This is a genomic window from Variovorax sp. P4_B11 (assembly GCF_056402355.1).
This window is the reverse complement of record NZ_JBFUHO010000001.1, coordinates 1-108,434: the sequence shown is the minus strand read 5'-3', so window position 1 is coordinate 108,434 and position 108,434 is coordinate 1. Positions and strand designations below refer to the sequence as shown.

General features: G+C 66.6%; 118 protein-coding genes (1 of these 118 running past the window's edge). 40 read left to right on the top strand and 78 right to left on the bottom strand.

Annotated elements, in window-relative coordinates; all coding sequences use genetic code 11:
- On the top strand, positions 1-677 hold the 3' portion of the coding sequence (locus tag AC1DYD_RS00590) for a S1C family serine protease (protein ID WP_478170807.1). The gene continues 484 nt to the left of window position 1, outside the view; 677 of the gene's 1,161 nt are visible here — the last part of the coding sequence; the start codon falls outside the window, past its left edge; its stop codon occupies positions 675-677.
- Positions 678-704: 27 nt separating this feature from the next.
- Here AC1DYD_RS00590 and tatC read toward each other — a convergent pair whose 3' ends face one another.
- The 41 genes from tatC to AC1DYD_RS00385 all read right to left on the bottom strand — a co-directional run bounded on the left by tatC (position 705) and on the right by AC1DYD_RS00385 (position 37,567).
- Positions 705-1,505, bottom strand: a complete 801-nt coding sequence (gene tatC / locus AC1DYD_RS00585; protein ID WP_478170806.1) for a twin-arginine translocase subunit TatC — start codon at positions 1,503-1,505, stop codon at positions 705-707.
- A 61-nt stretch (positions 1,506-1,566) separates the two neighbouring features.
- Positions 1,567-2,025 carry a Sec-independent protein translocase protein TatB gene (gene tatB, locus AC1DYD_RS00580; protein ID WP_478170805.1) on the bottom strand — a complete coding sequence of 153 codons (459 nt, stop codon included), beginning with the start codon at positions 2,023-2,025 and terminating at the stop codon, positions 1,567-1,569.
- A 13-nt stretch (positions 2,026-2,038) separates the two neighbouring features.
- Entirely contained in the window at positions 2,039-2,281 is a 243-nt protein-coding gene (gene tatA, locus AC1DYD_RS00575) for a Sec-independent protein translocase subunit TatA (RefSeq protein WP_478170804.1), read from the bottom strand.
- 65 nt (positions 2,282-2,346) lie between these two features.
- Complete coding sequence (locus AC1DYD_RS00570) at positions 2,347-2,706, bottom strand: histidine triad nucleotide-binding protein (protein WP_478170803.1); 360 nt, start codon at positions 2,704-2,706, stop codon at positions 2,347-2,349.
- Positions 2,696-3,085 (bottom strand): DUF4870 family protein, encoded by a 390-nt coding sequence (locus tag AC1DYD_RS00565; protein WP_478170802.1) that lies wholly within the window; start codon positions 3,083-3,085, stop codon positions 2,696-2,698. The genes AC1DYD_RS00570 and AC1DYD_RS00565 overlap by 11 nt, the downstream gene beginning before the upstream one ends.
- Positions 3,086-3,099: 14 nt before the next feature.
- Positions 3,100-3,483 (bottom strand): phosphoribosyl-ATP diphosphatase, encoded by a 384-nt coding sequence (locus tag AC1DYD_RS00560; protein ID WP_478170801.1) that lies wholly within the window; start codon positions 3,481-3,483, stop codon positions 3,100-3,102.
- Positions 3,480-3,881: a phosphoribosyl-AMP cyclohydrolase gene (hisI, locus tag AC1DYD_RS00555; protein WP_478170800.1), complete on the bottom strand. Its 402-nt coding sequence runs from the start codon at positions 3,879-3,881 to the stop codon at positions 3,480-3,482. The genes AC1DYD_RS00560 and hisI overlap by 4 nt, the downstream gene beginning before the upstream one ends.
- A 16-nt stretch (positions 3,882-3,897) precedes the next feature.
- Positions 3,898-4,677 (bottom strand): imidazole glycerol phosphate synthase subunit HisF, encoded by a 780-nt coding sequence (gene hisF, locus AC1DYD_RS00550; RefSeq protein ID WP_478170799.1) that lies wholly within the window; start codon positions 4,675-4,677, stop codon positions 3,898-3,900.
- Between the two features lie 24 nt (positions 4,678-4,701).
- Entirely contained in the window at positions 4,702-5,541 is an 840-nt protein-coding gene (locus AC1DYD_RS00545) for a D-hexose-6-phosphate mutarotase (RefSeq protein WP_478170798.1), read from the bottom strand.
- 109 nt (positions 5,542-5,650) lie between these two features.
- On the bottom strand, positions 5,651-6,397 hold the full coding sequence (hisA, locus tag AC1DYD_RS00540) for a 1-(5-phosphoribosyl)-5-[(5-phosphoribosylamino)methylideneamino]imidazole-4-carboxamide isomerase (protein ID WP_478170797.1): 747 nt from the start codon (positions 6,395-6,397) through the stop codon (positions 5,651-5,653).
- Positions 6,398-6,523: 126 nt separating this feature from the next.
- A complete protein-coding gene (hisH, locus tag AC1DYD_RS00535) occupies positions 6,524-7,174 on the bottom strand; it encodes an imidazole glycerol phosphate synthase subunit HisH (protein ID WP_478170796.1) in 651 nt (216 codons plus the stop codon).
- Between the two features lie 16 nt (positions 7,175-7,190).
- On the bottom strand, positions 7,191-7,820 hold the full coding sequence (hisB, locus tag AC1DYD_RS00530; protein ID WP_478170795.1) for an imidazoleglycerol-phosphate dehydratase HisB: 630 nt from the start codon (positions 7,818-7,820) through the stop codon (positions 7,191-7,193).
- Positions 7,817-8,908, bottom strand: a complete 1,092-nt coding sequence (hisC, locus tag AC1DYD_RS00525) for a histidinol-phosphate transaminase (RefSeq protein WP_478170794.1) — start codon at positions 8,906-8,908, stop codon at positions 7,817-7,819. The genes hisB and hisC overlap by 4 nt, the downstream gene beginning before the upstream one ends.
- A gap of 11 nt (positions 8,909-8,919) precedes the next feature.
- Complete coding sequence (locus AC1DYD_RS00520; RefSeq protein WP_478170793.1) at positions 8,920-9,297, bottom strand: Rap1a/Tai family immunity protein; 378 nt, start codon at positions 9,295-9,297, stop codon at positions 8,920-8,922.
- Positions 9,264-9,818 carry an LbetaH domain-containing protein gene (locus tag AC1DYD_RS00515; RefSeq protein ID WP_478170792.1) on the bottom strand — a complete coding sequence of 185 codons (555 nt, stop codon included), beginning with the start codon at positions 9,816-9,818 and terminating at the stop codon, positions 9,264-9,266. Before AC1DYD_RS00515 ends, AC1DYD_RS00520 begins: the two co-directional genes overlap by 34 nt.
- Positions 9,815-11,143, bottom strand: a complete 1,329-nt coding sequence (gene hisD, locus AC1DYD_RS00510) for a histidinol dehydrogenase (RefSeq protein ID WP_478170791.1) — start codon at positions 11,141-11,143, stop codon at positions 9,815-9,817. The genes AC1DYD_RS00515 and hisD overlap by 4 nt, the downstream gene beginning before the upstream one ends.
- Positions 11,140-11,784 carry an ATP phosphoribosyltransferase gene (hisG, locus tag AC1DYD_RS00505; RefSeq protein WP_478170790.1) on the bottom strand — a complete coding sequence of 215 codons (645 nt, stop codon included), beginning with the start codon at positions 11,782-11,784 and terminating at the stop codon, positions 11,140-11,142. The genes hisD and hisG overlap by 4 nt, the downstream gene beginning before the upstream one ends.
- Positions 11,781-13,067: a UDP-N-acetylglucosamine 1-carboxyvinyltransferase gene (gene murA / locus AC1DYD_RS00500; RefSeq protein WP_478170789.1), complete on the bottom strand. Its 1,287-nt coding sequence runs from the start codon at positions 13,065-13,067 to the stop codon at positions 11,781-11,783. The genes hisG and murA overlap by 4 nt, the downstream gene beginning before the upstream one ends.
- A gap of 18 nt (positions 13,068-13,085) precedes the next feature.
- Entirely contained in the window at positions 13,086-13,328 is a 243-nt protein-coding gene (locus AC1DYD_RS00495; RefSeq protein ID WP_478170788.1) for a BolA family protein, read from the bottom strand.
- 219 nt (positions 13,329-13,547) lie between these two features.
- Positions 13,548-14,312, bottom strand: coding sequence for an ABC transporter permease (locus AC1DYD_RS00490; RefSeq protein WP_478171094.1), 765 nt, complete (start codon positions 14,310-14,312; stop codon positions 13,548-13,550).
- 34 nt (positions 14,313-14,346) lie between these two features.
- Complete coding sequence (locus AC1DYD_RS00485) at positions 14,347-15,294, bottom strand: ABC transporter ATP-binding protein (protein WP_478170787.1); 948 nt, start codon at positions 15,292-15,294, stop codon at positions 14,347-14,349.
- Between the two features lie 291 nt (positions 15,295-15,585).
- Positions 15,586-15,858: an STAS domain-containing protein gene (locus AC1DYD_RS00480; protein ID WP_478170786.1), complete on the bottom strand. Its 273-nt coding sequence runs from the start codon at positions 15,856-15,858 to the stop codon at positions 15,586-15,588.
- Positions 15,859-15,865: 7 nt separating this feature from the next.
- On the bottom strand, positions 15,866-16,519 hold the full coding sequence (locus AC1DYD_RS00475) for an MlaC/ttg2D family ABC transporter substrate-binding protein (RefSeq protein WP_478170785.1): 654 nt from the start codon (positions 16,517-16,519) through the stop codon (positions 15,866-15,868).
- 132 nt (positions 16,520-16,651) lie between these two features.
- A complete protein-coding gene (locus tag AC1DYD_RS00470; RefSeq protein ID WP_478170784.1) occupies positions 16,652-17,398 on the bottom strand; it encodes an MlaA family lipoprotein in 747 nt (248 codons plus the stop codon).
- Positions 17,395-17,886, bottom strand: coding sequence for an outer membrane lipid asymmetry maintenance protein MlaD (mlaD, locus tag AC1DYD_RS00465; protein ID WP_478170783.1), 492 nt, complete (start codon positions 17,884-17,886; stop codon positions 17,395-17,397). The genes AC1DYD_RS00470 and mlaD overlap by 4 nt, the downstream gene beginning before the upstream one ends.
- A gap of 37 nt (positions 17,887-17,923) precedes the next feature.
- Positions 17,924-18,706 (bottom strand): lipid asymmetry maintenance ABC transporter permease subunit MlaE, encoded by a 783-nt coding sequence (mlaE, locus tag AC1DYD_RS00460; protein WP_478170782.1) that lies wholly within the window; start codon positions 18,704-18,706, stop codon positions 17,924-17,926.
- A complete protein-coding gene (locus AC1DYD_RS00455; RefSeq protein WP_478170781.1) occupies positions 18,703-19,527 on the bottom strand; it encodes an ABC transporter ATP-binding protein in 825 nt (274 codons plus the stop codon). The genes mlaE and AC1DYD_RS00455 overlap by 4 nt, the downstream gene beginning before the upstream one ends.
- Positions 19,528-19,770: 243 nt before the next feature.
- Positions 19,771-21,249 carry a glutamate synthase subunit beta gene (locus tag AC1DYD_RS00450; protein WP_478170780.1) on the bottom strand — a complete coding sequence of 493 codons (1,479 nt, stop codon included), beginning with the start codon at positions 21,247-21,249 and terminating at the stop codon, positions 19,771-19,773.
- A gap of 31 nt (positions 21,250-21,280) precedes the next feature.
- Positions 21,281-26,023 (bottom strand): glutamate synthase-related protein, encoded by a 4,743-nt coding sequence (locus AC1DYD_RS00445; protein WP_478170779.1) that lies wholly within the window; start codon positions 26,021-26,023, stop codon positions 21,281-21,283.
- A gap of 184 nt (positions 26,024-26,207) precedes the next feature.
- Positions 26,208-26,903, bottom strand: coding sequence for a transposase (locus AC1DYD_RS00440; protein ID WP_478170778.1), 696 nt, complete (start codon positions 26,901-26,903; stop codon positions 26,208-26,210).
- 40 nt (positions 26,904-26,943) lie between these two features.
- Positions 26,944-27,804: a class I SAM-dependent methyltransferase gene (locus AC1DYD_RS00435; protein WP_478170777.1), complete on the bottom strand. Its 861-nt coding sequence runs from the start codon at positions 27,802-27,804 to the stop codon at positions 26,944-26,946.
- Positions 27,801-28,373 carry a DUF1415 domain-containing protein gene (locus tag AC1DYD_RS00430; protein WP_478170776.1) on the bottom strand — a complete coding sequence of 191 codons (573 nt, stop codon included), beginning with the start codon at positions 28,371-28,373 and terminating at the stop codon, positions 27,801-27,803. The genes AC1DYD_RS00435 and AC1DYD_RS00430 overlap by 4 nt, the downstream gene beginning before the upstream one ends.
- Complete coding sequence (locus AC1DYD_RS00425) at positions 28,370-29,620, bottom strand: MFS transporter (RefSeq protein ID WP_478170775.1); 1,251 nt, start codon at positions 29,618-29,620, stop codon at positions 28,370-28,372. The genes AC1DYD_RS00430 and AC1DYD_RS00425 overlap by 4 nt, the downstream gene beginning before the upstream one ends.
- Positions 29,617-30,747, bottom strand: a complete 1,131-nt coding sequence (locus tag AC1DYD_RS00420) for a deoxyguanosinetriphosphate triphosphohydrolase (RefSeq protein ID WP_478170774.1) — start codon at positions 30,745-30,747, stop codon at positions 29,617-29,619. The genes AC1DYD_RS00425 and AC1DYD_RS00420 overlap by 4 nt, the downstream gene beginning before the upstream one ends.
- A gap of 19 nt (positions 30,748-30,766) precedes the next feature.
- Positions 30,767-31,867, bottom strand: coding sequence for a 3-dehydroquinate synthase (aroB, locus tag AC1DYD_RS00415; protein WP_478170773.1), 1,101 nt, complete (start codon positions 31,865-31,867; stop codon positions 30,767-30,769).
- Positions 31,868-31,938: 71 nt separating this feature from the next.
- Complete coding sequence (locus AC1DYD_RS00410; protein ID WP_478170772.1) at positions 31,939-32,484, bottom strand: shikimate kinase; 546 nt, start codon at positions 32,482-32,484, stop codon at positions 31,939-31,941.
- Positions 32,485-32,506: 22 nt separating this feature from the next.
- Positions 32,507-34,657, bottom strand: coding sequence for a type IV pilus secretin PilQ (locus AC1DYD_RS00405; RefSeq protein ID WP_478170771.1), 2,151 nt, complete (start codon positions 34,655-34,657; stop codon positions 32,507-32,509).
- Positions 34,654-35,193 carry a pilus assembly protein PilP gene (locus tag AC1DYD_RS00400; RefSeq protein ID WP_478170770.1) on the bottom strand — a complete coding sequence of 180 codons (540 nt, stop codon included), beginning with the start codon at positions 35,191-35,193 and terminating at the stop codon, positions 34,654-34,656. The genes AC1DYD_RS00405 and AC1DYD_RS00400 overlap by 4 nt, the downstream gene beginning before the upstream one ends.
- On the bottom strand, positions 35,190-35,870 hold the full coding sequence (locus AC1DYD_RS00395) for a type IV pilus inner membrane component PilO (protein WP_478170769.1): 681 nt from the start codon (positions 35,868-35,870) through the stop codon (positions 35,190-35,192). Before AC1DYD_RS00395 ends, AC1DYD_RS00400 begins: the two co-directional genes overlap by 4 nt.
- 6 nt (positions 35,871-35,876) lie before the next feature.
- Positions 35,877-36,491 (bottom strand): PilN domain-containing protein, encoded by a 615-nt coding sequence (locus tag AC1DYD_RS00390; RefSeq protein ID WP_478170768.1) that lies wholly within the window; start codon positions 36,489-36,491, stop codon positions 35,877-35,879.
- Positions 36,488-37,567, bottom strand: coding sequence for a pilus assembly protein PilM (locus AC1DYD_RS00385; RefSeq protein WP_478170767.1), 1,080 nt, complete (start codon positions 37,565-37,567; stop codon positions 36,488-36,490). The genes AC1DYD_RS00390 and AC1DYD_RS00385 overlap by 4 nt, the downstream gene beginning before the upstream one ends.
- A gap of 241 nt (positions 37,568-37,808) precedes the next feature.
- On the opposite strand from AC1DYD_RS00385, the gene AC1DYD_RS00380 reads away from it, so the two are divergent.
- Complete coding sequence (locus AC1DYD_RS00380; RefSeq protein ID WP_478170766.1) at positions 37,809-40,211, top strand: penicillin-binding protein 1A; 2,403 nt, start codon at positions 37,809-37,811, stop codon at positions 40,209-40,211.
- A gap of 79 nt (positions 40,212-40,290) precedes the next feature.
- Here AC1DYD_RS00380 and cyaY read toward each other — a convergent pair whose 3' ends face one another.
- Together cyaY and AC1DYD_RS00370 are read right to left on the bottom strand one after the other, a co-directional pair.
- Positions 40,291-40,623: an iron donor protein CyaY gene (gene cyaY, locus AC1DYD_RS00375; protein ID WP_478170765.1), complete on the bottom strand. Its 333-nt coding sequence runs from the start codon at positions 40,621-40,623 to the stop codon at positions 40,291-40,293.
- A complete protein-coding gene (locus tag AC1DYD_RS00370) occupies positions 40,623-40,907 on the bottom strand; it encodes a hypothetical protein (protein WP_478170764.1) in 285 nt (94 codons plus the stop codon). Before AC1DYD_RS00370 ends, cyaY begins: the two co-directional genes overlap by 1 nt.
- Positions 40,908-40,993: 86 nt before the next feature.
- On the opposite strand from AC1DYD_RS00370, the gene AC1DYD_RS00365 reads away from it, so the two are divergent.
- On the top strand, positions 40,994-41,365 hold the full coding sequence (locus AC1DYD_RS00365) for a hypothetical protein (RefSeq protein WP_478170763.1): 372 nt from the start codon (positions 40,994-40,996) through the stop codon (positions 41,363-41,365).
- A gap of 17 nt (positions 41,366-41,382) precedes the next feature.
- Here the strand turns inward: AC1DYD_RS00365 and AC1DYD_RS00360 are convergent, their stop codons facing one another.
- Positions 41,383-41,718: a hypothetical protein gene (locus AC1DYD_RS00360; RefSeq protein WP_478170762.1), complete on the bottom strand. Its 336-nt coding sequence runs from the start codon at positions 41,716-41,718 to the stop codon at positions 41,383-41,385.
- Positions 41,719-41,750: 32 nt separating this feature from the next.
- Here AC1DYD_RS00360 and AC1DYD_RS00355 point away from each other — a divergent pair, with 32 nt between their 5' ends.
- From AC1DYD_RS00355 to AC1DYD_RS00300, 12 genes are all read left to right on the top strand, one after another.
- The gene (locus AC1DYD_RS00355) at positions 41,751-41,972 is read left to right on the top strand and encodes a hypothetical protein (protein WP_478170761.1); all 222 of its coding nucleotides are present in this window, start codon (positions 41,751-41,753) and stop codon (positions 41,970-41,972) included.
- Positions 41,969-42,475: a hypothetical protein gene (locus tag AC1DYD_RS00350; RefSeq protein ID WP_478170760.1), complete on the top strand. Its 507-nt coding sequence runs from the start codon at positions 41,969-41,971 to the stop codon at positions 42,473-42,475. The genes AC1DYD_RS00355 and AC1DYD_RS00350 overlap by 4 nt, the downstream gene beginning before the upstream one ends.
- A gap of 532 nt (positions 42,476-43,007) precedes the next feature.
- Positions 43,008-44,189, top strand: coding sequence for a replication initiation factor domain-containing protein (locus AC1DYD_RS00345; protein WP_478170759.1), 1,182 nt, complete (start codon positions 43,008-43,010; stop codon positions 44,187-44,189).
- A gap of 29 nt (positions 44,190-44,218) precedes the next feature.
- Positions 44,219-44,536, top strand: a complete 318-nt coding sequence (locus tag AC1DYD_RS00340) for a hypothetical protein (RefSeq protein ID WP_478170758.1) — start codon at positions 44,219-44,221, stop codon at positions 44,534-44,536.
- A gap of 5 nt (positions 44,537-44,541) precedes the next feature.
- Complete coding sequence (locus AC1DYD_RS00335; protein WP_478170757.1) at positions 44,542-44,805, top strand: hypothetical protein; 264 nt, start codon at positions 44,542-44,544, stop codon at positions 44,803-44,805.
- Entirely contained in the window at positions 44,805-44,960 is a 156-nt protein-coding gene (locus tag AC1DYD_RS00330; protein WP_478170756.1) for a hypothetical protein, read from the top strand. The genes AC1DYD_RS00335 and AC1DYD_RS00330 overlap by 1 nt, the downstream gene beginning before the upstream one ends.
- Positions 44,961-45,062: 102 nt before the next feature.
- Positions 45,063-45,272: a major capsid protein gene (locus AC1DYD_RS00325; RefSeq protein ID WP_478170755.1), complete on the top strand. Its 210-nt coding sequence runs from the start codon at positions 45,063-45,065 to the stop codon at positions 45,270-45,272.
- A 10-nt stretch (positions 45,273-45,282) separates the two neighbouring features.
- A complete protein-coding gene (locus AC1DYD_RS00320; protein ID WP_478170754.1) occupies positions 45,283-45,405 on the top strand; it encodes a hypothetical protein in 123 nt (40 codons plus the stop codon).
- Positions 45,405-45,746 carry a hypothetical protein gene (locus AC1DYD_RS00315; RefSeq protein WP_478170753.1) on the top strand — a complete coding sequence of 114 codons (342 nt, stop codon included), beginning with the start codon at positions 45,405-45,407 and terminating at the stop codon, positions 45,744-45,746. Before AC1DYD_RS00320 ends, AC1DYD_RS00315 begins: the two co-directional genes overlap by 1 nt.
- A 36-nt stretch (positions 45,747-45,782) precedes the next feature.
- Positions 45,783-47,105 (top strand): virulence factor TspB C-terminal domain-related protein, encoded by a 1,323-nt coding sequence (locus tag AC1DYD_RS00310; protein ID WP_478170752.1) that lies wholly within the window; start codon positions 45,783-45,785, stop codon positions 47,103-47,105.
- A gap of 2 nt (positions 47,106-47,107) precedes the next feature.
- Positions 47,108-47,395: a DUF2523 domain-containing protein gene (locus AC1DYD_RS00305; protein WP_478170751.1), complete on the top strand. Its 288-nt coding sequence runs from the start codon at positions 47,108-47,110 to the stop codon at positions 47,393-47,395.
- Entirely contained in the window at positions 47,392-48,444 is a 1,053-nt protein-coding gene (locus AC1DYD_RS00300) for a zonular occludens toxin domain-containing protein (RefSeq protein WP_478170750.1), read from the top strand. The genes AC1DYD_RS00305 and AC1DYD_RS00300 overlap by 4 nt, the downstream gene beginning before the upstream one ends.
- Before the next feature lie 151 nt (positions 48,445-48,595).
- Here AC1DYD_RS00300 and AC1DYD_RS00295 read toward each other — a convergent pair whose 3' ends face one another.
- Positions 48,596-49,000 (bottom strand): hypothetical protein, encoded by a 405-nt coding sequence (locus AC1DYD_RS00295; protein WP_478170749.1) that lies wholly within the window; start codon positions 48,998-49,000, stop codon positions 48,596-48,598.
- A 53-nt stretch (positions 49,001-49,053) separates the two neighbouring features.
- On the opposite strand from AC1DYD_RS00295, the gene AC1DYD_RS00290 reads away from it, so the two are divergent.
- From AC1DYD_RS00290 to AC1DYD_RS00265, 6 genes are all read left to right on the top strand, one after another.
- Positions 49,054-49,629, top strand: a complete 576-nt coding sequence (locus AC1DYD_RS00290; protein WP_478170748.1) for a recombinase family protein — start codon at positions 49,054-49,056, stop codon at positions 49,627-49,629.
- Between the two features lie 499 nt (positions 49,630-50,128).
- Positions 50,129-50,536, top strand: coding sequence for a DUF6228 family protein (locus AC1DYD_RS00285; RefSeq protein WP_478170747.1), 408 nt, complete (start codon positions 50,129-50,131; stop codon positions 50,534-50,536).
- Positions 50,537-50,908: 372 nt separating this feature from the next.
- Complete coding sequence (locus AC1DYD_RS00280; RefSeq protein ID WP_478170746.1) at positions 50,909-51,202, top strand: hypothetical protein; 294 nt, start codon at positions 50,909-50,911, stop codon at positions 51,200-51,202.
- A gap of 90 nt (positions 51,203-51,292) precedes the next feature.
- The gene (locus tag AC1DYD_RS00275) at positions 51,293-51,703 is read left to right on the top strand and encodes a hypothetical protein (RefSeq protein WP_478170745.1); all 411 of its coding nucleotides are present in this window, start codon (positions 51,293-51,295) and stop codon (positions 51,701-51,703) included.
- A 229-nt stretch (positions 51,704-51,932) separates the two neighbouring features.
- Positions 51,933-52,352 (top strand): hypothetical protein, encoded by a 420-nt coding sequence (locus AC1DYD_RS00270; protein WP_478170744.1) that lies wholly within the window; start codon positions 51,933-51,935, stop codon positions 52,350-52,352.
- 82 nt (positions 52,353-52,434) lie between these two features.
- Positions 52,435-52,947: a hypothetical protein gene (locus tag AC1DYD_RS00265; RefSeq protein WP_478170743.1), complete on the top strand. Its 513-nt coding sequence runs from the start codon at positions 52,435-52,437 to the stop codon at positions 52,945-52,947.
- Positions 52,948-53,179: 232 nt separating this feature from the next.
- On the opposite strand, the gene AC1DYD_RS00260 is transcribed toward AC1DYD_RS00265, so the two are convergent.
- Both AC1DYD_RS00260 and AC1DYD_RS00255 read right to left on the bottom strand, forming a co-directional pair.
- The gene (locus AC1DYD_RS00260; protein ID WP_478170742.1) at positions 53,180-53,461 is read right to left on the bottom strand and encodes a BrnA antitoxin family protein; all 282 of its coding nucleotides are present in this window, start codon (positions 53,459-53,461) and stop codon (positions 53,180-53,182) included.
- Positions 53,454-53,765, bottom strand: a complete 312-nt coding sequence (locus tag AC1DYD_RS00255) for a transcriptional regulator (RefSeq protein ID WP_478170741.1) — start codon at positions 53,763-53,765, stop codon at positions 53,454-53,456. Before AC1DYD_RS00255 ends, AC1DYD_RS00260 begins: the two co-directional genes overlap by 8 nt.
- A gap of 178 nt (positions 53,766-53,943) precedes the next feature.
- Here AC1DYD_RS00255 and lptM point away from each other — a divergent pair, with 178 nt between their 5' ends.
- Both lptM and lysA read left to right on the top strand, forming a co-directional pair.
- Positions 53,944-54,153 carry an LPS translocon maturation chaperone LptM gene (lptM, locus tag AC1DYD_RS00250; protein WP_478170740.1) on the top strand — a complete coding sequence of 70 codons (210 nt, stop codon included), beginning with the start codon at positions 53,944-53,946 and terminating at the stop codon, positions 54,151-54,153.
- Positions 54,154-54,164: 11 nt separating this feature from the next.
- On the top strand, positions 54,165-55,430 hold the full coding sequence (gene lysA, locus AC1DYD_RS00245) for a diaminopimelate decarboxylase (protein WP_478171093.1): 1,266 nt from the start codon (positions 54,165-54,167) through the stop codon (positions 55,428-55,430).
- On the opposite strand, the gene AC1DYD_RS00240 is transcribed toward lysA, so the two are convergent.
- The 5 genes from AC1DYD_RS00240 to AC1DYD_RS00220 all read right to left on the bottom strand — a co-directional run bounded on the left by AC1DYD_RS00240 (position 55,420) and on the right by AC1DYD_RS00220 (position 61,485).
- The gene (locus tag AC1DYD_RS00240) at positions 55,420-56,070 is read right to left on the bottom strand and encodes a protein-methionine-sulfoxide reductase heme-binding subunit MsrQ (RefSeq protein WP_478170739.1); all 651 of its coding nucleotides are present in this window, start codon (positions 56,068-56,070) and stop codon (positions 55,420-55,422) included. The two genes, lysA and AC1DYD_RS00240, sit on opposite strands and share 11 nt — an antisense overlap.
- A 66-nt stretch (positions 56,071-56,136) precedes the next feature.
- On the bottom strand, positions 56,137-57,135 hold the full coding sequence (msrP, locus tag AC1DYD_RS00235; protein ID WP_478170738.1) for a protein-methionine-sulfoxide reductase catalytic subunit MsrP: 999 nt from the start codon (positions 57,133-57,135) through the stop codon (positions 56,137-56,139).
- 115 nt (positions 57,136-57,250) lie between these two features.
- On the bottom strand, positions 57,251-58,567 hold the full coding sequence (gene ccsB / locus AC1DYD_RS00230) for a c-type cytochrome biogenesis protein CcsB (RefSeq protein WP_478170737.1): 1,317 nt from the start codon (positions 58,565-58,567) through the stop codon (positions 57,251-57,253).
- Positions 58,564-60,705 carry a cytochrome c biogenesis protein ResB gene (locus AC1DYD_RS00225; RefSeq protein WP_478170736.1) on the bottom strand — a complete coding sequence of 714 codons (2,142 nt, stop codon included), beginning with the start codon at positions 60,703-60,705 and terminating at the stop codon, positions 58,564-58,566. Before AC1DYD_RS00225 ends, ccsB begins: the two co-directional genes overlap by 4 nt.
- Before the next feature lie 105 nt (positions 60,706-60,810).
- Complete coding sequence (locus AC1DYD_RS00220) at positions 60,811-61,485, bottom strand: c-type cytochrome (RefSeq protein ID WP_478170735.1); 675 nt, start codon at positions 61,483-61,485, stop codon at positions 60,811-60,813.
- A 70-nt stretch (positions 61,486-61,555) separates the two neighbouring features.
- On the opposite strand from AC1DYD_RS00220, the gene yihA reads away from it, so the two are divergent.
- Together yihA and AC1DYD_RS00210 are read left to right on the top strand one after the other, a co-directional pair.
- Positions 61,556-62,302, top strand: coding sequence for a ribosome biogenesis GTP-binding protein YihA/YsxC (yihA, locus tag AC1DYD_RS00215; RefSeq protein ID WP_478170734.1), 747 nt, complete (start codon positions 61,556-61,558; stop codon positions 62,300-62,302).
- Between the two features lie 49 nt (positions 62,303-62,351).
- Positions 62,352-63,266 carry an alpha/beta fold hydrolase gene (locus AC1DYD_RS00210; RefSeq protein ID WP_478170733.1) on the top strand — a complete coding sequence of 305 codons (915 nt, stop codon included), beginning with the start codon at positions 62,352-62,354 and terminating at the stop codon, positions 63,264-63,266.
- A 202-nt stretch (positions 63,267-63,468) separates the two neighbouring features.
- Here AC1DYD_RS00210 and AC1DYD_RS00205 read toward each other — a convergent pair whose 3' ends face one another.
- Both AC1DYD_RS00205 and AC1DYD_RS00200 read right to left on the bottom strand, forming a co-directional pair.
- Positions 63,469-64,356, bottom strand: coding sequence for an LpxL/LpxP family acyltransferase (locus tag AC1DYD_RS00205; protein ID WP_478170732.1), 888 nt, complete (start codon positions 64,354-64,356; stop codon positions 63,469-63,471).
- Positions 64,353-65,231, bottom strand: a complete 879-nt coding sequence (locus AC1DYD_RS00200) for a lysophospholipid acyltransferase family protein (RefSeq protein ID WP_478170731.1) — start codon at positions 65,229-65,231, stop codon at positions 64,353-64,355. Before AC1DYD_RS00200 ends, AC1DYD_RS00205 begins: the two co-directional genes overlap by 4 nt.
- Before the next feature lie 183 nt (positions 65,232-65,414).
- On the opposite strand from AC1DYD_RS00200, the gene metK reads away from it, so the two are divergent.
- Positions 65,415-66,596, top strand: coding sequence for a methionine adenosyltransferase (gene metK / locus AC1DYD_RS00195; RefSeq protein ID WP_478170730.1), 1,182 nt, complete (start codon positions 65,415-65,417; stop codon positions 66,594-66,596).
- A gap of 5 nt (positions 66,597-66,601) precedes the next feature.
- On the opposite strand, the gene AC1DYD_RS00190 is transcribed toward metK, so the two are convergent.
- The gene (locus AC1DYD_RS00190) at positions 66,602-67,231 is read right to left on the bottom strand and encodes a phosphoribosyltransferase (RefSeq protein WP_478170729.1); all 630 of its coding nucleotides are present in this window, start codon (positions 67,229-67,231) and stop codon (positions 66,602-66,604) included.
- 22 nt (positions 67,232-67,253) lie between these two features.
- Positions 67,254-69,377 (bottom strand): TonB-dependent receptor domain-containing protein, encoded by a 2,124-nt coding sequence (locus tag AC1DYD_RS00185; RefSeq protein WP_478170728.1) that lies wholly within the window; start codon positions 69,375-69,377, stop codon positions 67,254-67,256.
- A 233-nt stretch (positions 69,378-69,610) separates the two neighbouring features.
- Here AC1DYD_RS00185 and AC1DYD_RS00180 point away from each other — a divergent pair, with 233 nt between their 5' ends.
- The 3 genes from AC1DYD_RS00180 to pgm are packed head-to-tail and all read left to right on the top strand — an operon-like array spanning position 69,611 to position 73,569.
- Positions 69,611-71,179: a phospholipase D family protein gene (locus AC1DYD_RS00180; protein WP_478170727.1), complete on the top strand. Its 1,569-nt coding sequence runs from the start codon at positions 69,611-69,613 to the stop codon at positions 71,177-71,179.
- 10 nt (positions 71,180-71,189) lie between these two features.
- The gene (locus AC1DYD_RS00175) at positions 71,190-71,882 is read left to right on the top strand and encodes an HAD family hydrolase (RefSeq protein ID WP_478170726.1); all 693 of its coding nucleotides are present in this window, start codon (positions 71,190-71,192) and stop codon (positions 71,880-71,882) included.
- Between the two features lie 19 nt (positions 71,883-71,901).
- A complete protein-coding gene (pgm, locus tag AC1DYD_RS00170; protein ID WP_478170725.1) occupies positions 71,902-73,569 on the top strand; it encodes a phosphoglucomutase (alpha-D-glucose-1,6-bisphosphate-dependent) in 1,668 nt (555 codons plus the stop codon).
- A gap of 43 nt (positions 73,570-73,612) precedes the next feature.
- On the opposite strand, the gene AC1DYD_RS00165 is transcribed toward pgm, so the two are convergent.
- The 6 genes from AC1DYD_RS00165 to AC1DYD_RS00140 are packed head-to-tail and all read right to left on the bottom strand — an operon-like array spanning position 73,613 to position 80,500.
- Positions 73,613-77,098: a pilus assembly protein gene (locus tag AC1DYD_RS00165; protein WP_478170724.1), complete on the bottom strand. Its 3,486-nt coding sequence runs from the start codon at positions 77,096-77,098 to the stop codon at positions 73,613-73,615.
- Between the two features lie 29 nt (positions 77,099-77,127).
- Positions 77,128-77,712: a PilX N-terminal domain-containing pilus assembly protein gene (locus AC1DYD_RS00160; protein WP_478170723.1), complete on the bottom strand. Its 585-nt coding sequence runs from the start codon at positions 77,710-77,712 to the stop codon at positions 77,128-77,130.
- Positions 77,713-77,756: 44 nt separating this feature from the next.
- A complete protein-coding gene (locus AC1DYD_RS00155) occupies positions 77,757-78,836 on the bottom strand; it encodes a PilW family protein (RefSeq protein ID WP_478170722.1) in 1,080 nt (359 codons plus the stop codon).
- Between the two features lie 8 nt (positions 78,837-78,844).
- Positions 78,845-79,459 carry a prepilin-type N-terminal cleavage/methylation domain-containing protein gene (locus tag AC1DYD_RS00150; protein WP_478170721.1) on the bottom strand — a complete coding sequence of 205 codons (615 nt, stop codon included), beginning with the start codon at positions 79,457-79,459 and terminating at the stop codon, positions 78,845-78,847.
- Positions 79,460-79,494: 35 nt separating this feature from the next.
- Positions 79,495-80,037, bottom strand: a complete 543-nt coding sequence (locus tag AC1DYD_RS00145; protein ID WP_478170720.1) for a GspH/FimT family pseudopilin — start codon at positions 80,035-80,037, stop codon at positions 79,495-79,497.
- Positions 80,038-80,041: 4 nt separating this feature from the next.
- On the bottom strand, positions 80,042-80,500 hold the full coding sequence (locus AC1DYD_RS00140; protein WP_478170719.1) for a type IV pilin protein: 459 nt from the start codon (positions 80,498-80,500) through the stop codon (positions 80,042-80,044).
- 360 nt (positions 80,501-80,860) lie between these two features.
- On the opposite strand from AC1DYD_RS00140, the gene groES reads away from it, so the two are divergent.
- The 3 genes from groES to msrA all read left to right on the top strand — a co-directional run bounded on the left by groES (position 80,861) and on the right by msrA (position 83,733).
- Positions 80,861-81,151, top strand: a complete 291-nt coding sequence (gene groES, locus AC1DYD_RS00135) for a co-chaperone GroES (RefSeq protein ID WP_286536348.1) — start codon at positions 80,861-80,863, stop codon at positions 81,149-81,151.
- Positions 81,152-81,199: 48 nt separating this feature from the next.
- Positions 81,200-82,852 carry a chaperonin GroEL gene (groL, locus tag AC1DYD_RS00130; protein ID WP_478170718.1) on the top strand — a complete coding sequence of 551 codons (1,653 nt, stop codon included), beginning with the start codon at positions 81,200-81,202 and terminating at the stop codon, positions 82,850-82,852.
- Positions 82,853-82,995: 143 nt separating this feature from the next.
- Positions 82,996-83,733, top strand: coding sequence for a peptide-methionine (S)-S-oxide reductase MsrA (gene msrA, locus AC1DYD_RS00125; protein WP_478170717.1), 738 nt, complete (start codon positions 82,996-82,998; stop codon positions 83,731-83,733).
- Positions 83,734-83,737: 4 nt separating this feature from the next.
- Here the strand turns inward: msrA and AC1DYD_RS00120 are convergent, their stop codons facing one another.
- The 3 genes from AC1DYD_RS00120 to tal form a co-directional block, all read right to left on the bottom strand.
- Positions 83,738-84,088 carry a DUF805 domain-containing protein gene (locus AC1DYD_RS00120; RefSeq protein ID WP_478170716.1) on the bottom strand — a complete coding sequence of 117 codons (351 nt, stop codon included), beginning with the start codon at positions 84,086-84,088 and terminating at the stop codon, positions 83,738-83,740.
- Between the two features lie 78 nt (positions 84,089-84,166).
- Positions 84,167-85,720: a glucose-6-phosphate isomerase gene (gene pgi / locus AC1DYD_RS00115; protein WP_478170715.1), complete on the bottom strand. Its 1,554-nt coding sequence runs from the start codon at positions 85,718-85,720 to the stop codon at positions 84,167-84,169.
- 2 nt (positions 85,721-85,722) lie between these two features.
- Positions 85,723-86,670, bottom strand: coding sequence for a transaldolase (gene tal, locus AC1DYD_RS00110; protein ID WP_478170714.1), 948 nt, complete (start codon positions 86,668-86,670; stop codon positions 85,723-85,725).
- Between the two features lie 113 nt (positions 86,671-86,783).
- Here tal and AC1DYD_RS00105 point away from each other — a divergent pair, with 113 nt between their 5' ends.
- A complete protein-coding gene (locus AC1DYD_RS00105; protein ID WP_478170713.1) occupies positions 86,784-87,452 on the top strand; it encodes a lipocalin family protein in 669 nt (222 codons plus the stop codon).
- Here the strand turns inward: AC1DYD_RS00105 and AC1DYD_RS00100 are convergent.
- Genes AC1DYD_RS00100 through AC1DYD_RS00085 form a run of 4 tightly spaced genes read right to left on the bottom strand, consistent with a single transcriptional unit; the run spans position 87,398 to position 92,348 of the window.
- Positions 87,398-88,060 carry an HAD family hydrolase gene (locus AC1DYD_RS00100; RefSeq protein WP_478170712.1) on the bottom strand — a complete coding sequence of 221 codons (663 nt, stop codon included), beginning with the start codon at positions 88,058-88,060 and terminating at the stop codon, positions 87,398-87,400. The genes AC1DYD_RS00105 and AC1DYD_RS00100 overlap by 55 nt on opposite strands.
- Positions 88,057-89,103 carry an ABC transporter ATP-binding protein gene (locus AC1DYD_RS00095; protein WP_478170711.1) on the bottom strand — a complete coding sequence of 349 codons (1,047 nt, stop codon included), beginning with the start codon at positions 89,101-89,103 and terminating at the stop codon, positions 88,057-88,059. The genes AC1DYD_RS00100 and AC1DYD_RS00095 overlap by 4 nt, the downstream gene beginning before the upstream one ends.
- Positions 89,104-89,116: 13 nt before the next feature.
- A complete protein-coding gene (locus AC1DYD_RS00090; RefSeq protein WP_478170710.1) occupies positions 89,117-91,324 on the bottom strand; it encodes an ABC transporter permease in 2,208 nt (735 codons plus the stop codon).
- 4 nt (positions 91,325-91,328) lie between these two features.
- Complete coding sequence (locus tag AC1DYD_RS00085; RefSeq protein ID WP_478170709.1) at positions 91,329-92,348, bottom strand: ABC transporter substrate-binding protein; 1,020 nt, start codon at positions 92,346-92,348, stop codon at positions 91,329-91,331.
- A gap of 135 nt (positions 92,349-92,483) precedes the next feature.
- On the opposite strand from AC1DYD_RS00085, the gene zwf reads away from it, so the two are divergent.
- Positions 92,484-93,953 (top strand): glucose-6-phosphate dehydrogenase, encoded by a 1,470-nt coding sequence (gene zwf, locus AC1DYD_RS00080; RefSeq protein WP_478171092.1) that lies wholly within the window; start codon positions 92,484-92,486, stop codon positions 93,951-93,953.
- A 123-nt stretch (positions 93,954-94,076) separates the two neighbouring features.
- On the opposite strand, the gene AC1DYD_RS00075 is transcribed toward zwf, so the two are convergent.
- The 7 genes from AC1DYD_RS00075 to AC1DYD_RS00045 form a co-directional block, all read right to left on the bottom strand.
- Positions 94,077-95,069 carry an ABC transporter ATP-binding protein gene (locus AC1DYD_RS00075; protein ID WP_478170708.1) on the bottom strand — a complete coding sequence of 331 codons (993 nt, stop codon included), beginning with the start codon at positions 95,067-95,069 and terminating at the stop codon, positions 94,077-94,079.
- 120 nt (positions 95,070-95,189) lie between these two features.
- Complete coding sequence (locus AC1DYD_RS00070) at positions 95,190-96,182, bottom strand: ABC transporter ATP-binding protein (protein ID WP_478170707.1); 993 nt, start codon at positions 96,180-96,182, stop codon at positions 95,190-95,192.
- Positions 96,179-97,090 (bottom strand): ABC transporter permease, encoded by a 912-nt coding sequence (locus tag AC1DYD_RS00065; RefSeq protein ID WP_478170706.1) that lies wholly within the window; start codon positions 97,088-97,090, stop codon positions 96,179-96,181. The genes AC1DYD_RS00070 and AC1DYD_RS00065 overlap by 4 nt, the downstream gene beginning before the upstream one ends.
- Positions 97,091-97,149: 59 nt before the next feature.
- Entirely contained in the window at positions 97,150-98,733 is a 1,584-nt protein-coding gene (locus AC1DYD_RS00060; RefSeq protein ID WP_478170705.1) for an ABC transporter substrate-binding protein, read from the bottom strand.
- A gap of 27 nt (positions 98,734-98,760) precedes the next feature.
- Positions 98,761-100,014 (bottom strand): M20 aminoacylase family protein, encoded by a 1,254-nt coding sequence (locus tag AC1DYD_RS00055; protein WP_478170704.1) that lies wholly within the window; start codon positions 100,012-100,014, stop codon positions 98,761-98,763.
- A 2-nt stretch (positions 100,015-100,016) separates the two neighbouring features.
- Positions 100,017-100,994: an ABC transporter permease gene (locus AC1DYD_RS00050; protein ID WP_478170703.1), complete on the bottom strand. Its 978-nt coding sequence runs from the start codon at positions 100,992-100,994 to the stop codon at positions 100,017-100,019.
- A gap of 166 nt (positions 100,995-101,160) precedes the next feature.
- On the bottom strand, positions 101,161-102,447 hold the full coding sequence (locus AC1DYD_RS00045; RefSeq protein WP_478171091.1) for a porin: 1,287 nt from the start codon (positions 102,445-102,447) through the stop codon (positions 101,161-101,163).
- A 281-nt stretch (positions 102,448-102,728) separates the two neighbouring features.
- Between AC1DYD_RS00045 and coq7 the strand changes: the two genes are divergently transcribed.
- A complete protein-coding gene (gene coq7, locus AC1DYD_RS00040) occupies positions 102,729-103,358 on the top strand; it encodes a 2-polyprenyl-3-methyl-6-methoxy-1,4-benzoquinone monooxygenase (RefSeq protein WP_478170702.1) in 630 nt (209 codons plus the stop codon).
- A 9-nt stretch (positions 103,359-103,367) separates the two neighbouring features.
- Here coq7 and AC1DYD_RS00035 read toward each other — a convergent pair whose 3' ends face one another.
- Complete coding sequence (locus AC1DYD_RS00035) at positions 103,368-103,817, bottom strand: OsmC family protein (RefSeq protein WP_478170701.1); 450 nt, start codon at positions 103,815-103,817, stop codon at positions 103,368-103,370.
- Between the two features lie 252 nt (positions 103,818-104,069).
- Here AC1DYD_RS00035 and ilvA point away from each other — a divergent pair, with 252 nt between their 5' ends.
- A complete protein-coding gene (gene ilvA, locus AC1DYD_RS00030) occupies positions 104,070-105,620 on the top strand; it encodes a threonine ammonia-lyase, biosynthetic (RefSeq protein ID WP_478170700.1) in 1,551 nt (516 codons plus the stop codon).
- A gap of 43 nt (positions 105,621-105,663) precedes the next feature.
- Here ilvA and AC1DYD_RS00025 read toward each other — a convergent pair whose 3' ends face one another.
- Positions 105,664-106,155: a type II secretion system protein N gene (locus AC1DYD_RS00025; RefSeq protein WP_478170699.1), complete on the bottom strand. Its 492-nt coding sequence runs from the start codon at positions 106,153-106,155 to the stop codon at positions 105,664-105,666.
- Positions 106,156-106,219: 64 nt separating this feature from the next.
- Here AC1DYD_RS00025 and gspG point away from each other — a divergent pair, with 64 nt between their 5' ends.
- The 4 genes from gspG (at position 106,220) to AC1DYD_RS00005 (ending at position 108,270) form a co-directional block, all read left to right on the top strand.
- Entirely contained in the window at positions 106,220-106,660 is a 441-nt protein-coding gene (gene gspG, locus AC1DYD_RS00020; RefSeq protein ID WP_478170698.1) for a type II secretion system major pseudopilin GspG, read from the top strand.
- Complete coding sequence (locus AC1DYD_RS00015) at positions 106,635-107,138, top strand: prepilin-type N-terminal cleavage/methylation domain-containing protein (protein WP_478170697.1); 504 nt, start codon at positions 106,635-106,637, stop codon at positions 107,136-107,138. Before gspG ends, AC1DYD_RS00015 begins: the two co-directional genes overlap by 26 nt.
- Before the next feature lie 116 nt (positions 107,139-107,254).
- Positions 107,255-107,620 (top strand): type II secretion system minor pseudopilin GspI, encoded by a 366-nt coding sequence (gene gspI / locus AC1DYD_RS00010; RefSeq protein ID WP_478170696.1) that lies wholly within the window; start codon positions 107,255-107,257, stop codon positions 107,618-107,620.
- Positions 107,620-108,270 carry a PulJ/GspJ family protein gene (locus tag AC1DYD_RS00005; protein WP_478170695.1) on the top strand — a complete coding sequence of 217 codons (651 nt, stop codon included), beginning with the start codon at positions 107,620-107,622 and terminating at the stop codon, positions 108,268-108,270. Before gspI ends, AC1DYD_RS00005 begins: the two co-directional genes overlap by 1 nt.
- Positions 108,271-108,434: the final 164 nt, after the last annotated feature.

Below are 108,434 nucleotides of genomic sequence, written 5' to 3'. Positions count from 1 at the left end.
AGCTGCCGGTGATCGTGCTGGGCAACTCCGACGCGCTGCAGGTTGGCGACCAGGTGCTGGCCATCGGCAACCCCTTCGGCGTCGGCCAGACCGTGACCAGCGGGATCGTCTCGGCGCTCGGGCGCAACCAGCTCGGCATCAACACCTTCGAGAACTTCATCCAGACCGACGCAGCCATCAATCCTGGCAACTCGGGCGGCGCGCTGATCGACGTCAACGGCAACCTCGAAGGCATCAACACCGCGATCTACTCGCGCTCGGGCGGCAGCATGGGCATCGGCTTCGCGATCCCGGTGTCGACCGCGAAGCAGGTGCTCGAGGACATCGTGAAGGCCGGCAAGGTCACGCGCGGCTGGATCGGCGTCGAGCCGAACGACCTCTCGCCCGAACTGGCCGAGACCTTCGGCGTCAAGGCGAGCGCCGGCGTGATCATCACCGGCGTGCTGCAGAACGGCCCGGCCGCCAAGGCCGGTCTGCTCCCCGGCGACGTGATCACCGGCGTGGGCGAGAAGAACATCGGCAACACCCAGGAACTGCTGAGCGCCGTGGCCGGCCTCAAGCCCGGCACGGCGACGCGCTTCGTGCTGCAGCGAGGCAGCGACAAGCTGGAACTCGACATCACGCCGGGCCTGCGGCCCAGGTCATCGGTGCGCCGAGCGCCGAGCGAGACCGAGTGATTCGAATCCGGCCGCCCGGCCGGGGGTTCAGGTCTGCGCCGAGTCGGTGCTGCTCTCTTCGGGCGGCTTGGAATATTTCGTGAAGTAGCGGGCGCCGATGATGCCGATCTCGTAGAGCAGGCACATCGGGATCGCCAGCGCGAGCTGCGAGACCACGTCCGGCGGCGTCAGCACCGCGGCGATGACGAAAGCCAGCACGATGAAGTAGCCTCGGAAGGAACGCAGCTTCTCGACCGTGACGAGCTCGAAGCGCACCAGCAGCATCACCACGATCGGCACCTGGAAGGCGACCCCGAAGGCGATGTAGAGCGACAGGATCGCCTCCACGTAGGACGAGATGTCGGGCGTGGCGTTGACCGAGGGCGGCGTGAACTTCTGGATGAAGCTGAACATCTTGTCGAGCACGAAGAACTGGACGAAGGCGATGCCGGCGTAGGCCAGCAGGCTGCCGAAGAAGATCAGCGGCAGCGCGAACCTCTTCTCGTGGCTGTAGAGGCCGGGTGCGACGAACATCCAGGCCTGGTACATCAGCCAGGGCAGCGCCAGCAGGACCGCCGTCATGGCCAGCACCTTGAGCGGCACGAAGAAAGGCGAGAAGACGCCGATCGCGATCAGCTTGGCATCGGGCGGCATGTGGGCGCGGATCGGCACCGCGATCATGTCGATCAGGCCGGCCGGGCCGGGCCAGATGGCCAGCAGCACGCCGGCCACGACCAGTCCGTAGACGCAGTAGAGCAGGCGGTCCCGCAGCTCCATGAGGTGCTGGACGAAAGGCTGCTCGGTGCCGGCCAGTTCGTCTTCTTTGTTCTTGTCGGTGGAATCGGCCATGTGGGGACGCTGCAGTCGGGCGCGCGGCGCACGCTGCGCGCGGCCGTTTCGCCAGCTTGCGCTAGTTGATCTTGTGGGGACGGTAGCGGGCCACGCGCGCGGCGCCCGACAACGCCTTCGTGCGCACGCCGTTGCGCGCCTTGTACCACTGCGGCGTGGCGCCCTGCTTCAGGCGCCAGTTCTTGCGTGGGTGCTTGTATTCGGGGTACGAGGGGGGGGTGTCGGACAGTTCGGAAAGCGTCTGGCCGCTCTCGGAGAACTGCTTCTCGAAGTCGCTGGCACCGGACTGGATGCTTTGCTCGACATCGCGCGCCGCCTCCTGGACCGTGTCCTTCATCTTGCGAAGTTCGTCGAGGTCCATCGAGCGGTTGACCTCGGCCTTGACGTCGTTCACGTAGCGCTGCGCCTTGCCGAGCAGGGTGCCGACGGTGCGCGCCACGCGCGGCAGCTTCTCCGGCCCGATGACGATCAGCGCCACGGCGCCGATCAGGGCCAGCTTCGAGATGCCGAGGTCGATCACGGAACGGTCTGGCTCAGGACTTCTGACGCGCTTCGACGTCGATCGTCGACTTGTCGGCGGTGCTGTTGGCGGTCACCTGGGCGTTCGGGCCGGCGGCGGTCGGCGCGTCGGACGTGGCGCCGTCCTTCATGCCGTCCTTGAAGCCCTTCACGGCGCCGCCCAGGTCGGAGCCCATGTTGCGCAGCTTCTTGGTGCCGAAGATCATCACGACGACGAGCAGCACGATGAGCCAGTGCCAGATGGAAAGTGAACCCATGGATTACTCCTGAAGAATGTGTCGGATTTTAGTCGCCGCGAAATGACCGGCCGAAAGGATGGCTTTCAACCCCTGAGCCAGGGCCTCGGGCCGCCCATGACGTGGACATGGAGATGGTGCACTTCCTGTCCGCCCTCGGCGCCGGTGTTGACCATGATGCGGAATCCGCCCTTGGGGTAGGGACGGCAGCCCTGCTCGACCGCCAGCTTGGGCGCCAGGGTCATGATCTTGCCGAGCAGCGCGGAATCGTCGGTCGTCACCTGCGCCATCGACGGGATGTGGCGCTTCGGAACGATCATGAAATGCACCGGCGCCCACGGCGCGATGTCGTGGAAAACGAACAGCTCGTCGTCCTCGTAGACCTTGCGCGACGGGATCTTGCCTTCGATGATTTTGCAGAAGACGCAGTTCGGGTCAGATGACATTGGCTGTTTCCATGGGTCGGCCCGCGTTCATGCGCACCATCCCCTTGACGATGCGATAGAGGAACCAAAGCGAAATCAGTGCCCAGGCGATCCAGCCCGGCACGAGAAAGAGCAGCCAGAGCCACGAAGTCAGCACGTACAGCACGCCGGCCCAGAGCACCGTGCGGATGCGCCAGCTGAAGTGCGAGGCCTGCCAGCTGCCGGCGGCGTCCTCGCGCTTGACCAGGTCGATGACCAGCGCGATCACCAGCAGGCCGATCGAGGCCTGGGCGCCGGGCAGCACGGCGCCGACCGCCACCACCAGATGCAGGATGTAACTGACCCAGCCCCAGGTCTTGAGCGAGTCGTCGGGCTCGGTGGTCACGATGTCGTTGGGCATGGCGTGCGCTCCTTTCAGTCGTTGGAAGCTTCGCGGTCCTGCGCCTTGCGCAGGGCCTTTTCCTCGATGCCGCTGGTGCCTTCGCGGCGCTCGAGTTCGGCCACCACGTCGGCGGGCGAGAACCCGTAGTGCGCCAGCGCCACCATGCTGTGGAACCAGAGGTCGGCGACTTCGTTCACCAGTTTCGTGCGGTCGCCGCCGTGATCGGCATCCTTGGCGGCCATCACGACCTCGGTGGCCTCCTCGCCGATCTTCTTCAGGAAGGTGTCCGGACCACGTTGCAGCAGGCGGGCGACGTAGCTCTTCTCGGGGTCGCCGCCGCGTGCCGGCAGCCGGCTCTCGATGACGGCGGCCAGGCGCGCCAGGGCGTCTTCGGCGTTGCGGGATTCGGTGCTCATCTCGGTGACGATGTGTAGATCGAGGCCGGGTCTTTCAGGACCGGCTCGGTGACGGTCCATTGGCCGTTCTCGTACTTGCTGAAGAAGCAGCTGTGGCGCCCCGTGTGGCAGGCGATGCCGGGCTCGTGGCCCTGCTGCGTGACCTTGAGCAGCACCACGTCGTTGTCGCAATCGATCCGGATCTCGTGCACGGTCTGCACATGGCCGGATTCCTCGCCCTTGAACCACAGCTTCTTGCGCGAGCGGCTGAAGTACACGGCGCGGCCGGTCTCGGCCGTCTTGGCGAGCGCCTCGCGGTCCATCCAGGCGAACATCAGCACGTCGTTGCTGCCCTGCTCCTGCGCGATCACCGGCACCAGGCCGTTCGCATCCCATTTCACTTCATCGAGCCAGTTCATAGCGGCCTATTGTCGGTCACAGGCGCACCGGGATGCCGCGCGCGGCCATCTGCCGCTTGGCGTCGCCGACCGTGAACTCGCCGAAGTGGAAGATGCTGGCCGCCAGCACCGCGTCGGCGCCGCCGGCCTGGATGCCGTCGGCCAGATGCTCGAGACTGCCGACACCGCCGGAGGCGATCACCGGCACGCTGACGGCGTCGCTCACGGCCCGCGTGAGCTCGAGGTCGAAGCCGCTCTTGGTGCCGTCGCGGTCCATGCTGGTCAGGAGGATCTCGCCGGCACCGCGGCGCGCCATCTCGACCGCCCACTGCACGGCGTCGAGGCCGGTGTTCTTGCGCCCACCGTGACTGTAGACGTCCCAGCCGGGCCCGCGCCGCTCGGCGTCCTCGGGCGTGCGCCGCTTGGCGTCGATCGCCACCACGATGCACTGGGCGCCGTACTTCTGGGATGCGTCCTCGATGACCTGGGGATTGGCGATCGCGGCCGAATTGAAGCTGGTCTTGTCGGCTCCGGCGTTGAGCAGCCGGCGGACGTCGGCCACCGTGCGCACGCCGCCGCCGACAGTCAGCGGAATGAAGACCTGGGAGGCCACCGCCTCGATGATCGGCAGGATCAGGTCGCGGCCGTCGCTGGTGGCGGTGATGTCGAGGAAGGTCAGCTCGTCGGCGCCCTGGGCGTTGTAGCGGGCCGCGATCTCGACCGGGTCGCCGGCGTCGCGCAGTTCGACGAAGTTGACGCCCTTGACGACGCGGCCGCCGGTGACGTCGAGACAGGGAATGATGCGTTTGGCAAGCATGGTGGGATTCGGACGGTGAGGGGTTCAGACGACCTTGAGCTGCTGCCAGCCCTGCCACTGGGCGCCGGGCGCCAGCAGCACGGCTTCGTCGATGCGGGCGGCCTCGACGCAGAGCATGTGGCGCCAGCCGTCGTCGGGCAGGTCGTCGAGCTGGGCGGAGAGTGCCGGGCCCGGATTCCAGACCACGGTCTCGGTGCAACTCGCGCTTTGCGAGATCTCTAGTGTGCCCGAAGGCTGCACCAGCCGAAGCGGCCGGGCGGGCGCGGTGTAGACGCTGTCGAATTCGGCGCCGAAACCCGGCGCCGGCGCCATCTCGACATGCCGGTCGTCGCGCACCGCATCCCAGCGGTTGGCGCCCTGCAGGCCCTCGAGCCGAACCCGGGTGACATCGTCGACCCGCAGGTAGCTATGGAGCGCGGCCGCGAAGGGCCAGGGCTCGCCGCCCATGTTGTCGATCGACAGCACGATGCGCAGCGCGTGCGGCGCCAGGGTCACGGCCAGGCGGGCCCGGAACGCGTGCGGCCAGAGGGCCCGGGTGGCCGTATCGTCGCGCAACGCCAGCACGACGGTGTCGCGCCGGTCGTCGGCCTGCGCTTCGGCTGTCCAGGCCAGGTTGCGGGCGAAGCCGTGCTTGGGCAGCAGGCCTCGCTGGTTGAACTGCGGCCAGCAGACCGGCACGCCGCCGCGGATCGGGCTGCGGCCGTCGAAGCGGGCTTCGGGGCTCAGGTAGAGCCGTTCGATGCCATCGGCGGTCATCCAGGACAACACGTGGGCGCCATGCAGCGCGACGGTGCAGCTGTCGCCGCCGGGCAGCGCCAAGCGCACGGCCGGCTGGCCGCGATAGGCGAGGGCTTGGAAAGTCATGGCCCGATTCTAGGTTTGGCCGGTGCTTGCGTGCGGGAGCGCCGACACGCGCACTGGTTTCCGTGCTGGACGCCATCCGGCGCCCGCCTCGACCGGCCCCGGGGCGAGGCTATGAGGCGTCGGCGAGTTCGTCGGCGCGGGCCTGGGCGGCGGCGAAATCCAGGTCGCCCGAATAGATGGCCCGACCACAGATCACGCCCTCGATGCCGTCCGCCTCGACCGCGCACAGCTTGTCGATGTCGGCCATGTTCGAGAGCCCGCCGGAAGCGATCACGGGGATGGTCAGCGCCTGGGCCAGCCGCACCGTGGCGTCGATGTTGATGCCCGACAGCATGCCGTCGCGGCCGATGTCGGTGTAGATGATCGATTCGACGCCGTAGTCCTCGAACTTCTTGCCGAGATCGGCAACCTCGTGCCCGGTCAGCTTGCTCCAGCCGTCGGTCGCCACCTTGCCGTCCTTGGCATCCAGGCCGACGATGATGTGGCCGCCGAAGGCGCTGCAGGCATCCTTCAGGAAGCCGGGGTTCTTGACTGCGGCGGTGCCGATGATGACGTAGCGCAGGCCGTCGTCGATGTAGCGCTCGATGGTGTCGAGGTCGCGGATGCCGCCACCGAGCTGCACCGGGATGTCGTCGCCGACCGCCTTCAGGATCGCCTTGATCGCCGCATGGTTCTGCGGCTTGCCGGCAAAGGCGCCGTTCAGGTCGACCAGGTGCAGTCGGCGTGCGCCGGCTTCGAGCCACTTGCGCGCCATCGCGGCCGGGTCTTCGCCGAAAGTGGTGGACTGGTCCATATCGCCCTGCTTGAGGCGAACGCAGTGGCCATCTTTGAGGTCGATCGCAGGAATGAGGAGCATGGTGGTGCGGGATTGCGTGGCGTACGGAGAGGGATGGGGACGGTGGACGGAATAAAGCGCGATGGTACCCAACCCGGCAAGCCAGCGAACGCGGGCCCGGGTCGAAGCGTGGGAGCGTTCAGTGCGTCAGGGATTCCAGTGGAGGAAGTTTCGATAGAGCTGCAACCCGTGGTCCGCACTCTTCTCCGGGTGGAACTGGGTGGCAAAAATGTTATCGCGTGCCAGGGCGGCGGTAAAGCGCCCGCCGTAGTCGGCCTCGCCGGCGCTGTGCGCCGGGTCGGCGGGCTCGGCATAGAAGCTGTGGACGAAATAGAAGTAGCTCTGGTCGGGCACGCCGGCCCAGACCGGGTGCGCCCGCGTCTGCAGCACTTGGTTCCAGCCCATCTGCGGCACCTTGTAACGGCTGCCGTCCGGCTGCAGGCGTCCTTGGAGCTCGAACTTGCGGACGTTGCCGGGAATCAGGCCCAGGCCGTCGGTCGGCCCTTCGTCGCTGTGCGACAGCAGCATCTGCATGCCGACGCAGACGCCGAACAGCGGTTTGCCGGCGGCCGCCTCGAGCACCGACTCGAGCAGGCCCGAGTCGGCCAGTTCGCGCATGCAATCGGGCATCGCGCCCTGCCCCGGCAGCACCACGCGGGTGGCCCGGCGAACCACGTCGGGATCGGAGGTGACGAACACTTCGACGCCGACCTGGTCGGCGGCGTGCTGCACGGCCTGCGACACCGAGCGCAGGTTGCCCATGCCGTAGTCGACGACGGCGACGGTATTGGAGGTCATGAGAGAGTTCGGCGGCTCAGAGCGAGCCCTTCGTCGAGGGAATGACGCCGGCCGAGCGCGGGTCGAGCTCGAGCGCGGCCCGCAGCGCCCGTGCGAAGGCCTTGAACACGGTTTCGCACTGGTGGTGCGCGTTGACGCCCTTGAGGTTGTCGATGTGCAGGGTCACGAAGGCGTGGTTGACGAAGCCCTGGAAGAACTCGTAGGTCAGCTGGCTGTCGAAGGTGCCGATCATGCCGCTGGTGAAGGGCACATCCATCACCAGGCCGGGGCGGCCCGAGAAGTCGATCACGACACGGCTCAGCGCCTCGTCGAGCGGCACGTAGGCATGCCCATAGCGTCTGATGCCCTTCTTGTCGCCGACCGCCTTGGCCACCGCCTGGCCCAGCGTGATGCCGACATCCTCGACCGTGTGGTGGCCGTCGATGTGCAGGTCGCCCTGGCAGTCGATGTCGAGGTCGATCAGGCCGTGGCGGGCGATCTGGTCGAGCATGTGGTCGAAAAAACCGATGCCGGTCGACAGTTTCGCGCGGCCGGTGCCGTCGAGGTCGACCTTGACCGTGATCCTGGTTTCGGCCGTGTTGCGCGTGACGCAGGCCGAGCGCGCGCCGGCGGCGACGACGGCTTCGGGTGCCAGAGGGGTGTTCATAGTGAGGCTTCGAGGGCGGCGAGCATCTGCGCGTTCTCGTCGGCGGTGCCGACCGTCAGGCGCAGGCAGTTCGCCAGCAATGTGTGCATTTTAGAAACGTTCTTGACCAGCACGCCGCGAGCCTTCATGCCCTCGAAGGTCTTTGCCGCGTCGGGGACCCGGATCAGGATCATGTTGGCCTCGCTCGGCCAGCTCCGGACCGCCGGCAGGCGGGCCAGCCGCTCGACCAATCCGGCGCGCTGGCTGCGGATCTCGGCCGCCTGGGCGTCGAACACCGCGGCGTGTTCGAGCGCGAACAGCGCGCACTCGCAGTTGAGCACGCTGATGTTGTAGGGCGGGCGCACCTTGTCGATCTCCGCCACCAGCGCCGCCGGCCCCATCAGGTAGCCCAGGCGGGCCCCGGCCAGGCCGAACTTGCTGAGCGTGCGCATCAGCAGCACGTGGCCGTGGCGCGCCACCCGATCGATGTAGCTGCGGCCCGCGAAGGGCTGGTAGGCCTCGTCGATGACCACCAGCCCGCCCTGGGCGCCCTGGGCCTCGACGATCTTCTCGATCACGGCGTCGTCCCAGAGGTTGGCGGTCGGGTTGTTCGGGTAGGCCAGGAAGACGATGGCAGGCTTTTCTCTGGCGATGGCGTCGAGCATCGCGCCCTCGTCGAGCTCGAAATCGGCGGTGAGCGGGACGCCGACGAAGCGCAGGCCCTGCAACTGCGCGCTCATGGCGTACATCACGAAGCCGGGCACCGGCGCCAGGATCGTGGCGCCGGGCAGGTCGCAGGCGATCGCCAGCAGGGAGATCAGCTCGTCCGAGCCGTTGCCGAGCATCAGCGCGAAGCCCTCGGGCATGCCGGCATGGGCAGCCAGGGCCCGCTGCAGATCGGCGCCGCGCTCGCCGGGATAACGGTTCAGCGCCACGGCGCCCAGCCGCTGGCCAAGCGCCGCCTGCAGCGCCGGCGACAGGCCGTGGGGGTTCTCCATGGCATCGAGCTTGATCAGGCCACGGGCATCCTGCACGGCATAGGCATGCATGGATTGCACGTCGGCGCGGATGCGCGCCAGCGCACGGCGGGTGTTGTCGATGGCGGTCATGGCAGGGTCGGTCAGTTGCAGGGGTAGCTGTTGCGCAGCGCGGCCGAGAGCACCAGCTGGACCGGCATGTCCGCCTCGTAGCTCTCGGCGTTGCGCGTCAGTTCGGTTTGATAGAGGGAGCGTGCCATCACCGGTTCGAGGCGGCGCCCGTTGATGCAGAACAGCGGCTTCTGGCCGGCACGCCGCTCGGCCTCGCTGGCTTCGCGCAGGCCTTCCATGACGCCGACCAGGTAGTAGTTGGCGTAGAGCTTGCCGTCCTTCTCGTTGGCCTCGAGCATGCGAATTTCTCGGATCGACATCGCCTGCGCGAATGTCGACAGCGCAAGCAGAAAGACGCCGGCCGCCCCGAAGAGGATCAGTCGCGCGGGCGGGGCTTGATCAGCACGCATGGGTTCCCTGCAAAAACCGCCCAGCCTTCGAGATCGCGGGTGACGACCGAGCGGGCCCCCACCACGGCACCGTCGCCGATCGTGACGCCGGGCCCGACGAAGGATTCGGCGGCCAGCCAGACGCCATCGCCGACCTGGATGTCGTCCCAGATCAGCGGAAAGCTGGGCAGCTTGTAGTCGTGCGTGCCGGTGCACAGCCACACCCGCTGCGAGACGCAGCAGTTCTTGCCGATGCGGACCTGGCCATAGTTGTAGATCTCGACCCCCTCGCCGATGGCCGTGTACTCGCCGATCTCGAGGTTCCAGGGCATCAAGACCTTGACGCCGGTGCTGACCAGCACCCGCTCGCCGATCCGGGCCCCGAAAAGCCGCAGCAGGAACAGCCTCAGCGGCGAGAACGCACGCGGTCCGGGACGGCCCAGCAGGCCCCAGACCAGCATCCAGGCAACGCGGCGCAGCTTCTGGCCCAGGCTCCAGGGATGCCCGCGGCTGGTCTTCAGGTCCATGGCGCCCTGTGTCATGGCTTTGCGTCGCGCAAGCGCATTTCGGCGGCCCGCGCATGCGCCTGCAGGCCTTCGCCGTGCGCCAGCACCGAGGCCACCTGGCCCAGCGCCTGGGCGCCCTCCTCGCTGACTTCGATCAGGCTCGATCGCTTCTGGAAATCGTAGACCCCGAGCGGCGAACTGAAGCGCGCCGTGCCGCTGGTGGGCAGCACGTGGTTCGGACCGGCGCAGTAGTCGCCGAGGCTTTCGCTCGTGTAGGCGCCCAGGAAGATCGCGCCGGCATGCCTGAGCAGCGGCTCCCAGCGGTGCGGCTCCCGGCTGCTGACTTCGAGGTGCTCGGGGGCGATGCGGTTGCTGATCTCGCAGGCTTCCTCCATGCTGCGTGTGTGGATCAGCGCGCCCCGGCCGTTGAGCGAGGCGGCGATGATTTCGGCCCGCGGCATCGCGGGCAGCAGGCGGTCGATTTCCTGTTGCACGCGCTCGATGTAGCCGGCGTCGGGGCTGAGCAGAATGCTCTGCGCGAGTTCGTCGTGCTCGGCCTGGCTGAACAGGTCCATGGCCACCCAGTCGGGCGGCGTGCTGCCGTCGGCCAGCACCAGGATCTCGCTCGGACCGGCGATCATGTCGATGCCGACGGTGCCGAACACCCGCCGCTTGGCGGCCGCCACGTAGGCGTTGCCGGGGCCGGTGATCTTGTCGACCGCCGGAATCGTCGCCGTGCCGTAGGCCAGCGCCGCCACGGCCTGGGCGCCGCCGATCGTGAAGGCGCGCGTGACGCCCGCGACGTGGGCGGCAGCCAGCACCAGCGGATTCTTCTCGCCACCCGGCGTGGGCACGACCATGATGATTTCGCCGACGCCCGCCACGTGCGCCGGGATCGCGTTCATCAGGACGCTCGACGGATAGGCGGCCTTGCCGCCGGGGACGTAGATGCCGACACGGTCCAGCGGCGTCACCTTCTGGCCCAGCAGCGTGCCGTCGGCGTCGCGGTAGCTCCAGCTCTCGCCGCTGGCCTTTTTCTGGGCCTCGTGGTAACTGCGGACGCGGCGCGCCGCGGCCTCGAGCGCATCCTTTTGCTGCGCCGGCAGCGACTCGAAGGCGGCGCGCAACTCGACGGCCGTGAGTTCCAGCGCCGGCATGCCGTCGACGTCGAGGCGGTCGAAGCGCCGCGTGTAGTCGAGCACCGCCTCGTCGCCCCGGCGCTGCACGTCGGCCAGGATGTCGGCCACCACCTGCTCGATGGCCGCATCCGCTTCGGCGGACCAATGCAGGCGCGCCTTGAACTCGGCCTCGAAGGCGGCCGAAACGGTGGACAGGCGGGCGGGTGCGGCTTTCAGGTTCATTTCGATGTCGGAATGGCCGATGCGAAGGCATCGACGATGCGGCGGATGGCCTCCTGCTTGAGCTTGAGCGCCGCCTGGTTGACCACCAGCCGGGCGCTGATGTCCATGATGCGCTCGACCTCGACCAGCTGGTTGGCCTTGAGGGTGTTGCCGGTCGAGACCAGGTCGACGATCGCGTCGGCCAGGCCGGTGAGCGGCGCCAGCTCCATGCTGCCATAGAGCTTGATCAGGTCCACGTGCACGCCCTTGCTGGCGAAGAACTCGCGCGCCAGGCCGACGTACTTGGTCGCCACCTTGAGGCGCGAACCCTGCTTCACGGCCGAGGCGTAGTCGTAGTCGGCGCGCACCGCCACGCTCAGGCGGCAGGCGGCGATGCGCAGGTCGAGCGGCTGGTAGAGCCCTTGGTTGCCGTGCTCGAGCAACACGTCGAGCCCGGTCACGCCGAGATCGGCGCCGCCGTACTGCACGTAGGTCGGCACGTCCGAGGCGCGCACCAGCACCACGCGGACATCGGGCCGGGTGGTGCCGAGGATCAGCTTGCGCGACTTCTCGGGGTCCTCGGTCACCTCGATGCCGGCCGCGGCCAGCAGCGGCAGGGTCTCCTCGAAGATCCGGCCCTTCGACAGCGCCAGCGTGATCACGGCTGCACCTCGGCCGGTCCGGCGACCCGCTCGATGTCGGCGCCGAGGCCGCGCAGCTTGCTTTCCATGCGGTCGTAGCCGCGGTCGAGGTGGTAGATGCGGTCGACCAGCGTCTCGCCGTCGGCCACCAGGCCGGCGATCACGAGGCTGGCCGAAGCCCGCAGGTCGGTCGCCATCACGGTGGCGCCGGAGAGCTGCGCGACACCCTCGATCACCGCCACCTTGCCGTCGGTCTGGATCTTGGCGCCCAGGCGCAGCATCTCGTCGACGTGCATGAAGCGGTTCTCGAAGATCGTCTCGGTCACGGTCGAGGTGCCCTCGGCAATCGCGTTGAGCGCCATGAACTGGGCCTGCATGTCGGTCGGGAAGCCCGGATATTCGGTGGTGCGGAAGCTCTGCGCCTTGAGCCGGCCCTGGCTCTGCACGCGGATGCCGCCGTCGACCGCCGACACCTGGGCGCCGGCTTCGCGCAGCTTCTCGATCACGGCGTCGAGATGGTCGGCCCGGCCATGCTTGAGGAACACGTCGCCGCCGGCCGCGGCCACGGCGCACAGGAAGGTGCCGGCCTCGATCCGGTCGGCCACCACCTGGTGCGTGCAGCCGTCGAGCCGCGCCACCCCCTGGATGCGAATGCGGCTGGTGCCATGGCCTTCGATCTTCGCGCCCATGGCGATCAGCATCTCGGCCAGGTCGGCGATCTCGGGCTCCTGGGCGGCATTCTCGAGAACGGTCTCGCCCTCGGCCAGCGCCGCGGCCATGAGGAAGTTCTCGGTGCCGGTGACGGTCACCATGTCGGTCGTGATGCGGGCGCCATGCAGGCGCTCGCGGCCGCCGCCGATGCCCGCCACCATGTAGCCGTGCTCGACCACGATCTCGGCACCCATGGCCTGCAGGCCCTTGATGTGCTGGTCGACCGGACGCGAACCGATCGCGCAACCGCCCGGCAGCGAGACCTTGGCCCGGCCAAAGCGCGCCAGCAGCGGACCGAGCGCGAGCACCGAGGCCCGCATCGTCTTGACCAGTTCGTAGGGTGCCTCGGGCACCTCGAGCGAGCGCGCATCGATGCGCACCGTGCCGTTGTCGTCGCGCTCGGCGCTGACGCCCATGTTGTGGACCAGCTTGAGCATGGTCGCGACATCCTTCAGGCGCGGCACGTTGTGCAGCGTCACCGGACGGTCGGTCAGCAGGGCTGCGCACAACTCGGGCAGCGCGGCGTTCTTGGCGCCGGAAATGAGTACCTCGCCGCGGAGCTTGCGCCCGCCGCGAATCAGGAGTTTGTCCATGAGGAATCCAGCGAAAATCTAGCGGTTCTGGCCTGCCCACTCGGCAGGCGTGAAGGTTTTCATCGAGAGCGCATGCACTTCGTCGGTGTGCATTTTGGCACCCAGGGTGGCATAGACCCGCTGATGCCGCTGGATGGGGCGCTTGCCCTCGAACTCGGGCGAGACGATGGTCGCATACCAGTGGCGGCCATCGCCCTCGAGCGTGATGTGGTCGCAGGCCAGGCCGGCCTCGATGATCGATTGAAGTTCTTCGGCAGTCATGTCAGTGTTCCAGCGCGATCGCGTGACCCGCGACGCATGAATCCGGCCCGGCGCAAGGCCAGGGATACCGTGGAACCGGCTTTGCCGGGCCGCTGGTATCGCCCTTGAGGGGCTGAGGTCCGCGGCTCCAAGCCTGCATGGGCAGGCTTGGACGGACCGAAGAGCCGCCGCCTCTGGCGGCGACTCGGGGCGCCGCAGGCGCTTCGGGGGTGTTTCATTTCATCCACGAATTTTGTAGCCGATGCGCAGCAGGTGGACCGCGATGGCGCTCACCACCAGCCAGGCACCGCCGACGATCGCCAGGCTCAGCCAGGGCGACGTATCGCTGACGCCGAAGAAGCCGTAGCGGAAGCCATCGATCATGTAGAAGAAGGGGTTCAGGTGGCTCACGGCCTGCCAGAAGGGCGGCAGCGAGCCGATCGAATAGAACACGCCGGACAGGAAGGTCATCGGCATGATCAGGAAGTTCTGGAACACCGCCATCTGGTCGAACTTCTCGGCCCAGAGGCCGGCGATCAGGCCCAGCGTGCCCAGGATGGCGGCACCCAGGAAGGCGAAGACCAGGATCCAGAGCGGCGCCACGAAGCCCGGCATGGCGAAGAAGGCGGTCACGACGAACACGCCGAGGCCCACCGCCAGTCCGCGCACGATGGACGATCCGACGTAGGCCAAGAACCAGCCCCAGTGGGATAGCGGCGTCAGCAGCACGAACACGAGGCTGCCCATGATCTTGCTCTGGATGATCGACGACGAGCTGTTGGCGAAGGCGTTCTGCAGCACGCTCATCATCACCAGGCCGGGCACCAGGAAGGCGGTGTAGCTCACCGTGCCGAAGACCTTGACGTGGTCCTCGAGCACGTGGCCGAAGACCATCAGGTAGAGCACCGCGGTCAGCACCGGGGCGCCGACGGTCTGGAAGCCGACCTTCCAGAAGCGCAGCGTTTCCTTGTAGAGCAAGGCGCGCCAACCCAGCGCGTTGATCATCATGCGAGTCTCCATGCCCGGCGCGGCGCGGCGCTCATCTCGCGACCTCCAGCGGCGTCTGCTCGCCCGCCATCAGATCGATGAAGACGTCCTCGAGGTCGGCCTTGCGCATCTCGACGTCCTCGACGTCGAGGCCGGCTTCGCGGATCGCGGCCAGCAGCTGCTCGACCTCGTGGGCGTTCTGCGCGGGCAGCTGCACGATGCGGCCGGTGATGCGGGCGTGCTGGGCGATGGACCAGGGCAGCAGGCCGTCGGTCTTGAAGCGCAGCACGTTGCTGGCGGCCGAGCGCAGCAGTTCGCTGGTGCGATCGAGCGCAATCACGCGCCCCTGCTTGAGCATCGCGATCCGATGGCACAGCGCCTCGGCTTCCTCGAGGTAGTGGGTGGTCAGCAGCACCGTGCTGCCCTGCTTGTTGAGCTTGGCCACGAACTGCCACAGTGTCTGGCGCAGCTCGACGTCGACGCCCGCGGTGGGCTCGTCCAGCACGATCACCGGCGGCTTGTGGACCAGCGCCTGCGCAACCAGGACGCGCCGCTTCATGCCGCCCGAGAGCTGGCGCATGTTGGCGTTCGCCTTGTCGGCCAGGCCCAGGCTTTGCAGCAGTTCGTCGATCCAGGCGTCGTTGTTCCGGATGCCGAAATAGCCCGACTGGATGCGCAGCGCCTCGCGGACATTGAAGAAGGGGTCGAAGACCAGCTCCTGCGGCACCACGCCGAGATGGCGGCGCGCCTGCGCGTAGTCCTTCTGGACGTCGAATCCATGGACCCGGATGGTGCCGCTGGTCGGCCGGGACAGGCCGGCGAGCATGCTGATCAGGGTGGTCTTGCCGGCGCCGTTCGGGCCCAGCAGGCCGAAGAACTCGCCTTCCTCGATCTGGAAGCTCACGTCATCGACGGCACGAAGCCCGGGCTTGCCCTGGTTTCGTTGTTGGCGTGAGGGGGGATAGGTCTTGGAGACCGACTGGAAGGAGATCGCGGGCATGACAGCCGAGTATTTTAAGCTCGCCCCCAGGTTGGCTCACTTCGTGTAGCCGCCCACCCCCTACCGGGGGCGCAGTCAGCGGCCCGGCGAAGCCGGTTCCGCGACTGCCCACGAACAGGCGTGCGCTCCGCGCCGCCGCGGAACACGCAACGCGCCTCTTCGGCCGGCCGGCGCAGCCAGGCCCGTTGGTGAAACACCGCGGAACCGGCTTTGCCGGGCCGCTGGTGTTGCCCCCGGTAGGGGGTGGGCGCCCGGACACGAAGTGCCGAGCAACCTGGGGGCGAGCAACAGCTACGGGGCGGCGGGCAAAAGGCCTGCGATTCCGTACAGGGCGGCGAGCTCGCGCAGGCGCGCCGGGAGGCCCTTCACCGCGAAGCCGCGACCGAGGGCGCTGGACTCACGCCGGCACTCGAGCAGCACCGCGAGCGCCGAGGAGTCGAACTCGACCAGGGCGCTGGCATCGACCACGGTGCCGGTGTCGGTCTGCCCGGCCAGCCCCTGCTGGAGCATGTAGGCGCAGGCAGGCGCTTCGTCGTGCGTCAACTTGGGGGGCAGCACCAGCATCGCCGACTCAGCTCTTGCCGTTGGTCTTGTTGCGCGCTTCCAGGACGGCGATCAAGCCGTCGATGCCCTTGCTGTTGATCTGCTGGGCGAACTGGGTGCGGTAGGTATCCACCAGCCACACGCCCAGCACGTTGATGTTGTAGATCTTCCAGCCGCCGGCCTCCCCCGGGGTCTTCTCGAGCCGATAGTCGAGTTGCACCGGATCGCCGCTGCCCTTGACTTCGGTGCGCACCAGCACTTCCTTGTCCTCGGGCGAGCCACGGAAGGGGCGCACGTTCACCGTCTGGTCGCTGACCTGGTCGAGCGCACCCGCGTAGGTGCGCACCAGCAAGATCTTGAACTCTTCCTCGAGGCGCTTCTGCTGCTCCGGCGTGGCCTGGCGCCMGGCCGGGCCGACGGCCGAAGAGGTCATCCGCAGGAAATTCACGTTCGGCATGATCTTGCTGTCGACCAGCAGCATGATCTTGCCGATGTCGCCGGCCTTGATCGACTTGTCGGCCTTGATGGTGTCCAGCACATCCGAAGACAGGCGCTTGATCAGGACATCGGGCGCCTCGTCGGCGGCCTGGGCCGCCGGCACGAATCCGACCGCGGCGCCGACCAGCAGCAGGCCGGCGATCGCCAGGCGTCCCAAGGCACGGCGTTGAAGATTCTGGTTCATCGAGTCAATCCCTTGTTTCAAAAGTCGGGCAGACGCCCTGTCGGCTTGGAGCCCGCCGCACCGGCAGGGTTCCATGGCGGGCACCGGACGCTGCGACCGAATGCAACGAAGCCGGGTCCGGCGCGACCGCCGCTAGTTGCCCTCGTCGGGCAGGTTTCCATCGTGAACTTCGCTGCGTCGGCGCTGCAGGAAGGCATCACGCGTGAAGGTGTATCGGTCGAGCGCCGCGTCCTCGAGCAATTGGCCCACCCGCAGCAGGTTGGCGCGGATGTCGATCAGGCGCAAAGCGTACATCGAATTGCGCACCGGGATGTCCGCGATGTGGTTGACCAGATCGCCCTGCACATCCACCGGCAGCGCGACCGTGTCGCGCAGCGTCGACGGGCCCAGGAGCGGCAGAACCAGGTAGGGGCCCGCCGGAACGCCCCAGCGGCCCAGCGTCTGGCCGAAGTCCTCGCTGTGGCGGTCGATGCCGAGATCGGTGGCCACGTCCAGGATGCCGCCGAGGCCGAAGACCGTGTTGACGTTCACGCGCATGAAGGTCTGGGCACTGTCCTGGAGCTTCAGCTGCGCCACGCTGTTGGCAAAGCTCCAGACGTCCGACAGATTGCCGAAGAAGTTGTTCACGCCGGTGCGGATCGGCGAGGGCAGAACCTTGACATAGACCGTCGCGGCCGGCTTCAGCAGCGCGTCGTCGAGCGCGTTGTTGAAGCGATAGACCTGTCGATTGAGCGGCTCGAGGGGGTCCGCGGGGTTGGCGTTCGGACCGGTCGCACAACCCGTGGCGAGAACGAGGACGCCAGCGGCGAATGTCGCGCGCACAGCGGTGGCGAAGCGGGCACGCGAGGCCGAGCCGGCGAAAGCAGATCGTGATTTCATTTCTTGTTGTTGGCGTTGCCGGACGGTGAGCTTCCTTCTGCCGCCTTGCTGTAGAGGAACTGGCTGATCAGATTTTCCAGCACGACGGCTGATTGGGTATCGGTCACGACATCGCCGGCTTGAAGGGTCTTTTCGTCGGCGCCGGCTTCGATCCCGATGTACTGCTCGCCGAGCAGGCCGCTGGTCAGGATCTTGAAGGAGCTGTCCTTGGGGAAACTGTAGCGGTTCTGCAGCGCCAGCGTCACGGCCGCCTGGAAGTTCTTGTCATCGAACGTGATGGATTCGACGCGTCCGACCACCACCCCGGCGCTCTTGACTGCGGTCTGCGGCTTGAGGCCGCCGATGTTGTCGAAGCGCGCGGTCACGTTGTAGGTCTTCTGGAAGTTCAGGCCCAGAAGGTTGGCCGACTGCAGCGCCAGGAAGAGCAGCGCAGCGCCGCCGATCAGGACGAACAGGCCGACCCAGATGTCATTGTTGGAACGTTGCATGTGTTGCACTCTCTCTGAACGATTGGCCGAGGGCCACTTAAATGCTGAACATCATGGCGGTCAGCATGAAATCGAGCCCGAGCACGCTGAGCGAGGCGACCACCACCGTGCGCGTGGTGGCGCGCGACACGCCCTCGGGCGTCGGCTGCGACTGGTAGCCCTGCAGCAGCGCGATGAAGGTCACGGCGACGCCGAAGACGATGCTCTTGACGACGCCGTTGCCGACGTCGCGCCAGACATCGACGCCACCCTGCATCTGGCCCCAGAAGGCCCCGGAGTCGACGCCCAGCATCAGCACGCCCACCACGTAGCCGCCGATCACGCCGACCGCGCTGAACACCGCCGCCAGCAAGGGCATGGTGATCACGCCGCCCCAGAAGCGCGGCGCCAGGATGCGCTGCACCGGATCGACCGCCATCATCTCCATGGCGCTGAGTTGCTCGCCCGCCTTCATGAGGCCGATCTCGGCGGTGAGCGAGGTGCCGGCGCGGCCCGCGAACAGCAGCGCCGCCACCACCGGGCCGAGCTCGCGCACCAGGCTCAGTGCAACCAGCAGGCCCAGCGCCTCCGACGAGCCGTAGCGCTGCAGCGTGTAGTACCCCTGCAGCCCCAGCACGAAGCCGACGAACAGTCCCGAGACGGCGATGATCGCCAGCGAATAGTTGCCCAGGAAGTGGACCTGGTCGCGCACCAGCCCGAAACGGCGCAGGCTGTGCGCACCACGCAGCAGGAGCTGCAGGAACAGGCGCGCGCCGAGCCCGAGGTCGGCCAGTTTGCTTCGCACGGCGAAGCCCACGTCGGCCGGCTTGTACCAGCTCATTCGCGTCCCCCCTGCGCATTGCCGAAATCGGCCTCGACGCCGACCGCGGGATAGTGGAAGTGCACCGGCCCCTCGGGCAGCGCATTGACGAACTGGTGGACCAGCGGATCGGTGCTGACGCGCACCTCATCCGGCTTGCCCTGCGCGGCAATGCCGCCATTGGCCAGGATGATCACGTGGTCGGCGATGCGGAAGGTCTCTTCGAGGTCGTGCGACACGACCACGCTGGTGAGGCCCAGCGTGTCGTTGAGCTGCCGGATCAGCCGCGCCGCGGTGCCGAGCGAGATCGGGTCGAGGCCGGCGAAAGGTTCGTCGTACATGACGAGGTCGGGGTCGAGCGCGATCGCACGCGCCAGCGCCACGCGCCGCGCCATGCCGCCCGACACCTCGCTGGGCATCAGTTCGCGCGCGCCGCGCAGGCCGACCGCGTCGAGCTTCATCAGCACGATGTCGCGGACCAGCCCTTCGGACAGGCGCGTGTGCTCGCGCAGCGGAAAAGCCACGTTGTCGAACACGCTCATGTCGGTGAAGAGCGCGCCGAACTGGAACAGCATGCCCATGCGGCGCCGGGCCGCATAGAGCGCTTCGGGTGCCAACTGGCCCACATCCTCGCCGTTGACCAGCACCTGGCCGCGGCGCGCACGCACCTGGCCGCCGATCAAGCGCAGCACGGTGGTCTTGCCGCCGCCCGAAGCGCCCATCAATGCCGTCACCTTGCCGCGCGGCACCGAGAACGAGACGCCGTCGAGGATCGCGCGATCGCCGTAGCCGAAGGCGACGTCGCGGAATTCAACGAGGGAAGAGGAAGGTGCAGGGTTCATGACAATGAAAAAGCCGGGGCACCCCTGAGGACATCCCGGCTCGCGGTAACGCTCAATGATAAGGGAAGCACGAAGCTTGCCCGCGCCGACCGTCCCAAGGCAGGCACGCGCCTCCTCGAGAGGCAGCGAACCACACGAAGCGGTGGGCGTGGGGGACAGGCCGGCGCCGGGCCGCCCCAAGGCGGCCTGCGGCCCCCTCGGGGGGCAGCGACCCACACGCGGTGGGGGAGCGTGGGGGCAAGTTCAGCGCGGCAGGTCGCTGAAACCCATGAGGAATTCGTCGACCGAGCGCGCTGCCTGGCGGCCTTCGCGGATCGCCCAGACCACCAGCGACTGGCCGCGGCGGATGTCGCCGGCGGCGAACACCTTCGGCACATTGGTCGCATAGCCGCCGATGAAGTCGACGCTGGCCTTGGCATTGCCGCGGGCGTCCTTCTCGACGCCGAAGGCCTCCAGCACGCTGGCGACCGGGCTCACGAAGCCCATGGCCAGCAGCACCAGGTCGGCCTTGAGCACCTGCTCGCTGCCGGCCACCTCGACCATCTTGCCGTCCTTCCACTCGACGCGGACCGTCTTCAGGCCGGTGAGCTTGCCCTTCTCGCCGATGAATTCCTTGGTCGAGATCGCGAACTCGCGCTCGCAGCCCTCTTCGTGGCTGGAGCTGGTGCGCAGCTTGTACGGCCAGTAGGGCCAGGTCAGCGGGCGGTTCTCTTCCTCGGGCGGCTGCGGCATCAGCTCGAACTGGGTCACGCTGGCCGCGCCGTGGCGGTTGCTGGTGCCCACGCAGTCGGAGCCGGTGTCGCCGCCGCCGATCACGATCACGTGCTTGCCGTCGGCGCGCAACTGGCCCTTGACCTTGTCGCCGGCGTTGACCTTGTTCTGCTGCGGCAGGAACTCCATCGCGAAATGGATGCCGTCGAGGTCGCGGCCGGGCACCGGCAGGTCGCGCGACTGCTCGGCACCGCCGGTCAGCAGCACCGCATCGAATTCGCGGCCGAGCTGTTCGGGCGTGACGGTTTCCTTGGCCCAGTTGGTGACCTTGGAGCCCTTGCCCAGCGGATCCTTGGCCGCGCCGACCATCACGCCGGTGCGGAAGCTCACGCCTTCGGCCTTCATCTGCTCGACGCGGCGATCGATGTGCACCTTCTCCATCTTGAAATCGGGAATGCCATAGCGCAGCAGGCCGCCGATGCGGTCGTTCTTCTCGAACAGCGTGACGTCGTGGCCGACGCGCGCCAGCTGCTGCGCAGCCGCCATGCCGGCCGGGCCGGAGCCGACCACCGCGACCTTCTTGCCGGTCTTGTGCTTGGCCGGCCGGGCCGCGACCCAGCCTTCGTCCCAGGCGCGGTCGATGATCGCGTGCTCGATCGACTTGATGCCGACCGGATCGTCATTGACGTTCAGGACGCAGGCGGCCTCGCAGGGTGCAGGACAGATGCGGCCGGTGAACTCGGGAAAGTTGTTGGTCGAATCGAGCACCACAAAGGCGCTTTCCCAGTCGCTGCGGTACACCAGGTCGTTGAAATCCGGAATGATGTTGTTGACCGGGCAGCCGCTGTTGCAGAACGGCGTGCCGCAGTCCATGCAGCGCGCGCCCTGCACCTTGGCCTGCGCCTCGTCGAGGCCGACCACGAATTCCTTGTAATGCCTGACCCGCTCCTCGACGGGCTTGTAGCCCTCCTCGATGCGCTCGTGCTCCATGAAGCCGGTGATTTTTCCCATCGTGCTTTCCTGTTCTATTCGTTGTCGCTGCTCAAACCGCCGCCACCGGCTTGGCGGCCGCATGCGGCTCCATGCCCGCATGCGCGTTGTTGCCGCTGCTGGTGAGCTCGACCTCGCGGTCGTGGATCTCGGCCAGCGCGCGCTTGTATTCGTTCGGGAAGACCTTGACGAACTTGGTCCGCGAGACGGCCCAGTTGTCGAGCAGTTCGCGCGCGCGCTTGCTGCCGGTCCAGCGGTGGTGCTCCTCGAGCAGCTTGCGCAGCTGCGCCTCGTCGGTCTCGCCTTCGTGCCAGACCTTGCGATGCACGCTGGCGGTCTGCTCGGCCGAGGTCAGCACCTTGTCGAGCGACACCATCGAGAGGTTGCAGCGCGAGGCGAACTGGCCGTCCTCGTCGTAGACGAAGGCGACGCCGCCGCTCATGCCGGCCGCAAAGTTGCGCCCGGTCTTGCCGAGCACCGCGACCGTGCCGCCGGTCATGTACTCGCAGCCATGGTCGCCGGTGCCTTCGACCACCGCGGTGGCCCCCGACAAGCGCACCGCGAAGCGCTCGCCGGCGACGCCGCAGAGGTAGGCCTCGCCGGTTGTCGCGCCGTACAGCGCCGTGTTGCCTACGATGGTGTTGCGCGCCGCCTCGCCGCGGAAGTCCAGGCTCGGACGCACCACCACGCGGCCTCCCGACAGGCCCTTGCCGGTGTAGTCGTTGGCGTCGCCGATCAGGTACAGCGTGATGCCGCGCGCCAGGAAGGCGCCGAAGGACTGGCCGCCCGTGCCTTCGAGCTGGATCCGGATCGAGTCGTCGGGCAGGCCCTGCGGATGCACCTTGGTCAGCGCGCCCGAAAGCATGGCGCCGACCGAGCGGTTGACGTTGCGCGCCACCTCGATGAACTGCACCTTCTCGCCCTTGTCGATGGCCGGGCGCGAGCGCTCGATCAGCTTGACGTCGAGGCTCTTCTCGAGGCCGTGGTCCTGGTTCTCGACATGGAAGCGCGGCACGTCGGCCGGCACGTTGGGCTGCGCGAACAGGCGGCTGAAATCGAGGCCGCGGGCCTTCCAGTGCTCGATGCCGGTCTTGGTGTCGAGCAGGTCGGCGCGGCCGATCAGGTCGTCGAACTTGCGGATGCCGAGCTGGGCCATGATCTGGCGCACTTCCTCGGCCACGAAGAAGAAGAAGTTCACCACGTGCTCGGGCTTGCCCGAGAACTTCTTGCGCAATACCGGGTCTTGCGTCGCGACGCCGACCGGGCAGGTGTTCAGGTGGCACTTGCGCATCATGATGCAGCCCTCGACCACCAGCGGCGCGGTCGCGAAGCCGAACTCGTCGGCGCCCAGCAGCGCGCCGATGGCGACATCGCGGCCGGTCTTCATCTGGCCGTCGGCCTGCACCCGGATACGGCCGCGCAGGCGGTTCAGCACCAGGGTCTGCTGCGTTTCGGCCAGGCCGATTTCCCACGGGCTGCCGGCATGCTTGATCGACGACCACGGCGAGGCGCCGGTGCCGCCGTCATGGCCGGCGATCACGACGTGGTCGCTCTTGCACTTGGCGACGCCGGCGGCGATCGTGCCGACGCCGACTTCGCTGACCAGCTTGACGCTGACGCTGGCATGCGGCGCGACATTCTTCAGGTCGTGGATCAGCTGCGCCAGGTCCTCGATCGAGTAGATGTCGTGGTGCGGCGGCGGCGAGATCAGGCCGACGCCCGGCACCGAGTAGCGCAGCTGGCCGATGTAGTTGGAGACCTTGCCGCCCGGCAACTGGCCGCCCTCGCCGGGCTTGGCACCCTGCGCCATCTTGATCTGCAGCTGGTCGGCCGACGAGAGGTACTCGGCGGTGACGCCGAAGCGACCCGAAGCCACCTGCTTGATCTTCGAGCGCAGCGAGTCGCCATCCTTCAGCGGCAGGTCGACCTCGACATTGGCCTCGCCGATCACGCTCTTGAGCGTGTCGCCCATCTTGATCGGAATGCCCTTGAGCTCGTTGCGGTAGCGGTTGGGGTCTTCGCCACCCTCGCCGGTGTTGCTCTTGCCGCCGATGCGGTTCATCGCGATCGCAAGCGTCGAGTGCGCCTCGGTGCTGATCGAGCCGAGCGACATCGCGCCGGTGGCGAAGCGCTTGACGATCTCGGCGGCCGGTTCGACCTCGTCCACCGAAATGGCCTTGGCCGGATCGATCTTGAACTCGAACAGGCCGCGCAGCGTGAGATGGCGGCGGTTCTGGTCGTTGATCAGCTGCGCGTATTCCTTGTAGGTGCTGAAGTTGTTGGCGCGCGTGCTGTGCTGCAGCTTGGCGATCGCGTCGGGCGTCCACATGTGCTCTTCGCCACGGGTGCGCCAGGCGTACTCGCCGCCGGCGTCGAGCATGTGGGCGAGCACCGGGTCGTCGCTGAAGGCCGCCTTGTGCATGCGGATCGCTTCCTGGGCGATCTCGAACACGCCGATGCCCTGCACCCGGCTGGCGGTGCCGGTGAAGTACTTCTCGATCGCCTCGGTGTTCAGGCCGATGGCCTCGAACAGCTGGGCGCCGCAGTAGCTCATGTAGGTGCTGACGCCCATCTTCGACATGATCTTCGACAGACCCTTGCCGACCGCCTTGACGTAGTTGTAGATGGCCTTCTCGGCGCTCAGGTCGCCTGACAGGTCCTCGTGCATCGCGGCCAGCGTTTCCATCGCCAGGTACGGGTGCACGGCTTCCGCGCCGTAGCCCGCGAGCACGCCGAAGTGATGCACCTCGCGCGCCGAACCGGTCTCGACCACCAGGCCGGCCGTGGTGCGCAGGCCTTCGCGCACCAGGTACTGGTGGATCGCCGACAGCGCCAGCAGCGCCGGGATCGCGACTTGCGTCGGGCCGACGTTGCGGTCACTGACGATCAGGATGTTGTGGCCGCCCTTGATCGCATCGACCGCCTCGGCGCACAACGAGGCCAACTTGGCTTCCACGCCTTCATCGCCCCAGGCCAGCGGGTAGGTGATGTCGAGCGTGTAGCTCTTGAACTTGCCCTGCGTGTAGGTGCCGATGTCGCGCAGCTTCGCCATGTCGGCGAAGTCGAGGATCGGCTGGCTCACTTCGAGCCGCATCGGCGGGTTGACCTGGTTGATGTCCAGCAGGTTCGGCTTCGGGCCGATGAAGGACACCAGCGACATCACGATCGCCTCGCGGATCGGGTCGATCGGCGGGTTCGTCACCTGCGCGAACAGCTGCTTGAAGTAGTTGTAGAGCGGCTTGTTCTTGTTCGACAGCACGGCCAGCGGGCTGTCGTTGCCCATCGAGCCGATGCCCTCCTCGCCGGCCGCGGCCATCGGGCTCATGAGGAACTTGATGTCTTCCTGGGTGTAGCCGAAGGCCTGTTGGCGATCGAGCAGGCTGACCGGGCTCGTCGGCGCCTGCACGATCTCGGCTTCGACGCTGTCGAGCTTGATGCGCAGGTTCTCGATCCACTGCTTGTAGGGCTTGCTGTTGGCCAGCGTCGCCTTGACTTCCTCGTCGTCGATCATGCGGCCCTGCTCGAGGTCGATCAGGAACATCTTGCCGGGCTGCAGCCGCCACTTGCGCACGATCTTCTGCTCCGGCACCGGCAGCACGCCGGATTCGGAGCCCATGATGACCAGGTCGTCATCGGTCACGCAGTAGCGCGACGGCCGCAGGCCGTTGCGGTCGAGCGTGGCGCCGATCTGGCGGCCGTCGGTGAAGACGATCGAAGCGGGGCCGTCCCAGGGCTCCAGCATCGCAGCGTGGTATTCATAGAACGCGCGGCGGCGCGTATCCATGGTCGCATGCTGCTCCCAGGGCTCCGGGATCATCATCATCACGGCCTGGCTGATCGGGTAGCCGGCCATCGTCAGCAGCTCGAGGCAGTTGTCGAAAGTGGCGGTGTCGGACTGGCCTGGGAAGCTGATCGGATAGAGCTTCTGCAGATCGGCGCCCAGCACCGGCGAGGACATCACGCCCTCGCGCGCCTTCATCCAGTTGTAGTTGCCCTTGACCGTGTTGATCTCGCCGTTGTGGGCGACGTAGCGGTACGGGTGGGCCAGCGGCCACTCGGGGAAGGTGTTGGTCGAGAAGCGCTGGTGCACCAGGCCCAGCGCCGAGACGCAGCGCTTGTCCTGCAGGTCGAGGTAGTAGGTGCCGACCTGGTCGGCCAGCAGCAGGCCCTTGTAGACCACCGTGCGGCTCGACATGCTCGGAACGTAGTATTCCTTGCTGTGCTTGAGCTTCAGGCGCTGGATGTTGGCGCTGGCGGTCTTGCGGATCACGTAGAGCTTGCGTTCCAGCGCGTCCTGCACGATCACGTCGTTGCCGCGGCCAATGAACACCTGGCGCAGCAGCGGCTCCTTGGCGCGCACCGTGGGCGACATCGGCATCTCGCGGTTGACCGGCACGTCGCGCCAGCCCAGCAGCACCTGGCCCTCGACCTTGATGGCGCGCTCCATCTCCTGCTCGCAGGCTTCGCGCGAGGCGTGCTCCTTCGGCAGGAAGATCATGCCGACGCCGTATTCGCCGGGCGGCGGCAGGATCACACCCTGCTTGGCCATCTCCTCGCGGTACAGCAGGTCGGGCAGCTGGATCAGGATACCGGCGCCGTCGCCCATGAGCTTGTCAGCGCCCACTGCGCCGCGGTGGTCCAGATTCTCGAGAATCTTCAAGCCCTGCAGCACGATGGCGTGGCTCTTTTCGCCCTTGATGTGGGCCACGAAGCCAACGCCACAGGCGTCGTGCTCGTCAGCGGCGGAATAAAGACCGTGTTCTTGGAGATGCTGGATCTCGGCAGCCGTCGTCATGGGGGCGTGCTCCTTCAGTTTTCGCAGGGAAAAGGAGCATATTGCTTTGCACAAATAATGCCAAATTCTTTAATTGGGGTCAGATTCCAATTAAATCCCGATTAATCCTGTCGACTAAAAATTAGGGCCACATCAATAACGATAGCAGCAGCACGAGCAATGGTGCGCCTTTGGCTGCTTTCGACTAGGGCGCTCGGGGCAGCGGCGGCCTGCCAGCGCGCGCTTTCGATGTCCGGCGACCTGTGGTTTTTTGTAACGAATCGACGAAACCACGATCGCCGGCAGCCCAGCCGTGCAGGGTGGTCTCGGTCAGCAGTGCCTGCGCGGCGGCCGGGACGCCCGCGCGCACCATTTCGGCATAGGCGGCCTCGCGCGCGAAAGGCGTGTTGCCGAGGGTCCAGTAGAGCGGATGCGGCGTCAGCAGCTTGTCGTGCGCCAGCCCGGCGTAGTGCGCATGGCTGGACCAGGGATGGTCGCGCGCCTCGGCCACCATCCCCGCGCGCACCGGATTCAGGTCGATGTACGCCATGCAGGCCAGCAGGTAGCGCTCGGTCTGGATCAAGGTCGACTTGTAGCGCCCTTCCCACAGGGTCCCGCTGCGGCCGTGCCGGTCGTTGAAGTAGCGCACGTAGCGCCGCCCCACCGCCTGCATCCACTGCGGCAGTCCCTCCGCGGTCGACGGCGTCGCCAGCAGATGGAAGTGGTTGTCCATGAGCACGTAGGCGTGCAGAGCGATGCCGAAGCGTGCGGCGTTCTCGCCCAGCAGGGCCAGGAACATCTCGCGGTCGGCACGGTCCATGAAGATGGGCTGCCGGTTGTTGCCGCGCTGGATGACGTGGTGCGGCTGGCCGGCGAGCGTGAGGCGGGGCAATCGTGCCATGGCGAAAACGGCTTCGGGAAGGTCGCGGGGCCGGCGCGCCTCAGGGCAGCCGGAAGCGGGTCTCCAGCAACGACGCCAGGCCGAACTGGTCGAGCAGCTCGCGCAGGCGTTCGGCCGCGCTGGCTTTGCGCTGGCCCGTGTGGCGCGCGATGATGAGCTCGTTCTTCATGCTGTGCTCCCATCCCACCAGTTCGGTCACGGTGACCTGGTAACCATGGGCTTCGAGGTACAGGCAACGCAGCACATTGGTGAGCTGGCTGCCGATTTCGCGCGTGTGCAGCGGATGGCGCCACAGCTCCGCCAGCGGCGTGCGCGAAAGCGCCAGCGCCTTGGTTTCGCGCAGGCAGGCGGCGACCTCGGCCTGGCAGCAAGGCACCAGCACCATGAAGCGGGCCTTCTTCGCCAGCCCGAAGGCGATCGCGTCGTCGGTGGCGGTGTCGCAGGCATGGAGCGCCGTCACGACATCGATGTGCGGCGGCAGTTCCGCCGCCGTCGCGGATTCGGCCACCGTGAGATTGAGGAAGGCCATCCGGTCGAAGCCCAGGCGTTCGGCCAGCGCCCGCGACTTCTGGACCAGGTCGGCCCGCGTCTCGATGCCGTACACACGGCCGGCCCCGCCCTGCTTGAAGAACAGGTCGTAGATGATGAAGCCGAGGTAGGACTTGCCGGCGCCATGGTCGGCCAGCGTGGCCTGGGCGCCCTCGCCGGGCAGCTCGCGCAGCAGCTTCTCGATGAACTGGAACAGGTGGTAGACCTGCTTGAGCTTGCGTCGCGAGTCCTGGTTGAGCCGGCCTTCGCGGGTGAGGATGTGAAGCTCCTTGAGCAACTCGACCGACTGGCCCGGCCGCAGCTCGCTCCGGACTTCGGCCTCGGCCCTGGACGCCTTCGCAGCCTTGTTCATCGCGCGCTCCCGGGCCCGACATCGAGCCTTTCCCAGCCGTCCGCGCCCAGATTCTCCAGCGTCTGGATGTTGCGGCCGAAGATCGCCTCGGCATCCGGAAAGGCATCGACCGCCCGGCTCACGCTGTCCTCGCGCAGCAGGTGCAGCGTGGGATAGGGTGCGCGATTGGTGCAGTTCGTGACGTCGCCGGCCTCGGTGCCGCCGAACTGGAAGCGCGGATGGAAGCTCGCCAGTTGCAGCAGCCCGTCGAAGCCTGCGCGCGCCAGGCGCCGCTCGGCGCGTGCCATGAAATCGTTGAAATCGAGAAAATCGGCCAAGGTGTTCGGTGCCATCAGAAGGGTCGTGTCGCGCTCGGAGGCGGCGCTGGCCGCGAGCGCCTCGGCTTCGAGGAGCATCGCATCGATCAGGCCGGATTCGTCGCTCGGCAAATAGGCAGCGTAGTGGATCTGGCCGCGCACGTGCACGGCCTTGGCGAAAGGGCACAGATTGAGCCCGATCACTGCGCGCTCGAGCCAGCGCCGGGTGTCGGCCTCGGCCTGCGAGGCCGAAATCGTCGCGTCGCTCCTCATGCGGCGCCCCTCCTGGAAGCAGGCTGCACAAGCCGGGCTGCGAGGGCCAGGCCCGCGAGCGAGCACGAAATGGTCACGATCCAGGTCCATTGCCAGCCGCCCACGCGGTGCGCGAGCCAGGCCACCATCGGGGGTGCCGCAAACTGGCCGAACGAGGAGGCCTGCTGCATCATGCCGACGGTCGTCGAGACGGTCGCAGGTCCGGGCGCCAGCCGCACACTCAGCATGAACAGGGTCGCCGGCACCATGCCGCCGCCGAGCGAAAACAGGCAGATCGCCAGATAGCGCAGCGCCGGCGGCAGACTCCACGCCGCTTCGGGCGCACCGATCCGGACGAAGGCCGCGACGCTGCCGAGCGCCATCACGACGAATCCCCAGCGCAGCAGCCGGACCGGCGCCACGCCTTGCTGGAGCAGCCGGCCGCCCACCACGTTGCCGATGATGTTCAGGCCGGCCGCGAGCGCGGTCAACCCCGCGTTCCAGCCGCTCGGCACGCCGGCATCGGCGTAGATCGCGGGCAGAAAACCGATCACTGCCATCCACTGGGACGAGTAGACCGCGAATGCCAGTGCCAGCGTCCACGGGCCTTCGGCGCTCACGGTGTCCCGCAGACGGATCGGCCAGCCTTCGGCCACGCGGGCGGCTCCAGGGTTGCGGCGCGCGGAATCGGCCGGCGCCGCCAGCGCCACCCAGACCGCGGCAGCCGCGGATGTCGTCGCCAGCGTCGACCACCAGCCCGGCCATCCGACCCAGGCGATCAGCGCCGGCCCCGACAGGAGCCCCAGCGCGACGCCGAGCGGCATGTAGGCGCCCCACAGTCCGATCGCGGCTTTTTCCGAACCGGCCGGCGCAATGGCGCGGATCAGCCCGGGCCCCGGCATCACGGCCAGCAGGAAGCCGACGCCTTCAAGCGCTCGAAGCGCGAGCAGCCAGGCGAAGGCCCGGGCCGGATCGTCGACCCAGGCGCCAACGCCGCCACCGAGCGCGCTCGCGAGGCTGAGCAGCGCCAGGCCGGTCAACATGCTGCGGCGAAGGCCGAGGGTGTCGGCCGCAAGACCGACGCCGAGACCGAGCGTCATGCCGGCGACCTGCACCAGCGACAGCAGAAATCCCGCCTGCACCAGGCCGATGCCCAGCGTCTGCTGCAGGGCCGGCACGGCCGGCGGCAGCTTGCCGATGTGCAGCGCGGCAGCGACACCGCCGGCGACGACCGCGAGGACCGCGACCGGAACCCTGGCGCCGCTCATTCGACCCACCGCTGCCCCGTGAGGCGTTCGTATTCCCGGATCGCGAACCGGTCGGTCATGCCGGCGATGTAGTCCGCCACGCCGCGATGGCGGTCGTCGCGCAAGGCGAAGGCTTCCGGCAATTCGGCGGCATCCGAGAGGTAGGCCGCAAACAGCGCCCGCACCACGTGCTGCGCCCGGTCGGCGGTCTGCGTCACCTGCGGATGGCGATAGAGGTTGCGGAACAGGAAGCGCTTGAGTTCGGTCGAATCCGCTCTCATGGTGGCGCTGAAAAGCACCAGCGGGTCGCTTCGGCGCACCGCGTCGGCGTCGGCCGGCGTGGTCGATTCCAGTGCGCTGCGGGTGGCGTCGATGACGTCGTAGACCTGGGCGCTGAGCATCCTGCGGATGGTTTCGTAGAGCAGGCGCCGTCCCTGCAGGCCGGGATGCTCGACCAGCGCCTCGCGCCGGTAGCGATCGAACAGCCCGACCTCGCCCACGTGCTCGATGCTGATCAGCCCCGAACGCACGCCGTCGTCGATGTCGTGCGCGTTGTAGGCGATTTCGTCCGCCAGGTTGCACAGCTGCGCCTCGAGCCCGGGCTGCGTGCGATCGATGAAGCGCCGCCCCACACCGCCCGGCTCCTCGGCCTCGATCCGCTCGGCATTGGCACGCGAGCAGTGCTTGAGGATCCCTTCGCGAGTCTCGAAGCTCAGGTTGAGGCCGTCGTATTGCGGATAGCGGTGCTCGAGCGCGTCGACCACGCGCAGGCTCTGGAGGTTGTGCTCGAAACCGCCGTGCGCCTGCATGCAGGCATCGAGGGCATCCTGGCCGGCATGGCCAAACGGCGTGTGGCCCAGGTCATGGGCCAGCGCGATCGCCTCGACCAGGTCCTCGTTGAGCCGGAGCGCCCGCGCGATCGAGCGGCCGAGCTGGGCGACTTCGAGCGAATGCGTGAGGCGGGTCCGGAACAGATCGCCTTCGTGGTTCAGGAACACCTGGGTCTTGTAGACCAGGCGCCGGAAGGCGGTCGAATGCACGATGCGGTCGCGGTCGCGCTGGAAGGCGTCGCGGGTCGGCGCCGGCGCCTCGGCGTGGCGCCGGCCGCGCGTGCGGGCCGGGTCGCTGGCGTAGGGCGCGAGGCTCATCGGTGCACCGCCCGGACGTTCAGGCGGTGGCGCATTGCGCCAGCACCTCGCGCACCATCGCATCGGGCGCGGCGCGCACGACCGCCGAACCGGGCTGGTCGATGACCACGAAACGGATCTCGCCGGCCTCCGACTTCTTGTCGACGCGCATCAGTTCGAGATAGCGCTCGACGCCGAGCGCAGGCGCGGCCACCGGCAGGCCGGCGCGACGGACCAGCGCGGTCAGCCGTTCGACGAAGAAGGCATCGATGCCGCCGAGTCGCTGGGACAGGTGCGCCGCCATGACCATGCCGCAGCCGACCGCCTCGCCGTGCAGCCACTCGCCGTAGCCGAGGCCCGACTCGATCGCGTGGCCGAAGGTATGGCCGAAATTGAGGATCGCGCGCAAACCGGCTTCTCGCTCGTCCTGGCCCACCACTTCGGCCTTGATTTCGCAGCTGCGCCTGACCGCGTGCGCCAGCGCGCCCGGTTCGCGGGCGACGAGCGCATCGATGTGGGCTTCGATCCAGGCCAGGAATTCCATGTCGTAGATCGGGCCGTACTTGATGACCTCCGCCAGCCCGGCGCTGAGCTCGCGCGGCGGCAGGGTCGCCAGCGTCGCCAGGTCGCACAGCACCAGCTGCGGCTGGTAGAAGGCGCCGATCATGTTCTTGCCCAGCGGGTGATTGATCGCGGTCTTGCCACCCACCGAGGAGTCGACCTGCGCCAGCAGCGTGGTCGGCACCTGCACGAATGGCACGCCGCGCATGTAGCTGGCGGCCGCGAAGCCGGTCATGTCGCCGACCACGCCCCCTCCCAGCGCGAACAGCACGGTCTTGCGGTCGGCGCCGCGGGCGAGCAGGGCGTCGAAGATCAGGTTCAGAGTCTGCCAGTCCTTGTGCGCCTCGCCGTCGGGCAGTTCGAGCACGTGCACCTGGCGGTAGCGGCCGGCCAGCGCCTCCCGCAGGGCTGCGGCATAGAGCGGCGCCACGGTGGTGTTGGTGACGATCAGGGCACTGGCAGCCGCCGGGACGGCAGCGAAATGGCGCGCATCGCCGAGCAGTCCGCTGCCGATCAGGATCTGGTAGCTGCGCTCGCCGAGCTGGATCTCGACGCGTTCGGGGGGGGCGATCAATGGCATCCCCCGAGTTTAGGTGCATGCCGAAGGGACCTCGCCCAGTCCGTCGGCGGCATGGCGAACCCGGAGGGCTTTCAGTCGAGCGGATGCCCGTTGTCGTCGGGCACCACGACCCCGGCAAGCTCGAGCTGCATCACGATGATGTTGACCACCGCCGCGATCGACGGCCGGCCGGTCTCGACCGTTTCATGGGCGGTCTCGCGATAGAGCGGATCGCGCGCGTCGTAGAGCTCGCGCAGCCGCCCCAGCGGGTCGGCCACCTGCAGCAAGGGACGCTTGACGTCGTGGCGCAGCCGGCGGAACAGGTCTTCGGGCAGCGAACGCAGGTAGAGGACGTGGAAATGCGCGCGCAGGACCTGCCGATTGGCCTCCCGCAGCACGCAGCCGCCACCGGTGGCCACCACGCCGTGGGGCGCCGCGGCGAGTTCGGCGATGACCGATTGTTCGAGATCCCGGAAGCTGGCCTCGCCTTCGCGCTCGAAATAGTCGCGGATCGAGCAGCCGATCCGCTCCTCGATCACGTGATCGCTGTCGACGAAAGGAAGCTGCAGGCGCTGCGCGAGGCGCCGGCCAATCGCGGATTTGCCGGCGCCGGGCAAGCCGACGAGTGCGACCGCCACGCGGTGCGGGGAACGCCGCGCGTCAGCGCGCGGCGTTGCGATCGGTAATCATCTTCGGGGTGATAAAGACGAGCATTTCAGTCTTGTTTGCAACGCGATTGCGCGTCCGGAACAGCGCCCCGAGATAGGGCACTTCACCGAGCACCGGGATGCGCGATTCGTCGTTGGATTCGGTGAGTTCGAAGATACCACCAATGACGACCGTGCCGCCGTTCTCGACCAGCACCTCGGTCTGCACGTGCTTCGTGTTGATCGCGTAGCCGGCCGTCGTGATCTGGCCGACCGTGTCCTTGGCGACGTCGAGCGTCAGGATGATGTTGCCCTCGGGCGTGATCTGCGGTGTGACCTCGAGCTTCAGGTTGGCCTTGCGGAAGGCGATCGAGGTGGCGCCGCTGGAGGTCGCGACCTGGTAGGGCAGCTCGGTGCCCTGCTCGATCAGCGCCTTGGTCTGGTCGGCGGTCACGACGCGAGGGCTCGACACCACCTTGCCCTTGCCGTCGGCTTCGAGCGCCGAGATCTCGAGGTTCAGCATGCGCGAGAAGGTCGAATTGAACAGCGAGATCGCGAAGGTGCCCGGCGCGTTGCCGTTGCCCGACACGCCCGTCGAAGGCAGGTTCACGAAGTTGGAGTTCGTGAAGGTGGTGATGGCCTGGGAGGGGTTGCCGTTCAGGCCGGGGGTGACGATCGGCATCACGCCGGCATTGCCGAAGACGTTGCTGCCGTTGACGGATCCGACCGAGCCGCCGGCGATACCGCCGCCGAGTTTCACGCCGAGCGACTTGCCGAAGGTGTCGGCGGCTTCGACGATGCGGGCCTCGATCAGCACCTGGCGCACCGGAATGTCCAGCTTCTGGATCAGTTCGGCCACCTGCACCAGCCGCGACGGAATGTCCGACACGAACAGCTGGTTGGTGCGGGCCTCGGCGATCACGCTGCCGCGCGGGCTCAGGATGCGGGTCGCGGTGCCGCTGCTGCCGCCGCCGCTGGAGGCGCCGGTGCCGGTCAGGCCCTGGGCGATCTGCAGCGCCTTGGTGTAGTTCAGCTGGAAGGACTGGGTGCGCAGCGGCTCCAGGTTCTGGATCGCGGCCTGGGCCTCGAACTCCATCTTTTCCTTGGCGTTGATCTCGTCCTTGGGCGCGATCCACAGCACGCTGCCGTTCTTGCGCATGCCCAGGTTCTTGGCCTGCAGGATGATGTCCAGCGCCTGGTCCCACGGCACGTCCTTCAGGCGCAGGGTCAGCGAACCGGTGACCGAGTCCGAGGTGACGATGTTGAAGTTCGTGAAGTCGGCGATGACCTGCAGCAGCGAGCGGACCTCGATGTTCTGGAAATTCAGCGACAGCTTCTCGCCGTTGTAGCCGGCACCCTGCGTCAGCTTGGTCGGGTCGATCTTGCGTGGGCGCACCTCGACCACGAACTGGTTCTCGCTCTGGTAGGCGCTGTGCTCCCATTCGCCGCGCGGCTCGATCACCATCCGCACGCGGTCGCCGACCTGCTGGGTGGTCACGAGTTGCACGGGGGTGCCGAAATCCGAGACGTCGAGCCGGCGGCGCAGCCCTTCGGGCAAGGTCGACTTGGTGAATTCGACCACCAGGCTCTTGCCCTGCTGGCGGATGTCCACCCCCACCTGGTTGTTGGCCAGGTCGACGATCACGCGGCCGGTGTTGTCGCTGCCGAGGCGGAAATCGACGTCGCGCAGCGGCAGCGTGTCGCGGTTGCGGTTCTCGGCGAAGGCCGCCGACGGTGCCGTACTGACCAGCGCGGCACCTGCCACCGGTTCGAGCGAGATCAGCAGCGACTTGCCCTGGATTTCGGTCTTGTAGGCGGTGGCCTGTTTCAGGTTCAGCACGAGGCGGGTGCGTTCGCCGGCCTGGACCACGTTGACCGAGCGCAGGTTGCCCTGGTTGACTTCGATCGCGTTGCGGCCGATGGCGTTCGTGACGCCCGGGAAATCGAGTGCGACGCGGGCCGGCGACTGGATCGCGAAACCGGCCGGCGCCGCGGCCAGCGGCTGGCTGAAATCGACCCGTACCACTTCGGCACCCGACTGCATCGAACTCGTGACGGATTCGATCGCGTTCTGCGCGTGCACGACGGCCGCCGCGCCGAACGCCACGACCGCCGCACCGGCCACGCGCAGCCAGTGCGCCAGCATAGATTTTTGTTGGTTCATTTCGACCTCTCTTGCAACTGCAGCGTCGCCACGCGTTCGATCCATTCACCGGCGGCGTCCTGCACGATTTCACGCAAGCCGAGTTCGGTTTCGCTGATACGGGTGATGCGCCCGTAATTGAGTCCCAGATAGTTGCCGACCCGCACCTGGTAGAGCAGCTTGTCGACGCTGATCAGCGCCACCGGCTGGCCGTTGCGGCTCAGGCTGCCCACCATCGCCATCGCGTCGAGCGGGAAGGCTTCCAGCGCTTCCTTGCGACGCGCCAGCTCGGGCGCGATCAGGCCCGAGGTGCTGGGCTGGGCCGAGTCGCGGCGCAGCGCCTGCGTCAGCTTCTGCATGTTGAAGGGGTCGACAGCCGCAGCCTCGGTGTAGGCCTGCGGGGTGAATTTTTTCGGCTCGGTGATCGGAGGCACGCTCGGCTTCACCTGCGCACGCTGCTCCGCCATCCAGCGCTGGAGGTCTTCCTGCTCGGAGCCGAAGCACCCGGTCAGGCCGACCGCCGCAACGGCAATCCATAGAAAGCTGAGCGTTCTCATTTCTTCTTCGCCCCCGCCGCGGCCGCCGCGCGCTTCTGCGCGGCCTGCTCTTCCTCGTCCAGGTAGCGGTAGGTCCGCGCCGTGGCATCCATGACCAGCACCCCGTCCTTCTGCGGCGCGATCCCGATGTTGTTGAGGGTCACGATCCGCGACAGGTTCGCGATGTCGGCGGCGAAGGCGCCCATGTCGTGGTACCGCCCGGTCACGCGGACGGCGATCGGGAGCTCGGCGTAGTAGTCCTTGACGGACACCTGGCCCGGGCGGAACAGCTCGAACTGCAGGCTGCGCCCGAGCCCGGCCTGGTTGATGTCCGACAGCAGGGCATCCATCTCGGCCTTGCTGGGCAGCTGCTTCTCGAGCAGCGTGACGTACTGCTGCACCTGCTCGCGCTGTTTCTTGAGCAGCTCGAGATTGGCGGCCTGGGCCACCTTCTTCTGGTAGTCCGCCCTGAGCGTGACTTCCTTGGCGCGCTCGGTTTCGAGCTCGTCGTTCGAGTTGGTGAGCCAGACGAACCACAGCGCCGCCAGCACCGCCGCGGCCACCGCGACGCACAGGGCGTAGCGCGGCACCGGCGGCCAGACCGACGGGTCATTGGGATTCAGGCCCTGGAACTGCTGGCCGAAGCGCCGCAGGGACAGCGCCAGGTCGAACCTCTCGGAAGGGCGTTTCGTTGCCATGCGCGCTTACCCCTTCGCCTTGACGGCCGCCGGCACGCCGGCGGCGGGTTTCTGGGCGTCGGTCGGCCGCTTGAGGCCGATGCGCATCCTGAAGTTCGCGACGCGCCGCTGGTCGCGCGGGCTCAGGTTCACCGTCGCCGAGGTGATCTCGATCAGTTCCGGCTTGACCAGCCACGGGCTGCTGTTGCCGAGGTTGCGCAGCAGCTCGGAGACCCGCTCGTTGGACTGCGCCATGCCTTGCAGCGTGACCGTCTGGTTTTCCTGCTTCATGCTCGTGATGTAGACGCCGTCGGGCAGTTGCCGCACCAGCTCGTTCAACAGGTGGACCGGCAGATTGCGGTCGCCCTGCAGGTCTTCGACCGCCGTCTGGCGCGCCCGCAAGGCGGCGATCTCGGCCTGGAGGGTGGAGATTTCCTTGATCTCGGCCTCGAGCTTGGTGATCTCGGTCTTCAGCAGGGAGTTCTTCGACTGCTGGCTCGAGATCTGGGCCTGGAACCAGAGGAAGGCGGCACCCGCGACGAGGAGGCCCAGCACGGCCGAGAAGCCCAGCGTGGCATAGAAGGTCTCGCGCCGGCGCTTGCGCGCGGCTTCCCGGTGCGGGAGCAGATTGATCAGGATCACTGCAGGAACCTCCGCATCGCCAGGCCGCAGGAAGTCAGGTAGGAAGGCGCCTCGCGCCGCACCTTCTTCTCGCGGATGCCGCTGCCGATCTCCATGCCGTCGAAGGGGTTCACCAGCGAGCAGGCAAAGGAGGTCTGGCGAGTGACCGCACTGGTGAGGCCGGGCAGCGCCGCCGACCCGCCGGCCAGCAGCACGTAGTCGACGCGGTTGTGCGGCGTGCTGGTAAAGAAGAACTGCAGCGCCCGGGCAATCTCCTGCGCGATGCTGGCCACGAAGGGCTTGAGCACGCCGGCGCCGTAGTCGTCGGGCAGGTCCCCGCTGCGCTTCTTGGCTTCGGCCTCTTCGGCCGAGAAACCATACTGGCGAACGATCAGCTGCGTCAGCTGGGCCCCACCGAAGGCCTGGTCGCGGTCGTACAGCACTTCCTGGTTGCGCAGCACCTGCATGCTGGTGGTGAAGGCGCCGACCTCGAACAGCGCAACCACCGCATCCCGGCCCTGGCCCGGAAGCTGTTCGATCAGGCGCGCCGTGGCGAGTCGCGACGCATACGATTCGACGTCCAGGATCACCGCCTTGAGGCCCGAGGCCTCGGCCAGGCCCTGGCGGTCCTGCACCTTTTCCTTGCGCGAAGCGGCGATCAGCACTTCGACGTCGCCGGCCGAAGTGGCGCTCTGGCCGATGACGCAGAAATCGAGACTGACTTCGTCCAGCGAGAACGGGATGTACTGGTTGGCCTCGGACTCGACCTGGATCTCGAGTTCCTGCTCGCTCATGCCACCCGGCAGCACGATCTTCTTGGTGATCACGGCCGAAGGCGGCAAGGCCAGGGCGACGTTCTTGGTGCGGGTGCCGCTCTTGCGAACGACGCGCCGCACGGCTTCCGCGACCTCGTCGAACTTCTCGACATTGCCGTCGGTGATCCAGCCGCGTTCGAGGGGCTCGATCGCACAGCGCTCGAGCACCAGCCTGCCGCTCGCGTCACGGCCCAGCTCGACCAGCTTGACGCTGGACGAACTGACGTCCAGCCCGAGCAAAGGCGCGGGCTGGCGGCGAAACAACGATCCGAGAGCAGTCAAGTTCGATCCCATCCGTTTGTAACGATTGGAAATAATTGCGAGTGGTTGCATGCTAGCAGCAAGGTGCAAGCCCAACCAAGCGTCCCATCCCCAGGGCGCGAGCAATCGTTGTCAAAAGTCGACGTGAATGCTGAGAACTGCAACTTGCGTCACAAATAAGAGTACTTGGGTCCTAACTGCTACCGTGACGCCGTCCTGCCCCGGCGCGTTTTTATAATGCGCTCAGACTCCAACCGCCTCAATGCCCGAAACCACTCGACCCAAAGGGCCTGCCAAGGCGCCCGTTCCCAAACGCCCGGCCTGGCTGACATGGTTGCTTCGCTTCATCCTCTGGGGCCTCGGGACGGTCGTGGCAGGGGCGGTCGCGCTGCTCTGCGTCATCGCGGTCGCGCTCGCGGTGGCCTACCCCAACCTGCCTGACATTTCCGAGCTCGCGGACTACCGGCCCAAGCTGCCGCTGCGGGTCTTTTCGGCCGAGGGAATCCTGATCGGCGAATTCGGCGAGGAACGCCGCAACCTGACCCCGATCGCGACCATCCCGAAGGTGATGAAGGACGCCGTGCTGGCGGCCGAGGACGCCCGCTTCTACGATCATGGCGGCGTCGACTACAAGGGCATGCTGCGGGCCGGCATCGCCAACATGAACCGCGCCAAGAGCCAGGGCGCTTCGACCATCACGATGCAGGTGGCGCGCAACGTCTACCTGAGCTCCGAGAAGACGCTGACCCGAAAGATCTACGAGGTGCTGCTGACCTTCAAGCTCGAGCACCTGCTGAGCAAGGACCAGATCTTCGAGATCTACCTGAACCAGATCTACCTCGGCAACCGCGCCTACGGGTTCGCCGCCGCCTCCGAGGCCTATTTCGGCAAGCCGCTGCAGGACATCACGATCGCCCAGGCGGCGATGCTGGCCGGCCTGCCGAAGGCGCCGGGCGCCAACAACCCGGTCAACAATCCGACGCGCGCGCGCGGACGTCAGCTCTACGTGATCGAGCGCATGCAGGAGGCCGGCTTCATCACGGCCGAGCAGGCCGAAGCCGCACGCAAGGAAGACCTGCACCTGCGCGATGCCGCCGATCCGACCCGCCTGCATGCCGAGTACGTGGCCGAGACGGTGCGCCAGTTGATGTACGCCCAGTACGGCGACAGCACCTACACGCGCGGGCTCAAGGTCTACACCACGCTGGTCGCCGCCGACCAGGCCGCGGCCTATCGCGCGCTGCGCCGCGGCATCATGGACTACGAGCGGCGCCAGATCTATCGCGGCCCCGAGAAGTTCGTCGACCTGCCGAACAATTCCAAGGAACTGGACGAGGCCGTGGACGACGCGCTGGCCGAGCATCCCGACAACGGCGACGTGATGTCGGCGGTGGTGCTGAAGGCGAACGCGAAGGAGATCCAGGCGGTGCGCGGCAACGGCGACGCGGTGCAGATCACCGGCGAAGGCCTGAAGCCGGCGCAGTCCGGACTCTCCGACAAGGCGCCGCCCAACATCAGGATCCGCCGCGGCGCGGTGATCCGGGTCGTGAAGACGCCCAAGGGCAGCTGGGAAATCACTCAATTGCCCGAAGTGGAAGGCGCCTTCGTGGCCATGGACCCGCGCGACGGCGCGGTCAAGGCCATGGTCGGCGGCTTCGACTTCGACAAGAACAAGTTCAACCACGTGACGCAGGCCTGGCGCCAGCCGGGCTCGAGCTTCAAGCCCTTCATCTATTCGGCCGCGCTCGAGAAGGGTTTCACGCCCAGCACCGTGATCAACGACGCGCCGCTGTTCTTCGATGCCGGCACCACCGGCGGCCAGCCCTGGGAGCCGAAGAACTACGACGGCACCTTCGAAGGCCCGATGCCGATGCGCCGGGCGCTGATGAAGTCGAAGAACATGGTGTCGATCCGCATCCTGCAATCGATCGGCACGCGCTACGCGCAGGACTGGATCACCAACTTCGGCTTCGAGCGCGAGAAGCACCCGGCCTACCTGCCGATGGCGCTGGGCGCCGGCTCGGTGACGCCGATGCAGATGGCGACCGCCTACTCGGTGTTTGCCAATGGCGGCTATCGCGTCAATCCGTACCTCGTGACGCGGGTGACCGACCACAAGGACAAGGTGCTGGTCGACAAGCAGCCGCCGCTGCTCAACGAGACCGTGCGCGCGGTGCCCCAGCGCAACGCCTTCCTGATGGCCAGCCTGCTGCAATCGGTGGCCAGCGGCGGCACCGCGGCCAAGGCGCAGGCGACGCTCAAGCGCACCGATATCTACGGCAAGACCGGCACCACCAACGATTCGCTCGACGCCTGGTTCGCGGGCTTCCAGCCGACCATGGCGGCGGTGGCCTGGATGGGCTACGACACCCCGCGCAAGCTCGGTGACCGCGAGACCGGCGGCGGGCTGAGCCTGCCGATCTGGATCAATTTCATGGAGACCGCGATCAAGGGCGTGCCGGTGGCCGAGGTGCCGACGCCGCCGGGCGTGGTGAATGTCGGCGGCGAGTGGTACTACGACGACTACGCACCGGGCCGCGGCGTCGCCGCCCTGGGCGTCGAGAGCGGGCCGACGCAGCCGGCGGAAGCGATTGCCGCGCCGCCGATCAGCGCGCCCGCGCCGGTCGAGGAACGCAGCCGCATCCTCGATCTATTCCGGAATTAGGCTCGCCTGCAACACCAGCGGCCCGGCAAAGCCGGTTCCGCGGTGTTTCACGAAGGGGCCTGGCTGCGCCGGCCGCGACTCAAGCTGCCAGGAATTCGAGCGGCTGGCCGGCTTGGCGCGTGGCTTCGCGCGACAGGTTGGCGAAGAACTCCTCGCGGGTCTTGGTGTCGACCCAGGCCTGGCCGTCGTGCCGGTAGTGGTAGCCGCCGGAACGGGCCGCGAGCCAGATCTCCTGCAGCGGCTTCTGCAGGTTGACGATCAACTGGCTGCCGTTGCGGAACGTGATCGTGATCATCCCCCCGACGCGCTGATTGTCGATGTCGACGTCGCTTTCGTCGTTGATTCGGTCGCAACTGCGCTCGATCGCTGCGAGCGCTGCTTCTGCGCGGTCCATGTACTCGGGGTCGGTCATTACAGTTTTTGGATCTCGCTGAGTGCCTTCATCAAGGCGGCCTTGGCGCGTTGGCCCTTTGGTGTTTCGAGGTCGATGCCTTCGATGACGGCTTCGATCGTCTCTGCTGCCACGTTGGTGCCTGCAACGTCGGCCAGCGCTGCCCTATCGGTTGGACTGCAACGTCGCGCGCCTGATTTCCATTGGCTGATGGTCGGCTGCGGCATGCCGAGTTGCTGAGCCAGCTTGTACTCGCTCCCCGCTATTGAAGCGGCTTTGGCGATTAAAGAATTCAACTGAGTCATGCTTATCACTCCTGATAACATTCGCCAATACATATCAATGTTGATAAGCGTTAGCACTTATAGCAATTCTGCCACTAGGAGCCGCCATGTCCAAGCCCGCACTTCAATTCGCCCTCCAGCTCGAAGCCGAGCCCTCGGAGCGTCCTGTTTGCTCGCCCTCGCTCAAGCTCGTGTCGTCTGGTGGCTTGGCGGCTCCGGTCGATGCGAGTGCGGGGGCGAGCATCCCCCTCGGTCGTCGCGCGGTGCACGCCGATGGCAATGCCCGCGTCCGTGCCCATCGTGCCAAGCTGGCCCGCCTGGACGTCTCCATCAAGCCCGAGATCGCCGACACCATCGGCGAGATTGCTGCGGCCCTGGACTGCTCGCGCAATGAGGTCATGAACAGCCTGGTGCGTTTCGCGTTGACCAATCGCAACTGGAAGCAAGTCGGTCTGTACGGCTCGAAGGGTTTGCAGTGACCTCAGGCGGAAAACGTTCAATGACCAATCCTGTTGGTGAGCCGAAGCATGGCAATCGCGAGATTGCGACCCTCCCCTTCGCCGGTGGCGGTGGTGTCTTCCAGCGCGGCCAGCATGGCTTCAATGATGAGGCTCTCCGTTCTGCTGATTTGTCCGTCGCTGAGGCTTTTCGCGCCCTCGCGAAGTTCTCGGATGATTTTCGGCGTGGCGCGTTCGTCGATGCTTCTAAGGCTCCTTCCGACGAGCATGCAAATGCTGACCGCGGCTGCGGTGTTGATCGTCGGTTCGAATCCTTGCGCGACGAAGTTTTCAGTCTCGGTTTTTCTACCCGTGCGGTGGACGTTGCTTTTCATCTTCTCTCCCGTTTGAGAGTCGGAGATTCTGCATGACTGCTGCCGAGAAGCTCGACTGGCGCCAACGCGCACGGCGCGTCCTCTCCGCGCCAGTCCCTGCATGCGTCCGCAGCGGCTCGGCGAACCTCAGCGCCCGCTACCGCGACGATGCCGCCGTCCTCTCGGCCTTCGTGCGTCGCGGCTCGGCGCAGAGCCTGGAACGCATCTCCATGGCCGTCCTGCGCCTCGAAGGCGTGCAGCGGGGTGTCCAGTGAGGCTCATCACCAAGCACGCCCTGGTGGGCTACGTGACGCCTCAGGGCCGTCCCTGCTGCCGCAACTGCACATTCATGACGGGCGAGGAAAACGGCTTGAACCAAGTGGTGTACTGGTCGTGCAGGAAGCACGGCTTCGAGGTTCGCACGGGCGGCATCTGCCGCGACCATCCGCGTGCAGCAGCTGGTGCTGTCGCTGCTTCCCCCGCTCGGGGCCCGCACCTGGTCGACCATGTGAAAGCGTCCCCAGTCCGGGGAGTGCACCAGGTCGTGGAGCCGGTGCATGTCGCGGCGATCTGGCCCGCTCGTCTTGACCAGGCGGAAGCATCCCCGGCTTGGGGAGATTTTGACCAGGTCTATCGCTATCCGGCGTTGCTGCCTCGCGATCCGGGTCGACGCGTTAGCGTGGTTGGCTGGCGCATCGGTGGTGAGTGCTGGTTTCAGCTGTGCCATGACGCCAAGGTGCGCATGACGGTCCTGCACGATGTGGAGGGTTACGCGTGAAGCCGTACGCCGAATGCGTCGCGGGGGGCACTGTGCAGCGGTTGATCCAGTCCGGCGCTGGCTTTCTGCCGCCGCTCGCGCCCGCCCCTTCCTTGCTGAGCGGAAGTCCCCTGGCGTGCAGCCAGGGCCTGCCTGTCGCTGCGGCTCGCAGAGACGTAGCCCGCTCCAGCTCGAAGAAACCGGCACGCGCCCTCAAGCCCTTGATTGCCTCGGGCGTTGTTTGGTACGCCGACCGTGGTGCACCGCGCGAGGGATCGTTAGTCGGCCAAGGGCCGATTGAGACATCTCCGATGACTCAACGCGAAGCGCCAGAGCCCGGTCCGCAGGACGCGCCCTCAGATTGCTTGCTCCAGTGCCTGTACATCGCCGACCGATGCGACCGGATGTGCGCGGGCTGCGAAGTCACGGCCCGGACAGGCGCGCGGCTGGACGGCAAGCGGAGCGCGGCCGGCCGCGCGCTGGACGGCGCTGTGAGCGAGTGCGAGAGCACCCCCGATGGTAATCACGGGGTACACCTACCAGGAGCCTTGAAATGACCCGCCCAAGCAAGTCCTCATTGGTTCTCGACGGCAACGTCATCAAGTACCGGCTCGAAGCCGAGCGGCTCGAAACCAAGTCGATGGTCCATGTCGACTGGCTGCGATTCTCGACCCGCCTGCGCTTCGCTCCGGCCTTCCTCACGGACGTCCAGCCGACGACAACAAGCATCTGGGATCAAGGCGCGCGATTGCCGGAACTCCTGCGCATCATCAACAGCCTGCCCGACTGCGATCGCAGCCCCGCTGGACAAGCAGCCGACCTCGCGGACCGCGTCTGCACACTGCTCGGTGTCGACTACGCCCGTGCCTCGATGCTCGGCAAAGGCCACGACTTCTACAAGCACCGCTGGCCCATCCTGCGCAACGGCCAGGAAGTCGGATGGGTCGGCTTCCTCGCCTCCAGCGACAGCCCGAAGCAACAGGGCCAGGCCGACAGCCTGCACGTCAACCTGTTCGGCTCTGCCTGCACCTTCGCGGACCAAGGCTGGCAAACCCGCTTCGCCGACCTGGTCGACGAACTGAACGCCGACATCACCCGCTGCGACCTGGCCGTCGATTTCTTCGACGGCTACACCGGCGGCATCGAGCGCGTCGTCGACGACTACAAAGCCGGCCTCTGCAATGTCGCAGGACGCAAGCCCAAGGTCCGCGATATCAACTTCATCAAGGGCCGCGAGCGCTCGCTGTACATCGGCTCCAAGGACGCCGGCAAAGAGACCAACGTCTACGAGAAGGGCCACCAGCTGTACGGCGAAGAGTCCGCCACCGAGTGGCTCAGATTCGAACTGCGCTACGGCAACAAGGTCCGCGTCATCTCCAGCGACATCTTGCGCCGCCCTGGTGACTTCTTCGCCGGTGCCAGCGAATGGCATGCCTCCGTCCTGCAAGAGGCCGGCCAGGTCGCATCTCCCGAGTTCATCGAGCGCATCCCACGCCTCGCCCTTATGACCGTCGAGGCCGAGTGCGAGCGCAACCTGCGCTGGCAGCTGACCACCGCAGCGGCAAGCATCTCCATCGCCTTCAAGCACCTCGGCCTCGATGAGTTCCTGGCACTCGTCTCATCCGTCGATCTGCCTGGTCGCCTGCGCAGCTTCAAGCAATCAGAACTGCTCGCCGGCTTCGCCTCGGCAGCCAAACGTTTACTGGTCTCGGAATCTTGCCCAGTTCCGGCGTGACCTTCTCAAGGGCCTAGGGAGTCAATCAAATGCGCGTCAACAGTGAAGTCATCGTCCATGCCGTCAAGGAATCGGCAGGCGAATTCGAAGGCCGAGCCTTCAGCAGCACCACCTTCCATTGCGAAGTGGACCTGAAGGAAAACGGTGCAGGCCGCTCCATCGGTCGCGTCACCCGCCCGTTCAAGCTCGGCGATGCCAAGGAGTTCGACAAGTGGGCGCACCTGGGCGGCGCGCTGCCCATCAAGGCCAATGCCGTGTTCGACATGGATGCGGCCCGCGAAGACGGCGTGAAACTCACGCTGGTCGAGATCAAGCCCATCGAGCGCGCAACCAAGGCTGCGGCCTGACAGCCATGCGCCTCATCGTCCAAAGCCTAGCAACCGGACGCTTTCTGGCGCCGTCCCTCTCGGACGGCCAGCCCGAATGGGTTCGCTCGCTTGCACAGGCAGGCGGTGGCGTCGTCGATGACGCAGAGCGCGCGGTGCAACTGGTGCATGACTGGGCCGACCTCGATGACCAGCCGGTGATCGTGGACCTCGATGTGCTCGGCACGACCGATGACACCGACGAGAACCAGCCGAATTTCGTTGCCGGCAACGGCGAGGGAGAGCATTGATGGACGACGCACTCGTCTTCTGGTCCGGCTTCCTGCTCTGCGGCCTCGTGGTAATGGGCGGTGAGCGGCTCAACGCTCACATCGAGATGCGGCTTCGCATCAGGGCAGCTCGTCGGCGTGCAGCGTTTCGCGCAGTGGAGGACTGCGCATTCTGAGTTTGTGATTTCAGCTGGTAGGGCATCAACGTCGCGAGACGCCGTGCCCCTCCAGGTGCAATCCCCATGTTGGGGAACACCTGTTCATCAACAGGAGTTTCTATGAACAAGTTCGCTCGCGTCATCCGTCCGCCCAAGGCCGCAGTCGGCGCTGCTCTCGCAACCATCGGCGCATCGTCGTTCGCCGCCGTGCCCGCCGAGGTCAGCACCGCGCTGACTGCTCTGCAGGCCGACGCGCTGACCGTCGCCGGCATCGTGCTCGCGGCCATCGTGGCCGTGTACGCCTTCAAGTTCATCCGCAAGGGCCTGTAAGGCGTCACGGATGCCGGCAGTTCTCCTGCCGCTCCTGGCTGAGATGGGCGTCAGCGCGACGTTCATCGCCGGTCTGGTGCTGGCCGCGCGGATTGCCGTGTTCGCTCACGCATTCATCAGGCGCGGTTTGTGATGGCCTTCCAGGTCGGATCAGCTTGCTATGGCACTGCGCTCGAAGCTGCCCAGGTGGCGGCTTCGAGCCAGATCGGGAGCCTCGTCGGCGGGGCGCCCTATTCCGTCAGCGTGTCCTCTGTCACTGCTGACGCGATCACCTTTGTCCTGTCGCCCATCGGTGGTGGCGCGGCAATCACACACGTTGCGCCCTTCGCAGCGCAGCCCTGCAACATGCTCCAGCTCGCGGACGGCGTGCAGATGGGCTGGCTTGTAGCGGGTGCCTGGATCGGCGCGTTTGCGCTGCTGTTCATCGCGAAAGCCCTTCGCGGTGAGACCGGGAACGACTATGGCAACACCTGACTTTTGGGCGGCCTTCATCGGCACGATTGGACTCGCATGGATCGTCGTTCAAAACTGGTAGCAGCGGCGCTGCTGCTGTGCGCTGGTGCGGCGCAAGCCTATGTATCGCCCTCCCCGCCTCCTGGCTTCGGCGGCAGTCCAGGCAACTGGACGTTTGCGCCCTCGTCCCCTGCTGACCAGTTGGGCAAGATCATGCGTGGCCCTGGTCCGAGCGTGGCGGGGTCAGGTCCGATCAGCGCGGCGTATCGCCTTGGTCCTGGTGCTGCTCGTGCCTTGGCGAAGGGTGTGATCGGTGGCGGTGTCGCCGGTGCCCTGCTTCTCGGTGGCCTATGGCTCGCTCAGAACTGCTTTGAAAAGCAAAACGACCAATGGGTTCGCACCTGTGGTCCCGCTGGCACGCCTCCGCCGCAGTCCACCTCAGGGCAGACGGCTGAATACGCCGTTTCAGGCGCGGTCATGGCCTACTGGCCGACGCAGGAGCTTGCATGTAAAGACCCTGGCTATCCTGCGGCATTCATGAAGGCTTATTCGGGGATGGTGGCTGTTACTAGCGTCACCTTTTTCGCGCCTGCTACTTGTCGCACGTTTTGGCGGCATTCGAACGGTAACAGCGGCTATTGGGATCAGGGCATTTCAGTCAGGGCGAAGCAGTGCCCTACCGGCTGGTATTACACGACGGCGGGGTGTATCCAAACCCTGCCTGTTGTTCCGGTCCCGCCTCAGGTGGTCGAGGATGAGATGGCTGAGAAGCCATTGCCGCAGAAGCTGCCACCCGGCATTCCTTACCCGCTCGATCCGGCTGCGCCCTCGATCTGGAATCCGACCATCGGTGATCCGCCCGTTACGCAACCGTTGCGCGTGCCTCAGGGCAACCCTCGTCCGGTCCCAAACACTAACCCGCAGAGGTACCGTCAGCCGGTCACCGATATCACGCATTCGCCGACATTGGACGATCCATGGCGCATGGACGTGCAACCAAAGGACATTGATTCAGATTCGCCGACTGGTCAGACCGGCCCGCAGACCATTACCAGCGGCGCTCCCTCCGGGACGCCAAAGGAGGACCCGCCTGACCTTTGCGAGACGAATCCCGACATCGTGGCGTGTCAAAAGCTCGGCAACCTCGATCCGCTCAACGTGCCGAATACCAATCGGCAGATGGGCATAGCGCCCGACACGGGCTATGGGCCGAGCTCGGCCAGTTGTCCGGCGCCCAAGACGGCAACGATCATGGGCAAGGTCTACACGTTCCCGTGGACTGTCTTCTGCGATTTCGCTTTGATGATCCGCCCGCTCTTGATTGGCTTCGCCTGGCTGTCCGCTGCGTTGACGTTTATGGGCTTGTCCCGGAAGGATTGAACATGGAAGGCATTGCCGAATGGCTTGCACGCATCACGTGGCCTCTGGTCACCCGCGTGCTGTCCGCCTTGGGCATGGGCACCATTACCTATGTCGGCGCGGATAGCGCGTTGACTGCGGCGCTCCAGCACGTCAAGGATGCGTTCACGGGCATCGCCGGTGAGATTGCCCAACTGCTTGCGATGGCCGGCTTCTTCGACGCCATGGCGATCATGTCCGGTGGCATCGTTTCTGGCCTGGCCTGGATGGTGTTGAAGCGCATGGCGCTGCAGACAGGGGGCGCAACGTGATCACGCTTATCACTGGCGCACCTGGCACCGGCAAGAGCAATGCGCTCGTGTCGTTGTTGGAGTCCATTGGCAAGGATCGGGCGCTCTATGTGTTCGGCATCCCCGAGCTGAAGATTTCGCATGAGCCGCTCGATGATCCGACTACCTGGCCGGACACTGTGCCGGATGGCTCTTGCATCGTCCTCGACGAAGTGCAAAACGTCTGGCGTCCGCGCGGGCCCGGCCAGAAGGTGCCCGAGCATGTCGCCAAGCTCGAAACGCACCGGCACCGCGGCCTCGATTTCTACATCATCACCCAGGGACCCAACCTTGTTGATTCCAACGTCCGCGCCCTTGTCGGCAGGCATGTGCATCTTCGCGATCTCGGCGTCTTGGGCCGCTGGTGGTATGAGTGGCCCGAGTGCGCGGACAACTGCCGCACGGCTTGGAAAAACGCGCCGATCAAGAAGCGGTATCGCCTCGATAAGGCTGCGCAGGCAAAGTACAAATCGGCTTCGATCCACGTCAAGCCTGTTCGCTCGGTGCCTTGGATGCTCGCGGTCATGGTCCTCGCCCTGGTCGTCGTCGCCGTGATGGGCTGGCGCAGCTATACGATGATTTCGGCCAAGATCAATCCGCCGAAGCCAGAGGAATCCGCGACCACGCTGGGCAGTTCGCCAACGTCGCACGGCGGCCATGTCGCCGCAGGTCCAAAGCTGATCGATGATCGGGTCGATTGGATTCCGCGAATCAGCTCGCGCCCCGAGACTGCGCCGGCCTATGACGAGCTGCGCAAGGTCGTTGCCATGCCTCGTATCGTCGGCGCGATGGTCATGGGCAAGCGTGTTCGCTGCGTCACACAGCAGGGCACTGATGCCGGCGTCACGGAAGCCGAGTGCCGCGCCTGGCTGGCCAATCCGCCTTTCGATCCCTACGCTGCGCCGGAAGCCAAACAGGCGGCAACACCCTCGCCTATCGAGAAAAGCGCGTCAGAGGCCGATGCGGGGCCTACGTTGACGCTGATTCAGGACGGAGCGCCCAAGCAGGCGGCGCCCGCAAAACGGTCGTGAGGTGATCCGTGGATTTGAGGCGTTTGGCGCTGCTGGTGCGGTGCTGGTATCTCCGCCTCAGGCTCGCATTTCGTTTCCGGTTACGTGATGAATCGGCGTGCGGCCAGGGCGAGGGTGCCTAGGTACCAGTGCGATGAGTTTTAGGGACCAGTTACTGCACAGGACACTGATTCGCGCGCAAGGCGGAATTGATGGCGACCGTCCGCTGCTGGTCGGGGTTGATCACTTCGGGCGGTTGCCACTGCCAGTTGGAGTAGCGCGATTCGATCTGCCGCCGCTCATTGGTGAGCTGCGCGCAGTACTGCAAGCGGTTGAATGATGGCGCTGAATCTTGGGCGCCGGCGACCGCTCGATCGCGGCTCCCCTTCGCCTGCTCGACCTGCTGGTCCCAGGGCACATCAGCTACGGATTCGATGCGCTCGATCAGTGCGCTGTGCTCGCGGCAATGCTGCTTCGCCCAGAACGTCGACCCGTTGTAGGCCTTGCAAAGGTAGATCGTCGCGGCGTCTGCCTGCCCAGCCGCGGCGAGAAGTGTGGCAATTGCAAGGCGATGCATCAGGGGTCCTATAAAGTGGTCAAAAAAATCAGGGACGGATCTCGTTAAATACAGTGCTTTACGGCTATGCGAGGGTCTCGACAGCGGAGCAAAACACAGCTGTACAGTTTGATGCCTTTCTCAAGGCGGGCATCTCAAACGTCTACGAGGAAAAGCGATCGGCCGTGAAGAAACGGCCAGTTTTGGAGCATGTTCTTTCCCGAATCGGACCGGGCGATACCTTGGTGGTCTACAAGATGGATCGGCTTGCTCGATCGCTGGTTCATCTGCTCAGCGTCCTGGCAATCCTCCAGGAACGATCGGCTGGGTTTCGGTCATTGACAGAGCCCATCGAAACGGAGACGCCGGCAGGACGCTTGTTCATGCAGATGCTCGGCTCTTTCGCCGAGTTTGAGCGCGCCCTCATCAGAGATCGTTGCTTGGCAGGCCAGGTCGCCGCGCGAGCGAGAGGGCAAATTTGGGGGCGACCTCGCACCTTGGCCCCTGCAGAGGAAGCCGAGGTGGTCGACATGTATCGCTCCGGGTTTTTCACCGTCGACCAAATTGCCGAAATGCTCGGGGTCAAGCGAGGTGCGGTGCGTGGCCCGCTCTGCCGGGCGGGGCTTCTGTCTGCCAAGTACCTTAGGTAGTAGCCTATCAACAGGCTCGCCTCAAGGGTAGATCGTGCTACGCCGTGAACCCAAGGTGAGCCTGCCGAGCGCGAGTTGGTCGGAGGTGGAAACGTCGCCAAAGTCGCGCATGTGGCAGGATTCGGCCAACGCATCCCTCCAATTCAACGTAATAGGCATGACCAGTCCTCGATTCCTCACCGCGAGTTCGGTTGCGATGGCGAGCTTGGCGGCAGCATCGGCGCACGCGCGCAGACGAGGCGGAGGCGGCGGTGGTGGCGAGGACCCATTTCCCTGGCTCACAGAGCTCATGATCTACATCTTCCTGGGCATGATCGCCTTGGCCGTCGTGGGCGCGGTATGGCGATATTTCACCCGACCCTCTGCCGCGGACCTGGCCAGGGAGCGGAGCATGAAACGCCACACTCGGAGACAAGAAAATGCATGGCGCGGGTCGCGGCGGTGATGGCTATGCTGCGGCAACAATCGGCCAGCAGCAGACATTCAGCCTGAGCTCTCAATGAACACCCTCGACCTCAAGTCGCCACACGATGGCGCCGTTCTTACACTTAGCATTGCTCGACGGACTGAAGCAGAGACAGAGTTTGAGGTCGCAGTGCGCACGCCTTGGTTTACTGGATGCGCGGGGACGTCTACCTATCACAGCGGGTCTCCGGCGAAGATGTTTGCAGCGATGGCCTCCGAATGGCGAGGATGGGCTGGGCAAAAGCAATGGCAAGACGTTGAGGGTGAGGTTAGTCTCAGCGCAACCGCCGACGCTACCGGCCATATCGAGCTCACCGTAGAAATGCGCAGGTCCTCCGAAGGCAGCCTGCTGAAGGTCATCGTTCAATATGAAGCGGGCCAGCTCGAGGACATGGCGCGAGCAGTCTCGGCTCTTTTTGACATGCCGTCGTCTTGTGCCTAGCAACATCACGATGCGGCCATGAGCCGCCACTCGGCAGTGTCAGTTTCCGACAGGTCTGTCATGATCAATCGGCTGCTGCTTTTGTCTGAAAGATACGCGATGTGAACCCAGCGTCAGGCACAGAAAAACTTAATGCCCACGCGAGTTTCGAGTTCGTGCGTGGAGCTGCGTTAGGGCGACAGTTCCCCGAATTACGGCGCAAGGCTGTCGCTCTATAACCAAGTTTGCGCCCAGTAACCACACCGAAGGGACCAGATGAAGCGACTTGCTTCTCCCACAGCCATCGCGCTATCGTTCCTTGCCGCGGCCTGCACCTCATCGCCGCCTTCCCTATCGGGCACATCCGGACGCTATTTGCAAGTACGAAATCCCATGAATGGGGTTGTATACGCACAGTTTGTGCTTCCAACTGCAGATGGATGTGCCATCGTCCTGAAGGCCGGGATTAAGAGCGATGAAGACCTCCACAAGTTTTCGCCGGCCTGCACCGAAAGCACGGCGTCTCACACACTTCCATTCCGTGCCACCCTTCGAAACAAAGCGGCCGGCTTCCTCTATGACCTTGAAACTGAATCGCTTGCCTATTGCACCGAATTCCTCAGCGGCATGCTAAGGGGGAGCAATAGAGAGAATGTTGAGGTCGTCGCCTCTTGCAAGAGTAAATGACACTGTGTACCCATTACGGTCAAGCCGATCCGCTCCGGGCTGCGCCCTCCGCGGGCGGCTTACCTCAAACGTTAGCTTCCGTGGAGGCACATGGAATCGTTCTGGACAACCTTGCTTGGAATTCTGGCGGGAGCTATTGGATATTTAGTCGTCACATTCTGGTATCAACCAATTATTCGGTATCGCGACATCAAGTATGATGTTGCCGCCGGCTTAGTCTTCTTTGCCAATGCCATCGAGCTTGAAAAGCAAAATGGTGAATTACGTGCGGACACATTAAAACGCAAAGAATGTAACCGGCTAAACGCTGCAAAGCTGACTGCGATCTATACGGACTTACCTTACTGGTATCAGCGTTGGTTATATCGGCGTGGCGAAGATCCGCTGGAAGCATCACGTGAGTTGATTGGATTGTCAAACTCATCCTCAGGAGACGAAGCAAAGGGCTACGATGCTGGCATCAGAAAAAACTTACGCTTACCCTCAAAGTTAAAAGGCTAACATTTCGCTGAAAGGGACTGGCAAAAGCGTACCGCTTTTACCGGGCCTTAACTCAGGCGTTGCGACTGCTTCCTGGCTTTCCTTTCCGTGCGCTGAAAGGCGGCTCTGGGCCCCTCCCGGACGCCATGGCACGAAGCGCGTGCACACCCACTCGACGTCGGGCAGGATGCGGCCAATGGCCGACCCTCGGACCTCTGAGCCAGTTGGCGCACCCAACTCCGTGAATACGATGAAGACACCCGCCGAAGTCCTCGATTGGCTCACCAACAAGGTGGAAGGAACGCCTTGGTCGACCGTGCGCGAGCCGCGCAAGGTCACGCACGAGTGGAGGCGCCAGACCGGAGGTCGGACCATGGCTGCGGGCCTGACGGCATCCGTCGCACCCTCGCCAACGTTTTCGCTCTCGGTGGTTGTAGCGGGCGTGGAGGATGAGTACGCCGCCGGCGCCAAGAACGGCGTTTTGACCGTACTGATGTCGCAGAGCTTCACCCCGGTACTTGCATGCCGGATTGACCTGACAGACCTTCAAGTTCATCCAGTCGATTCGTCATACGCGGCGTTCTATATGGCCGCGAAGGAAGCGACGGAGAGACTTCTTGGGGTCGCCACCGGTTTCGAGCACAACATCGTTTGGGGACAATGGCCCTGAGCAGCAGCTTGGCGCAACGGGCAAGATTCGGCCAGAAGCTGCCGCTCGCAGCTAACCCACAGTTCACCCGATAGAGACCCCCATGGATGCCAGCGCACTAATTCCCCATCTTGGCCATTCAGTCGCGTCCGTTGCCGTCCGCTCCGCGTTCAAGATGTTTGGAATCGACCTGTCCAGTGAACTCGTGCTACCGGAAGGGGAGTTTCACGCCTATGTCGAGCTTCCGACCGCAGGTTTGGCGTTCGTCTTCTCTGACGAAGCCATGTTTTTGGGAATAGGTGACCAGCCCAGCGGCATGGGCCCATTGCATTTCGGGGGTGTCTTCTACTACGCCGGAGGTATCGACGGCTACTCCCGGTACGCCCACGCTCTTCCTTGGGGGTTGCTACTTTCCGACGATGCCGACGCGGCGAGAAGAAAGTTTGGTGCTCCAGAGTTTGAGCGTCTTGATGACAGCGGGAAGCCTGTTGGCCACAGGTGGTCGGTAGACGGCAGGCGTTTGCACATCACCTACGCACAACACACAGGGGCCATAGCCGTCGTGGCTTTCTCGGTGCCCGATGCAGACCTGCGCATCGCCGCCAACGACTCCTGAACTTCCGCTATCGGGCCCACCTGAGGGTCGGCTTAGGGCCCGAACCGGCCGTACGAGCCCTCCCTAGACCGGATGGTCGCGCAGCAACGTTGACTCTGCACGACGACCGTCGCCTCAAGCGGCGGGTGCCAACTTTGCTACGGATGCACCAGCCCGAACCCGCCCAATGGTCGAAAAGTACAGTTCTCGTACTTGTTGATAACAAAGCCGTGTCATCGGCCTGATGGGAGCATTACAGCCGGCCCGCCTGGATGTCTGCTCGCAGGGCGTCATTCGCTCGCGTCTGCCAGCCCGGGCCGGAGGCCTTGAGCGCTTCCAGCACGTCCGCGTCGAAGCGGATGGTGGTGGACACCTTGGCATCCGCCTTCACGCTGCCTGCCGGTCGGCCACGCTTGCGCGCAGCGATCTGCGCCGGCGTATGCACAGCGGCATGCTCGCCGCCCTTCATTTCGTCGATGGACTTGAGCAGATCTCGCTCGAACTGCATCACGTCGGGGTCTTTGGTCTTAGGCATTGATCGCCTCCTTCAGCTTCACCAGAAAGGCCGGCGCGATGTTGTCGAGCTTGGCCTTCGTGTAGACCAGCAACAACACCAGATCACCCTGGTCGTTGCGGTTGAAATAGATCACGCGGGCGCCGCCGCGTTTCCCCATGCCGGGACGGGTCCAACGGACCTTGCGCAGACCGCCAGTGCCCTTGATGACGTCGCCGGACTCTGCGTTCTCAGCGATCCAACCGACGAAATCCAGCCGCTCTTCCTCAGACCAAACCTCGGCAGCAAGGCGCTGGAACGTAGGCGTTTCGATCACCGTGAACATTGAATTTATTGTAGTAACAAATAAAGCCAGACACAAGAATTATTTGTTACTGCAACAAATATACTCAACCGCCACTTGACCCGATGTACTGGTTGGAACCCTGAAGGCCCGGAGGTCCGCCCAGCGCCCAATGGTCGAAAAGTACAATTTCGCCATGTTGAATGTTCGCCAAATTCTAGTGAGCGCCTTAGGCCTCGCGCTCGTTGGGGTCGGCCTGACGGCCTGCGGCCAGAGGGGCCCTCTGGTCCTGCCCACCGATCCGGCCGCCAAGGACCGCACCACCCTGCCGGGGCTGCTGCTGCCCACACCGCCCGCCTCCGCCTCGCAAGACGCGGCCGCGCCGGCACCGGCAGCCGCCAGCAGCGCCCCCGCGGGAGCCTCGAAGTGAGCGCGGCGGCGATGCTTCCGGGCCATCCACACATCGCTCGCAAGGACGGCACGCTGCAGGTCGAAGGCCTGCCGCTCTCCGCGCTCGCGCAGCAGTACGGCACCCCTCTGTTCGTCTACTCGAAGCAATGGATGCTGGACGCCCTGGCCGCCTACCAGCGCGGCTTCGAAGGCCGAGACGCCATGGTCTGCTACGCCATCAAGGCCAATTCCTCGCTCGGCGTGCTGCGCGTCTTCGCCGAGGCCGGCTGCGGCTTCGACATCGTCTCCGGCGGCGAACTGGCACGCGTACTGGCCGCCGGCGCCGATCCGGCCAAGGTGATCTTCTCGGGCGTCGGCAAGACGCGCACCGAGATGCGGCAGGCGCTGGCGGCCGGCATCGGCTGCTTCAACGTCGAGAGCGAGGCCGAGCTCGACGTGCTCAACGCGGTCGCACTCGAAGAGGGCCGCCGCGCGGCGGTCAGCATTCGCATCAATCCCAATGTCGACCCGAAGACGCATCCGTACATCTCGACCGGACTCAAGGGCAACAAGTTCGGCGTGGCGCACGACCGCGCCGTCGCGATCTACCGGCACGCGGCCTCCCTCAAGGGGCTGCAGGTGGTGGGCATCGACTGCCACATCGGCTCGCAGATCACCGATGCCTCGCCGTACCTGGAAGCGCTGGAACGGGTGCTCGACCTGGTCGAGGCGATCGAGGCGGCCGGCGTGCCGCTGCACCACCTCGACTTCGGCGGCGGCCTGGGCATCGACTACAACGGCGACACGCCACCCGCCGCCGATGCGCTCTGGCAGCAGCTGCTGGCACGCCTCGACGCGCGCGGCTTCGGCCGGCGGCGCCTGATCGTCGAACCCGGGCGCTCGCTGGTCGGCAATGCCGGCGTCTGCGTGACCGAGGTGCTCTACCTCAAGCCCGGCGAGGAAAAGAACTTCTGCATCGTCGATGCGGCCATGAACGATCTGCCGCGGCCCGCCATGTACCAGGCCTTCCACCAGATCGTGCCGCTCGCCGAACGCGCCGGCGAAGCGGCTACCTACGACGTGGTCGGGCCGGTCTGCGAAAGCGGCGACTGGATCGGCCGCGACCGTTCGCTGCGGGTCGCGTCGGGCGACCTGCTGGCGGTGCTGTCCGCGGGCGCCTACTGCATGGCCATGGCCAGCAACTACAACACGCGCGGCCGCGCAGCCGAGGTGCTGGTCGGCGGCACGCAGGCGACGCTGATCCGCCGCCGCGAATCGATCGACGATCAGCTGGCGAGCGAGCGCTTCAGCGACTGACCGGCACCCTGGGTACTGCGGCGGCAATCGGCCGCGGCACCTTCTTGTTGCGCGCGAAGTTCCAGACGCGCCAGCCCAGCAGCGCACCGATGATCGCCGCGTAGACGAACACCTCGGCGAAGTTGTTCTTGCCCGCGCGCATCCAGAAGAAGTGCAGCAGGCCGAGGCCGGCGATCCCATAGACCAGCTTGTGCAGCGCCTGCCAGCGCTTCGCGCCCAGCGCCTTGATGGCGCGGTTGAACGACGTGGCGGCCAGGGGCGTGAGCAGCACGAAGGCCGAGAAGCCGACCAGAATGAACGGCCGCTTGGCGATGTCCTTGGCGATGTCGGCGAACTCGAAGCCCATGTCGAACCAGGCGTAGCTCAGCAGGTGCACGACCACGTAGAAGTAGGCGAACAGCCCCAGCATGCGGCGAAAGCGCGCCAGCGCGTTGGCCCTGGTCATGACGCGCAGCGGTGTCACGGCCAGCACGATGCAGACGAAGCGCAAGGTCCAGTCACCGGCCGATCGGATCAGGTACTCGGCCGGATTGGCGCCGAGCCCATCGGTCAGTGCGCCGTAGAACAGCCACGCGAAGGGCAGCAGGCACAGCACGAACACCAGCGGCTTGGCGGCCGGATGCAGCAGCAGCTTGTTCATAGTTTCTGATCGGTTGAGGACAGAGCAAAAACTGCTGTGCAGTTTCTTGGTCTGTCCCGCAAGGTCTCAATAATTCTTCTTCAGGTCCATGCCGGCGTAGAGCTGACCGACCTGCGCCTCGTAGCCGTTGAACATCTGGGTCTTGGTGCGCTTGGCGAAGAGACCGCTGCCGTCGCCGATGCGGCGCTCGGTCGCCTGGCTCCAGCGCGGGTGGTCGACATTCGGGTTGACGTTGGAATAGAAGCCGTACTCCTGCGCCGCGGCCTTGTTCCAGGCCGTGCCGGGTTCCTTCTCGACGAAGCGGATCTTGACGATCGACTTGGCGCTCTTGAAGCCGTACTTCCAGGGCACCACGATGCGCACCGGGGCGCCGTTCTGGTTCGGCAGCACCTCGCCGTACATGCCGAAGGTCAGCAGCGCGAGAGGATGCATCGCCTCGTCCATGCGCAAGCCCTCGGCATAGGGCCAGTCGAGCACGCGCGAGCCGACGAAGGGCATGGTCTTGGGGTCGGCCAGCGTCAGGAACTCGACGTACCTGGCGTTGCCCTGAGGCTCGACCTTCTTGATCAGCTCGGACAGCGAGTAGCCGACCCAGGGAATCACCATCGACCAGCCCTCGACGCAGCGCAGGCGGTAGATGCGCTCTTCCTGGGCGCTGAGTTTGATCAGGTCCTCGATGCCGTACTTGCCGGGCTTCTTGACCAGGCCCTCGACCTCGACCGTCCAGGGCCGGGTCTTGAGGCCGCCGGCGTTCTTCACCGGGTCGCCCTTGTCGGTGCCGAACTCGTAATAGTTGTTGTAGCTGGTGGCGTCCTTGTAGTCGGTCAGCTTTTCCATCGTCTGGGCGCCGGGCACCGCCGACTTGGCGCCCGGCAAGGCTGCCAGCTTGCCCGGTGCGGTCGCCTGCGCCAGGGCGTCGCGCGCGGCCCAGGAGGCCATGGCGGCGCCGGCGGCACCGCCGGCCAGCCAGCGCAGCATGTCGCGCCGGCCTTCGTAGACGGCCCGGGGGGTGATCTCGCTCGAACGCGGATGGATGAAGCCGTCGTCGCGGGAGTGAATCAACATGATGGAATGCCTTTCGCCTGAATCGTGTGTCAGGGTGAGTTCGTTGCCGACGCCGATCCGGTTACGCGCCCAGGGTGCCCACCGATCATTTCGCAAGCGAAAGACCGGCGTGCGCCTACAGGGTGCCGTAGCTGTGCAGCCCGCTCAGGAACATGTTCACGCCCAGGAAGGCGAAGGTGGTCACGGCCAGGCCGCCGAGCGCCCACCAGGCCGCCACGGTGCCGCGCAACCCCTTCACGAGCCGCATGTGGAGCCAGGCCGCGTAGTTGAGCCAGACGATCAGGGCCCAGGTTTCCTTCGGGTCCCAGCTCCAGTAGCCGCCCCAGGCGTCGGCCGCCCAGAGGGCGCCGAGGACCGTGGCGATGGTGAAGAAGGCGAAACCCACGGTGATCGACTTGTACATCACGTCGTCCAGCACCTCGTTGCCCGGCAGCCGCGCGGCGATGCGCTTGCGGCCCATCAGGATGCCGGCCGCGATCAGCGCCGAGATGGCGGCATAGCCCACCCAGTAGCTGCCGCCCGCCTCCTGCACCCGCTGGCGGAAGGCCACCGGCACGAAGCACAGGGCCACGCCCAGCAGCCAGATCGGCGTCAGCTTGTACCAGCGGGTCTCGTCGGCCTGCTCCTTGATCAGGTAGGCGAAGGCGACCATGGCGGCCAGCGAAAAGGTGCCGTAGCCGATGAAATTGGCCGGCACGTGCAGCTTCATCCACCAGCTCTGCAGCGCCGGCACCAGCGGCTGGATCTCGTGGGCCTCGCGCACCAGCGTGTACCAGAGCAGGAAGCCGACCGCGGCGCTGACCACCAGCATCACGAAGGCGCCCAGGGCGCGCGTGCGGTAGCGCGATTCGAAGTAGAGATAGAAGGTGGCGGTGAGCCAGCAGAAGAGGACGAACACCTCGTACAGGTTGCTGACCGGGATATGGCCGATATCCGGGCCGAGCTGGTGGCTCTCGTACCAGCGCACCATGCTGCCGATCAGCGCCATCGTGACCGCGGCCCAGGCCAGCCGCGAGCCGATCAGGTCCATGGCGTCGCCCTGCCTGCCGCCGAAGAAGCCGATCCAGTAGAACAGCGTGCTCATGAAGAACAGCACGCTCATCCAGAGGATGGCCGACTGGCTCGACAGGAAGTACTTGAGCCAGAAGACGCTGTCGGCGCGCGCCAGGTCGCCCTGGTAGGACACGATGGCCAGCAGCGCGGCGGCCGCGACCACGATCGCCAGCACCCGCAGCGGGCGCCAGAACCAGCCGAGCCAGATGGCAGCCGGCGCGGCCGCCACCAGAATGGTCTGCTCGTAGTAGTCCATCGCGCCGTGATAGCGCGAGAACGCGAAGAAGGCCCCGGCCAGCACCAGCAGCGCAAACACCCAGTCGAGGGCATTGCGGCGCGAGAGCCAGCTGTCGTTGAGCGTGAGCGTGGTGGTCGTCATGACGCGGTGTCTTTCCTGATGGCGAGCAGCTTGTGCTTCAAGTGCTCGAATTCGCGGTCGCTGTCGATGGTCTTGCGGTTGACCGAGAAGGCCAGGGTCGCCGCGGTGCCCTGGGCGTTGTCGCCGTCTTTCGCGAGCCACACCCACAGCCGGCGCTCGCGCACGTACAGCATCGCAAAAATGCCCACGATCAGCAACAGGCAGCCGAGGTAGACGATGTTCTTGCCCGGCGCGCGCGCGACCTGGAAGACGCTGGCCTGCACCTGCTTGAAGTCGCTCATCATCATCACGACCGGGGCCGGATAGAAATGCGCGTCGCTGATCGCCAGCACCGCCTGCGTGAGGTAGGCCTGCGACTTCTCGTCGGCCGGCATGGCCGCCAGGCCGACCTGCTCGCGGCTCAGGTTGAGCACCTCGAACAGCACCTCGTTGAGGATGCGCACCAGCACCGCGGCCGCGCGTTCGCGCTCCGCCTCGGGCACGTTGGCCTCCATGAACTCGGCCACCGCCTGCCAGCCGCCGCTGCTGACCGCGTCCGGCTTGGCGCGCTCGGTGCCTGCGAACAGCGCCAGGGCCCGGGCGGCCGAACCGCGCAGCTGGGCCGCCAGCTCGGGGCGCTTGGGATCGGTGGCGCGCGCGATGTAGCGGTCGAGGGCGCGGTCGCGGAGCTGGGCATCGGCCAGCGCGGCGCGCATGCGCACGAAGCCTTCCATCGAGCCCTGTTCGTCGGCCGGCACGCGCAGGTAGCGGAAGGGCTCCTCGGGCCGCTCGCGCACGCCCAGCAGGAACACCGGCTGGCCGTCGCCGGTGTCGACCGGCACCATGTAGTTCTGGAACTCGCGCGCCTGGCCCGAGGCGTCGCGCAGCTTGTAGCCGATGCTGGGGCCGATGTTGCGCAGCACCTTGGGCTTGTTGGTCTTGTTGGCGGCGCCCAGGCGCGACTCGAGGTCGTGGCGCAGGTCGACCTTGCGCACGTCGGCGCCGCTGGACATCGCGCCGCCGGCGCTGTCGCCGAAATTCTCGACGTTGATCACGCGCAGCGCCACCAGCTCGAGCGTGAGCCGCTCGCTGCCGTTGGTGATCTCGCTGCTGCCGCCGATGGTGCCGTCGATCTCGAAGGGCTTGGCCGCCGCGCCCATCGGTACCGCCTTCAGCTTCACGCCGGAGCCGCCGTCGTCGAAGCTCGACTGGTAGATCTCGACGCCCTTGTAGCTGGCCGGGTGGTTGACCTCGATGCGCTTGGGCAGCTGCTCGCCGGTCTCGCGGTCGTGCAGCACCACCTCGCTGGCGAACAGCTTGGGCATGCCGGTCGAGTAGTACTCGACGATGAACTTCTTGAGCTCGATCGAGAACGGCAGGTCTTGCAGCAGCACGCCGTCGGACTGGTTCAGGATCGCGACGCTCGCCTGCCCGCCCTCGGGCACCAGGATGTTGCCGCGGAAGGTCGGGTTGCGCGGCGACAGGCGATGCTCTGGCGCCACGTCCGCGATCAGGCCGCCACCCGTATAGACTCTCTTGCCGTTGAACCAGGTCTGGGCCCGCACCACGAGGTCGCCGTCGAACAGGCCGCCGATGCAGACCAGCACGATCGCGCTGTGGGCGGCGATGTAGCCGAGCTTGTGGGCCCCGCCGGCACGCGCGGCGACCATCCAGCCGTCGCCCTGGCGGTGCTGCAGCTTGACCTTCCAGCCGCCGCCGGCGAGCAGCTGGCCGATGCGCCTGGCCGCGCCGTCCGGGGTTTCGTCGAGCACGGTCTCGGCGCGCTGGCCGAAGGCCTTCAGGCTCTGGGCCCGGATTCCTTCCTTGACGGTCCTCAGGTCCCTCAGGATGTGCGGCGTGTTGCGCGCGATGCACAGCGAGGTGCTGATCACCAGGAACAGCAGGATCAGCAGGAACCACCAGGCGCTGTAGATCGAGTCGAGCCGGGCGGCATGGAACAGCTCGGCCCAGAAGGGCCCGAACTGGTTGACGTAGTTGCCGAAGGGTTCGTGCTGCTTGAGCACGGTGCCGATGATCGAGGCGATGCAGATGATGGTCAGCAGCGCGATCGCAAAGCGCATCGACGAGAACAGCTCCACCGCCGCGCGGACCGCTGGGGGGCCGCGACGGACACGAAGGCCGTGGGTGGAGACTGACATGGGTGCGAGGCGTGAAAAGCAAACAAGGCGGGCCATCCTGCTGGATCGGCCCGCCTTGTTAGGAGTTTGTTGTCGGCGGTTGGTTCAGGCTTCGAGAGCCGGAGTTCAGCGCAGGCCGGCGATGTAGTCTGACACTGCGGCGATTTCCTTGTTGCTGAGCTTGGCGGCCACCCCGGTCATGACCGGAGAATTCAGTCGGGTGCCTTCGCGGAACAGGGTCAGCTGCTGCGCGGTGTAGTCGGCGTGCTGGCCGCCCAGGCGCGGGTACTGCGCCGGGATGCCGGCACCGTTCGGGCTGTGGCAGCCGGCGCAGGCCGGAATCTGGCGATCGGCGACGCCGCCGCGGAAGATGCGCTCGCCCAGGCCGACCAGGTCCTTCTCCTTCGCGTAGCCGGTCTTGATGTTCTTCGAGGCGGCGAACCAGGCGATGTTGCGCATGTCCTCGTCCGATAGCGCCGAAGCCATCGGCTTCATGATCGCGCTCTTGCGCTTGCCGGACTTGAAGTCCTGCAGCTGCTTGAGGATGTACTCGGGGTGCTGCTGCGCCAGCTTGGGGTTCGCCGCGATCGCCGAATTGCCGTCCGCGTTGTGGCAGGAGGCGCAGCTCTGGCTGTTTGCCGGCGTGGCATTGAAGACCGCGTCGCCCTTGGCGAGGTCGGGCTTCGGCGCCTTGGCGGGCGCCTCGGCAGCCGGCTTTGCAGCGGGCTCGTCAGCCGCGAAGCTGGCACTGGCGGCGGCGCCCAACAGGGCTGCAAGCAGAATTTTGGCAAACAACTTCATATCGGGGGCTTGGATTTATGGCGCAAAACCCGGCGATTCTACAATGGCGCCCCAACCCGAAAGCCCATCGATGACCACCCCGACGCGGAAGCCCGCCGTCAGCTACTCCCGCAAGGCGACCGCCGTCGACCCTCAAGCCGCCGAACGCGCCCGCGTGGCGCGCGGCTGGCTGCACACCGCCCACTTCCTCACGAGCGCTCCCCAGCTCGAGCATCTGCCGCCTTTCGAGCTGCCCGAGATCGCCTTCGTCGGCCGCTCGAACGCGGGCAAGTCGACCGCCATCAACACGCTCACGCAGCAGACCCGGCTGGCCTTCGCCTCGAAGACGCCGGGCCGCACGCAGCACATCAACCTGTTCGGCGTCGGCAAGCAGAAGGTCGACGATGCGGTGCTGGCCGACCTGCCCGGCTACGGCTATGCGGCCGTGCCGAAGGAGGCCAAGCTGCGCTGGCAGCGGGTCATGGGCAACTACCTGATGACCCGCCAGAACCTGCGCGGCGTGGTCCTGATGTGCGACCCGCGCCACGGGCTCACCGAGCTCGACGACATCCTGCTCGAAGTGATCCGGCCGCGGGTCGAGGAAGGGCTCAAGTTCCTGGTGCTGCTGACCAAGGCCGACAAGCTCACGCGCTCGGACGGCGCCAAGGCACTGTCGATTGCGCGACTGCAGGCCGGCGGCGGCGAGGTCAAACTGTTCTCGGCACTGAAGCAGCAAGGCGTGGACGAGGCGGCCGAGCTGCTCTGGCGCTGGGCGCACCCGGAAGACGGTGAGCCCGCGGCAAACCCCGAGCAAGCCCCCATCGACGAGCAGCCCTGAACACAGCGCTGGCGCCTCCTCGCCGCTTGGACCCCGAAGGAGACAACCTGTGATCGAGACTTTCGCCCGTGCGCTGCCGAACGGCACCACCCTGAGCTGCCGCGCGGCCGGTGCCCCCGGCCGGCCGCTGATGGTGTTCCTGCATGGCTTTCCCGAAGCCGCGTTCATCTGGGACGAACTGCTCGCGCATTTCGCGGCCCCCGAGCACGGCGGCTTTCGCTGCGTGGCGCCGAACCTGCGCGGCTTCGAGAAATCCAGCGCGCCGGCCGAAGTCTCGGCCTACCGCGCCCACCTGCTGGTGCAGGACATCGCCGAACTGGCGGCCAGCGAGAACCCGGCCGGCCGCATCGACACGCTGGTGGCGCACGACTGGGGCGGCGCCTTCGGCTGGGGCTTCGGCAACCGGCACAGCGACAGGCTGGGACGGCTGGTGATCATCAACTCGCCGCATCCCGGCACCTTCGCACGCGAATTGCAAAACAATCCGCATCAGCAGGCCGCCAGCGCCTACATGAACTTCCTGGCCCGGCCGGATGCCGAGGCGCTCCTGGCGGCCGACGACTACCGTCGCATGTGGCCCATGTTCCTCGGCATGAAGGCCGGTGCCGATGGCTTCGGCTGGCTCACAGACCCGGTCAAGGATCAGTACCGCAAGGTCTGGGATGCGGGCCTCACGGGCGCCTGCAACCTCTATCGCGTCACGCCGCTGAAGCCGGCCATGCCCGGCCAGCCAGCGCCCGGAATGCCGGACATTCCCCACGACAAGCTCACGGTCGCCGCGCCCACCCTGGTCCTGTGGGCGCTGGACGACAAGGCGCTGCTGCCCGGGCTGCTGGAAGGCCTGGAGGACTATGTGCCGAAGCTCGACATCACCCGGGTGCCGGGCGCCACGCACTGGGTGGTGCATGAGCAGCCGGCGTTCGTCGCATCGGAAATCGAATCATTCCTAGAACGCACCCGCTGAGCTCGCACGGCCGGCGCAGCCAGGCCCGCTGGCGGCGACCTCCCCCGGCCGGCGCAGCCAGGCCCGCTGGCGGCTACCTCCCCCGGCCGGCGCAGCCAGGCCCCTTGGTGGAACACCGCGGAACCGGCTTTGCCGGGCCGCTGGTGTTGCCCCCGGCGAGGGGGTGGGCGGCTACACGAAGTGAGCCAACCTGGGGGAGGACCTAGTACACCGGGTCTTCGCCCTCGGGCCGGGTCTTGAAGCGCCGGTGCACCCAGTAGTACTGGGAAGGCATGGTGTCGATGTAGCCCTGCAGGCGCCGGTTCATGAGGGCGGTGTCGGCCACCGCGTCCTCGGTCGGGAAGTTCTGCCACGGCGGCAGCACCTCGATCTCGTAGCCCTCGCGGGTGAGCTTCGAGACCACCGGCACCACCTTGGCCCGGCCCAGCCGTGCGAAGCGCGACAGCGACGGCACGGTGGCCGCCTGCACGCCATAGAACGGCACGAACACGGTCTGGTCGCGGCCGAAGTCCATGTCCGGCAGCAGGTACAGCAGGCCGCCCTTGCGCAGCCCCGCGACGATCGGCTTGATGCCGTCGACACGGTTCAGCGTGATCACGTTGCCGAAGCGCTTGCGGCCCTCGCTGACCCACTGGTCGACCATCGGGTCGCGCTGCGTCGTGTAGATCGTGGTCGAGGGCCGGTCGGTGTGCATCGTGAGCGCCGTGGCGGCCGCGTCGAGCCCGTAGAAATGCGGCGCGAACAGGATCATCGGCTCGTGGCCGTGCGCGATCTCCTCGATCACGTCGGCGGCACCCACCACTTTGAGGCGGCGCGCCACCACCGCCTCCGGCGCGTGCCAGAGCCAGCTGCGGTCGAACCAGGACTGCGCCACGTAGACGAAGGTCTCGCGCGCCATGCGATGCCGCTCGGCCGGCGTCTTGTCGGGAAAGCACAGCGCGAGGTTGGTGTCGACCACCCGCCGCCGCGGTACCGCGACCCCATGCAGCAGCCGCCCGAGCAGCGCGCCGAAGCCGCGCACCAGCGGGAAGGGGACGTGCGCCAGCGTGCGCATGAAGCCGATGCCCAGCTTCGAGGTCAGGCGACTCATCGGGCAGCCTCCGCCGCCGCCTCGGCACGCGGCTGCTTGTAGCGGGCGTAGTCCCAGACGTACTGGCCCGGCAGGCTGCGGATCAGTTTCTCGATGCCTTCGTTCATGGCGGTGGCGGCGGCCTCGGGCGTGGCCTTGGGGTCGCTCATGGCCGTGCCGTCGAATGGCACGAAGCGGATCGCGTAGCCGGCGCCGCGCGGCAGCCGCTCGCAGACGCCGAGGAACACGCGGGCGCCGGTCTGTTGCGCCAGGCGCGGCAGCAGGGTCATGGTGTAGGCCGGCCGGCCCAGAAAGGGCGCCCAGACGCCCTGCCCCAACGGCGGCACCTGGTCCGGCAGCAGGCCGGTGTAGCCGCCACTGCGCAGGGTGCGGATCAGGCCGCGCACGCCGGACACCGTGGTCGGCAGCGTCTGCAGGCCGGGGCGGTCGCGCGAGCCGGCGATCAGCGCGGCCATGAATTTCTTGCGCGCCGGCCGGAACAGCGCGGTGATCGGGCCGTAGTCCTTGAAGAAGCGCTCGCCGACGGCCTGACCGAAGGTTTCCCAGCTGCCGAGGTGYGGCGATACCAGGATCACGCCCTTGCGGGCGGCCAGCGCGGCCTCGAAGGCCTCGACACCCTCCCAGCGCACGATGTGCGGCAGCAGGCTTTCGCTGCGCGGCCGGGCCCAGACCCAGGGCAGTTCACCGACCATGGCGCCGGCGGCGGCGATCGCCGGGCGGTACTGCGCCGGCGTGAAGCCCGCCGCCTCGGCGTTCGCCTTGAAGCGCCGGCGGTAGTCGGGGGCGAGCCACCAGACCAGCCAGCCCAGGCAGCCGCCGAACGCGTGCATCACGGGCAGCGGAACACGGGCGAGCAATCGGAACAAGGCAATCATCGAAGCATGGGGATGTAACAGGACGCGCGCGCAAGCTACAGCGCGGCTCGAATAGAATGCAAATTGTCGCTGAGTTATGGAACTACTTGCAGGGCGACGTTAAACAACTCTGCTAAAGCGTTCGCCAAGACTCCCCATCGGGTTGGCAACGCGCCAATTGATCTGCTACGGAGTTTGAAACACATGGCGAACGATTTTCTCTTCACTTCCGAATCCGTCTCCGAAGGCCATCCCGACAAGGTGGCCGACCAGATCTCGGACGCGATCCTCGACGCGATCTTCGAACAGGACCCGCGCTCGCGCGTCGCCGCCGAGACGCTGACCAACACCGGCCTGGTGGTGCTCGCCGGCGAGATCACGACCAATGCGCACGTCGACTACATCCAGGTCGCACGCGACACCATCAAGCGCATCGGCTACGACAACACCGATTACGGCATCGACTACAAGGGCTGCGCCGTGATGGTCTGCTACGACAAGCAGTCCAACGACATCGCGCAAGGCGTGGACCACGCGAGCGACGACCACTTGAACACCGGCGCCGGCGACCAGGGCCTGATGTTCGGCTATGCCTGCGACGAGACGCCCGAGCTGATGCCGGCGCCGATCTACTATGCCCACCGCCTGGTCGAGCGCCAGGCCCAGCTGCGCAAGGACGGCCGCCTGCCTTTCCTGCGCCCCGACGCCAAGAGCCAGGTCACGATGCGCTACGTGGACGGCAAGCCGCACAGCATCGACACCGTGGTGCTCTCGACCCAGCACCATCCCGACCAGAGCGAGACGCCGACCAAGATGAAGGCCTCCTTCGTCGAGGCGGTGATCGAGGAGATCATCAAGCCGGTGCTGCCCAAGGAGTGGCTCAAGGACACGCGCTACCTGATCAACCCGACCGGCCGCTTCGTCATCGGCGGCCCGCAGGGCGACTGCGGCCTCACGGGCCGCAAGATCATCGTCGACACCTACGGCGGCGCCTGCCCGCACGGCGGCGGCGCGTTCTCCGGCAAGGATCCGAGCAAGGTCGACCGCTCGGCCGCCTACGCCGCCCGCTACGTGGCCAAGAACATCGTCGCCGCCGGCCTGGCGCGCCAGTGCCAGATCCAGGTCGCCTACGCGATCGGCGTCGCCCGGCCGATGAACGTCACGGTCTACACCGAGGGCACGGGCGTGATCCCCGACGAGCAGATCGCCGAACTGGTGCAAGCGCATTTCGACCTGCGCCCGAAGGGCATCGTCCAGATGCTCGACCTGCTGCGCCCGATCTACGGCAAGACCGCCGCCTACGGCCACTTCGGCCGCGAAGAGCCCGAGTTCACCTGGGAGAGCACCGCCAACGCGGCGGCGCTGCGCGCTGCCGCCGGGCTGTAAGGTCCTCAGGCTTTTTCGAGCAGCCGGCAGACCTCCTCGTCGGAGGTCTGGCCGAAGTCCTGGTACCAGAGCCCGACGGCGTGGAAGTGCTCGGGCGTGCGGAGGCAGACCACCTCGTCGGCGACCGTGCCGACGCTTTGCAGCGCTTCGCGCGACGCCACAGGCACCGCAACCACGATGCGCTGCGGCCGGCCGGCGCGCACCGCCATCGCGGCGGCATGCATGGTGGCGCCGGTCGCCAGGCCGTCGTCGATCAGCAGCAGCACGCGTCCCTCGAGCCTCAGCGGCGGGCGCTCGCCACGATAGAGCCGCTCGCGGCGCACCAGCTCGGCCTGTTCGCGCGCCACCACGGCCTCGATCTCCGCCGCGGCCACCGGCCAGGCGAGCGTCGACTCGTCCAGGTAGCGCACGCCGCCGGAGGCGATGGCGCCCATCGCGAACTCCTCCTGACCGGGATAGCCGAGCTTGCGCACCACCAGCACGTCGAGCGGCGCGCCGAGTGCATGGGCGACTTCCCAGGCCACCGGCACGCCCCCGCGCGGCAGCCCGAGCACCAGCAGGCCGGGCCGCCCGCGCCAGGCTTCGAGGGCCTTGGCGAGCAAACGGCCGGCATCGCATCGATCCTTGAATTTCATCTGCAGCTCCTGCAGTCGGGATTCAGAAACGATACGCCGCGCTCATGCCGAGCGTCCAGTTTCGCCCCGGTGCCGGCTCGTAGTAGCGGGCATTGCCCTCGTTGACGATCACCGAGCCGACGTACTGCCGGTCGAACAGGTTGTCGATGCGCGCGAAGGCATTCAGGTCCCAGCGCTGCCACTGCATGACATAGCCCGCGAACAAGGCGACCACCGCGTAGCCCGGCGCGCTCACGGTGTTGCGGTCGTTGGCCTCGATGCTCGCCAGTGCGCGCAGCTCGGTGCCGGCGCGCCAGCCCTGGGGCGGCACCCAGCCGAAGGAGGCGAAGAACGCCTGGGGGGCGATGCCCGGGATGCGGTTGCCGGCCGGCACGATGCCGGCCGCGGTGCAGGGCAAGGTCGTGCAGAAGGCGTCGCTGTAGCGTGCGTCGAGCCAGGTGTAGGCCAGCTGGGTGCGCCAGTGGCCCTCGCTCTCGTGCAGCCAGGAGAGTTCGAAGCCGTCGCGCGTGGTCCGTCCGGCGTTCTGGAAGGTGGCCCGGCCGCCGACGTTGGTGGCGGTCACGATCTCGTCGCTGGTGCGGGTCTTGAACAGCGCCGCCGTGAGAAAGCCACCCGCGAGCCGCGCCTTGGCGCCCACTTCGACACTGTCGTTGACGGCCGGCTGCAGCGCGAAGTTGAGGCCGCCCAACCCGTCGGGGCGGTACGAGAGCTCGTTCAGCGTCGGCGTCTCGAAGCCGCGGCCCACCGAGGTGTAGAGCGCCAGGTCGCGCGTGGCCTGGTAGCGCAGCGACGCCACCGGCAGCGTCTCGGCGTAGCGCGCGCTGCCGCTGTCGTCGCGGTTCGCGCCCACGATGTAGTGGTCCTGCGAATCGAAGTCCACGGTGCTGCGGCGCACGCCGGCCTCGAGCGTCCAGCGCTCGTCCAGGCGCCAGGTGCCCTGCAGGTAGGGGTCGAGGTCGTAGACCTCGTTGGTCTCGTTGCGACGCAGCCGCCCCTGCACGCCCAGCACCGGCCGTGCGACCGTGCCGAGGTAGTTCTCGTAGCCGGTGCGCTGCTCACGCAGCTTGTTGTATTCCAGTCCCGCGACCAGCTCGAAGGGCCGGTCGGCCAGCCGCAGCTGCGAGATCCAGCGCAGGTCGGCACCGCCGAAGTCGCGCGCCAGCCCGATCACGCCGCCGGCGCTGGTCGGGCTCAGCTGCGCCGAGGGCGGAATCGCCTGGTACTGCGAGGTCTTTCGCTCGCCGCCGTAGACCAGCATGCGCAGCGTGTTGTCGGCATCGAGGCGGCGTTCGTAGGTCAGTCCGGCCTGCGTCTGGTCGACGCTCTTGCGGGTGTCGAACTGCGTCGCGACGGCCGCGCTGCGCCGGTTCAGCGCGTACTGCTCGGCCGTCAGGCCGAGCGGATCCTGGGCATTCAGATGCACGCTGTTGGCGACCAGCGTCAGCCGGCTGCCATCGTCGAGCGTGAAGCCCAGCTTGCCGTTGACGATGCCGCGATCGGCCGCGCTGTGGTCGCGATAGCCATCGGTCTCGAAACGGCCGGCGCTCAGCAGGTAGTCGACCGCCCCGGAGGAGCCGCTGGCCTTGACGCCGGTGCGCGTGGTGCCGAAGCTGGCCGCGGCCAGCGAGAAGCCCAGCTTCGGCGGCCCCTCGCCGGTCTCGGTGAAGGACTGCACCACGCCACCCGAGGAGTTGCCGTAGAGCGCCGAAAAGGGCCCGCGCAGCACCTCGACGTGGTCGACCGAGCCGATGTCGATGTTGGAGGTCTGCCCCTGGCCGTCGGGCAGCGTGGCGGGAATTCCATCGACGTACAGGCGCACGCCGCGCACGCCGAAGGTGGAGCGCGCGCCGAAGCCGCGGATCGAGATCTGCAGGTCCTGCGCGTAGTTGTTGCGGTTCTGGATCTGCAGCCCGGGCACCCCGCTCAGGCTCTCCGACAGGTTCACGCCGAGCCGGCTGTCGCGCATGTCCACGCCTTCCACCCGGTCGACCGAACCGGCGACGTCGAACAGCGGGGTCGGACCGGCCGGCGTCGAGACCGTGATCTCGCCCAGCATGGGTGCGCCGCCGGCTTCCTGGGCCTGGGCCCGGGCCGCGGACGAGGCTGCGAGCAGCAGGCAGGCGAAAGCAACGGCGGAAAATTTCATCGCCGAGATTCTGCGGTGCGCCGCAGCACCATCGGCGAAGGGCAAGACCCTATGGCGCGCCGATGCGGGATCGGCCTAGGCGCGTCGCGCGGGCCGGTCTCGGTTTCATGAACGGAAGATGAACAGACCCGAGTGACCCTGCGACGCACCCTGTCGGCCGGCCGGCTACGATCCGCTGGCCGTTCGAGCCTGGACGGCCTCTCCTTCCGGTCGCCCGCGCTTTCCCGCTGCAAATGCTCCGCTGCCTGGTCCTCGCCCTCGCCTGCCTGCTCTCGGCCTGTGCCGGACTGCCCACCGTTCCGGCAGTGCCGTACGCCCCGGCCATTCCGGCCTCGCCGGCCACCGAGCTGGGCCGGCTTGCCGCGCCTTTCAACGCCCCGTCCGACAGCCTGTCGGGCGCACGCGTGCTGGCGCAGGCCGCGTTCGCACTGGACGCCCGGCTGGAGCTGATTCGCCGGGCCCAGTCCTCGCTCGACCTGCAGTACTACCTGCTGGGCAACGACAAGACCGGCAAGCTGATCCTGCGCGAACTGCGCGACGCCGCCCGGCGCGGCGTGCGGGTGCGCCTGCTGCTGGACGATTTCTATACGGCCAGGCTGGACCCGCTGCTGCTCGGCCTGGCCTCCTGGCCCAACGTGGAGATCCGGCTGTTCAACCCCTTCGTGGCCGGCCGCGACCACTCGGCCACCCGCTGGATGGGCTTCGCGGCCGATTTCCGTCGGCTCAACCACCGGATGCACAACAAGCTCTTCATCGCCGACGGCGCGTTCGCGATCGCCGGCGGACGCAACCTGGCGGACGAGTACTTCCTGCGCAGCGACGGCGCCAACTTCATCGACCTCGACATGCTGCTGGCCGGCCCGGTGGTGACCGGACTCCAGACCATCTTCGACAACTACTGGAACAGCGAGGTGGTCTGGCCGCTGCACGCCATCGTGCCGGCCGTCGAGCCGACGTCGGCACTGCAGGCGGAATTCGACCGCCGGACCTCGCGCACGGAAGCGCCGCTGCCGCCGGCGCTGCCCGAGACCGACATGTTCGGCGACCCGCCGCTGGGCACCCTGATCGCCCAGGGCCGGCTCGAGATGATCCCGGCCCAGGCCAACGCGGTGGCGGACTCGCCCAACAAGGTGCTGCGCGCCGAAGGCGACGACGCCGCCCGGGAGCGCCGGCCGCCCGCGGTGGCCGAGCGCATGCGCGTGGCACTGGACCTGGCCCGCTTCAGCGTCGACATCGTCTCGCCCTATTTCCTGCCGGGCGAGGAAGGCATGGCGCAGATCGCGCGGCTGCGCGCGCGCGACGTCCAGGTGAGCGTGGCGACCAACTCGCTGGCCGATACCGACGAGCCGCTGGTCAACATCAACTACAACAACTACCGCGTCGAGATGCTCCGCCTGGGCGTGCAGCTCTACGAGGTCAGCTCGGAGCAGATCAGGCGCAGCCTGAACCTGCGCAAGGTGTTTCGCCAGTCGCGCGGCCGGCTGCACGCCAAGCTGACCTTGATCGACCGCGAATGGGCGCTGATCGGCTCGCTCAACTTCGATCCCCGCTCGGCCCACATCAACACCGAAATGGGCGTGCGCCTGCACAGCTTCGAAGTCGCCCACCGCCTGCTGGAGGCCTTCCAGGTCGACAATGTCGAAAGCGCCTACAAGCTGCAGCTGAAGCCGGGCACCGACCAGATCCAGTGGATCAGCACCGACGGCGAAAACGTGGTGCACGACGACGAGCCCGATGCCAACATGCTGGTGAAGATCAAGCTGCTGCTGTTCTCGTGGTTCGTGCCGAGCGACTTGCTCTAGGAGACTGCGGATGCAGGACATCGTCTTTTTGCTCGACGTCGACAACACGCTGCTCGACAACGACGGCGTGGTCGACGACCTGCGCCGCCAGCTGATCGACAACTTCGGCAGCACCCGGGCCGAGCGCTACTGGACCTTCTTCGAGGAACTGCTTGGCGAACTCGGCTACACCGACTACCTGGGGGCGCTGCAGCGCTATCGCCTGCGCGAGTTCGGCGACGACATGAACGACCCGCGGCTGCTGCAGATGTCGACCTTTCTCGTGGACTATCCGTTCGCCGACCGGCTGTATCCGGGCGCACTGGAAGTCGTCGGGCACCTGAAGCGCTTCGGCACCCCGGTGATCCTGACCGACGGCGACGTCGTGTTCCAGCCGCGCAAGGTGCAGCGCTCGGGACTCTGGCAGGCCGTCGACGGCCGGGTGCTGATCTACGTCCACAAGGAGCGCATGCTCGACGCGGTGCAGAAGCGCTATCCGGCGCGCCACTACGTGATGGTCGACGACAAGCTGCGCATCCTCTCGGCGATGAAGGCCGAGTGGGGCGAACGGCTGACGACGGTCTTTCCGCGCCAGGGCCGCTACGCCCTCGACCCGCAGGTGACCGCCGCGCATCCCGCCGCGGACATCTCCGTTGATCGCATCGCCGATCTCCTCGATTGTCCCCTCGCTGCCCTGCAGCGTCCGGCAACGCCCGCCCCTTGAACGCCACCCGGGAGCTTCCATGGCCTCACGACTCAGCCCCCTCGCCGGCCAGCCGGCCCCCCTGGACGCCCTGGTCGACGTCGACGCGCTGCTCGCCGCCTACGGCGCCGAGCGTCCCGATCCGACGCTGCCAGGCGAACGCGTCGCCTTCGGCACCTCGGGCCATCGCGGCTGCGCCTTCGAGCGATCCTTCAACGAATGGCACGTGCTGGCGATCACGCAGGCGATCTGCGACCACCGCCGGGCGCAGGGCATCGACGGCCCGCTCTACCTCGGCATCGACACGCATGCGCTGTCGGCGCCCGCGGCGGCCAGCGCGCTCGAGGTGCTGGCGGCCAACGGCGTCGACGTGATGCTGGCCACCGGCGACGAATACACGCCGACCCCGGCCCTGTCGCACGCCATCCTCGGCTACAACCGCGGCCGCACGCGCGGGCTGGCCGACGGCATCGTGGTGACGCCCTCGCACAATCCGCCGCGCGATGGCGGCTTCAAGTACAACCCGCCCAACGGCGGGCCGGCCGGCCAGGACATCACCGGTCCGGTGCAGGAAGCGGCCAACCGCTACATCGAAAAAGGGCTCGAGGGCGTTCGCCGGATGCCGCACGCGCAGGCCCTGCAGGCAGCCACCACGCACCGCCACGACTTTCTGGCGGCCTACGTCGGCGACCTGGGCAACGCGATCGACATGGACCTGATCCGCGAAGCCGGCGTGCGCATGGGGGTCGATCCGCTCGGCGGCGCCGGCGTGCACTACTGGGGCGCCATTGCCGAACGCTACCGGATCGACCTCAGCGTGGTCAGCGAAGCGGTCGATCCGCGCTTCGGCTTCATGACGCTCGACTGGGACGGCCAGATCCGCATGGACCCCTCGTCGACCTATGCGATGCAGCGGCTGATCGACATCAGGGACCGCTTCGACGTCGGCTTCGCCTGCGACACCGACCACGACCGCCACGGCATCGTCACCCGCAGCGCCGGGCTGCTGCAGCCCAATCATTACCTGTCGGTGGCGATCGACTACCTGTTCCGGCACCGCCCGCAATGGGGCGCCGGTGCGGCCGTGGGCAAGACGGTGGTCTCGACGCGGCTGATCGACGCCCTCGCGCAGCGGCTCGGCCGCCGGCTTTACGAAGTGCCGGTCGGCTTCAAGTGGTTCGCCGACGGGCTGCTCGATGCCTCGCTCGGCTTCGTCGGCGAGGAAAGCGCGGGCGCCACCTTCCTGCGCCGCAACGGCACGGTCTGGACCACCGACAAGGACGGCATCACCGCGGCGCTGCTGGCGGGCGAGATCACGGCCCGCACCGGCCGCGACCCGGGCGCGCTCTACGCCGAACTGGCGAACGAATTCGGCAACCCGGTGGCCAGCCGCATCGACGCACCCGCCAGCCTGCAGCAGAAGAAGCAGTTGTCGGCGCTGAGCCCGCAGCAGCTGCGCGCCACCGAGCTGGCCGGCGAACCGATCGTGAGCGTGCTGAGCCACGCCCCCGGCAACGGCGGCGCGATCGGCGGCATCAAGGTGATCGCCCCGAACGGCTGGTTCGCCGCCCGGCCTTCGGGCACCGAGGAGATCTACAAGATCTACGGCGAGAGCTTCCGCGGCGCCGAGCACCTGGAGCGGATCCTCGCGGAGGCCCAGACCATCGTCGACGCGGCGATCGCGCCGGTGCGTCCGGACGGCCCGTGAAAACGAGGCGCCCTGGCACCGGCAGTGATCGGCGTCGAGTCGGTCAGCTGTCGATCTTCTGGCTGCGATAGACCGGCTTGCGATCAGGTTTGACTTTGGGAACGATCTTGTTCGGAGACAGGACGGTGGGACCTGAGCATCCAATGCAGAATGGCACGGTCTTCCCATCGATGGAGACCAATCCGCCGACGGGCGAAGGTGGAATGCCCTCGGACTTGAACGTGTCCGGCTGGTAAACCCCGTCCGAGTTCGGCGAGATCACGCCCGTCTGGAAATCCACCTTGTAGGCCCGCCCGGTTCCCAGCGAACACTTGTTCGTGCTGGTGCTCGATTTGGCCTGGAACGTGCTGAAGTAGGTCTGGCCGCCGATGGTCAGCGGTGTGGTGACGACCTGCTCGTACGGCGTGGTCGTGGTGAACAGATTCATGTACCAACCATTCGCCTTCAAGGTCGTCGGGTCCATGGCCGTGCCGACGCCGGTGACGTTCGTCAGTTGATTGCTGGTGACGAGCGAGGCATCGGTCCCGTAGCCGATCACGACCGTGGGGGTGTTGGCCACCGTCGAGCCAGTCGAGTCAGGCGCGCCAACCTTGGTGATGTCGTCCCGAATGCCGTAGAAGCGGTTGTTGACCGATGCGGCGCTGCCCGAGCCCAGGGGCTTTTCCCGGTCGCCCGTGCCGACCAGAACGGTGGCCTGCGTGCCGAGCGTGACGACACTCGGTGCGTACATGAACTTGCGCTGTTCCGAGGCCGTGGTCCAGTCGCTCACCGTCGCGATCTTGTTGATCGGCCAGTTCGCGACGCTGCTGTAGCTCGCGAAGCTGCTGTTTGGGTCGGTGGTGTTGATGCGCCAGATATTGCCGCGCGTGTCCACCGCGTACAGCAGGTCGATGATGCCGTCATTGTTGGCGTCGACCGCCGTCATGTCGGCGACGAAGCGGCCTGCCGTCGAACCCGGATCGAAGAATCGCAAGTTGGCCGCGCTGCCGGTTGCTGCGTCCATCACGAAAATACCGCGCCCTTGCGTGACGCTGTCGCAGGCGTTGGCGGCGCCGTCCTCACATTTGTCGTAGCCGGCACCGAAGGCGACCAGCGTGGTGGTTGCCGTTCCGATCTTCACGCGCATGGCGACCGGCGTGGACCAGGTCTGGCCCAGGCTGCTGTGGTCGGTGTCGCTGAACTTCCACATCAGCGTCGGTTGGTTGCCGCCGGTGCCGGGCTTGTTCGTTGCATTGAACGCATAGACCGCGCGCCCGCCGCGGCGCATGGTCGGGTAGATCCACAGCTTGCTCAGTGTGCCGCTGCTCACTTCCTGGTAGCCGCCGATGGAACCGTCGAAGAAGTAGGTCTTCGGCGCGGCGCCGGTGACCGTCACGCCGGGATAGCTGATCACCGGAGTGTTCGAATGCACCCGATCCAGCAGATTCCAGGAGCCCGCGCTGTCGGTGCCTTTCCAGTGTTCCGGCGCAATGAAGGCCCAGAGCTCGTCGCCGGCGCCGGAGCCGGTCTGATTGCCGCTGACCGCGTGCAACATGCCGTCGCCGGCACCATAAAACACCACGACGTCGTTCGTGCTGCCCGAGCCGTAGTTCACCGCGAGGGGCCGCGAATGAACCACTTCGCCGTGCACCGTCGGCCGAGTGGTGGGCCCCGCTGTCACCGTGCCCGTGATCGGGTCCTTCGCCGGGTAGGTCGTGGTGACCAGATTGCCGGTGGTCGGGTCGAAGGTGCTGTTGCCGTCGCCGACATTCTGGCCCCGTGCCCAGTTGACCAAGGTCGCGCTGGTGGTGCCTTGGCTCAGGCCCGCGCTCGGGATCGTCACGTTCGTCGTGTTGAAGTCGACCACGGAACTGCAGGTGGTGTCTGTGCAGGTCCGGATGTTGCGGGCGGCATAGCCGAGATTGCGCAGCTGCTGGCCGCTGCCTCCCCGTTCGACGAGCGGACCGTCGGGCGAATCGGAGTACTTGCTCAAAGCAGCGTAAGTCGTGACGTCTCCGCAACTCGACGCTGTCCCGGTCACGCTCTGCCAATACGTGCCGCTGTCGGCCGTCCAGTAGCTCTTCGCGCAATTCCGGATGAAGCCGCTCGACGTATCGACAGCGGGCGCGCCCGTGGCATCGACGAGGGAGAGCGCGTTGCCGCTGAGCGCGAACTGGTACTGCTTCATGTTGCCGACCCAGCGCTGATAGGCGTTTTCCTGCGGCCGGAAGACGCCCATGAACACCTGGTTCAGGAAGGTGCCCTGGGCATTCACGCTCACCGGCAGCGAAGCGGACGCAAACACGCTGTTGACCGACGCGATCTGCGTCAAGGTTTCCTTCAGCGCGTTGATCAGCGCCAGCAGGTCGCCACCCACGGAATAGTAGCCACCGGCGTAGTCTTCGGGCGCGTGGCCTCGGCCGACCGCCGCCATGGTCTGAAGCAGCTTCGCCTGCTTGGCGTCCTGCGAGGCGTTATAGACGTCGATCGTGAAGGTCTGGACGTTCTGCTGGCCGTCGATCGGGCTCACGTCGGTGCTGTAGAGGAATTTGGTCCACTCGTCGGCGAAGCGGACGTCGGACTTCTGGCTGTTGGGCAAAGGCACCGGGTAGATCTGCGAGCCCGGGTCGTGGCTGAGCCGCGACATCAGGGTGTTCGTCGGATACGGCGAGGCATTCGCATTGGTTCCGTATTCCTGATTCGGCCACGTATTGCCGATCAGGATGATGAAGTTCTTGCCGCAGCTGTTCTCGTTGGTGATCGGGCTCTTGTAGGTCTCCCTGGCCACAGGGTCCGTGAACGCATTCACGTCCTCCAAGGCGTTCTTGGTGCTGTAACGCGTGGGGCCGAACCCCGTTGCGCCCATCGGCGAGCCGGCCGTACCGCCGGAGCCGGAAACGACAAGGTTCGGTCGCGACCAGCCGCCGAAGTACTTGAAGGCTTCGTAGAGGCCGGCGCCGTATTCGGCCGAGGAGGCGCCTTTGAATTCCGGTGTCGTGATCTTGCTGTCGATGTTGGTCAGATCGGCAATGATCGAGGCGTTCACGTCGGTGACCGAGCACTGCGAACTCAACGACTTGACCTCGTGCCGGATATAGCCCGGCAGGACACTGTTGCTGTCGACCGAGTTGACGCTCGTGTTGAACATCATCAAGCCGGCATTGATGTCCAGTGCAGCGGTTCCGGTTGGCGGGCTGCACACGAGTTGGTTGAGCACGAGTTTCAGCGCGCGAACTTCCACCTGCCCTTGCACCAGTTTCGGATTCCCGCTGCAGGCCGACGTCGAGCTGCAGAAGACCTGGTAAACATAGCTCTGGCAGGTCGTCTTCGCCGAGCCGCTGTAGTTGCCGCATTTCGCGAGGACATCGGAATACGCCCATGCCTGGGCGTTGTTCGACCAGTTCGAGCTGTTGTCGAGATAGAAGAGAACATTGGGCGCCGACGCGCTCCCGCCGCCCGCATACAGGTCGATGTCTTCGGCTGCAGCCCGCGAATGCAGCACGAGGGCGGCGAGGATCGCCAGCACAAGTCGGAAGGCAAGGGTGTTCATCGGTGACCTTTTTTCTGGCTATATCGCGATCAGGAGCAGCTGCCGGAGAGCGCCGTGATGTCCGTGCGAACCTCGACGCCCTGCTGGACCACCGGCGCGGCGTTCAGCAGCTTCGGATCGTTGGCTTGCGCCTGCATGTCGTACAACACGGTCGCGCAAAGCGAATCGTCGGAGGGTGAACCGACCTTCGACGGATCGACGATCGTCAGGCCGGTGGAGGGGGGGCCTCCGAAGCAGGAGGTGTCCGTCGCGGTCACGTAGTAGATACCGGCCGAATTTTTCTGGAGCAGTTCCGAATTCTTGATCACGCGGGCACGTTTGCACTCGAGGTTCTTGATCGTGACCTTCGTCGAAGCCGCGGTGCTGTCGGCGGTGGTGTCGTCTGCCTTGCTCGTGCCGAGATTGACGGTGGTGGTCGTGCCTGCGGCCTTGTACGGATCCCAGGTGGTGTAGGGCTGATTCAACACCGTGTCGAGCGCGTAATTGGCTGCTGCAACCGCCTCGGTTCGCACCTGCTCATTGCTGACAATCTGGGTATGGCGCGTGGACAGCCGAATCACGCTGACCGCGACGAGGCTGATCATCAGCAGCATCACCATGCCGATCATCAGCACGGCGCCGGACTGGGCGCGGTGGGCTCGGCAGACATTTTTCATCTTCATGATTCGCGGCGCGCCTTGGGGGTGACGAACGAGATATAGGTGCTGTAGACGCGCCGCTTCGGGTTGCCCGCGGCGTTTGCGGCAACGCTGACGCTGGTGTCCGCGCCGAGCACGAAACTCGCGGCATTCTGGGTGTTCTGGCTCGAATCGCTGGAGCGGGCCAGCAGCCAAATTCGTACGCCGATGACTTGTGTCCAGTCCGTATAAGGCGGCAGAGCAGGCGGCACGTTGGGGTTGGGCGCAGCCGCGAACACGTCGGGTGTTCCATCTGCAGGGGTGCTGGTGTCGAACGCGTACTCGATTTGCATCTGCTCGATGTTCTCGACCAACACCACAGGATCAGGGAGATTGCCGCTGGGCGGGAGGATGAGCGGAATATCTCGATAGCTCAACTCGTTCGCCGCGCTGACGTAGTAGATACGGCGAACGAGTTTGCGCTTCGGTGCCGGCGTGCCGGCAACACAGGTCTTGGTTTGAAGCGTGAAGTCTGACGAACCGCCCTGCAAGAGCTTGATCGGCGTCGCGCTGTATTCGCTGCCGCACTCGGACACCTGCAAATAGGCATCTGCGTTCGACTCGAGCGGGCAACCCGGGTCGCCGACGGCGCAGGTGCTCGCTCGCTGAATGAACAACGCATCGGTACCGGCTTTGCGTGCAATGCAAGACGGATCGGCGTCTGTATTCGCCCCTGCCGCGCTGCCAAGCCCCAGGACGTAGTAAGTCAACGAGTCTTGCCATTTGCCAAGGTTCGCGACCCCGGTCAGGCACATCGCTGTCGCTGCCTCGGCAGGCGTGATGATCGGAGTGACGGCCGCCGTCGGCTTGACCAGCGATCCGTAGAACCCCGTCTGCGACAACTCGCGGCTCAGAACGTCGAGGGCATAGCGCCCGTTCTCAATCACCTCCGCACTCCGTTCGACCTCGCTTCGGGACCGGCTGCTGCCAGCGAAAAGGACACTCACCGCGGCGACGATCAGCAGACCGATGACGAGCGCAATCATCAACTCGATGAGCGTGAGCCCTCGCTGGTGACGGCAACGGGCTTCTGAGGTCGACGCAAGGGCTCGGCGGTACATGTCGGTCCTCAAGATGACTTGGTCAGGTTCGGCACCAGCACGCGGACCGTGACGCCACGCCGCAGCCGGTCGCCGAAATTCACATCGTTGGCGCAGAAGTTCTGACCCGCCGGAGAATCGGGGTCGGGTTCGGCACTCGGCGATTTGCCTTGCCACACGACCGTGACGTAGATGTCGGCCAGTGCGTTGCCCTCCGCCGGCACGACCCGGATCAGGCAGCCGCGGGCGCCGATCATGGCGCCGACCTTCGAGCTGCCCTCCAGGGCCGCGGCGCCCTGCAGCGCCAGCCCCCACTGACACATTTCGAACTCTGCCTCCGCCAGCGGAACGCCCGCTCCCGCGACGCAGACGGAACCGGTGCTGAAGTCCTTGGCATTCGCGCCCGAACCCACGTAAACGCCGCCGTGGGTGGAACTGACGGCATCATTGAGATAGCCGTCGACGATGGCTCGCGAATCGGTCAGACGGCCCTGCATTTCACGGACCAGCGAAAGCGCCTCGCCACGCTGGTAGGACTCGAATTCCATGACGGTCGACCTGGCTTGCATGCCGATCACGCCCAGAATGCCCAGCAGCATCACGGCGATGGTCACCAGCACTTCGATCAGCGTGAAGCCGCGCATGCCGGTCGCTCGGGTACGGAATCGATGAAGGTCAGCTAGCAACATGATGTCGATTGGGTGACGGCCCGGCCACTGGCAGAAATGCAGACCCAACGATTGACCTTGGCAGACGGGACGCTGAGCTTGATCGAGGACGAACCGCCGGAGGTCAGCCGGCCGGAGGAGTTGAAAACGAACAGCAAGTTGCCGCTCGTCGAGGGGGATGGGCACGTCGAGGTGGTGGATACCACGGAGGGGGAGCCCGTCTGTTGAAGGAGCGCGGTACCCGTTCCGTCGCTGCTTTGGGTGATCTTCCAGTCCCCGACAACGGTGTCGTCCCCCGAATTCGTGAAGTTGAACGCCACCTTGTCATTGCGCTTGAGTGCCTCGCTGCGAGCGACCCAAAGCGATTCATTCAGCGCCGAGGCGACGGACTTGATGCGCTGCGTGGCGATCAGCTGCTGGAACGAGGGCGCGGCCAGCGCCGCCAGGACGGCGACGACGGCCAAGGTGACCATCAACTCGATGGCCGTGAAGCCGCCCTGGCGAGCGCGCCGCGTTGCGCGCCGAACCTGGGTCAATGCCGCCGGGGTTGCCATCGCGTCACTTGCCCCAGTAGCCCGAGGCGTCCGGCGCCTTGACGCCGGTGTTGTCGAGCGTCATCGTCTGCTCGCCCGACACTGCCTGGCTCCCTGCCGGCGCGGCCGTTGCCGTGAAGCCCGAGCAGTCGGCCGGAGTGCAAGCGACCGAGATCGTGTAGGCCGCCTGGATTTCGGCCGGCGTCGCGAAACCGGTGTCCGCCAGCACGGTGGTGTACACACGCCGGTCGAGGAGGTAGCTTTGTTCCTTGCTGGCCAGATCCATCAAGGCCGCCTGCGCGGTCGCCCGCTTCCCCTTGCGGATGTACGACGCATAGGACGGGTAGGCGATCGCCGCCAGAATCGCCACGATCGCAACGGTGATCATCAGTTCCATCAGCGTGAAGCCGCGCGCCCGCCCGCCCCAGGGGACCTTCGAGCTTGCCGTCGTCGTCATCGGCATCTTTTCCAGAGACTGAACCATCGGGCTGTATCCTCCATGGCGCGCCCCTCGACCCTTGGATCCGATCAGAGGCACGCCGCAGGAAATCATTTCAAGATGTCACAAAGTACAAGTGGATGTGAAATTATCACATTCACCTGAAGTCAGGCTTTGCCGACGCGGCCGTTTCGTGGGAAAAGTGACAGAAGGCCCGTTTGACCCGACAGGCGGTTCGCCTTCATCCACATCTGGCGCCGGCCCCTTCGGCCTTGAAACTGCCCAAAACACCCTTATGATTAGCACTCGTCAAAGCTGAGTGCTAACAACACTGGCTTCCGATGATGGGGCGCCGGCAACCTTGCCGGCACCCGAACCAAACCCCGTTTCTTATCAGGAGATGCAATGAAACTTCGTCCTTTGCACGATCGCGTGATCGTCAAGCGCATTGAAAGCGAAACCAAGACCGCCTCGGGCATCGTGATCCCCGACAACGCCGCCGAAAAGCCCGATCAGGGCGAAGTCCTGGCCGTCGGTCCTGGCAAGAAGAACGACAAGGGCGACCTGATCTCGATGAACATCAAGGTCGGCGACCGCGTCCTGTTCGGCAAGTACAGCGGCCAGACCGTCAAGGTCGATGGCGACGAACTCCTGGTCATGAAGGAAGACGACCTCTTCGCAGTGGTCGAGAAGTAATTTCTCGCCCCTTCATCCCCCTATCCAACTGAATCTCGGAGAAATCTCATGGCAGCAAAAGACGTAGTCTTCGGCGGTGAAGCCCGCGCGCGCATGGTCGAGGGTGTCAACATCCTCGCCAACGCAGTCAAAGTGACCCTCGGCCCCAAGGGCCGCAACGTGGTGCTCGAGCGCTCGTTCGGCGCCCCGACCGTGACCAAGGACGGTGTGTCCGTGGCCAAGGAAATCGAACTCAAGGACAAGCTGCAGAACATGGGCGCCCAGCTCGTGAAGGAAGTGGCTTCCAAGACCTCGGACAACGCCGGCGACGGCACCACCACCGCGACCGTGCTGGCACAAGCCATCGTTCGCGAAGGTTTCAAGCTGGTGGCTGCCGGCATGAACCCGATGGACCTGAAGCGCGGCATCGACAAGGCGGTCACCGCCCTGGTCGCCGAGCTCAAGAAGGCTTCGAAGGCCACGACCACCTCGAAGGAAATCGCGCAAGTCGGCTCGATCTCGGCCAACAGCGACGAAACCATCGGCAAGCTCATCGCTGACGCGATGGACAAGGTCGGCAAGGAAGGCGTGATCACCGTCGAAGACGGCAAGTCGCTCGACAGCGAACTCGACGTCGTCGAAGGCATGCAGTTCGACCGCGGCTACCTGTCGCCCTACTTCATCAACAACCCCGAAAAGCAAAGCGCGATCCTGGAGAACCCGTTCGTGCTGCTGTTCGACAAGAAGATCAGCAACATCCGCGACCTGCTGCCGACGCTGGAGCAAGTGGCCAAGGCCGGCCGTCCGCTGCTGATCGTTGCCGAAGAAGTCGAAGGCGAAGCCCTGGCAACGCTGGTCGTGAACACGATCCGCGGCATTCTGAAGGTCGTGGCCGTCAAGGCACCTGGCTTCGGCGACCGCCGCAAGGCCATGCTCGAAGACATCGCCATCCTGACGGGCGGCAAGGTCATCGCCGAAGAAGTGGGCCTGACCCTCGAGAAGGTGACCTTGGCCGACCTCGGCCAAGCCAAGCGCATCGAAGTGGGCAAGGAAAACACCATCATCATCGACGGTTCGGGCGCCCCTGGCGACATCGAAGCCCGCGTCAAGCAAGTCCGCGTGCAGATCGAGGAAGCCACTTCCGACTACGACCGCGAAAAGCTGCAAGAGCGCGTGGCCAAGCTGGCCGGCGGCGTTGCAGTGATCAAGGTCGGCGCTGCCACCGAAGTCGAAATGAAGGAAAAGAAGGCGCGCGTCGAAGACGCCCTGCACGCCACCCGCGCTGCAGTGGAAGAAGGCGTGGTTGCCGGTGGTGGCGTGGCCCTGCTGCGCGCCAAGCAAGCCGTGGGCGACACCCTCAAGGGTGACAACGCCGACCAGGATGCCGGCATCAAGCTGGTGCTCAAGGCCATCGAAGCGCCCCTGCGCGAGATCGTCAACAACGCCGGCGGCGAAGCCTCGGTGGTGGTGAACGCCGTGTTGGCCGGCAAGGGCAACTACGGCTTCAATGCCCAGAACGACAGCTACGGCGACATGCTCGAGCTGGGTATCCTGGACCCGACCAAGGTGACCCGCACCGCCCTGCAGAACGCCGCTTCGGTGTCCTCGCTGCTGCTGACGACCGAAGCCATGGTCGCTGACGCACCGAAGGACGAAGCCGGCGCCGGCGGCGGCATGCCCGACATGGGCGGCATGGGTGGCATGGGCGGCATGGGGATGTAATTCCCCCCGGCCCGGCTGCCACAGCCAAGCCAAGAGCCCCGCGGTGCGAGCCGCGGGGCTTTTTTTCGTCCTGTCGGAGCACCGGGGCGGATCGGCGTACAACCGGGGCTTCGACCCGAAAACGCAGCGAAGGACCCACCGGCATGAACTCCAAGACCCTCGTCGCACCCCCGGTGCCGGCACGCCGCGCCCTGCTGTGCGCACTCGCGCTCGGCGCCGGAGGACTCGCGCTGCGCCCCGGCGCGTCCGCCTGGGCGGCCGAGCGCGCCACCGTCGTCCCGGCGCCGGCCGACGACCCGGCCGCAGGGGCCGCCGCCACGACCGAGACCGCAGTCATCGCCGGCGGCTGCTTCTGGGGCGTTCAGGGTGTGTTCCAGCACGTCAAGGGCGTGACCAGCGCCGTCTCGGGCTATGCCGGCGGCGAGGCCGCAACGGCCAACTACGAAGCCACCAGCTCCGGCCGCACCGGCCATGCCGAATCGGTGCGCATCAGCTACGACCCGAAGCAGATCAGCTACGCGCGGCTGCTCCAGATCTATTTCTCGGTCGCCCACGACCCGACCGAGCTGAACCGCCAGGGACCGGACGTCGGCAGCCAGTACCGCTCGACCATTTTTGCGGCCAACCCCGAGCAGGCACGCATCGCCAGGAACTACATCGCGCAGCTCGACCGCGCCCGCGTCTTCGGCAAGCCGATCGCGACCACCATCGAGCCGCTCAAGGCCTTCTATCCGGCCGAGGCGTACCACCAGGATTTCATGACCCGCAATCCCGACCACCCCTACATCGCGATCAACGACCTGCCGAAGGTCGACAACCTGAAGAAGGTGTTTCCGGCCAGCTACCGCGCCAAGGCGGTGCTGGTGGGCGCAGGCGGCTGAGGGATCAGACGCCGGCCGGGACCGGCCCGGCCGGCGGTCCGTAGGCATTCGATTCCGGCTGGCTCGGCTGCACCATGAAATAGAGCAGCACCAGGGTGCCGATCACCGGGACCAGCCCGAGCAACAGGAACCAGCCGCTGCGGCCGACGTCATGCAGGCGGCGCACGCCGACCGAGAGCAAGGGCAGCAGGAAGGCCAGCACCACGAGGTAGTAGAGGTACTCGTGGATGAAGCCCGCCACGAAAGCCACGATGACATAGGCCAGGATGAACCACCAGTATTCGGGCCGGGTCGCACGGCCGGAAAACTCGACGTACTTGCGAAAGCAGGTCTGGAACGCCTGTTGAAAGTTCATGAGCAACTCCTCTTGCTGATTCCCACGGGACAACCCCCGTGGTCATCATATCGAGCAGGCTGCCGACTTTGATGAAAGCTAGGCGCCCGGGCGAAGGCGCTGCAGCAGGCCCGCGGTCGAGGCGTCGAGCCCCTGCACGTCGCCGGAGGCCAGCCGCGGCTCGATGTCCCGGGCCAGCACCTTGCCGAGCTCCACGCCCCACTGGTCGAAGCTGTTGATGCCCCACAGGGCACCGCTGGTGAAGACGCGGTGCTCGTACAGCGCCAGGAAGGCGCCGAGGGATTCCGGCGTCAGTCGATCGAGAACGAAGAAGGTGCTCGGCCGGTTGCCCGGGAAGTTCTTGTGCCCGCCCGCATCGTGCTGGCCGACCATGAGGGCCTGCGCCTGCGCCAGCGCATTGGCCAGCAGCTTGGGATGATGGCCCGCGAGATCGTGCCCCGCATCGCGCACCGCGATGAACTCCAGCGGCGTCACGTCGGTGCCCTGGTGCAGCATCTGGAAATACGCATGCTGCCCGTTGGTGCCGGGCTCGCCCCACAGCACGGGCGAGGTGCCGAAGGTGAGCAGCTGGCCGGCCATGTCGACCTGCTTGCCGTTGCTTTCCATCTCGAGCTGCTGCAGGTAGGCCGGCAGCCGCTTGAGCGCACTGTGATAGGGCGCGATGCTGCGGGTCGTGAAACGATGGAAATTGCGATACCAGACGTCGAGCAGGCCGAGGCGCACCGGCAGGTTCTGCTCGAGCGGCGCGGTGCGGAAATGCTCGTCCATCGCATGCGCGCCGGCCAGCAGGCCGCGGAAGCCGTCGGCGCCGATGGCCAGCGCGATCGGCAGGCCGATGGACGACCACATCGAGTAGCGGCCGCCGACCCAGTCCCAGAAGCCGAAGGTGGTGTCGATGCCGAAGGCCTTCGCGGCCGCCACGTTGGTGGTCAGCGCGGCGAAATGACGCGCGATATCGACGCCGCCCGACTGCTCGAACCAGCGCCTGGCCGACTGCGCGTTGACCATGGTCTCGGCGGTCGTGAAGGTCTTCGAGGCGATCAGGAACAGCGTGTGCTCGGGCGCCAGCCCGCGCAGGATGCCGGCCAGCTCGTGGCCGTCGACGTTGGAAACGAAGTGGAAGCGCTTGCCCGGGGCCGAGAACTGGTCGAGCGCCAGCACCGCCATCTGCGGACCGAGGTCGGAACCGCCGATGCCGATGTTGACGACATCGGTGATGGTCGAATCCGCGCGCACTTTTTCGGCGTAGGCCAGCATGGCGTCGAGCGTCGCATGGACGTCGCGGAAGGCGCCCGCCAGCTCGCCCGTCACCGGCGCGGAAGCCGGTCGCCGCAGCAGGGTATGCAGCACCGCACGACCCTCGGTGGCGTTGATGTGCACGCCCGCGAACATCGCGTCCCGATGCGCCTCCAGTCCGGCTTCACGCGCCACGGCCAGCAGCAGCTGCTCGGTGCGCGCCTCGACGAGGTTCTTCGACAGGTCGGCAAAGACGCAGGGCGCCGACTGGCTCAGGGCCGCGAAGCGTCCCGGGTCGCTCGCAAAAGCCTCGCGCACGTCGAAGCCGAGTCCGGCCGTGTCGTAATGCAGCTGGAGCGCGCCCCAGGCGGCCGTGCGATCGCAACGGGCGTTCATCGTCAGGTCTCCATCAAACGTTCGAGCTTGACCGCATCGGCCGCGAAGGCGCGGATGCCTTCAGCCAGCTTCTCGGTCGCCATCGCGTCCTCGTTCAGCGCCAAGCGGAAAGCCGCCTCGTCGAGCGAAACCTTCGGGATCTCCAGGCGCTTTGCCGCCTCGGCGTCGAGTGCATGCGCCAGCGGCGCCTCGCTGGCGCTCAGTTCGGCCAACAGCTCGGGGCTGATGGTCAGCAAGTCGCAGCCGGCCAGTGCGGCGATCTGGCCGACGTTGCGGAAGCTGGCGCCCATCACCTCGGTCGCGATGCCGTTCTTCTTGTAGTAGTTGAAGATCTGGTGCACCGACCTCACACCCGGATCGTCGGCACCGGCATTGGCGGCCTCGTCCCATTGCGGGCCCTGCGACTTCTTGTGCCAGTCGTAGATGCGGCCGACGAAAGGCGAGATCAGCTGCACCTTGGCCGCCCCGCAAGCCACCGCCTGGGCGAAGGAGAACAGCAGCGTCAGGTTGCAATGGATGCCCTTCTGCTCGAGCTGGCGGGCGGCCTCGATCCCTTCCCAGGTCGAGGCGATCTTGATCAGCAGGCGTTTTCCCACATCGATGTCCTGCGCCCGATAGAGCGCGACGATGCGCTCGGCGCGCGCGATGGTGGCGTGCGTATCGAAGCTCAGGCGCGCGTCGACCTCGGTCGACACCCGGCCCGGGATGATCGACAGGATCTCGGTGCCGAAGCGCACCAGCAGGCGGTCGATGACCTCGTCGATCGGCGCGCCCTGGTGCTTCTTCACCACCTCGTCCAGCAGCGGACGGTAGTCGGCCTTCTGGACCGCCTTGAGGATCAGCGACGGATTGGTGGTCGCATCCTGTGGCTTGAACTGGGCGAGCTGGCGGAAATCACCGGTGTCGGCGACCACGGTGGTCCGTTGGCGGAGGGCATCGAGTTGGTTCATGCGGGCATTATCCCGCCGCTGCACTACATGGCGTGTGGTCCGTGGCTGACGCGGCCCAGGGCCCGGAAGCACTAGTCTTCTGATTTCGATGGGTCGCCTTCCGGAGAATTCCCATGTCTTTTCGCAGCCACCGTGCACCACCGCCCGCCGCCTTCGACGACCGCGCCCACAGCGCCTCGATCGGGGCCCTGGCAGCCGCCTTCTGCATCGGCGGCGTCGTCACCCTGCTGGCCCTCTCGGGCCGTCGCACGTCACGCGCCGAGACCGTCGCCGGCCCGGCGGATGGCGCGCCGCTCATGCGCGCGCCGCTGCAGGTGGTGGCGCCGGTCGACCTCAAGCGCTATGCAGGCCTCTGGCACGAGCAGGCGCGGCTGCCCAATCGCTTGCGCAAGCCATGCACGGGACCGGTGAGCGCCGAGTACACGCCGCTGGCCGACGGCACCGTGGAAGTGCGCAACCGCTGCGTCCTGGCGGACGGCAGTTTCGACGAATCCGTGGGATTGGCGCGCGTGGTGCCGGTGGCCGGGCAGCCCGGTGCGGGTCGGCTGGAAGTACGCTTCGCGCCCGAATGGCTGGGCTGGCTGCCGCTGGTCTGGGGCGATTACTGGATCCTCAAGCTCGACCGCGACTACCAGGTGGCGCTGGTCGGCACGCCGAGCCGCCAGTCCCTGTGGGTGCTCTCCCGTGCGCCGCGGCTCGACGCCAACCTGCTCCAGGGCGAACTCGACTACGCCCGGACGCTGGGCTTCGATGTCGACAAGGTCGAGCTCACCGGCAGGTAGCGCGCGAGCTGCGCCGGCAACGCGCTCGGCCGCTCGCAGTGGATCGCCTGCCACCCGAGTTCGCGCGCGGCCAGCACATTGGCCAGGGAGTCGTCGATGAAGACCGTCTCCGAGGCCGCGAGCCGGTAGGTCGTCGCCAGCAGTTCATAGATTGCGCGCTGCGGCTTGATGATCTGCACGTCGCCCGAGAAGATGCCGCCGTCGAACCACTGGAAGAAGGGGTGCCGGTACTCGAGCACCCGCGCGTAGGGCGACGGCATGTTCGACAGGTAGTAGAGCCGCAAGTCTTCCCCCGCGTCGCGGCGCGCCCGCAGGCCCGCCAGCAATTCCACGGTGACCGGGATCGGCTCCAGCCGCTCCCCCATCGGTGCCAGCACCTCGCTGAGCCGGTCGGCCGGCAACGACAGGCGCAGCGCCATGCGGCCGATGGCGTCGTCGAGGCTGTGGGTGCCGCGGTCGAAGCCCAGCCAGTCCTCGTGATGGAACATCTGGCGCGCCAGCGCGTGCGCCGCCTCGGCCGTGGGCGCATGCGGCGCCAGCTGGTTTTGAACGAGGGCGACGGGCTCCCAGGTCAGGAGCACGGCTCCGAGGTCGAAAACGACATTCATGCGGCAAGGGGTACGACGGAAACGCCATGGCTGGCGAGGGACAGGGTGGTCTGGGCACCGGCGGCCAGCGGCCGCGCGAGGTCGCTCGACACCACGAACACCGGGCCCAGCGCGGTGTCGAAAGCATATTCGTAAAAACTGCCCAGGTAGGCGGCCTTGCGCAGCGTCGCCGGCAGGCCTATGGCGGCGCCGATCAGCCAGGCCTCGGGCCGTACTGCAACCTTGACGAAGCCGGGCGCCACGTCGTAGCGCGGCGTCAGCGTCAGCGGACCCAGCTCGACGCGGCCGTCGGGCTGGGCGAGGGCCGGGAACACCATCGCCTCGCCCATGAAGCCCGCCACGAACTCGCTGCGCGGGTGGCCATAAAGCTCCTCGGGCGTGCCCTGCTGCGCGATCACGCCGTGGTCCATGACGATGATCTGGTCGCTGACCGCAAGGGCCTCGCTCTGGTCGTGCGTGACGTAGGCGACGGTGAGCTGCAGCCGCTGCTGCAGGCTGCGGATCTCCTCGCGCATCTCGCGGCGCAGGCGGGCGTCGAGGTTGGACAGCGGCTCGTCGAACAGCAGCACGGCGGGTTCGAGCACCAGGGCCCGGGCCAGCGCGACGCGCTGCTGCTGGCCGCCCGACAGTTCGCTCGGCAGCCGGTCGTCGAAGTCGACCAGTCCGACGCCCCGGAGCGCCTCGCGGGCGCGCGCCGCGGCCTCGGGCTTGCGCACCCCGCTCATGCGCAGGCCGTAGCCGACGTTCTCGATCACGTTCATGTGCGGGAACAGCGCGTAGCTCTGGAACATCATGCTGACGTTGCGCTCGGCCGGCCCCAGCGTGGTGACGTCGCGCCCACCCATGAGGATCGCGCCCGAGGTTGGGGATTCGAGCCCGGCGATCATCCGCAACGTCGTCGTCTTGCCGCAGCCCGAGGGACCGAGGATGGTGGTCAGCGTGCCGACCGGCACCTCGAAGCTGATGCCCTTGACCGCCAGCGGCGCGCGCGCGTCGCTGCCGTAGCGCTTGGTGACGTTGCGCAGTTCGATGCCTTGGCTCATGGGTGCTCCGTGTTCAATGTGCGGCGACCGCGATGCTCGGCACGCCCTGCTGGCGGCGTCCCAGCTTGCGCTCGCCGACCAGCCACTGCACCGCGGCGATCGCGGCCGACATCAGGATCATCAGCACGGTGCAGTAGGCCAGCGCGATGCCGTAGTCGCCGTTGCCGACCCGGCCGATGATGTAGGTGGTCGCCAGTTCGTTCTCGGCCGTGACCAGGAAGATCACCGCGCTGACCGTGGTCATCGCCCGCACGAAACTGTAGACCAGCGCCGCCACCAGCGCCGGCTTCAGCAAGGGCAGCACCACCTTGAACAGCGTCTGCGAGGTCGAGGCCCGCAACATCAGCGAGGCCTCGTCGAGCGAACGGTCGAGCTGCTTGAAGGCGGCCGTGCCGGCGCGCACGCCGACCGGAAGGTTCCTGAACATGAAGCACAGCACGATGATGAGCCCGGTGCCGGTGAGCTCCAGCGGCGGCACGTTGAAAGCCAGGATGTAGCTCACGCCCAGCACCGTGCCGGGGATCGCGAAGGCCAGCAGCGCCGCGAACTCGAAGGCGCCCTGCCCCTTGAATTCGTTGCGCGCCAGCAGCCAGGCGATCAGCAGGCCGAGGCCGGCCGTCAGCGGTGCCGAGAGGCCGGCCAGCTTGAGCGTGGTGATCAGCGAGTTCCAGGCCGTGCCCGCCCACACCAGACCGAACTGCCCCCATTCGAGCGCGAACGCGGTCTTGAAATGGTTGAGCGTGAAGCTGTAGTCGCGGCCCCAGGTCTGGACGAAGCCGCCCGCGAAGGCGAACAGGTACACGACCACGGTGAAGGCGATCCATGGCAGCGCGATGCAGTAGATGGTGCGGCGCACGCCGTCGGGCAGCGCCATCGCGATGCCGGCATCGCCCTTGCCGCTGACGGTGGTGTAGTTCTGCCTGCCGAGCACCGCGCGCTGCAGCGCGAACACGCCGAGCGCGAAGATCGTCAGCACCCAGGCCAGCGAGGCGGCGCGGCCCTGGTCGTACTGGGCGCCGACGATGGCGAAGAAGATGTCGGTCGACAGCACCGAGAACTGGCCGCCCACCACCACCGGGTTGCCGAAGTCCGCGATGCTTTCGATGAAGCCGACCAGGAAGGCATTCGCGAGCCCGGGCTTGATCAGCGGCAAGGTCACCGTGAAGAAGGTGCGGCGGCGATCGGCGCGCAGCATCTGCGCCGCTTCCTCGAGGCTGGGCGAGACGCCCTGCACCACGCCGCGCATGATCATGAAGGCGATCGGCGTGAAGGCGAAGAGCTGCGCCACCAGCACGCCGGGCATGCCGTAGAACCAGCGCGTCGGCTCGATGCCGAAGGCGCTCTCGAGCAGTTGGTTGACCACGCCGGCACGGCCGAACAGCAGGATCAGGCCAAGCCCGACCACGAAAGGCGGCGTGATGATCGGCAGCAGCGCCAGCACGCGCAGCGGCGCCTGCCAGCGCCGGCCGCCGCGCTCGGCCATCAGCGCCATCAGCGTGCCGAGGAAGGTGGTACCGGCCGCCGTCAACAGCGCCAGCACCAGCGTGTTCCAGGCCACGCCGCAGCGCACGCCGCCGGCCAGGCAGCCCAGGCCCCAGACCCGTTCGGTGCCGATGCGCGCCGCGAAGGCCGAGAAGGAAGCGCGTCCGTTCTCGTCGAGGAAGGCCCCGGCCAGCGCCTTGCTCACCGGATAGGCGATGAACAGCGCCATCAGCACGCCGCAACCGATGACCGCACCGGAAACGAAGAGGTCGCCCTTGAAGAAGCCGAGCCGCGCCAGCCCGTAGGCCGCGAGCAGGATCAACGCCGACAGCGCGACGAAGCCGCCGGCGCCGATGCCGAACTGGTTGACCGGCAGCTCCCCGAGCTGCGCGTTGAGAATCGGGAGGCTCCAGCCGCGGGCGCCGATCAGGAAGCCGCTGAGCGCCAGGCCGATGGCGCCGACGGCGCCGCCCACCAGCAGCAGCCGGCCCTGGGCGCGGCCGGCCGGCAGCAGGCCGCCGAGCGCGCAGATCGCCAGGCCAATGACGCCGATCCAGAGCCAGCTGCGGCCCTGCAGCAGCGCCTGCATGACACCGTTGGCGCCCTCGGCGGCGCCGAAGACCTGCGGCATCGCCTCCCACCAGCTGGTGTCCTGGATCGCATACCAGGGCAGCAGCAGGTAGGCCAGCGAACCGGCCGCGATGGAGGTCCAGACCGGAGCGTTGGGGCGCCGTCGCATGCTCTCAGCGCGGCAGCGAGTTGACGTCCTTCTCCCAGCGCGCGATCAGGCGCTTGCGTTCGGCGCTGGCGCCGTACCTGGCGTAGTCGTAGTCGATCATCTTGATCTTCTTGAAGTCCGGCACGTTGGCATCGACCGGCGTCGCCTTGTTCGACGGCAGCTGGAACTGCTTGGCCGCGGCGCCGAAGGTCTGGGCCTGCGGCGTCAGCGCCCACTCGTAGAACTTCTTGGCCTCGGCCAGGTTGCGCGCGCCCTTGACGATGCTCATCGAGCCGATCTCGGCACCGGTGCCTTCGGACGGCGTCACGGTCTCGACCGGGAAGCCCTGCATGCGCTCCTGCGGCGCATCGTGGACGAAGCTGATCGAGACCGCGGTCTCGCCGCGCGCCACCGCCTTGATCGGGCCGGTGCCCGAGCGCGTGTACTGGCCGACGTTCTTGTGCAGGCCCTTGAGGTAGTCGAAGGCCTTGTCCTCGCCCATCAGTTGCACCAGGGTCGCGATCATCGTGTAGGCGGTGCCGCTCGAGGCCGGGTTCGCGACCTGGATGTCGCCCTTGTACTCGGGCTTGAGCAGGTCGGCCCAGCTGCGCGGCACGGCCAGCTTCTTCTTCGCGAGCAGTTCGGTGTTGTAGCCGAAGCCCAGCGGGCCGGAATAGATGCCGACCGTGCGGTAGCCCGACTGCTGGGCCTGCTGCTGCGCCCAGGGATAGAGCTGCGACAGGCTGGGCGACTTGTATTCGAGCGTCAGGCCCGATTCGGCCGCCTGCAGGTGCGGGTCGCCGGTGCCGCCGAACCAGACGTCGGTCTTGGGGTTGTCTCGCTCGGCGATCAGTTGCGCCAGCGCTTCGCCCGAACCCTTCAACGACATGTTGAGCTTGACGCCGGTGGTGCGGGCATACACGGTGGCGATCATGTTGCACCATTCGGCCTGCACCGAACAGATGACGTTGACGGTCTGGGCCGAAGCGGCGCCCGAGGCGCCCAGCAGCGCTGCCAGCGCGGTCATCGCGAAAATCTTCTTCATCAGGACCTCTCGAGAACAAAAAAGGCCCCGTGGGCCGCGTTTCAGCTTAGCGCGTACCGATTCTTGCAGGATCGGTACAAGTACCATTCGCTGGCAAGCTTCATGCTCGGCATTTCCAACTACACGGGTGTATCCATGAGTTTCGACCTCGTCCTCTTCGGCGGCACCGGCGACCTCGCTTGGCGAAAGCTGATGCCGGCCCTGTTCCAGGCTTTCCGCCACGGCAGCCTGCCCGAGGGCGGGCGCATCATCGGCGTCGCCCGCGACGACCTCGACGACGACAGTTACCGCGAACTGATCCAGTCGCGCTTCGCCGCGGTCGAGGGTGCCAAGCGGCCGACGCCCGAGGAGTTCAAGAAGTTCGCCGCGATGCTGTACTTCCTGCGCATGGACCTCTCGAAGCCGGAGGACTATGCGAAGCTCGCCGACCTGCTCAAGACGCGCAATGCGGACAACGTCGTGATGTACCTGGCCACCGCGCCCGGCCTCTTCACCCAGGCGGTCGGGCAGATCGCGGCGGCCGGGCTCAACGGCCCGCAGACCCGGCTGGTGCTCGAGAAGCCGCTGGGCCATGACCTGGCCTCGAACCGGGCCATCAACCATGCGGTGCGCGAGGTCCTGTCCGAGCAGCAGATATTCCGCATCGACCACTACCTGGGCAAGCCCTCGGTGCAGAACCTGTTCGCGATGCGCTTCGGCAACGCGCTGTTCGAGCCGATCTGGCGGCGCGAATACGTCGCCAACATCCAGATCACGATCGCCGAGGACCTCGGGGTCGAGAAGCGCGGCGCCTTCTACGACCAGACCGGCGCCCTGCGCGACATGGTGCAGAACCACGCGCTGCAATTGGTCTGCGCGCTCGGCATGGAGCCGCCGATCAACGCCCACGCCGACGCCATCCGCGACGAGAAGCTCAAGGTGCTGCGGGCCTTGAAGCCGTGGACCGCCGAGTCGATCGGCATGCATGCGATCCGCGGCCAGTATGCGGCCGGCACGGCCTACGGCGAGCGGGTGCAGGGCTACCGCGACGAACCGGGCGTCGACCCCGAAAGCCGCACCGAGACCTTCGTCGCGCTGCGCACCGAGATCGCCAACTGGCGCTGGGCCGGCGTGCCGCTGTACATCCGCACCGGCAAGCGGCTGGCCTCGCGCGATGCGCGCATCGAGGTCAACTTCCGGCAGACGCCGCACGCGATCTACCGCGCACCGACCAATGCGTTCAACAAGCTGGTGATCAACCTGCAACCCAAGGACGGGCTCGAGCTGCACCTGCTGGCCCAGGCGCAGGACAAGCGCCAGCGCAACGGCAACCGCCACGCCGGCCCGCAGCTCGCACCGGTCCAGCTCGACCTCGACTTCGACAAACGCTTCGGCACCGAGCGCGTCGGCGCCTACGAGCGCCTGCTGCTCGACGTCGTCGACGGCCGGCTGAACCTGTTCGTGCGCAGCGACGAGCAGGAAGAGGCCTGGCGCTGGGTCGAGCCGCTGATCGACAGCTGGGCCTCCGACGGCACGCCGCGGCCGTACGCGGCCGGCACCTGGGGCCCGAGCGCATCGAGCGCCATGATTGCAAGAGACGGGTACGCCTGGGGCGAAGAGCAGTAGCCGCGGCCGGCGCAGCCGGGCCCGTTGGTGAAACACCGCGGAACCGGCTTTGCCGGGCCGCTGGTGTTGCCCCCGGTAGGGGGTGGGCGGGCTACACGAAGTGAGCCCAACCTGGGGGCGAGCCTAGTCTCTGTTTTCTTCCACGGCGTGGCAGGCCACCTGCACGCCGCGCAGCATCTGCAGCGGCGGCCGCTCGCTCTTGCAGCGCTCGTTGGCCAGCGGGCAGCGCGGATGGAAGGTGCAGCCGCTCGGCGGATTCAGCGGGTTCGGCACCTCGCCCTGCACCGGCGTGCGGCGGCGGCCGGTGTGCTTCATCTGCGGGATCGCGTCGAGCAGCATCCGGGTGTAGGGATGCTGCGGCGCCGCGAAAAGCTGCTGCTTGTCGGCCACCTCGACCAGCCGCCCCAGGTACATCACGCCGACCTGGTCGGCCACGTGCCGCACCACGGCGAGATTGTGCGAAATGAACAGATAGGTCAGGCCCTGCTCGCGCTGCAGGTCCTTCATGATGTTGAGCACCTGCGCCTGCACGCTGACGTCGAGCGCCGAGGTCGGCTCGTCGCAGACCAGGAACTCGGGCTGGGTCGCCAGTGCCCGCGCGATCGAGATCCGCTGCCGCTGGCCGCCGGAGAACTGGTGCGGGTACTTCACCATGTCGAGCGGGCTCAGGCCGACCGACTTCAGCAGTTCGCCGACCCGCTCCTTGAGCGCCGGCCCCGCCTTCAGGATGCCATGCTCGCGCAGCGGCTCGCCGATGATGTCCTCGACGATCCAGCGCGGGTTGAGGCTCGCGTAGGGATCCTGGAAGATCATCTGAATGCGCCGCCGCAGCACCCGCCCCGCGGGGGTCTTGAAGGCCGCGTGCGCGTCCTGGCCGTCGAACTGCATGCCGCCGCGGGTCGGCTCGTAGAGGCCGACCAGCAGCCGGGCCACCGTGCTCTTGCCGCAGCCGGATTCGCCGACCAGCGCCAGCGTCTTGCCGCGCTCGATCGAGAAGCTCACGCCGTCGACCGCCTTCAGCTGCACGCGCGGCTTGCGCTCGAGCACCCGGTTGAGCCAGGGCGGCGAGACATCGAAGCTCTTCGCCAGGTCGTGCGCCTGCACCAATGCGGTCATCAGGAAACCTCCGTGCTGCGCACTGCGGTGCGAGCGCCTTCGGGCGGCCGGGCGGCGCTCATAAGGAAACCTCCGTGCTGCGCACTGCGGTGCGAGCGCCTTCGGGCGGCCGGGCGGCGCTCATGCGACACCTCCGTAGGCCGGCGAGGCGCTGTGCGTCTCGTGCAGCCAGCAGGCGGCGCGGGTCGCCCCGGCGTTGAACAGGTCCGGCCGTTCGACCAGGCAGTGGTCGAACACGCGCGGGCAGCGCGGGTTGTAGGCGCAGCCGCGCGGAATCGCGTTGAGCCGCGGCATCGCGCCGTCGATCTGGTTCAGGCGTTCGCGGTCCATCGTCATGTCGGGGATGGCGGCCATCAGGCCCGAGGTGTAGGGATGGGCGGGCTGATTGATCACCTCGTGCACCGGGCCGATCTCGGCCACCCGGCCCGCATACATCACGGCCACGCGGTCGCAGGTCTCGGCGATCACGCCCATGTCGTGCGTGATCAGCATCACGGCGGCGCCCCGCTCCTTGCAGATGCCCTTGAGCAGCTGGATGATCTGCGCCTGGATCGAGACGTCGAGCGCGGTGGTCGGCTCGTCGGCGACGATCAGCTTGGGCTCGGCCGCCAGGGCCAGCGCGATCACCACGCGCTGGCGCATGCCGCCCGAGAACTGGTGCGGAAAGTGGTCGATGCGCTGGGCTGCCGCCGGGATGCCGGTGTCCTGCAGCAGGCCGATGGCACGCTGGCGCGCCTCGTCCAAGCTCACCGGCAGGTGGGTGCGAATGGTCTCGATCAGCTGCCGGCCGATGGTGTACAGCGGGTTCAGCGAGGTCAGCGGATCCTGGAAGATTGCGCCGATCTTGCGCCCGCGGATATGGCGCATCGCCTCGTGGCCGAGGTTGTCGATCCGCTGGCCTTCGAGCAGGATCTCGCCCGCCGCGACGCGGCCGGGCGGTTCGAGGAGGCCGATGATGGCGGCGCCGGTGAGCGACTTGCCCGCGCCCGATTCACCCACCACGCCGAGGATCTCGCCGGGCGCGATCTCGAAGGAGATGTCGTCGAGCGCGCGCAGCGTGCCGCGGCGGTGCGGAAATTCGACCACCAGGTTCCGAACTTGCAGAAGACTCATCTCAGCCTCGGGTTGAGCGCATCGCGCAGCCAGTCGCCGAGCAGGTTCACGCTGAGCGCGATCAGCACCAGCATGGCGCCCGGAAACACCGTGATCCACCATTCGCCCGAAAACAGGTAGTCGTTGCCGACGCGGATCAGGGTGCCCAGCGAGGGCGAGGTCGGCGGCACGCCGACGCCCAGGAAGGACAGCGTGGCTTCGGTGATGATCGCGGTCCCGACCTGGATGGTCGCCAGCACCATCACCGGCCCCATCACGTTCGGCAGCACGTGGCGCAGCATGATTCGCCAGGGCGATACGCCGGTGACGCGCGCCGCCTGCACATACTCTTTGCTGCGCTCGACCAGGGTCGAGCCGCGCACGGTGCGTGCGTACTGCACCCAGCCGGTCAGCGAGATCGCGACGATCAGCACGCCGAAGGCGACCGAGGTCGGCGCATCGGGAAACAGGGCCCGGCCGACGCCGGCCATCAGCAGGGCGATCAGGATCGGCGGGAACGAGAGCATGACGTCGCAGACGCGCATCAGGAAGGCGTCGAGCCAACCGCCCCAGAAGCCGGCCAGCAGTCCGAGCAGCACGCCGACCAGAACCGACAGCACCACCGACACCACGCCGACGATGAGCGAGATCCGGGCGCCGTAGATCACGGCCGAGAGAATGTCGCGGCCCTGGTCGTCGGTGCCCAGCAGGTACTTGGTGGACCCCTCCGGGCTCCAGGCCGGCGGCAGGCGCGCGTCGCCGAGTTCGAGCGCCGCGAGATCGAAGGGATTGTGCGGCGTCACCCAGCCGGCGAACACCGCACAGAAGAGGCACAGGAACGCGATCGCGGCCGCCATCATGGCGACCGGCGAGCTGCGGAAGCTGTGGCCGACATCGCTGTCGAGCCAGCGCGCTAGAGTTTTTTTCATCGAGAGGCGGAATGAAGGAGCCCGCTGGCGCAGGCCCCCTGGTCAGGCAGACAACGGGCTCAGGGCTTGATGCTCATCCACTTGAAGAACATGAAGTTGTCGGCGAGCTGGGTCAGTTCGACCTTCTTGCTCACGCCCCAGGCCAGCGACTGCTGGTGCAGCGGCAGGTGGCCGACGTCGTCCGCATGGATCGTGAAGGCTTGCTTGATCAGCTCGTTGCGCTTGGCCTTGTCGGTCTCGGACTGGATCTTCTTGGTCAGTTCGTCGAGCTTGGGATTGCAGTAGGCGCCGAGGTTGAACTGGCCCGTGCCCTTGTCGTCCGGACAGGCAGTCAGCGACGACAGCGCGTTGTGCGAGTCGTAGGTGGTCGGGGTCCAGCCCAGCAGGTAGAAGCTGGTGTCGCGGCGCAGAATCTTCGGGAAGTAGGTGCCCTTGGTCTCGGTCGCGAGATTGATCTTGACGCCGATCTTCGCCAGGTTCGAGGCCACGCTCTGGCAGATCTGGCCGTCGTTCACGTAGCGGTCGTTCGGGCAGTTCATCGTCACCTCGAAGCCGTTCGGATAGCCGGCCTCGGTCAGCAGCTTCTTGGCGGCGTCGACGTCGTAGGGAAGGCGCTTGTCCTGCTCGGCGGTCCAGCCGTTGATGCCCGGACCGACCAGCAGCGCCGTCGGACGCGAGGCGCCGCGCATCACGGTCTTCTGGATGCCGACGACGTCGATGGCCTGGTAGAAGGCCTGGCGCACGCGCTTGTCCTTGAACGGGTTCTTGCCCTTCACGCTCGAGTACAGCAGCTCGTCGCGCTTCTGGTCCATGCCCAGGAAGATGGTGCGCAGCTCGGGGCCGGCGATCACGCGGGCATCGGGGCTGGCCGTGATGCGCGCGATGTCCTGCACCGGCACCGGCTCCATGACGTCGACCTGGCCCGACACCAGCGCGGCGACGCGCGTCGAGGGATTGGCGATCGGCGTGAAGATCACCTCTTGCGCATTGCCTTCGATCTTGCCCCAGTAGGTGGGGTTGCGGGTGAACACGGTGCGGACGTCGGGCTGGCGCTCGCGCACGCGGAAGGGCCCGGTGCCGTTGGCCTTGAAGGAGGCCGTGTTCTCGACGCCCTTGCGCTTGTCGACCGGCTTGGCGGCGCCGTTCTCCTCGCACCACTTCTTGCTCATCATCATGGTCAGCGAGATCACGTCGGGCAGGATCGGGAACGGACCGGCGGTCTCGATCTCGACCGCCAGGTCGCCGACCTTGCGCACTTCCTTGACGTCGCTCAGCGTGGCCTTCAGGTCGGAGCCGTCGCCCTTGGCGCGGGCAAAGCTGAACACCACGTCGTCGGCCGTGAACGGCGTGCCGTCGTGGAACTGGACACCCTTGCGCAGTTCGAAGCGCCAGACATTGGGCGAGGTCTGCTTCCAGCTGGTCGCCAGCAGCGGCGCCAGGCTCAGGTCCTTGTTGCGGCCGACCAGGGTCTCATAGACGTTGGAGGTGACGCTGAGTTGCAGCGATTCATTGAGCGAGTGCGGGTCGAGCGACAAGGCGTCGCCCTGGTTGGCGATGCGAATCGTCTGCGCACCGGCCATCAGGCTCGCGGTCGCCAGCACGGACAGGATCGCGGCCGCGACCCCACTTTTCTTCAGACTCATGGGAAGCACTCCTCGGGTTGGAAAGACTCAGGTTGCCGTCGTGACGGCCCTGGTTTCTGATTTGCCGGCCTTGGCGGCCAGCGGCATGCCCTGCTCCGCCAGGCCCGCATGCAAGGCGGCGCCCAGGGGCAGGATCTCGTCGTTGAAATCGTATTTGCTGTTGTGCAGGAAGGCGCCGCCGCGGGCGTCCTGCCCGATGCGCAGGTAAGCGCCGGCCTTCTTCTGCAGCATGAAGGAGAAATCCTCGGCGCCCATGCTCGGCTCCATGTTGCGCTCGACGTTGTGGGCGCCGACCAGGGACTCGGCCACGTCGCCGGCGAACAGGGCTTCGGGCGCGGTGTTGATGGTGGCCGGATAGATGCGCTCGAATTTCACCTGGGCCGTGGCGCCGAAGCCCGCGGCCACCGCCGCGCAGAGCTCCGCGAGCCGCCGCTCGACCTGCTCCTGCACGCGGGAGCTGAAGGTCCGCACGGTGCCGACCAGCGTCGCCCTGCCCGGCACCACGCTCATCGCGCCCAGGTCGCCCGCCTGCACGGCGCAGATGCTGACCACCGCGGCGTCGATCGGACGCACGTTGCGCGACACGATGCTCTGCACCGCGGTGATGATGTGGGCCGAGACCACCACCGGATCGACCGTCAAGTAGGCATGGGCGCCATGGCCGCCCTTGCCCTCCACCTCGATCGTGATGCGGTCCGCCGCCGCCATCATGGCGCCGCGGTTGATGCCGACGGTGCCGGCCGGCATGCCGGGCCAGTTGTGCATGGCGTAGACCGAATCGACCGGGAAGCGGTCGAACAGGCCGTCCTCGATCATCACGCGGGCACCGGCGAAGCCTTCCTCGCCGGGCTGGAAGATCAGCACCGCGGTGCCGTCGAAGTTGCGCGTCTCCGCCAGATAGCGCGCCGCACCGACCAGCATCGCGGTGTGGCCGTCGTGGCCGCAGCCATGCATCAGGCCTTGCTTGGCCGAGCGCCATTCGAAGTCGTTGTCCTCGCACATCGGCAGCGCATCCATGTCGGCCCGCAGGCCGATCATGCGGCCGCTGGCCGTCGAACTGCCGTGGATCACGCCGACCACCCCGGTCCTGCCGATATCGCTGTGGATCTCGTCCACGCCGCAGGCCTTCAAAGCCTCGCGGACGCGGCCCGCGGTGTAGATCTCCTCGAAGCCGAGTTCGGGATGCGCATGCAGATCGCGCCGGAACGCGGTCAACTCGGGATAGAAGCGCGCGATGTGCGCGAAGGGCCTGCCGGCCGCCTGCAGTCGTGATTCGGTCATCTTCAATGGGCTCCGCTGCCGATCCTCAATCTCGGATCGACCACGAAATAGAGCAGGTCGACCACGAGATTGATGACGACGAAGATCAGGGCGATCAGACACAGGTAGGCGGCCATCACGGGAATGTCGGCGAAGGTCACTGCCTGGATGAACAGCAGGCCCATGCCGGGCCACTGGAACACCGACTCGGTGATGATCGAGAAGGCGATCAGGCCGCCCAGTTGCAGGCCGGTGATGGTCATCACCGGCACCAGCGTGTTCTTCAGCGCATGGCCGAAATGGATCGCGCGGTCGGAGAGGCCGCGTGCCCGCGCGAACTTGATGTAGTCGGTGCGCAGCACCTCGAGCATCTCGGCACGCACCAGCCGCATGATCAAGGTCAGCTGGAAGATCGCCAGCGTGATCGCCGGCAGCACGATGTGCATCCAGCCGTCGGACTTCAGCAAGCCGGTGCTCCACCAGCCCAGTTGCACCGTCTCGCCGCGGCCGAAGCTCGGGAACCAGCCCAGGTGCACCGCGAACACCAGGATCAGCAGGATGCCGATCAGGAAGGTCGGCAGGGAGACACCGAGCAGGGACAGCGTCATGAAGACCTGGCTCGTGAAGGTGCCGCGCTTGAGCGCGGTGTAGACGCCCATCGGGATGCCGATGACGAGGGCCAGCACGGCGGCGACCAGCGCCAGTTCGAGCGTGGCCGGGAAGCGCTCGCCGATCAGGCGCGAGACCTTGGCGCCCTGCCGCAGGCTGAGGCCGAACTCGCCTTGCGCGGCATTGATCAGGAAGTGCCAGAACTGCACGAAGAAGGGCTTGTCGAGCCCCAAGGCGGAGCGCAGCTCGCGGATCTGCTCGGGCTTGGCGTCCTGGCCCAACAGGAAGACGACCGGGTCGCCCACGTACTGGAAGAGGAGAAAGGCGAAGAAGGCGACCGCGACCATGACGATCACGGCCTGGATCAGGCGGCGCAGGACGAAAGCAATCATTCAGAAACAATGGTGTCCAATGATGCTAGCAGAGCAATCTGCGTGCCCATGCGGGGGTTCCCCGGGGGTGCGCGGCCTATTCATTTCAGCAAAGAAAAAAGCCACTCGACTTTCGTCGAGTGGCTCTTAAGACTTCCCATTGAAGCTGGCTTGCGCCAGCGTCAGATCAGAAAGCGTGACGCAGACCGAAGTCGTAACCCGTCGCGTTCTTCGGGGTCAGGATGCCGCCGTTGATGGTGCCGCCGGTGAAGCTCGCGGTGCCCACACCCGTGGTCAGGTCAGCACCGTCCTTGTCGCTCACACGCGCCACCGTTGCGTACAGGGCCGTGCGCTTCGACAGGTTGTACACGTAGCCGATCGCGAACTTGTCAGCCTTCGGGTCGTTGCGCACGCCGAAGACCTGGTTCAGAGCACCCAGGGTGTTGCTGTAGTCGACGGCCGAGTAGGCAACGCGGATCAGGCCAGCACCCAGAGGCACGGTTGCGCCGAGCAGCCAGCCCTTGGCCCGGGGATCAGCCACGCCGAAGACGCCAGCAAGGCTGAGCGTCGAGACGTCGTTCTTGAGCTTGGCATCCGAATACTCGCCGAACACCTTGACGACGCCGAAGTCGTACGAAGCGCCGATGTTCCACGTGTCGAGATTCTGCGTGATGCCGCGGTAGTAGTTGCTGGCCACGGTGGATTCACCGTACGCCAGAGCGACGTCGAGCGGGCCGTTGGCGTAGCCGACGCGACCACCGACATAGCGGCCGGCACGTGCGTTGTTGCCGATGGCTGCGAGTGCCGGGTTCGTGATGATCGCGGCAGCGCCAGGAGGCGTCACGGTACCCGGATCGTACGAGACCTGCTCGTTGAAGGCGTACATGACCTGGCCATAGAAGCCACCCAGGTTCGGCGGCAGGAAGTAGCCGACCGAGTTGCTGGCGCGGACGTACTGGTTGTTCGTCGTGAAACCGTTGGTGGTGGCGCCGCTGGAGCTGAAGCCGTTGGCCGTCGAGATCAGGTTGGTACCCACGCCATTGGTGCCGAACGGATCGAACACGGTGTCGTTCCAGAACGTCGGGGTGTAGTCGCGACCGATGCGCATTTCACCGAAAGCGCCGGACAGGCTCACCGTCGAGCGACGGCCGAAGCTCAGGCCATTGCCGCTAACGGAGGGGGAACTGCTATTACCGGCACCGGTATCGTTCGCGACACCGGCTTCGAGCCAGAAGCTGGCTGCCAGGCCACCACCGAGGTCTTCCGTTCCACGGAAGCCCAGACGGCTGGAGTTGTAGCCGTTGGTGCTCTGGAGCCATTGGCTCTGCTTCACGCTTCCGCCGAAGGCGTTTTCCGACTTGTTTTCGACATAGCTGACGCCAGCGTCAAGCACACCGAACAGCGTGACGGACGATTGAGCCGAGGCGACGCCGGCAACAGCCAGAGCAGCCAGGGCAACTAGAGATTTTTTCATTGCAAGTTTCTCCAAGGTTAAACATAGGGCTCCGGTGCGAAGGGCTCACCGTGACTGGCACTTAGTGCTCCCACCGGACCCCGGGCCAACCTCCTTTTGGGAAGTTGTCGCTATTGCACCAGAGCCGCTCCGGGAGGGCAAAGCAAATCGCCCGAAAACGCGGCTGGGCGAGGCGTTTCGTTGCAGCGGTGCAACAAAGCTTTGGGGCCTTCGTTGCATCGCAATGTGAAACGAGATCCGAGCCCGCATGTGACATTTTGTACATCGGTTCCAATCGCTTCATGAACCGATCGCTCGACTCCGTCCTGGCAGTGGCAGACGCGGCGCTGCGCACCTTGTTCGCCAAGCCGCATTCGACCCGGCCGGCCCCTCGGCCCGACGCGCCGCCGGGGATGCTGAGCGAGGCCGAGCGGCACGAGGCCGGCGCCCTCATGCGGGTCAATCATGTGGGGGAAGTCTGTGCCCAGGCTTTGTATACGGCACAGGCCGCAGTCACCCGGGATCCGGCGCTCCGGCGGCATTTCGATGAAGCGGCCCGCGAAGAAACCGACCACCTGGCCTGGACCCAGCAGCGGCTCGACGACCTGGGCAGCCACGCATCCGTGCTGAATCCGCTCTGGTATCTGGGGGCTTTCGGGCTCGGGCTGGTCGCGGGCCGACTCGGCGACGCCACCAGCCTCGGTTTCGTCGCCGAGACCGAACGCCAGGTCGAGGCCCACTTGGACGGTCACCTCGATCGGCTCCCGGCGGGCGACACCGCGTCCCGGGCCGTGATCCAGCAGATGAAGCTCGACGAAGCCCGGCACGCCGCCCAGGCCTGGAACGCTGGCGCCACGGAACTGCCTGCGCCGGCCAAGGCGCTGATGCGGCTGGCGTCCCGGGTCATGACCACGGTCGCCCACCGGGTCTGAATCAGATCTTCAGATCTCGACGAGGTCGAAACTGGTGGTGATCTCGGCCGTCTTGCCGAGCATGATGGTGGCCGAGCAATAGGTGTCGTGGCTCAGGGCGATCGCGCGCTCCACGGCCGCGGCGGGGATGCCCTTGCCGGCCACGGTGAAATGCATGTGGATCTTGGTGAATACCTTCGGATCCTTTTCGGCCCGCTCGCTGGTCAACTTGACGCTGCAGCGCTCGACCTGGTGCCGCCCGCGCTTCAGGATCAGCACGACGTCGTAGGCGGTGCAGCCGCCGGTCCCGGCCAGGACGGTCTCCATGGGCCGCGCCGCCAGGTTCTGGCCGCCGTTTTCAGGCTTGGCGGCATCCTGGGCGCCATCCATCAGCAGGACATGGCCGCTTCCGGTCTCGGCGACGAAGCCCATGGCCGATCGCGTGCCGGCGTTGCCGGTCCAACTTACTGTGCATTCCATCTTCGACTCCGAAAAGTCGCCCAGCGGGCCCAGAAAGCCCCGCGCGACGTGATTGAGTGTTCAAAAAAAGCAACGGGCGTGTTGCATTGCAGCAATCAACCGATATACTTTATTTCATCGCACATCGACATTTATGTGCACCGGTTGTCTCCTCCACCCTCCCAATTGGTGGATTTAGCCCCGGGCCGCAAGGCCCGGGGCTTTTTTCTTGGGCGCTGGCCAAGCCTCGGCGAGGCCTATGATCGCGGCCCTATGTCCTCCCCGACTCCGCCCCTCACCCCCGCCGACTACCTCAAGAAGATCCTGACCGCGCGCGTCTACGACGTGGCGGTCGAATCGGCCCTCGAACCCGCGCGGGCGCTGAGCGCCAGACTGGGCAACACGGTGCTGCTCAAGCGCGAGGACCAGCAGCCCGTGTTCAGCTTCAAGCTGCGCGGAGCCTACAACAAACTGGCGCACCTGAGCCCCGAGCAGCTTGCCAGCGGCGTGATCTGCGCATCGGCGGGCAACCATGCGCAGGGCGTCGCACTGGGCGCCCACAAGCTCGGGACGCGGGCCGTGGTGGTGATGCCCGTGACCACGCCGCAACTGAAGATCGACGCGGTGCGCGCGCTCGGCGGCGAGGTACACCTGCACGGCGACAGCTACTCGGACGCCTACGGCTACGCGCTCGAGCAGCAGAAGCTGCACGGGCTGACCTTCGTGCATCCCTTCGACGATCCGGACGTGATCGCCGGCCAGGGCACGATCGCGATGGAGATCCTGCGCCAGCACCAGGGCCCGCTGCATGCCGTCTTCGTCGCCATCGGCGGCGGCGGCCTGATCTCCGGCGTCGCCAACTACATCAAGGCGGTCCGCCCCGAGATCCGGGTGATCGGGGTCCAGATGAACGACTCGGACGCGATGATGCAATCGGTCGCCGCGCATCGGCGCGTGACCCTGCCCGACGTCGGCCTGTTCTCCGACGGCACCGCGGTCAAGCTGGTCGGCGAGGAGACCTTCCGCATCTCGAGCGAACTGGTGGACGAGTTCATCACGGTCGACACCGACGCGGTCTGTGCCGGCATCAAGGACGTCTTCATCGACACCCGCAGCATCGTCGAGCCGGCCGGCGCGCTCGCGGTGGCGGCGATCAAGCAGTACGTCGAGGCCCGCGGCACGCGCGGCGAGACCTACGCAGCGATCCTGTGCGGCGCCAACATGAACTTCGACCGGCTGCGCTTCGTGGCCGAACGGGCCGAGGTCGGCGAGGAGCGCGAGGCGCTGTTCGCCGTGACCATTCCCGAGGAGCGCGGCAGCTTCCGCCGCTTTTGCGAACTGGTCGGGCAGTTGCCGGGCACCTCGCGCAACGTGACGGAATTCAACTACCGCATCAGCGACGCGAAGGAGGCTCACGTGTTCGTCGGCCTGACGACCACGGCGCGCGGCGAATCGACGACGATCGCAAGCACCTTCGTGGCGCACGGCTTCGGCGCCATCGACCTCACGCACGACGAGCTCGCCAAGGAGCACATCCGCCACATGGTGGGCGGCCGCAGTTCGCTGGCGCAGGAGGAACGGCTGCTGCGCTTCGTGTTCCCCGAGCGGCCCGGCGCGCTGTTGAAGTTCCTGAGTTTGCTGCGGCCGAACTGGAACATCAGCTTGTTCCACTATCGCAACCAGGGGGCCGACTACGGGCGCATCCTGGTCGGACTGCAGGTGCCGCCGGCCGACAACGAGGCTTTCGACGAGTTCCTGCGGACCCTGGGCTACCCCTTCGTCGAAGAGACCGCCAACCCCGTCTACCGGCTGTTCCTGAACTGACTCGCCCCAGATCGGGCTCGCCGCGTGCAGCCCGGGGCATGCCTCAGTTTTGTGGCGGCAACGGCGCGGGCGGCGTCATGGTCGCCAGCGGCCGCGTGGGCAGTTGCAGCGTGAATGCAGTGGCCGAATCGGCGCTGGCACCGAGGGCGGCGGTCCGGGCACCCAGCGACTGCAGCACGAAACCGTCGGCGACCGCGGCGCCGACGCGGAAGGGCCGCGGCGGCTTGCCGTCGACCGCGATCAGCGCCACCCCCTGCTGCTCCGCATCGGCGACCACCCCCAGCAGCACGAAGCGGCTGGCCGCTTCGGGGGCCGCGGCCACCGCGGCCTGCGCGGGCACGGCGCCAAGCACCCGGGCCATCGCGGCCGGGTCGAGCGCGACCTGCGGCGTGCCGGCCACCGCCGGAGGTGCCGGCRCATCGGAAGGCGCCGCCAGCCGGAGGCCCCAGAACACGATGCTCCCGGCGGCCAATGCCCATACGGCGGTCGTGGCAACGGCCGAGGGCCAGCGGGCGGGTGCGTAGGGGACTGACATGAGGCCGGATTATCATTCAGCGAACGCGGCCAAGGCCGCCCTCTCACGCTTCCATACGCCGTCAATGCCCATCATCATCCGCTCTTCCGCCCGCGCACTGCAACGCGGCTTCACCTTGATCGAGCTCATGGTGGTGCTGGTCATCATCGGCGTGCTGGCGGCGCTGATCGTGCCGAACGTGATCGAACGGGCCGACGACGCCCGCGTCACCGCGGCCAAGACCGATGTCAACAACCTGATGCAGGCGCTGAAGCTCTACCGGCTCGACAACCAGCGCTACCCGACTGCCGAGCAAGGACTCCAGGCCCTGCTCACGCGTCCCACCAGCGGCCCCGCGGCGCCGAACTGGAAACCCTATGTCGAGAAGCTGCCGAACGACCCCTGGGGCCGGCCGTACCAGTACATGAATCCGGGCATCAAGGGCGAAGTCGATGTGCTTTCGCTCGGCGCCGATGGCGAGCCCGGCGGCGAAGGCAAGAATGCCGACATCGGCAGCTGGCAATAGCGCGCGCTGCCGAGGGCGCGTTGGCGCCCGTCCCGGTGCGGCCGGCTTCACGCTGCTCGAATTGCTGGTGGTGATCGCGATCATCGCGCTGGCCACCGCAGGCGTCGGCCTCTCGCTGCGCGATTCCGGCCAGGCCGCGCTCGACCGCGAAGCCGAACGGCTGGCCGCCCTGCTCGAATCGGCGCGCGCCCAATCGCGCGCCAGCGGCGTCGCGGTGCGATGGCGCGTCACGCCCGAAGGGCCCGGCAACTTCAGCTTCGACGGCCTGCCGGCCGGCGCCTTGCCGACAGCCTGGCTGGCCGAGGGCATCACCGCGCAGCCGATCGGCGTCGACGGCCGGGCCGCGGGCGCCTTGCAGCTGGGACCGGATCCGATCATCGCGGCGCAGCAGGTGCTGCTGAGTTCGCAAGCAGCGCCCGACCGCAGCCTGCGCATCGGCACCGACGGCCTGCGTCCCTTCACGGTCGTCGCGCCATGAGCCGCCGGGCCGCTCCCAAGGCGAGTACCGCAGCGCTACTGCGCGAAGGGACTCCGATGAGCCGCCGGGCCGCTCCCAAGGCGAGCACCGCAGCGCTTCTGCGCGAAGGTTGCCCAATGCGCCGCCGGGCCGCGCGCGGCTTCACATTGATCGAGGTGCTGGTCGCCCTCGGCATCGTCGCCATCGCGCTGATGGCCGGTACCCAGGCGACCCTGGCGCTGACGCGCAACGCCCAGCGCCAGTCGGACGTGATGCTGGCCCAGATCTGCGTCGAGAACGAGTTGATCAAGGCCCGGCTGGCGCGCCAGATGCCGCCCGTCGGCGATGCCGGCACGGTCTGCGTACAGGCCAACCAGAGCTTCGGCGTGACGGTGTCGACCACGTCGACGCTGAATCCGAATTTCCGCCGCGTCGACGTCCAGGTGCGCGATGCCGACGAGGCGTCTGTGCTGCGCCAGTCCACTGTCGTGGGGCGCTACTGATGAAGCGCAGGCTGCTCGGCTTCACGCTGATCGAGCTGATGGTCGCGATCGCGGCCATGGCGCTTCTGGCGCTGATGAGCTGGCGCGGCCTCGATGCGATGGGGCGCGCGCAGGCGCAGAACCGGGTACGCGGCGACGCCGTGCTGACGCTGCAGACCACGCTGGCGCAGTGGGGCGCCGATCTCGATGCGATGGTGGCGCTGTCGCAGACCTCCGCCATCGACTGGGACGGCCGCGTGCTGCGCCTCACGCGGCGCAGCACCGACAGCGCGACGCCGCTGGTCTTCGTCGTGGCGTGGACATTGCGCTCGGACCCCGCGGGCGGCACGCACTGGCGGCGCTGGCAATCGCCAGGCTTCACGACCCAGGCCGAATGGCGACAAGCCTGGGCGCAGGCCGCCGCGTGGGCAACCGACGGCAGCAACGACACCGGCGGGGCGGACGTCGAGCTGATCCCTCTCGACGGCTGGCAGCTCGCCTATTTCCGCAACAACGCCTGGACGCCGGCCGTGAGCGCCGAGACGCTGGGCGCCGCCGCGCCGCTGCCCGACGGCATCCGCCTGGTCCTGAGCCTGCCCCAGGGACCGGCCCTTGCGGGCCTGATCACCCGCGACTGGGTACGGCCCAGCTTGACGGTGCCGAAGTCATGAGGTCCCCTGGAAAGCCGAACCAGGCCGGCGCCGAGCCGCCTCAGGAGGCAGCGACCCCACGCGGTGGGGCCCGTGGGGGCCCAGGCCGGCGCCGGGCCGCCCCAAGGCGGCCTGCGGCCCCCTCGGGGGGCAGCGACCCACACGCAGCGGGGGAGGCGGGGGAG

Excerpts from the sequence above, each read along its gene's own strand:
- tatC (WP_478170806.1), bottom strand. The coding sequence starts at position 1,505 with ATGGCCGATTCCACCGACAAGAACAAAGAAGACGAACTGGCCGGCACC.
- tatA (WP_478170804.1), bottom strand. The coding sequence starts at position 2,281 with ATGGGTTCACTTTCCATCTGGCACTGGCTCATCGTGCTGCTCGTCGTC.
- AC1DYD_RS00570 (WP_478170803.1), bottom strand. The coding sequence starts at position 2,706 with ATGTCATCTGACCCGAACTGCGTCTTCTGCAAAATCATCGAAGGCAAG.
- AC1DYD_RS00565 (WP_478170802.1), bottom strand. The coding sequence starts at position 3,085 with ATGCCCAACGACATCGTGACCACCGAGCCCGACGACTCGCTCAAGACC.
- AC1DYD_RS00560 (WP_478170801.1), bottom strand. The coding sequence starts at position 3,483 with ATGAGCACCGAATCCCGCAACGCCGAAGACGCCCTGGCGCGCCTGGCC.
- hisI (WP_478170800.1), bottom strand. The coding sequence starts at position 3,881 with ATGAACTGGCTCGATGAAGTGAAATGGGATGCGAACGGCCTGGTGCCG.
- hisF (WP_478170799.1), bottom strand. The coding sequence starts at position 4,677 with ATGCTTGCCAAACGCATCATTCCCTGTCTCGACGTCACCGGCGGCCGC.
- AC1DYD_RS00545 (WP_478170798.1), bottom strand. The coding sequence starts at position 5,541 with ATGACTTTCCAAGCCCTCGCCTATCGCGGCCAGCCGGCCGTGCGCTTG.
- hisA (WP_478170797.1), bottom strand. The coding sequence starts at position 6,397 with ATGCTCCTCATTCCTGCGATCGACCTCAAAGATGGCCACTGCGTTCGC.
- hisH (WP_478170796.1), bottom strand. The coding sequence starts at position 7,174 with ATGACCTCCAATACCGTCGCCGTCGTCGACTACGGCATGGGCAACCTG.
- hisB (WP_478170795.1), bottom strand. The coding sequence starts at position 7,820 with ATGAACACCCCTCTGGCACCCGAAGCCGTCGTCGCCGCCGGCGCGCGC.
- hisC (WP_478170794.1), bottom strand. The coding sequence starts at position 8,908 with ATGACCGCCATCGACAACACCCGCCGTGCGCTGGCGCGCATCCGCGCC.
- AC1DYD_RS00520 (WP_478170793.1), bottom strand. The coding sequence starts at position 9,297 with ATGCGTGCTGATCAAGCCCCGCCCGCGCGACTGATCCTCTTCGGGGCG.
- AC1DYD_RS00515 (WP_478170792.1), bottom strand. The coding sequence starts at position 9,818 with ATGACACAGGGCGCCATGGACCTGAAGACCAGCCGCGGGCATCCCTGG.
- hisD (WP_478170791.1), bottom strand. The coding sequence starts at position 11,143 with ATGAACCTGAAAGCCGCACCCGCCCGCCTGTCCACCGTTTCGGCCGCC.
- murA (WP_478170789.1), bottom strand. The coding sequence starts at position 13,067 with ATGGACAAACTCCTGATTCGCGGCGGGCGCAAGCTCCGCGGCGAGGTA.
- AC1DYD_RS00495 (WP_478170788.1), bottom strand. The coding sequence starts at position 13,328 with ATGACTGCCGAAGAACTTCAATCGATCATCGAGGCCGGCCTGGCCTGC.
- AC1DYD_RS00490 (WP_478171094.1), bottom strand. The coding sequence starts at position 14,312 with ATGATCAACGCGCTGGGTTGGCGCGCCTTGCTCTACAAGGAAACGCTG.
- AC1DYD_RS00485 (WP_478170787.1), bottom strand. The coding sequence starts at position 15,294 with ATGCCCGCGATCTCCTTCCAGTCGGTCTCCAAGACCTATCCCCCCTCA.
- AC1DYD_RS00480 (WP_478170786.1), bottom strand. The coding sequence starts at position 15,858 with ATGCTGGTGCTGCCCCCCAAGTTGACGCACGACGAAGCGCCTGCCTGC.
- AC1DYD_RS00470 (WP_478170784.1), bottom strand. The coding sequence starts at position 17,398 with ATGAAATCACGATCTGCTTTCGCCGGCTCGGCCTCGCGTGCCCGCTTC.
- mlaD (WP_478170783.1), bottom strand. The coding sequence starts at position 17,886 with ATGCAACGTTCCAACAATGACATCTGGGTCGGCCTGTTCGTCCTGATC.
- mlaE (WP_478170782.1), bottom strand. The coding sequence starts at position 18,706 with ATGAGCTGGTACAAGCCGGCCGACGTGGGCTTCGCCGTGCGAAGCAAA.
- AC1DYD_RS00455 (WP_478170781.1), bottom strand. The coding sequence starts at position 19,527 with ATGAACCCTGCACCTTCCTCTTCCCTCGTTGAATTCCGCGACGTCGCC.
- AC1DYD_RS00450 (WP_478170780.1), bottom strand. The coding sequence starts at position 21,249 with ATGGGAAAAATCACCGGCTTCATGGAGCACGAGCGCATCGAGGAGGGC.
- AC1DYD_RS00445 (WP_478170779.1), bottom strand. The coding sequence starts at position 26,023 with ATGACGACGGCTGCCGAGATCCAGCATCTCCAAGAACACGGTCTTTAT.
- AC1DYD_RS00440 (WP_478170778.1), bottom strand. The coding sequence starts at position 26,903 with ATGGCACGATTGCCCCGCCTCACGCTCGCCGGCCAGCCGCACCACGTC.
- AC1DYD_RS00435 (WP_478170777.1), bottom strand. The coding sequence starts at position 27,804 with ATGAACAAGGCTGCGAAGGCGTCCAGGGCCGAGGCCGAAGTCCGGAGC.
- AC1DYD_RS00430 (WP_478170776.1), bottom strand. The coding sequence starts at position 28,373 with ATGAGGAGCGACGCGACGATTTCGGCCTCGCAGGCCGAGGCCGACACC.
- AC1DYD_RS00425 (WP_478170775.1), bottom strand. The coding sequence starts at position 29,620 with ATGAGCGGCGCCAGGGTTCCGGTCGCGGTCCTCGCGGTCGTCGCCGGC.
- AC1DYD_RS00420 (WP_478170774.1), bottom strand. The coding sequence starts at position 30,747 with ATGAGCCTCGCGCCCTACGCCAGCGACCCGGCCCGCACGCGCGGCCGG.
- aroB (WP_478170773.1), bottom strand. The coding sequence starts at position 31,867 with ATGCCATTGATCGCCCCCCCCGAACGCGTCGAGATCCAGCTCGGCGAG.
- AC1DYD_RS00405 (WP_478170771.1), bottom strand. The coding sequence starts at position 34,657 with ATGAACCAACAAAAATCTATGCTGGCGCACTGGCTGCGCGTGGCCGGT.
- AC1DYD_RS00400 (WP_478170770.1), bottom strand. The coding sequence starts at position 35,193 with ATGAGAACGCTCAGCTTTCTATGGATTGCCGTTGCGGCGGTCGGCCTG.
- AC1DYD_RS00395 (WP_478170769.1), bottom strand. The coding sequence starts at position 35,870 with ATGGCAACGAAACGCCCTTCCGAGAGGTTCGACCTGGCGCTGTCCCTG.
- AC1DYD_RS00380 (WP_478170766.1), top strand. The coding sequence starts at position 37,809 with ATGCCCGAAACCACTCGACCCAAAGGGCCTGCCAAGGCGCCCGTTCCC.
- cyaY (WP_478170765.1), bottom strand. The coding sequence starts at position 40,623 with ATGACCGACCCCGAGTACATGGACCGCGCAGAAGCAGCGCTCGCAGCG.
- AC1DYD_RS00370 (WP_478170764.1), bottom strand. The coding sequence starts at position 40,907 with ATGACTCAGTTGAATTCTTTAATCGCCAAAGCCGCTTCAATAGCGGGG.
- AC1DYD_RS00365 (WP_478170763.1), top strand. The coding sequence starts at position 40,994 with ATGTCCAAGCCCGCACTTCAATTCGCCCTCCAGCTCGAAGCCGAGCCC.
- AC1DYD_RS00360 (WP_478170762.1), bottom strand. The coding sequence starts at position 41,718 with ATGAAAAGCAACGTCCACCGCACGGGTAGAAAAACCGAGACTGAAAAC.
- AC1DYD_RS00355 (WP_478170761.1), top strand. The coding sequence starts at position 41,751 with ATGACTGCTGCCGAGAAGCTCGACTGGCGCCAACGCGCACGGCGCGTC.
- AC1DYD_RS00345 (WP_478170759.1), top strand. The coding sequence starts at position 43,008 with ATGACCCGCCCAAGCAAGTCCTCATTGGTTCTCGACGGCAACGTCATC.
- AC1DYD_RS00340 (WP_478170758.1), top strand. The coding sequence starts at position 44,219 with ATGCGCGTCAACAGTGAAGTCATCGTCCATGCCGTCAAGGAATCGGCA.
- AC1DYD_RS00335 (WP_478170757.1), top strand. The coding sequence starts at position 44,542 with ATGCGCCTCATCGTCCAAAGCCTAGCAACCGGACGCTTTCTGGCGCCG.
- AC1DYD_RS00330 (WP_478170756.1), top strand. The coding sequence starts at position 44,805 with ATGGACGACGCACTCGTCTTCTGGTCCGGCTTCCTGCTCTGCGGCCTC.
- AC1DYD_RS00325 (WP_478170755.1), top strand. The coding sequence starts at position 45,063 with ATGAACAAGTTCGCTCGCGTCATCCGTCCGCCCAAGGCCGCAGTCGGC.
- AC1DYD_RS00320 (WP_478170754.1), top strand. The coding sequence starts at position 45,283 with ATGCCGGCAGTTCTCCTGCCGCTCCTGGCTGAGATGGGCGTCAGCGCG.
- AC1DYD_RS00315 (WP_478170753.1), top strand. The coding sequence starts at position 45,405 with ATGGCCTTCCAGGTCGGATCAGCTTGCTATGGCACTGCGCTCGAAGCT.
- AC1DYD_RS00310 (WP_478170752.1), top strand. The coding sequence starts at position 45,783 with ATGGATCGTCGTTCAAAACTGGTAGCAGCGGCGCTGCTGCTGTGCGCT.
- AC1DYD_RS00305 (WP_478170751.1), top strand. The coding sequence starts at position 47,108 with ATGGAAGGCATTGCCGAATGGCTTGCACGCATCACGTGGCCTCTGGTC.
- AC1DYD_RS00295 (WP_478170749.1), bottom strand. The coding sequence starts at position 49,000 with ATGCATCGCCTTGCAATTGCCACACTTCTCGCCGCGGCTGGGCAGGCA.
- AC1DYD_RS00285 (WP_478170747.1), top strand. The coding sequence starts at position 50,129 with ATGAACACCCTCGACCTCAAGTCGCCACACGATGGCGCCGTTCTTACA.
- AC1DYD_RS00280 (WP_478170746.1), top strand. The coding sequence starts at position 50,909 with ATGAATGGGGTTGTATACGCACAGTTTGTGCTTCCAACTGCAGATGGA.
- AC1DYD_RS00275 (WP_478170745.1), top strand. The coding sequence starts at position 51,293 with ATGGAATCGTTCTGGACAACCTTGCTTGGAATTCTGGCGGGAGCTATT.
- AC1DYD_RS00270 (WP_478170744.1), top strand. The coding sequence starts at position 51,933 with ATGAAGACACCCGCCGAAGTCCTCGATTGGCTCACCAACAAGGTGGAA.
- AC1DYD_RS00265 (WP_478170743.1), top strand. The coding sequence starts at position 52,435 with ATGGATGCCAGCGCACTAATTCCCCATCTTGGCCATTCAGTCGCGTCC.
- AC1DYD_RS00260 (WP_478170742.1), bottom strand. The coding sequence starts at position 53,461 with ATGCCTAAGACCAAAGACCCCGACGTGATGCAGTTCGAGCGAGATCTG.
- AC1DYD_RS00255 (WP_478170741.1), bottom strand. The coding sequence starts at position 53,765 with ATGTTCACGGTGATCGAAACGCCTACGTTCCAGCGCCTTGCTGCCGAG.
- lysA (WP_478171093.1), top strand. The coding sequence starts at position 54,165 with ATGCTTCCGGGCCATCCACACATCGCTCGCAAGGACGGCACGCTGCAG.
- AC1DYD_RS00240 (WP_478170739.1), bottom strand. The coding sequence starts at position 56,070 with ATGAACAAGCTGCTGCTGCATCCGGCCGCCAAGCCGCTGGTGTTCGTG.
- msrP (WP_478170738.1), bottom strand. The coding sequence starts at position 57,135 with ATGTTGATTCACTCCCGCGACGACGGCTTCATCCATCCGCGTTCGAGC.
- ccsB (WP_478170737.1), bottom strand. The coding sequence starts at position 58,567 with ATGACGACCACCACGCTCACGCTCAACGACAGCTGGCTCTCGCGCCGC.
- AC1DYD_RS00225 (WP_478170736.1), bottom strand. The coding sequence starts at position 60,705 with ATGTCAGTCTCCACCCACGGCCTTCGTGTCCGTCGCGGCCCCCCAGCG.
- AC1DYD_RS00220 (WP_478170735.1), bottom strand. The coding sequence starts at position 61,485 with ATGAAGTTGTTTGCCAAAATTCTGCTTGCAGCCCTGTTGGGCGCCGCC.
- yihA (WP_478170734.1), top strand. The coding sequence starts at position 61,556 with ATGACCACCCCGACGCGGAAGCCCGCCGTCAGCTACTCCCGCAAGGCG.
- AC1DYD_RS00205 (WP_478170732.1), bottom strand. The coding sequence starts at position 64,356 with ATGAGTCGCCTGACCTCGAAGCTGGGCATCGGCTTCATGCGCACGCTG.
- metK (WP_478170730.1), top strand. The coding sequence starts at position 65,415 with ATGGCGAACGATTTTCTCTTCACTTCCGAATCCGTCTCCGAAGGCCAT.
- AC1DYD_RS00190 (WP_478170729.1), bottom strand. The coding sequence starts at position 67,231 with ATGAAATTCAAGGATCGATGCGATGCCGGCCGTTTGCTCGCCAAGGCC.
- AC1DYD_RS00185 (WP_478170728.1), bottom strand. The coding sequence starts at position 69,377 with ATGAAATTTTCCGCCGTTGCTTTCGCCTGCCTGCTGCTCGCAGCCTCG.
- AC1DYD_RS00180 (WP_478170727.1), top strand. The coding sequence starts at position 69,611 with ATGCTCCGCTGCCTGGTCCTCGCCCTCGCCTGCCTGCTCTCGGCCTGT.
- AC1DYD_RS00175 (WP_478170726.1), top strand. The coding sequence starts at position 71,190 with ATGCAGGACATCGTCTTTTTGCTCGACGTCGACAACACGCTGCTCGAC.
- pgm (WP_478170725.1), top strand. The coding sequence starts at position 71,902 with ATGGCCTCACGACTCAGCCCCCTCGCCGGCCAGCCGGCCCCCCTGGAC.
- AC1DYD_RS00165 (WP_478170724.1), bottom strand. The coding sequence starts at position 77,098 with ATGAACACCCTTGCCTTCCGACTTGTGCTGGCGATCCTCGCCGCCCTC.
- AC1DYD_RS00155 (WP_478170722.1), bottom strand. The coding sequence starts at position 78,836 with ATGTACCGCCGAGCCCTTGCGTCGACCTCAGAAGCCCGTTGCCGTCAC.
- AC1DYD_RS00150 (WP_478170721.1), bottom strand. The coding sequence starts at position 79,459 with ATGCGCGGCTTCACGCTGATCGAAGTGCTGGTGACCATCGCCGTGATG.
- AC1DYD_RS00145 (WP_478170720.1), bottom strand. The coding sequence starts at position 80,037 with ATGGCAACCCCGGCGGCATTGACCCAGGTTCGGCGCGCAACGCGGCGC.
- AC1DYD_RS00140 (WP_478170719.1), bottom strand. The coding sequence starts at position 80,500 with ATGGTTCAGTCTCTGGAAAAGATGCCGATGACGACGACGGCAAGCTCG.
- groES (WP_286536348.1), top strand. The coding sequence starts at position 80,861 with ATGAAACTTCGTCCTTTGCACGATCGCGTGATCGTCAAGCGCATTGAA.
- groL (WP_478170718.1), top strand. The coding sequence starts at position 81,200 with ATGGCAGCAAAAGACGTAGTCTTCGGCGGTGAAGCCCGCGCGCGCATG.
- msrA (WP_478170717.1), top strand. The coding sequence starts at position 82,996 with ATGAACTCCAAGACCCTCGTCGCACCCCCGGTGCCGGCACGCCGCGCC.
- AC1DYD_RS00120 (WP_478170716.1), bottom strand. The coding sequence starts at position 84,088 with ATGAACTTTCAACAGGCGTTCCAGACCTGCTTTCGCAAGTACGTCGAG.
- pgi (WP_478170715.1), bottom strand. The coding sequence starts at position 85,720 with ATGAACGCCCGTTGCGATCGCACGGCCGCCTGGGGCGCGCTCCAGCTG.
- tal (WP_478170714.1), bottom strand. The coding sequence starts at position 86,670 with ATGAACCAACTCGATGCCCTCCGCCAACGGACCACCGTGGTCGCCGAC.
- AC1DYD_RS00105 (WP_478170713.1), top strand. The coding sequence starts at position 86,784 with ATGTCTTTTCGCAGCCACCGTGCACCACCGCCCGCCGCCTTCGACGAC.
- AC1DYD_RS00100 (WP_478170712.1), bottom strand. The coding sequence starts at position 88,060 with ATGAATGTCGTTTTCGACCTCGGAGCCGTGCTCCTGACCTGGGAGCCC.
- AC1DYD_RS00095 (WP_478170711.1), bottom strand. The coding sequence starts at position 89,103 with ATGAGCCAAGGCATCGAACTGCGCAACGTCACCAAGCGCTACGGCAGC.
- AC1DYD_RS00090 (WP_478170710.1), bottom strand. The coding sequence starts at position 91,324 with ATGCGACGGCGCCCCAACGCTCCGGTCTGGACCTCCATCGCGGCCGGT.
- AC1DYD_RS00085 (WP_478170709.1), bottom strand. The coding sequence starts at position 92,348 with ATGAAGAAGATTTTCGCGATGACCGCGCTGGCAGCGCTGCTGGGCGCC.
- zwf (WP_478171092.1), top strand. The coding sequence starts at position 92,484 with ATGAGTTTCGACCTCGTCCTCTTCGGCGGCACCGGCGACCTCGCTTGG.
- AC1DYD_RS00075 (WP_478170708.1), bottom strand. The coding sequence starts at position 95,069 with ATGACCGCATTGGTGCAGGCGCACGACCTGGCGAAGAGCTTCGATGTC.
- AC1DYD_RS00070 (WP_478170707.1), bottom strand. The coding sequence starts at position 96,182 with ATGAGTCTTCTGCAAGTTCGGAACCTGGTGGTCGAATTTCCGCACCGC.
- AC1DYD_RS00065 (WP_478170706.1), bottom strand. The coding sequence starts at position 97,090 with ATGAAAAAAACTCTAGCGCGCTGGCTCGACAGCGATGTCGGCCACAGC.
- AC1DYD_RS00060 (WP_478170705.1), bottom strand. The coding sequence starts at position 98,733 with ATGAGTCTGAAGAAAAGTGGGGTCGCGGCCGCGATCCTGTCCGTGCTG.
- AC1DYD_RS00055 (WP_478170704.1), bottom strand. The coding sequence starts at position 100,014 with ATGACCGAATCACGACTGCAGGCGGCCGGCAGGCCCTTCGCGCACATC.
- AC1DYD_RS00050 (WP_478170703.1), bottom strand. The coding sequence starts at position 100,994 with ATGATTGCTTTCGTCCTGCGCCGCCTGATCCAGGCCGTGATCGTCATG.
- AC1DYD_RS00045 (WP_478171091.1), bottom strand. The coding sequence starts at position 102,447 with ATGAAAAAATCTCTAGTTGCCCTGGCTGCTCTGGCTGTTGCCGGCGTC.
- coq7 (WP_478170702.1), top strand. The coding sequence starts at position 102,729 with ATGAACCGATCGCTCGACTCCGTCCTGGCAGTGGCAGACGCGGCGCTG.
- AC1DYD_RS00035 (WP_478170701.1), bottom strand. The coding sequence starts at position 103,817 with ATGGAATGCACAGTAAGTTGGACCGGCAACGCCGGCACGCGATCGGCC.
- ilvA (WP_478170700.1), top strand. The coding sequence starts at position 104,070 with ATGTCCTCCCCGACTCCGCCCCTCACCCCCGCCGACTACCTCAAGAAG.
- gspG (WP_478170698.1), top strand. The coding sequence starts at position 106,220 with ATGCCCATCATCATCCGCTCTTCCGCCCGCGCACTGCAACGCGGCTTC.
- AC1DYD_RS00015 (WP_478170697.1), top strand. The coding sequence starts at position 106,635 with ATGCCGACATCGGCAGCTGGCAATAGCGCGCGCTGCCGAGGGCGCGTT.
- gspI (WP_478170696.1), top strand. The coding sequence starts at position 107,255 with ATGCGCCGCCGGGCCGCGCGCGGCTTCACATTGATCGAGGTGCTGGTC.
- AC1DYD_RS00005 (WP_478170695.1), top strand. The coding sequence starts at position 107,620 with ATGAAGCGCAGGCTGCTCGGCTTCACGCTGATCGAGCTGATGGTCGCG.